Consider the following 115343-nt stretch of genomic DNA (forward strand, 5'->3'; position numbering starts at 1 on the left):
TATCGAGGACGCGCCGGTCGCGGAGCTGTCCCTCGAGATCACCGATGTACTGCGTGGGGAGATCCGCCGCCATGGCCAGCACTGAGACCAAGACGACCGAGGGCACCGGGCTGGACGGTGTGGAGGCCGGTCTCGACGCACTGGAGACCACGGTCACCGGCCGTACGCCCTTCCGGCAGACCCTCGTCAACAAGCTCCTCCCGCCGCTCGTGGGCATCGCGCTCGTCCTGGTGGTCTGGCAGGCACTGATCTCCTTCAAGGTCGTCGACGACCCGGCCAAGCTGCCCTCCCCCGGCGCCGTGGCGGGCGAGTTCGAGGACGCCTGGCTGCAGGGGACGCTGCTCGGCTACATCTGGACCAGCGTCTCGCGCGGTCTGCTGGGCTTCGTGTTCGCGCTGGCGATCGGCACCCCGCTGGGTCTGCTGGTGGCGCGCGTGAAGTTCGTGCGCGCGGCCATCGGCCCGGTGCTGTCCGGACTGCAGTCGCTGCCGTCCGTGGCGTGGGTGCCGCCCGCGGTGATCTGGCTGGGCCTGAACAACTCGATGATGTACGCGGTGATCCTGCTCGGCGCGGTGCCGTCCATCGCCAACGGCCTGGTCTCCGGGATCGACCAGGTGCCGCCGCTGTTCCTGCGTGCGGGCCGCACGATGGGCGCGACGGGTCTGAGGGGCGCCCGGCACATCGTGCTGCCGGCGGCGCTGCCGGGCTACCTGGCGGGGCTGAAGCAGGGCTGGGCGTTCTGCTGGCGCTCGCTGATGGCGGCGGAGATCATCGCCTCCTCCCCCGACCTCGGCATCGGCCTGGGCGCGCTGCTGGAGAACGGGCGCAACGCGAGCTCCATGTCCATGGTGTTCGAGGCGATCATCCTGATCCTGTTCGTCGGCATCGCCATCGACCTGCTCATCTTCAGTCCGCTGGAGCGGTGGGTGCTGCGCAGCCGCGGCCTGCTGGTGAAGGGCTGAGCCACCTCATGCACCATCCGGTACTCCTCGTGATCGCCCACGGCAGCCGCGATGCCCGACACGCCGCGACCGTGCACGCCCTGGTAGGGCGGGTGCGGCGGCTGCGGCCGGAGCTGCGCGTGGAGACCGGCTTCCTGGACTTCAACGTCCCGTCGGTGCACGGAGTCCTGGAGTCCCTGGCGGCTCAGGGGGTCCGCGAGGTCGTGGCGCTGCCGCTGCTGCTGACCCGGGCGTTCCACGCGAAGGCGGACATCCCCGCGGTCCTGCGGGAGGCCTCCCCGCGGCTGCGGATCCGGCAGGCGGACGTGCTGGGCCCCTCACCCCTGCTGACGGGGGCCCTCGAACGCCGTCTGTACGAGGTGGGGCTGGCCCCCGCCGACAAGTCCTCGACCGGGGTCGTACTGGCCTCGGCGGGGTCCACCGACCCGGAGGCGATCGCAGTGATCGCTGACATCGCGCGGGAGTGGCGGCACACCGGTTGGTGCGCCGTGCGGCCTGCGTTCGCCTCCGCTGCGTCTCCCGCGGGGTTCCCGCGCACCGAGGACGCGGTGCGCGAACTGCGCGAGCTGGGCTGCGCCCGGGTGGCCGTGGCGCCGTACGTGCTGGCGCCCGGCTTCCTGCCGGACCGCATCGCGCGGGGCGCGGTCGGCGCGGACGTCCTGGCCGAGGTGCTCGGTCCGGCGCCGGAGGTGGCGCGGTTGCTGCTGGAACGGTACGACGAGGCGTGCCTGCCGGCTGTGGAGGCGCTCGGGGCCTGACGCGTCCCCGGAGCGCCTGGTCGCCGGCCCGTCAGTGGAAGCGCAGCGCTCCCGTCCTCGTCCTGGGTGTACCCACATAGCCGCCCGAGTCGGGCTCGGCGCCCGCGTCATGGCTGCGGCGTACGGCCTCGTCGTGGGCCGGGTCGTGCGCGGCGGCGGCGAGGTCGGCCGGCAGACCGACCTCGGCGAGCGACTCGGCGATCACCGCGTCGAAGTCCTCTTCCTTGCGTTCGTGGATGCGGGTGCCGAACGCCGTGTACAGGTCGCGCAGGACCTTCTCGCCGTGGCGCTCCGCCGCGGCGACCGCGACCCGCACCGGACCGATCGACTTGTCGACCAAGTCGCGGTACCAGTCGGGCAGTTCGTTGCCCACGTTGTGCAGGTGCAGGCTCATCACGTGGAAGCGGAGGTCGAGCGGGCGTTCGCGCTCGACCTCCAGCAGCCAGCGGGAGGTGATCCAGGCGAAGGGGCAGGCGGGGTCGAAGTAGGCATCCACGCGGACGGGAGAGGGGTTCTGCATGCCGCCGACGCCAGTGCCCGGCCGGCACGGCACCCTGGTCCAATCAGCGCCCTGTTCAGTGGTCCACTTCGCCCACCGGGGCCTGCCTCGGGTCCCGTCCGCTCGCCGCCAGCGCCCGCTCGAACAGGGGTGCCTCGGCGGCGACCGGGACGGGCTCGGCGAAGCCGTCGTACTGCCGGTAGAGGTCGCCGTGGGTCTCGACGACCTCCAGGACGAGCCGTGCGGCGTCCTCGGAGATCCGGTGTTCCTGGGCGGTGGCCGTCGCCACGTCCCAGCTGTGGACGGCCAGCTCCTTGAGGAGCAACCGCGCCAGTTCGTCCGCGGGCATCTCGGCCATGCCGAGGTCGATCGCCCCCTCCCACACGGCGGGGTCGTCCCAGGCGGCCACGCCGCGGTCGAGCTGCTCCGCGTACGCGCGCGCCCAGCGGGGGTCGGCGGTGAAGTCGCGGGCGGTCAGCTCCTCGGGCAGTTGCTTGCGCAGGGCGCGGTGTTCCAGGCCGTGCGAGGTGTAGAGGACCCAGTGGTTCACCAGGGCACGAACGTCCCAGGCGGGGCAGTGGGTGGGCCGGGAGAGCTGCTCCGCCCGGACGCCCCGGGCGACGCGTGCGGCCTCGGCGGCGCATTCGACCAGGTAGGGGTGCACGTTCTTGTAGGCATCGCTCATGCCTTCACACTAGGAGCGGCTGCCGTGCCCCTCTTGAACAAACGCGACAGCCTCCCCGGCGGCGGCCGCCTCGGCCTCGTCGGCCAGCCGCACCAGCTCCGCCGGCGGCAGCGACCCGGGCGCCCTGTGCTCCCGCGCGAACGTGGTGGCGAGCCGCTGCAGCAGCTCGTTGAGCGGGGTCGCCACACCGTGCAGCCGGCCCAGGAGGACGATCTCACCGTTGAGGTAGTCGGCCTCGATGGTGCCGGTGCCGCGGGTGAGGGACTGCCAGGAGGACCCGCCGCCGGCCTCGACCCCGTCGAGCGGCACCAGACGCACCTTGTCGCCGCGCGCCTCCTGCTGCTCCGCGTCGCTCGCGTACGGTATCCCGGCGGCCCGGAGCACCGACTCGCCCTCGGCCCGCACCCTGGCGTACAGCGCCCGCGCCTCCTCGCCGGTGAGCGGCCCGCTGACCGCCTCGACGGCGTTGGCGAGGTTGCCCAGAAGCTTGGCGTACTGCCAGCGTGTCACGTCCGGCACGACGGGGGCCTCGAACCGGGCCGTCCCCAGGTCGGCGGCGATCCGGCGGGCGGTGTCGTCGGTGCCGTGCGGATACCGGCCGAGGTGCAGGATGCCGGTGAGCGGGGTACCGGCGGCGGAGACGGCGCCCGGCTCGACGAAGGTGGACGGCAGCCACACGCAGACGCCGTAGACATGGCGGAAGCGGCGCAGCGCGAGCCGCTGGCTCTCCACGCCGTTCTGCGCGCAGACCAACGCGAGCCGCTCCGCGGCCGTTGCGCCGCCCCGCACCGGAGCCGGTCCCCAGGTGTCCAGCGCGGCCTCGCTGTCCTGGGTCTTGACGGCCAGCACGAGGACGTCGTCCGTCCGCAGCTCGCCCAGTGCCGAGGGCCCGTCGACGACCGGCAGCCGGTGGGTGTGCTCGCCGTCCGGGGTGAGGAAGCGCAGTCCGCGCTCGCGCAGCGCCGTGTACTGCGCACCCCGTGCGACCAGGACGACCTCGTGCCCGGCCTGGGCGAGCCGGGCGCCGATCGTTGCGCCGACGGCGCCTGCTCCGATGATGACGTAGCGCATGCCGACGAGCCTTGCACACCGTCTCGTTGGCCGTTTCCCCGGGTCCGCACGGACCGCACGGCGGCACGGCTCCCGTCACTTCGTCCCGGGGCCGGGGTTGAACGGCGTCCCCTGGTGGAAGTACAGCTGCCACCCCTGCGCCGTCCTTCGCCACAGCGAACTGCGGTGCGCATGACGGCCGTCGTTCTCCGTGTCGAAGGTGAGGTGCACCAGGTCCGGGGCGAGCTGGACGCCGGTGACGGGGGAGGTGACGGACGGCCGCGTCCCCGGGCCGGCCGGGGAGGTGAGCATCTCGATGGCGGAGGCGCGGTCCCAGTGCCGTCCGGAGACACCGAACTCGTGGAAGGCGGGGTGCAGCAGTGCCCCGACCTGTTCGGGTGAGCGGCTGATCTCCGGGTCGAGGAGACGCAGTTCGCGCTCGATCGCCGCCTCGACGGCCGGGCGGTGCTCAGGCACGGGTCAGCTCCTCCAGTTTGACGACCGTGTTCCAGTTGCGGGTGGTGGCGATCAGGCCTTTGGTCAACCGGGGCCTGGACAGCTGTTCGGCGAGCTTGGAGCGGCCGAGGCCGTCGGGGGTGTAGAGGTAGAGCGCGCGGTCGCCGAGGCGGAACTCCTCCGGCAGGTACGCGGCCGGGTCGACCTCCGCGAACCGTCCGGCCTCCACCGGCTGCGAGAAGTACGTGACGTGCAGCTGCCGGCCCTCCAGCTCATCGGCCGGGAACGCGCAGGCGTCGCGCACGGCCTTCAGATACACGTGGTCGCGTACGAGGACGTCGACCCGGAAGCCGAACTCCTTCTCGATCGCCGCCTCCAGCTCCACCGTCAGGGACTCCTCGTCGCCGTGGCCGGCCGTGAAGACCGCGTTGCCGCTCTGCAGATACGTGGCCACCCCGGTGTGGCCGAGCCCGGTCAGCAGCTCCCGCAGCCGCGCCATCGGCAGCTTCCGGTTGCCGCCCACGTTGATGCCCCGCAGCAGCGCCGCGTACGTCGTCGTCATGCCCCCAGCCTAGGCGGACGCTCGCGCGGGCGCCGGACCCTGATCCCTGCCCCCGAGCCACCCGGAAAGGTGTAAGGGGCCGTTGTCCTCCCGGATGGTGAGGCCGCCCGGTCCGAGGGGATGAGCCGGGGTGCTCACGGTTCACCGGGCAGCACGACGAGTCGCGCTTATGCCGCCCCTACCTTCGAAGCGGACGGTGACGGCAGGAGGCCGTCACCCGCACAGAGGGGGGCAAGCCCGTCATGGGGAACGGAGATACGCGGGTGCGGGGCATCGCCGCCCGGGCCGGCGGCTGGAGCGCCCGGCACCGATGGGCTGCCGTCGGCATCTGGGTGCTGTTCGTCGTCCTGGCCATGGCCGCCGGCTCGGCCGCCGGGCGCGTCGACATCAAGGACAGTGACGAGCTCAAGGGCGAGACTCACGCCGCCGCCAAGATCATCGAGGACTCGGGGATCAAGCGGCCGGCCGGCGAGAGCGTGCTCATCCAGGCGAAGGACGGCACCGTCACGGCCACCGACCCGCGGTTCCGTGCCGCCGTCACCGCGGTCGTACGGGCCGTCGACGGCACCGGCCGGGTGACGGACGTGACCTCTCCCTACGACACGAGGAGCATCTCCAAGGACGGCCGCAGCGCCCTGGTGCAGTTCGACATGCGCGGCGACGCGGACACCGCGGGCGACAGGGTCGAGCCCGTGCTGAAGGCCGTCGCCGGGGTCCAGCAGGACCACCCGCAGCTGCGGATCGAGGAGATCGGCGCGGCCAGCATGCGCAAGACGTTCTCCGACGCGTTCGGCGACGACTTCAAGCAGGCCGAGTACTCCGCCGTGCCGGTGGCGCTCGGCATCCTGCTGATCGCGTTCGGCGCGCTGGTCGCGGCGCTGCTGCCGGTGGCGCTCGCCATCACCGCGATCGTGGCGACGATGGGCCTGATGGGTGTCGTCAGCCATCTGCAGGCCATGAACGACACCGCCAACTCCGTGATGCTGCTGGTCGGCATGGCCGTCGGCGTCGACTACTGCCTGTTCTACCTGCGCCGTGAGCGGGAGGAGCGCGCGGCCGGGCGCGATGCGGGCACCGCGCTGCGCATCGCCGCCGCGACCAGCGGACGCGCCGTGATCGTCTCCGGAGTCACGGTGTGCGTGGCGATGGCGGGCATGCTGTTCACCGGGCTCGCCACGTTCGAGGCGATGGGCCTGGCCTCGCTGATGGTCGTCGCGGTCGCCATGGTCGGCTCGGTCACCGTGCTCCCCGCGCTGCTGTCGCTGCTCGGCAAGCGGGTCGAGAAGGGCCGTATCCCGTTCCTGCACCCGGACAAGCGGCGCGCGCGGTCCGGCCGGGGCGCCGACGAGGGCAGCCGGCTGTGGAGGGCCGTCCTGAAGGTGGTCCTCGCCAGGCCCGCGGTCTCCCTGGTGGTCGCGGCCGGTGCGCTGCTGGCGATCGCCGCGCCCGCGCTCGGCATGAAGACCCAGAACCTCACACTGGACCAGGAGTTCGGGAACAAGCTGCCGATCGTCGCCACGTACAACCGCGTCAACGAGGCCTTCCCCGGCGGATCCGAACCGGCCCAGGTCGTCGTCACGGCGAAGGACATCAACGCGCCCGACGTGAGGTCCGCGATCGCCGGCTTCCGCACGGAGGCCATCGCGTCGGGCGCCTCGCGCGGCCCGGTGGACGTCAAAGTGCACGACGCGCAGAACGTGGCCGTGATCTCCGTCCCGCTCGTCGGCGGCTCCGACCTGGACAAGGCGGGCAAGAGCCTGGAGCTGCTGCGCGACAGGGTACGGCCCGACACGCTCGGCAAGGTGGAGGGCGTCCAGGCGCCGATCACGGGTCAGGTCGCGGGCTCGCACGACTTCAACGACCAGCTCGTCGGCTCGGTGGTCCCGGTCTTCGCGTTCGTCGTGGTCTTCGCCTTCCTGCTGATGCTCCTGTCGTTCCGCTCGCTGACGATCGCGATCACCTCGATCGTCCTGAACCTGCTCTCGGTCGGCGCGGCCTACGGCATCCTGGTCGCCGTCTTCCAGCACGGCTGGGGCGCGTCGCTGGTGGGCGCGCACGGGGTGGGCGCCATCATCACCTGGCTGCCGCTGTTCCTCTTCGTCATCCTGTTCGGCCTGTCGATGGACTACCACGTGTTCGTGGTCTCCCGGATCCGCGAGGCCCGGATGCGGGGCCGGACCACGAAGGACGCGATCACGCACGGCGTGGTCACCACGGCCGGGGTCGTCACCAGCGCCGCTGTCATCATGGTCGCCGTCTTCGCGATCTTCGGCACGCTGTCCATGCAGTCCATGAAGCAGATGGGTGTGGGCCTGGCCGCCGCGGTCCTCATCGACGCGACCGTCATCCGGGGCGTGCTGCTCCCGGCGGTGATGGCACTGCTGGGCGAGCGCAACTGGTACCTGCCGAAGTGGCTGCACCGGCTGCCGGACCTCACGCACGACGAGACGCCGGAGGCGGTGGCACCGGCGGCGCGGGACCAGAACGAGCCGCTGGGGGTCTGAACCCCACCCGAGCGAGGCCCGTCGGCGACCGGGGAGCCGGCGGGCCCCGGCCGGTCGCCGTGCCGACCTGCGGGAATGCCACACTGGCAGACCACAGGAGCCGGTTCGGACGCGGAGGCGGGCGATGGACGAGACGCGGGCGCGGGGGGTGCTGGGCAAGGCGGGCGTCCTGCCGGGTGCGGCACGGGACGCACGACTGCTCGCCCTGGGGGAGAACGCCGTGTTCGCGGCCGGTGATCTGGTGGTCAAGGTCGGCCGCGGCGCCGAGCTGCTGGAGCGGGCCCGGCGGGAGCTGGACATCGCGCTCTGGCTGGCCGAGGCCGAGATCCCGGCGGTGCGGGCCGCCGAGCCGGAACCCCTGCTCGTCGACGGGCATCCCGTGACCGTATGGCACCGGCTGCCCGAGTCCGTACGCCCCGCCGAACCTCGCGACCTCGCCGAACTGCTGCGGATCGTGCACGCCCTGCCCTCCCCCGCCCTCGCCCTGCCGCCCCGCGATCTGCTGGGCGGGGTGGAACGCTGGCTGCGGCTCGCGGGCGACGCGATCGACCCGGCGGACGCGGCCTGGCTGCGCGGGCGCCGCGACGGGTTCGCCGCCGCGGCGGCCGCGCTCACCCCGCATCTGGCGCCCGGCCCGATCCACGGCGACGCGCTGCCGCGCAATGTGCACATCGGCCCGGACGGCCCGGTCCTGGTCGACCTGGAGACCTTCTCCGCCGATCTGCGCGAGCACGACCTGGTGGTCATGGCCCTCTCCCGCGACCGCTACGGTCTCCCGGCCGAGGCGTACGACTCCTTCACCGCCGTCTACGGCTGGGACGTACGCGCCTGGGAGGGCTGTTCGGTGCTGCGCGGCGCCCGGGAGACGGCCAGCTGCGCCTGGGTCGCCCAGCACGCGCCCGGCAATCCCAGGGCCCTGGCCGAGTTCGAGCGCCGGGTGGCGTCGTTGCGGGACGGGGACGAGACGGTGCGCTGGTATCCGTTCTGACTCCGGTGTCACCGGGTTGCTCCGCTCCGCGCCCCGTGAAGCCGCGCCGGGCCGCCGCTCGGCACGGAGCCCGGGTGGGTCGTGGCGGTGGGCGTCGTCCTCCGCGGCGACCGCCTCGCCCCGCTCACCGGACTCGGCGCGGCCCTGTTGGTCGCCGGGACCTACTGGGCAGTCGGTGGAACGCGCCCACCGCACGGTCGCACCGGACCGGGCGAACGTGGAACGCGCCCACCACACGGTCGCACCGGACCGGGCGAACGGCCCCGCCTCCATGCCTCAGGCCGGAACCGGGCAGGCCGGGACCGGGAAGGACGCCAGGCGCGGGACCAGGGCCCGCACCGGTTCCTGAACCCGCCACCCGTCTCAGACCCTCCCGTCCACCGCCTCCCGCACCGGCCACGTACCGTCCACCACCGCCCCCGCGTCGCCCTTGGCGCGCAGGAACTCCTGGAAGTCCGCCGCCCAGTCCGCGTACCACTCGATCTGGCGGCGGTGCAGCTCCGCCGGGCCGAGGGCCGCGACCTTCGGGTGGCGGCCGGCTATCGCCGCTGCCAGCCTGGCCGCGGCCAGCGCGTCCGCGCCCGCGTTGTGCGCGGACTCCAGCGCCACCCCGTACTCCGCGCAGACCGCTTCCAGGTTGCGCTTGCCGCGGCGGTAGCGGTCGGCCCAGCGGTCGATCGTGTACGGGTCGATGACCGGGGCCGGAGCGAGGCCCCCCAGACGGTCGCGCAGGGACGGCAGTCCGTGCCGGCGCAGCTCGGCGGAGAGCAGGGTCAGATCGAAGGCCGCGTTGTAGGCGACGACCGGCACTCCCGTCCGCCAGTACGCCACCAGGACCTCCGCGATCGCGTCCACGACCCGGTCGGCAGGCCGGCCCTCGGCCACCGCCCGCTCGTTGCTGATCCCGTGCACCGCGACCGCGTCGGCCGGGATCTCCACCCCCGGATCCGCCAGCCAGTCGCGGCGGCCGAGCGGCTCCCCGCCCTCGACCTCGATCACCGCCCCCGTGACGATGCGCGCCTCATACGGATCCGTCCCGGTCGTCTCCAGGTCGAAGCCGATGAGCAGCTCCCGGTGCCAGGCCATGGCGGCCCCCCCTTCGTGGTGGTGCTTTCCCCCAGTGGCCTCCACCTTCGCATGGGCCACTGACAATCCGAGGACGGGATTCCGCTTCGGGTCGGCACCACGGGGCACTTCAGGACACGGGACGCGAATCAGCCCAAGCCAGTTCGAACTCCTCGCGGTAGGTGGGGAAGAGCCCGTTCTCCTCGACGTCGCCGGACTTGACGACCCGGCTGCCGCCGCGCAGCACCAGCACCGGCGCCTCCATGCCGCGGGTGCGGCGCAGGTAGGACTGGACGACCGCGATGCCGTCGGAGCCGTCCCCGTTCACCAGGTACGCGGTGAAACGGGGTGTCTCGTCGAAGACCTGGATCTCGAAGGCGCCCGGGTCGCGCAGCTTCGAGCGCACCCGGCGCATGTGCAGGATGTTCATCTCCACGGCACGGCTCAGCTCCCCTTTCCTGATGCCGAGCTCCCGCTCGCGCCGTTTGACCGCGCTGGAGGCCGGGTTGAGGAAGAGCAGTCGCACCCGGCAGCCGGACTCGGCGAGCCGCAGCAGCCGCCGTCCGGAGAAGTTCTGCACGAGCAGGTTGAGGCCGATGCCGATGGCGTCCAGGCGGCGGGCACCGCCGAAGATGTCCTCGGCCGGGAACTGCCGCAGCAGCCGCACCCGGTCCGGATGGACGGCGACCACGTCCGCGTACCGGTCGCCCACCAGATCCTCGACCGCGTCGACGGGCAGCCGGCGGGCGGAGGGCACGTCACCGCCCGCGCCGAGGATCTCCAGGAGCCTTGCGGAGGCGCGCTCAGCCTGCGCGAGGACCGCCTGGGACAGGGCCCGGTTGCGGGAGACCACGTTCCGGGTCACTTCCAGCTCGTCCAGGGCGAGTTCCACGTCGCGGCGTTCGTCTATGTACGGCTCGAAGCACGGCCAGTGCTGCACCATCAGCTCGCGCAGCTGCGGCAGCGTGAGAAAACTGAGCACGTTGTCGTCGGCGGGGTCGAGCAGATACCCCTTTCGGCGGCTCACCTCGCGTACCGCGACCGCCCGCTGCACCCACTCCTGGCCGGCCGGTCCGGCGGCGGCGACCACCCAGTCGTCGCCGTGGACCGGTTCGTAGATGGGGCGGAGAACGGCGGCCACGACCGCGCGCAGCCGCTGCTCCACCAGATTCAGCCAGATGTAGGCCCGCCCGGCTCGCTGGGCGCGGGTCAGCACCTCGCGCCAGGCGTCGGCGTCCCAGTCGAGTTCCGGTCCGATGGAGCCCGTCTCCACCGGCCGTGCCAGGGACACCGCCCCGGGCGGGACATCCGTGGAGTTCGCCTCGTGACCCTCGTCACCAGGGGGCAGCTCCAGCCCTCCCGAGCCCACCCGCGCACCGCCTTCCGCTCCCCCGAGCCTCCCCAGGGGCAAGACCCCGGCCAACGATCAAGGAAGACTACTCCGGGAGTGCGGCGCGGTGCAGCCGGATGGACAGGGTCGTTTCCCAACTACCGTTTCGAGGAGGTCCGTTCTGGTCGGCGAGGGCCGGGGGGAGTGAGCGGATTCATAGCCGTGACGTCGCGCGGAGCGATGGAGAAGCCCTGCCGGTGGACCGACGGGGGCTGCTGCTCCTCGTCGCGCGCCACATGATGGAAGCCGACATTCACCCACACCACCGGGTGAGTGAGCGTCCGGCCGTTGACCCACGGGTCCACCGTCCCGGCCGCCCCCCTGTTCCCGAGCGGCTCGACCGCACCGGGCGCCACGGCCCGGTCCTGCCGCCGGGCGGCCCTGCCGGGCGGCAAGCCCGCTGCCCCTGCCGCCGGACTCCTCGGCCCCGCCGAGCCCGGCAGCCTGATCCCGACCACGGCGGCGGTACCTGTCCCCGGGACGGCCGCACCCGCCACCACCTTGCCCAGGTTGCGGTGCACTGTCCTGCGCGCGTGTCCCCCTACTCCCCCTGCGTTGCGGGAGTGGCTCAAGCCCCACTGGTTCGGCACACCAACGGCGCACGGTGGTCAGCGCGCGCCGGGTGTGCGCTGGTCGGCCGTTAAGAGGGGCGCACGCGCCGGATGGTTCCATCGTCGGTGGGATCGAGGGGCGCTGCCGACGGGCCATACTCGTCACTCGGTGAGCGACCGAGCAGGATGAATCAGGATTCCCGCTCGCCCGGAAGGGGGACGAGTCACTTTCGGGAACTCGGCCGCAAGGCGCCCCCAGAGGGCCGGCAAAGCTGGGAGAGTCGTATTCATGCAGGTCTGGCCTGGAGAGGCGTATCCGCTCGGTGCCACGTATGACGGCGCCGGAACCAATTTCGCGGTCTTTGCGGAGGCCGCCGACCGGATCGAGCTGTGTCTGCTGCACGACGACGGCTCGGAGACGGCGATCGAGCTGCGGGAGACGGACGCGTTCGTCCGGCACGCGTATCTGCCGGGGGTGATGCCCGGGCAGCGGTACGGGTTCCGGGTGCACGGTCCGTACGCCCCCGAGCGCGGGCTGCGCTGCAACTCGGCGAAGCTGCTGCTCGACCCGTACGCGCGTGCGATCAGCGGCTCGGTGAGGTGGGGCGAGGAGGTGTACGGCTACCCGTTCGGGTCCCCCGACAAGCGCAACGACCTGGACTCGGCGCCGTACACCATGGCGTCCGTGGTGATCAACCCGTACTTCGACTGGGGCGACGACCGCCGGCCGCGCACCGAGTACCACCAGACGGTGATCTACGAGGCCCATGTGAAGGGCCTGACCATGCGCCACCCGGACCTTCCGGACGAGCTGCGCGGCACATATGCGGCGCTCGCCCACCCGGCCGTCATCGAGCATCTGAGCGAGCTGGGCGTCACCACGCTGGAACTGATGCCCGTACACCAGTTCGTCAACGACCACCGTCTGTCGGACATGGGCCTGAGCAACTACTGGGGCTACAACACGATCGGGTTCTTCGCCCCGCACAACGCGTACGCCTCCTGGGGCGACCGCGGCCAGCAGGTCCTGGAGTTCAAGTCCGCCGTGAAGGCGCTGCACGAGGCCGGTATCGAGGTCATCCTGGACGTCGTCTACAACCACACCGCCGAGGGCAACCACCTGGGCCCGACGCTGTCCTTCCGCGGTATCGACAACCCCTCGTACTACCGGCTGGCGGACGACCCGCGGTACTACATGGACACCACGGGGACCGGCAACTCCCTGCTGATGCGCTCGCCGCACGTCCTGCAGCTGATCATGGACTCGCTGCGCTACTGGGTCACCGAGATGCATGTGGACGGCTTCCGTTTCGACCTGGCGGCGACCCTGGCGCGGCAGTTCCACGAGGTGGACCGGCTGTCCTCGTTCTTCGACCTGGTGCAGCAGGACCCGGTGGTCTCCCAGGTGAAGCTGATCGCCGAGCCGTGGGACGTCGGCGAGGGCGGCTACCAGGTGGGCAACTTCCCGCCCATGTGGACCGAGTGGAACGGCAAGTACCGCGACACCGTGCGCGACCTGTGGCGCGGCGAGCGGCGCACCCTCGCGGAGTTCGCCTCCCGGCTGACCGGCTCCTCGGACCTCTACCAGGACGACGGCCGCCGCCCGCTGGCCTCCATCAACTTCGTGACCTGCCACGACGGCTTCACCCTGCACGACCTGGTGTCGTACAACGAGAAGCACAACGAGGCCAACGGCGAGGACAACCGCGACGGCGAGAGCTTCAACCGGTCCTGGAACTGCGGGGCGGAGGGTGAGACCGACGATCCGGCGGTGCTCGAGCTGCGGGGCCGGCAGATGCGGAACTTCATCGCCACGCTGATGCTCTCCCAGGGTGTGCCGATGCTCAGCCACGGCGACGAGTTCGCACGCACCCAGAAGGGCAACAACAACGCGTACTGCCAGGACAGCGAGCTGTCCTGGGTCCAGTGGCCCGAGGACGGCAGCGATCTGCTGGAGTTCACGCGCGCGATGGTGTGGCTGCGCCGTGACCACCCGGTCTTCCGCCGGCGCCGTTTCTTCCACGGCCGCCCGGTGCAGGGCACGCACGACGAGCTGTCCGACATCGCGTGGTTCACCCCGGGGGGCGAGGAGATGACCCAGCGGGACTGGACGTCGGGGCAGGCGAGCGCACTGACGGTGTTCCTCAACGGCAACGCGATCTCCGAGCCGGGGCCGCGCGGCGAGCGGATCACGGACGACTCGTTCCTGCTGATGTTCAACCCCTCGCCGAAGACCCTCGACTTCGTGGTGCCGGTCGACCACGGGCGCCAGTGGCAGGTGGTCGTCGACACGGCCGTCCCGGAGGGGGTGCCGCCGGGCGCCGGCACGAAGATCGAGGCCGGGGGCCGGCTGACGCTGGTGGACCGGAGCCTGGCGGTGCTGCAGCGGCCCGACTAGCCGGGGTCCGGCCGCGGGGCACGCGCGCGGAGGACGTTTTCCGTGGGCGGCCCGGTCGGCGGCGCGTCGGTGACAGGAAAGGCGGTGGGGCGGGTACGTAGCTTTCCATGACACCTGAGCGTCCCGCCCCGGCGGTGCCCACGGCCACGTACCGGCTGCAGCTGCAGCCGCGGTTCCCGTTCGCCGCTGCGGAGGCGGCCGTGCCGTACCTGGCCGCCCTCGGCGTCTCGCACCTGCACCTGTCGCCGATCCTTCAGGCCGTCCCGGGCTCGGCGCACGGCTACGACGTCGTCGACCCCGCGCGCGTGCGGGACGAGCTGGGCGGCGAGGCCGGGCTGCGCTCCCTGGCGCGCACCGCGCGGGAGCACGGGCTGGGTCTGGTCGTGGACATCGTGCCCAACCACATGGCCGCCTCCCCGCGCCACAACCGCGCCCTGTGGGAGGTGCTGCGCGAGGGCCCGGCGTCGCCGTACGCACGCTGGTTCGACATCGACTGGGACGCCCAGGGCGGGCAGCTGCTGGTGCCGGTGCTCGGCGGCCGGCTCGGCGAGGTGATCGAGGATGTGAAGGTCGACGGGGACGTGCTGCGCTACCACGACCATGTGTTCCCGCTGCGCGAGGGCACCGCGAAACTGCCGCTGCCCCAGCTGGTCGACGCCCAGTGGTACCGCCCGGCGTGGTGGCGGCTGGCCCGTACCGAGCTGAACTACCGCCGGTTCTTCAGCATCTCGGAACTGATCGGCGTGCGCGTGGAGGACCCCGAGGTCTTCGCCGCGACCCACGGCACGCTGCTGCGGCTGCTCGACGAGGGGGTCGTCGACGGTCTGCGCGTCGACCATCCCGACGGTCTCGCGGACCCGGAGGCGTATCTGCGCCGGCTCGAGGAGGCCACCGGTGGGCGCTGGACGGTGGTCGAGAAGATCCTCGCGGTCGGCGAGCACCTGCCCACCGCCTGGCCGGTCGCGGGCACCACCGGGTACGACGCGCTGCGGCACGTGGAGGGGCTCTTCACCGACCCCGACGGCGCCGAGGAACTCCTCGGCCACTACCGGCTCTTCGCGATCCCGCGGGGCGACCGCGGCGGCCAGTGGGCCGCGACGGTGCGGCGCGCGGCCTACGAGGTGGTCACGCACGAGCTGGCGACCGAGGTGGAGCGCCTCACCCGTGTGGCGAGCCGCCTTTGCGCCACGTCCCCGGATCCGGCGCTGCGCGACCACGCCCCCTGGACGCTGCGCACCGCGCTGCGGGAACTGCTCGTCCGCATGGAGGTGTACCGTCCGTACGCCTCCCAGGACGCCGCCGCGGTGGTCACCGAGACGGCCGCCGCCGAGGCCCGGGCCGCGTTCACGGTGCCCGAGGAGGCGCACGCGGTGACCGTCGTACGGGACCTGGTGCTGGGACGGGCCGGAGAGGGAGCCGGCCTCGAGGAGTTCCGGGCCCGGTTCGCGCAGACGGCGTCGGCGCTGCGCGCCAAGTCCGTGGAGGACACGGCGTTCTACCGCTATGTGCCGCTGCTGTCGGCGAACGAGGTGGGCGGCGATCCCGGCACCCCCGCCGTCGCCCCGGAGGACTTCCACGCGTACTGCGCGCGCCTGCAGCGCGACTGGCCCGCCACGGGGACCGTGCTGTCGACGCACGACACCAAGCGCAGCGCGGACGTCCGGGCGGCGCTCTCGGTGCTCACCCAGTGCCCGCAGCGCTGGGACGACGTGCTGGCCGAAGTGACCCGTGCGGACGGTGACGCGCCCGACCCGCAGCTGGCCTGGGCGGCCTGGCAGACGCTGTTCGGGCTCGGGCAGGCGGACGAGGAGCGCCTGAAGGGGGCGCTGCTCAAACACGTCCGGGAGGCCGGACTGCACACCTCGTGGACCGAACGGGACCCCGCCTACGAGGAGGCGGTGGCGGCGTTCGTCTCCGAGGGCCCGTGCGGGGCGCCGGGACGGCCCGTGACGGCCCTGCGGGAGGAGCTGGCACCGCACATCCGGGCGAACGTCCTCGGGGCCGCTCTGGTCCAGCTGACGATGCCGGGGGTGCCCGACGTCTACCAGGGCACCGAGGGCGAGTACCGGGCGCTGGTCGACCCGGACAACCGGCAGCCGTTCGCACCGCGGCAGACGGCCTCGGACAAGGCGGACCTCACCAGAGCCGCGCTGCTCCTGCGCCGCCGGCGCCCGGAGGTCTTCGGCGCGTCGGGGACGTACGCGCCGCTCACGGCCGAGGGCCCCGGCGCGGCACACTGTGTGGCCTTCGTGCGCTCCGATGAGGTGCTCACGGCGGTCACGCGGCTGTCGCTGCGCCTGTCGGACGCGGGTGGCTGGAGCGACACGTCCCTGCCCCTGCCACCCGGCCGCTGGGCCGACGTCCTCCTCCCCGAGCGGCAGTTCGAGGGGCGCGTGCGGGTGGCGGACCTGTTCGCGCGGCTGCCGGTCGCGCTGCTGGAGCGGGTCGGCGGGCGGTGACGATCTCCGATCGCCCTGTCACCACGCCCGAGCTCCCGCACCGCACTGGCTTCGTCCGGCCGGGGCGCCGTCGTCGCCCGTCGGCCACGCGGCCGTGCCCCGGGTCACCTGCTCGTCGCCGCAGGCCGCGGCCGTGGGTCGAGCGACGGCGGAGGCAGGCGCACACGGCCACGAGGTGGACGGCAGCACCATGCCGCTGACCACCGTCGCCAAGCGCCTGGTGCAGGGGCGGGGCGGCATGGTGAGGGTCGTCGCCGAGAAGGGGGGCGGTCAGGTACTCGGCGCGCGCCTGGTGGGCCGGGGCGTCTCCGAGATGATCGCCGGGTGCCGGCCGGTCGTCGGCCGGGAGGCCGGCCGTCCGACGGGGCGCGGCAGATGCACGTCCGGCCCACGCCGTCCGAGGCGGTCGCGGAGGCGTGCCTCGCCCTCGCGGGGCGCGGGCTGCACCAGCAGTGAGCCCGCGCGTCCGCCTTCACGCGTGTGGGGACGTCAGCTCCTTCCCCGCGCGCGGGGGGTGCCGTCGGCGGCCCCGTGTGCGTGGCGCCTGCCCGGCAGCGACCGGGCCGGGGCCCGGTCCGACAGCGCGAACACCGCGCCGGTCTTCGCCTCCAGGTCGCAACTGTTGGCGAAGGTGTGGGTGTAGTCCACCTGGTGGCCGTTCCACTCGCCGCGTGCGGAGACGGTCACGGGGGCGTACAGCATCGTGCAGTAGCTGTGTGCGGGCGGGATGCGGCGGATGTCCCCCTGCACGGCGGACAGTTGGCCGCAGGCCTGGGCCGCCCGTGCGTGCCCCTGGGGCGGGTTGCAGATCAGGAGCGTGCCGCGGACGTCCCGGGAGCGGGCGTCGCCCTTGGTGACCGTCAGATAGAGCCAGTTGCCGCCGGTGGCCGGCCGGGGCGCGGCCTGGGCCGGAGTCGTGATGAGCAAGGCGGTCGCGGCGAGCAGGGCGCCGCGCAGGGCCAGGATCGTCTTGTTCATTCCCTGTGCATCGGCACCGCGGGCGCCGAACCCCAGTCCGTCTCACCCGAATGGGAGGGTACGGACGCGTACCGCGCGGCCAGTTCGAAGGCGGCGAGCACCACGCGCGCCTGGTACTCGGTCTGGCGCGCGACCGGGATCCAGCGTGCCCCGTAGCCGTCGTGGTAGTCGGCGCACCAGGCGTCGATCAGCCGGTCCAGCTCGGGCAGCACGTCGGTCGCCGCGCGTCCGGCGGCCCTGGCGAGCTGGTGCAGCAGGCCCGCGGTGCGCAGTGCGACCCGGCGGCCCGAGATGCCGAGGGCGGTCAGCCGTGCGGTGTCCAGCGGCGGCAGCGGCCGCTGTCCGGCGCCGTACAGGTTGGGGTCCCAGGAGTCGGCGAGTCCGGGTCCGACCAGTAAATAGTCGTCCACCGGGGCGAGCAGCCGGGCCGCGTCCGGCACGGCGTCCAGGTGGGGACGGACACGGTCCAGCAGGCTCTGCAGAAGGCGCGTGTCGTTGCGCAGCGCGCCGCTGACGGCCCTCAGGACCGCGTCGGGGTCGGCGAGCGGCGAGGGGTCCTCCACGGCCGTCACGCCCCACATGGGCGCCTCCACGACCGCGGTGACGGTGCCGTAGCGGTGCGGGTGGAACCAGGTCGACTCGACCGCGGCCTCGGTGATCGCGGCGGCGAGGTCGCCGCGGCGCGGGGGCGGGATGCGGTACACGGCGGGCCCGAGGAGCGGCCAGTACAGGGTGTCGTACGGGCCGAGTTCGCGCGGGATGCCGAGCCGGGCCGCGGCGTGCGCGAGCCGCTGGGCCATACCCGGCAGGTCGCGGGTCAGTTCGACGAAACCGCCGCCGACGTCCACGCCGTGCAGGGAACACTGGAAGAAGGGCCGCAGCTCGTCCTGGAGGTCCAGCAGGGCGCGGGTCTCGGGCAGGGCGGCGTGATCGGCGCCGTCGGGCAGCCACTCGGGCTGTTCGAGGAAGCCGGGACGGAAGAAGTTCCGGAAGTACCGGCCGAGGGTGTACGGGCCGGACAGCCAGCCCTCGTTGCGCCGGGCACCGTCGGGATCGAGGCACAGCAGCAGGTTCCAGGTGGTGTCGGCGTCCCTGCCGAGCCGGGGGTCGGCCAGTGCCCGTTCGGCCAGGCGCAGGGCGGTGGCGCCGCCGACGGGCTCGTTGGCGTGCGGCCCGGCGACGACGAGGGCGTGTCGGCTGCCGTGGCCGACGGAGAGCAGCCACAGCGGCGTGCCACCACGGGACGTGCCCACACGGCGCAACCGGGCGTCGCGTGGACGGCGGGCGGCCAGCGCGGCGGCACGGGCGCCGAGTTCGTCCACGGTCGGGTAACGGAGGAGGGGCGGCAGGGCACACCTCCCCTGTGCGGTGTCGTCGATTCACCTGCTGTGCGTGGCGTACGCACAGTCAGTCACGGCTGGGCAGGTACGTCAACACCGTTGGCGGTACCGGAGGCCGGGTCACGGCGGGACGGCACTCCGTCGGCGTAACGGCCGGCTACTCCGACGTCAGACGGAACGTCATCCTCCCGAAGCCGACCTGGTCGCCCTCTCGGACGACCGCGGCGCCGATCACCCTGCGGCCGTTGACCGTCGTGCCGTTCGTGGAGCCGAGGTCGCGCAGTATCCACAGGCCGCCCTGGCGGCTCAGTTCGGCGTGCACACGGGAGACCGTCTCGTGGCTGAGCCGGAGGCCGCTCGCGGGGTCACGGCCGATCCGCAGCGGGCAGGGGCTGCCCGGGTGGGGCAGCAGCAGCTTGGGCAGCCGCTCGGCCCGCCAGGCCCGCCGCAACCGCGCGGTGAACCCGGAGACCGCCTCCACGGTCCTGAACACCCTTCGCGACCAGCGCTTCTCGGCGGGCAGGTCCGCGGTGAGCGGGGCCAGCTCGTGCCGCTGCCGGGCGACCAGGGCCAGCTCCATGCGCCGGATGAACGTGTCGTGCGACAGGCGTCCCAGGGCGACACCGTCGCGGAGCATCTTCAGCGCCCTGTCGCGTTCGGCGTCCGAGAGCCGCGCCGGGTACGTGTGGAACTCGAAAGACGACGTCACGGACGTGATTGTCGGTCAGTCGGACCTGACGTGTCCAGGAAACCAGCGAAGGCCCCGGGCCGCCGTCAGGGTCGTTCCGGGTGACGAAAGGGCCGATCGGGCGGCGAAGTGATCGCGTTTTGACGCACCATGGACGGGCTACATCACGATGGGCGGACGAGGGGGAACGTCAGTGCGGTTCGAGGTCTGGGCACCACAGGCCACCCGGGTCACGCTCCACTGCGGCGGTGCCACGCGCGCTTTGGAGCGGGAGCGCGATCCGGAGCGCGCCGGGTGGTGGGCGGGCGAGGCGGAGGCCGAGGACGGTACGCGGTACGGGTTCGCGCTGGACGACGGACCGCTGCTGCCCGATCCGCGCTCGCGGCGCCAGCCGGAGGGGCCCGACGGGCCGAGCGCGGTGGTCGACCACGGACGGTACGCGTGGCGTGCCGCGTGGCCGGGGCGCGGGCTGCCGGGCGCGGTCCTGTACGAGCTGCACGTGGGCACGTACACCCGTGAGGGCACGCTGGACGCGGCGGCCGAACGGCTGGAGCACCTGGTGGAACTGGGCGTCACCCACGTCGAGTTGATGCCGGTGTGCCCCTTCCCGGGGCGGCACGGCTGGGGCTACGAGGGCGTCTCGCTGTGGGCGGTGCACGAACCGTACGGCGGCCCCGCGGCGCTGAAACGGTTCGTCGACCGGGCGCACGCACTCGGGCTCGGTGTCGTGCTGGACGTGGTCCACAACCACCTCGGCCCCTCCGGCAACCACCTGCCCGCGTTCGGCCCGTACTTCACCGACACCCACCACACGCCCTGGGGCGCCGCCGTGAACCTGGACGCGCCCGGCTCGGACGAGGTCCGCGCGTATCTGGTCGGCAGCGCCCTGGCCTGGCTGCGCGACTACCGGATCGACGGCCTGCGCCTGGACGCGGTGCACGCGCTGCACGACACGCGCGCGGTCCACTTCCTGGAGGAGCTGTCGCAGGCGGTGGCCGCGCTGGCCGCCGAGGTGGGCCGGCCGCTGTTCCTGATCGCCGAGTCCGACCTGGCCGACCCACGACTCATCACCGCCCGCACGGAGAACGGCCTCGGTGTCCACGCCCAGTGGAACGACGACTTCCACCACGCCCTGCACACCGCGCTGACCGGCGAGTCACAGGGCTACTACGCGGACTTCGCCCGCGCGCCCTTCGCGGCCCTCGCCAAGACCCTGACGGGCGGCTTCTTCCACGACGGCACGTACTCGACGTTCCGTGGCCGTCGGCACGGCCGCCCGCTGGACCGCAGCCGGGTGTCCGCGCACCGACTGCTCGGCTACTCCCAGACCCACGACCAGGTCGGCAACCGAGCCCTGGGCGACCGGCTCTCGGCGTCCCTCTCCCCCGGCCTCCTCGCCTGCGCGGCGACGCTGGTGCTGACCGCGCCCTTCACACCGATGCTGTTCATGGGCGAGGAGTGGGCCGCGGGCACTCCTTGGCAGTTCTTCACCGACCACACCGATCCGGACCTCGCCGACGCCGTACGGCGGGGCAGGCGCCGGGAGTTCACGGCGCACGGCTGGGCGGAGGAGGACGTGCCCGACCCCCAGGACCCGGCGACCCGGGACCGCTCCTGCCTGGACTGGTCCGAGCTCGGACGCGAGCCTCACGCGCGGGTGCTGGCCTGGTACCGGGAGCTGGCCGCCCTGCGCCGCACCCAGCCCGACCTGACGGACCCCGACCTCGGGGACGTGAAGGTCACCTACGACGAGCGCGCACGCTGGCTCGCCTTCCGCCGCGGGGACGTCCGGGTCGCCGTCAACCTCGCCGAGGAGCCGGCACCGATCCCCCTCGGGCTGCGCAACGCGCGTGTGCTGGCCGCCTGGGAGCCGGTTCGGCCTCCGGACCAGGACGGGGTGGTGACGCTGCCGGGCGAGTCGTGCGTGGTGCTGACGCAGGAGTGAGAAACCGGCGCGTGCGCATGCGCACGTGTGTGCGCGCTCGGACATGACACTCACGCACCCGCCCGGCATCCCGCCGCCCCCGCCTACGGCGTCTCCTGCCCCGGCAGTTCCGTGACGCGCTCCAGCAGGATCGGCTCCCAGGCGCGGCGCAGGCGGCCCCGGAGGTCCGCCTGCGGGGTGTCGCCTCGGCCCCTGAGCCGGTCGGCCAGGGTGACGAGCGCGTCGCAGCGGGCCAGCCACAGACCGCGCAGACAGGGGCGGGCACCGTAGCCGGCGAGGGTGGCGGCGCGGACCGCGGCGGGGGCGCCGACGGCCGCGGAGAGTCCCGCGATGTCCTCGGCCGGGTCGCCGATCACCGCGTCGTACCAGCCGAGGACGCCGCGCACCCGCCCGTCGTCGCTCACCACGAGGTGGTCGCTGCGGAGGTTGCGGTGCACCAGGACGGCCGCGCCGGGCTGGGCGGCCAGCCGGCAGGCGGCGGACGCGGGGAACTGGGCGAGCCGGGCCGGGTCGAACTCGTCCCGCTCGGCGAGACGCTGCGCGGCGTGCGCGGCGGCGGTGCGCACGGCCTCCAGGGAGCGGGGCGGGACACGCGGCACGCCGAGCGACTCGGCCTGCCGTACGGGTACCTCGCGCAGGCCCGAGAGCAGGGCTGCGAGGTCCGCCTCGCCGACCGCGGAGACGTCCCGTTCGCCTCCGGTCGAGCCGGGCAGCCGGATGTCGAGGGTGTAGCCGAGGCCGGTGCCCCACTCTCCGTGCGCCACGCTCGTCGGCACCGCCGTCCCGATGTGCGGCCGCACCAGGGCCCGCAGCCGCAGTTCGCGGCGCTGGCGGGCGGTGGCGTCCCGGTCGGGTGCCAGCCGCAGCACATGGCGTGCGCCGACCCACCAGGTGGCGTGGCCGCCCTCGGCGACGGGTGTCACGTCCGGTTCGTCGCCGTCGTGGAGCAGGGTGCGGACCAGTCGGCGTACGGTCTCCGCCGTCGGTGTCGGTGCCTGGGTCATGATCGCGCCGTTGTCGTCTCGGGGGCGTTGCTCGGGGCTTGTGCTGCCGGGTCGGGCGGCCGTCGCCGCCTCGCGGTCGCGTCGGCGGTCGGCCACTGCCTCCTCCGCTCCTTCAGTCGACCGTCGCCATCTCACGGGGCGTGTTGTTCAGGCGGCGTCCGCCGTCCTCGGTCACCGTCACGATGTCCTCGATGCGGACCCCGAAGCGGCCGGGCAGATACACACCGGGCTCCACGGAGAAGCACATGCCGGGGACGAGAGGCTGTTCCTCCCCCTCGATCATGTACGGCGGCTCGTGCGTGGTGACGCCGATGCCGTGCCCGGTGCGGTGGATGAAGTACTCCCCGTACCCGGCGCCGGCGATGACCGCGCGGGCCGCCCGGTCGACGTCCTGACAGGCCGCGCCGGGCCTGACCGCGCAAAAGCCCGCCTCCTGAGCGGCGCGCACCAGGTCGTGCACGCGGCGCTCCTCGTCGGTGGGTTCGCCGACGTGGACCGTGCGGGTGGTGTCGGAGCCGTAGCCGTGCTTGAGGCCGCCGAAGTCGAGGACGACCATGTCGCCGCGTCCGATGACGCGCTCGCCGGCCTCGTGGTGCGGGTTGGCGCCGTTGGGGCCGGAGGCGACGATGGTGAAGTCGACCTGGGAGTGGCCGAAACGCCGGAGCAGGCCGGCGAGGTCCGCGGCGACCTCACGCTCCCGGCGACCGGCGAAGGGGACCTTCCGGATCTCCTCGTAGGCCGCGTCGGCGGCGGCGCCCGCGGCGGCCAGCCGGTCGAGTTCCGCGGCGTCCTTGACGGCCCGCAGCATCGGCAGAGCGCGGGTGAGCGCGACGTGGCCGGTGTCGGGCAGCCGCTCGCGCAGGCCGAGCAGGTGGAGGGCCCAGGCGTTGTCGCTGATGGCGTAGCGGCCGGCGGCGGTCAGCAGGGAGGCGGCCGCGTCGTACGGGTCCTTGCCGTCGGTCCAGTCGCGCAGCGTCAGGGCGGCCCCGCCGGGCGCCCCGGCGGCGTCGGGCGCCTCCAGGGTGGGCACGACGAGGACGGGGTCGTGTCCGGCGCGCAGGACCAGCAGGGTGAGGCGTTCGGTCTCCACCGGGCGGTACCCCGTCAGCCACACCAGGTCGGGTCCGGGCGCGACGAGGACCCCGTCGAGCCCGGCCCCTGCGGCGGCGTCCGCGGCACGCCGCATCCGGGCCGCGTAGTCCTCGACGGTGAAGCGCGCGGGACCGTCCGTGCCGGGCGGTACGGGCGTGCCGGTCATCGATAACCTCCGCTGGTCCGGTTCCTCCCAGGTCTACGGGCAGCATCCTGCCCCTCCGCAGGGGCGGACGCGAGCCCATTGCGACCATGACGGCCGCGCACCGGGTCACCGCCCGCGCACGGGGTCACCGCGCGGCCCGCGCTGCGTGCCCGAGCAGCGATCGTCGGACGTGAACCACGCGGCGGGCCGGGCATGGTCGGCATGGCCTCCGACATGCCGTGCCGACACGGCGCACACCGCCCGTCCCGCCCTCGTCGGGGGCCTGCCGGGCCACTTCTTCTGCCTGGCGACGCTCTTCCAGCCGGAACCCCTGGGCGGCGGCTCTCGCCCGCACGGGTAGGGGGCAGACCTTGATCCAATGGCCGCCTTTGTACCGAGCATTGTAGCAATACAAAGTGGAGTACAAAGCAATTACCCGCCGTAATCGAATTCCAATTCCCGCCTAATTCAATTCTAATTCGCCATTCAGCACGACTAATTCCCCGGATTCCGAGGGTGGCTAAGATTCGGATTCCTGTAACTCGCTTTCGCGACTCCGGGGAATGTCTATTCCTCGCTATTCACTGACAGCCCTACGGCTATGCAGAACGGTTGCAGTGAGTAGCTATGCGGAGTCTGCGGAGGGGTTACTACACGTGACCGTGACAGCGGGTGGCCGCGGCCTCTGCCTAAGCATCTGCGCAGGTGACAGGGATGGTGAGGCTTGCTGTCCTCTCCTGTTGACCTCTAAGTTGATGCTCCATTGGTTGCGCCGAATTTCTGTTTGAGGTCGGCTAGCAATGCCTCACTCCAAATCCCGTTCGGGCGCTCAAAAAGCTCCCATGCTTCGTCTGGCACGGAAAATTCGTCCCAACCGATGGCGAGCAAAATGAGGCACATTGCCATGACATCCCGGAAGTACACGTACACCAGGCGTACGGAGTCCGCTTCCCAGACTGGTCCGTTACTGCCACCCCAGAGAGCGACGTTCGCCGCATCGGCCTGCGAGTGGATGTACCCCGACAACTCCTTGTAGAGCTTGCTGAGTACGTCCTTGGCTCCCGTACCGAGAGTCGGCGTCAACCAGTCCCGTGCGTTGCCGAACTTCGGCGGCTCACTCGTCCCGCTGAGCCACCTTTGCAGACCGGGGTTGTCCTGTCGTACGGCGAAACCGGTCGCGATCGTCATGTTGTCCAGAGCACTACGGAGGGTCGCAAGTCCTTGCCGGTAGTACCCGTGCGCCGTGGTGAAGATGGCCGCGTTGAAGTCGTCACCGCTGTCCCACGCTGCGTTGTGAACGTACGGGGCCTTATCGACGTCCAACGGCAGTGTCATGATCCAGGAACTGTGCAGCCTGAGCATCTGCGCCAGTTGTGTGCCGTGGTTGTCGGACGTCCGCAGCAGTACGTCAGTGGGCAGCGCCATGAGCTCTCCCCACTCCTTCTCGGGGATGACGTCCCGAGGCGAGCCGTACGGCCCGCTAGTCCAGGCAAACGCCTCGTCTGGGAGGTAGTTGCGCCTCGCGCGGAAGTCGTCGGCCTCAATACTCGGGGACGGGTCCTGTTTCGCCATACGAACACCATCTCACCCTGTGTGTCTGCACAGCTACGAATTATTCGGCGTCGAGCTGTCCAGCATCTTCCTGGTACCGATTGTGCGGTTCGGGGTGTGTAGGGGGTAGGCCGGTTGCCGTGGCGCTCTGCGGCCGGAACCATGGTCGCCATGGACGACGCTCTACGGACTGTTCGGATCACATACGAGGGCCCGCCTGCCCTGGTAAGTGCACTTGCCCAGACGCTCGGGGCAGACGGTAGGACCGAAGTGGACTACGAGCCTCCCGAGGAACAGCGTGATGCTTTGGGTGCTGCGGGTCTGGCTCTCGCGGCCGTTGATCTATTCGTGACGACGACCGGCACAGACGAGTACGTCAAAGATGCCGTGAGAGGGTTTCTCAACAGGTTTCGGCGAGCAGACCCCAGCGTCACAATCAATGGCGAACCGGCCTCAACTGACGTATCAACAGGCAGCGTTGCAGACGACCTGGCCAAGTTGGCTCAGCTTCACGCCGATGGACACCTAACGGATGAGGAGTTCGCCCAAGCTAAAGCCCGGATTCTTGGCACCAATCCCTGAGCGACTGTGAGAGACCGTCCGGGGCACGTGTGTTGGACAGGGTTCGGGACGTAAACCCCTTGGACATCTGGCGGCTTGGCGACCGAGAATGCCGCCATGGTCAACACCTCAGCCGATGACTGGTCACCAGCCGACAACCCGTATGCGATTGCTGTCTCTCAGGCTCACTGGTGGAGGGATGCCGCCCGGTTGGCCGTCGTCCGCATGCGTAGCGATGACCATATCCGTTTGGGTTGGTACAGCGCCCCGCAGATTGATGCTCGTAACCTCATTTTTGCTCTGCGGCAACTTCTCTCAGCCGAGAAGCTCGAACAGGAAGCGTTGAAAGAACTCGGCATTGATCAAGCCGTTCGTGATGCGCTTACTCAAGCACGAGAGAAATACGAAGGCGCATTGCCCGGCATCAAGAACATGCGCGATGGACTCATGCACTTTGAGGACTGGTCACGCGGTAAAGGCAGGTTCGGTCCGCAGAAGGAAGCCCGCGATGCCGGTAGAGAGCTCCGCGAAATAGTCACGAGACTTCTGGGGGTTTGGCTACGATCCCAGGGCGGGCACAGTGTCATTCGGCCCGTACACCATTGACATCGCTACGGCTGAACACGCCGCTGCTGAACTCTGCCATTCGATCTACATGGCGGCTCGCGAGGTGGACACGAGGAATACAACCGAGTTGCGAGACAGAACCATCGACGCGCTCACCGCTTCTGGAATGGCGTGTGACTCGCCAGACTCACTAATCAAGATCTCCACCGGGATGGACTTCAAAGTCTGGGTGTCGCTCGATATGCACGCTGCCCACGATGAACCTGCGTACCAGGAACTAGCGTTGAAGACAACTGCCGCCCTCTCTGCCGCTGGGTTTTCCCTCGTCTCGCCCATGGAGTCGGAGGGCAGGAACGCGGTGAATAGATTGGCGCGGGGAGAGTTGCTGTACGTCGAAGTGAACTCCTGAGATTGGGTCTGCCCCCCGTCTGGCATTATAGATTAACGGGAGCAGAGCCATCCTCAACTACCCCAATGACTTGTCAGCCCAAGCCGAGAGAACTTCCCGCCACTCTCTACGCGCAATATTGGTGCTCTTCCACTTGGATACAGGAAGCTCACTTCCGAAGTCTTCGACAGCTGCAGCTACCGCTACACGGATAAGTGACTCTCTGAGTTCCGGGCGAGGTGTGCTCTCTCTGTTGAGAACCTTACGGACGTGCCGACTCCCAATCTCGCGCCCTTCGCTCCTCAGTACGTCGGCAAGTTGCTGACTCTTCCCCCGGAACATGTTCTCTAGAGTCGGAATCACGAACCTCTCAAAGTCATCTCTACCGGTTCCGTAATCGGTGACTACTGAGCCGGCCTCGATCACTGTATTAGTCTCACGCTCTTCCAAGAGGTTGGTTTCCTTACCCTGATGTTCCCAAGCAACGACCTTCACGTGATGCCGCTGGAGTACACCACGGGTTATACGACGACACGGCTTGCCGTCGAGGTCCGCGAATTTCTCCTCTGGGTGCACGCTGTAGCTGTCCACCACGTCCGCATAGCTCTGCACGCATACGACCGGGTAGCCGTCGATTGCTTCCAGCTCTGCGGGTAGGTCGGTAGCGATTCGGTATCCATGCCCCCCAGGGTCATGGATGTTCTGAAACTCGATGTCCTGCCACTCATCAGAGTTAGTGCTGTACGGGCCTATGAGGCGGAAGTCTGGGCCGCGGCGTGATGTGGTTAGCGACTACGGGAGCCATCATGAACCCATAGGGCTTGATTTGGTCCGCGTATTCCTTGCCCTCGTTCCACCTCCGCAGATTGTGATACATGCTCCAGGTGGAAACGCTGACGCGAGACATTGCGGGGCGGGAGAACCACTCAGGCTTCGGAGGCTTGAGACCAGCACCGCTCATAATGATGTATCGCCAGATATCTCGAATCCATTCGCGCTGCCCTCGTTCTTCCCTCCTGGCAGGATCTTCGGGATTCATGTACTGGCCTAGCCCGTGTTCCTTATTTTCGACGATGCGCAACCCACCGTCTTCGGCTATCTCAAACTCTGCATAGCGTTTTGCTGATATCGCGTAGCAGTAGACCTGTACCCCGTTCAGGTCTTCCGGCCGTTCTCTCTTCAGCATTCAAGGTCTGCCCCCTACCCGCTCTCGCCCGCACCCCGTCTCACGGGCACGTGCGCAAGGCGCGGGGGAGCACGCCGGGCGGCGTGCGCAGGTGCAGCCCGTGTGACCACCGGTCCGGGCGCGGCGGACCGTCAGCACATGTGGCCGTTGTGTCCGGTGTCGGCCGGGCCCGGGGCGCGGTCAGCGGGCCGTCGGCGCCGCTCGCAGGGCGACGGCCGAAGCCAGGTCCGGGACGAAGCCGTGGCAGCGGCGGGCCAGGTCGGCGGGACCGTAGCGGTGGCAGTCGCGGTGCCAGTTCAGGATGGCCGCCATGTAGTTGCGCAGGTCGGCCACATAGCCGTCCATGACCTCGCGTGCCCTTTCCGGGAGTGCGTGGTCCTCGAACAGCACCGGCAGTTCGCGGGCGGCCACGTGCTGGAACTGCTCCATGCGCTGGTTCATCAGGTCGCCCACGATGTGCACCGCCGTCGGGTAGTCGCAGCCGAAGAAGTTCTGCACCACCAGGAGCGCGTTGTGGATCTCGCCCTCGTACTGGATCTCCTTCTGGTACGAGAAGACGTCGTTGACGAGCATCGCGTAGTCGACGGCCGCGTTCTCCAGCGCGCGGACCGTGCCGCTGCGGTACACCTCCGGCGGGACCGCGGGGCCGTGGCCCAGGCGGCACAGGTTCTTGGTGAGGTCGGCGCCGAAGGTGGCGCGCCGCATCTCCAGGTAGTCGACGGGGTCCGGGATGCGGTTCTGCAGCTGGTTGGACAGCTCCCACAGCCAGCTGACGGTCATGTCGTCGACGGCGGCGCGCAGCGATCGCCGCTGGTCCGGGGTCATCCCGGCAGTCGTGCGCGCCCACAGGTCGATCAACCCCCGTTCCAGCCCGTTGGCGGGGACGGGGAGCTCCTCCCCGTCGAGGGGCATGCACGACGACAGCCGCTCGGTGCACAGCCTGGCCGTGGCGAGATCGCGGCGGTGGCCGAAGACGAGCGGGTAGTAGTCGTCGCCGTAGGTGCCCCAGGCCAGCCATTGGGAGCTGAGGTCGAGCGCCTCGGGGGTCGCGTCCGGGTCGAGTCCCGCCGCGCACAGCGGGAGGTCGTAGGCGGCCAGCTTGTCCTCGTCCCAGACGCCCTCCCGGAGCATGCCCGTCCGGTGCATCCAGGGGGTCAGCCGGCCACGGGCGCCGTCCAGGTGGGGGCTGAGCTTCACCTCGTAGGGCATGTGGAGGTCGGGGATCAGGGAGGGACCCACCTGCTGGAAGGGACGGTGGGTGTACGCGCGCAGCCTCCCCCACTGCCCGAAGGGCGTGGGAGGTGCCCCCATGGCACCGGCGTCCGCGAGCAGCCCGTGCACCTCGGCAGCGGACGTGCCGGGGCCGGAGAGGCCGAAGGGGCGCCGCCGGGAGCGGGCCTTCTCGTTCATGTAGCGGCTGGAGCGCATGTGCCATTCGTGGCCGCCGGACTGCCAGTCCTGCAGTCCCTTCGCGTACGCGGCGACGGCGGCGAGCTCGTCCGGGGCGAGTCCCTTGTCCAGGGCCAGCGCGGGGACTTCGGTGCACGCGGTGTGCTCGAACTGGTGCAGGCGTGAGGTGAGGATGTCGTTGACGGCGTCGGCCGCCTGCTGGGTGGTGCAGCCGAAGAAGGTCTCCAGGACGAGGACGCCGTTGCTGTTCTCGCCCTCCTCCTCCACCTCGCGCTGGTAGGAGAAGAGGTCGTTGCGCAGGTGGACCGCGTCGGCGAACGTCTCCGTGAGCACGCGCAGCGGGCGGGAGCCCGCCACCCGGGCGGGTACCTCGGCGGTGGCGTACTCGACGAGTCCCGCGGACCAGGGGGCGCCGCCCACCTTGCGGCGCATCTCGATGTACTCGACGGGGTTGGCGATCCGCCCTTCGTCGATGTTGGACAGCTCCCACAGGGACTCGTTGAGCAGGTGCTCGGTGGCGACGGCGAAGCGGCTCCGCCAGTCGGGCGACATGGACGGCACCGTGCGTGCCCACAGGTCGGCGAGTCCCGCCTCCACCGGGTTCTCCGGGGCCGGTACCGGGGTGCTGAGGTCCAGGGGCATGAACAGCGGGAGGCGGTCCAGATAGGCCTTGCCGCCCTCGCGGTCCTGGGTGCGTTTGAAGGTCTCCAGGAAGTGGTCGTCGAAGAAGAACACCCACACGTACCAGTCGGTGATCAGGGAGAGGGCGGCCGCGTCGCAGTCGGGGTGGGTGTACGCGCACAGCAGCCCGTAGTCGTGCGCGTCGAGGTCGGACTGCTCCCAGATGCCGGAGCCCTCCAGCATGCCCATGGCACGGGCCCACCGCGTGGAGTGGGCGCGGGCCTCCTCGACATGCGGGTTCAGCCGAGCGGGATACGGCATGTAGAAGTGCGGGAGGTCGAACGGCTGCGTCATGGGCGGGTCCTGCCCGCGGGGTGTGGGAGGCATCCGTTCAGCGGCGTGTGATCACACCAACGCGTGAATCGGGACGCGGTTCCCCTGCGGGGATCACGGGGGCTCAGGCATGGTCCGAGGTTCCTCGACGGCCGGTGGGGATCCCGGGCGGCAGGTCCACGTCCGTGAACCGCTCCTCGAGCTGCTCGTCGTAGCCGGCCTCGGTCCACACGAGCTTCTTGAACTGCTCCGGCGTCAGCAGACCCGGCCAGGGCGTGCCGCCGGGGCAGAACACCGACGCGCAGCCGGCGCAGTGGTACGCCGGTCGCCACAGCTCCTCGGCACGGGGCGCGCCGGCGGTGACGAGGGCGCGTTCGCGGGACTCGCGGCGGATCACGACGACCGTTGCGACCAGCAGCAGTGCGGCCAGGAGCGATCCGCCGGCGGTGTAGGGCGGACGATGGTGGGCGATGCCGCTGTAGGCCAGGGCGACGCCCACGCCGGCCATCAGCATGCCCTCCAGGAAGTGCACCACGCTGTCGAACCGTGTGGGCGCGTCCGGTGACCGCGCCAGCCGGTCGGCGAGGCCGTCACGCATGGACGCGTGATCGGCGCAGACCTCGGGGACCGCCCGCACGGCTGCCGGGCCGCAGCCCGGACACTTCACCTCAACCGCCTCTGGGGCGCTCTCCGTTGCCATGGGCCTACGCTAACCGGCGCGTCCGCGCGGGCTCACGCGGCAGGCGTCCGCCGCGGTGCGGCGCCGTACGTCTGAACAGGCGCCGTCGTATCCCCGTACTCCTCGATGCGCACCCCGCGCCCGCCGGACCCGACGCGCCTGGAGACACCGGATGCCCGCTCACCGCACCGTCGCCGCGGCCGCCGTGGCCGTGGCGGCCGCACTGCTGCCCGCGACCCCGGCCCTCGCCCATGGCGCGCCCACGGATCCGGTCAGCCGGGTGGTCGCGTGCTCTGCGGAGGGTGGCGCGCGGGCGCGGACCCCCGCGTGCCGGGCGGCGATCGCTGCGAACGGCGCGCCGTTCACGGCCTGGGACAACCTGCGGGTGGCCGATGTGAACGGCAGGGACCGGCAGCTGATCCCCGACGGCCGGCTGTGCAGCGGAGGGCTGCCCGCGTACAAGGGCCTGGACCTGGCGCGCTCGGACTGGCCGTCGACACGGCTCACGCCCGGGGCCACGCTGACGATGACGTACAGCTCGACGATCCCGCACACGGGCACCTTCAAACTGTTCCTGACCAGACGGGGCTACGACCCCACGAGGCCGCTGACCTGGTCCGACCTCCCGGCGAAGCCGTTCGCGGAGGTGACGGACCCGCCACTGCGGAACGGCGCCTACCGGATCAGGGCGACGCTTCCCGCGGACCGGTCGGGGCACCACGTGCTCTACACGATCTGGCAGAACTCCAGCACGACGGACACGTACTACTCGTGCTCCGACGTGGTCTTCACCGCCGCGCCCGGCGCTTCGGGCACCACCGCGGACCAGGGCGGGTCGAGCGGCACGCCGACGGCGTCGCCCACCACCCCGGCGGACGGCGTGCCCGGCGCCCCGGCCGCGGCGGACACGCCCCGCAAGGACCGCGGCCCCTCGACGCCACTGCTGGCGGGCGGCGCCGCCGCGGTCGTCCTGCTCGCGGGCGGCGCCTCGCTCGCCCTGCTGCGCCGCGGGCGCGGCTGAGACGGCCGCTTCCGGTCCCGCCGGAGACCGGAAGCGGCCGTCGGCTGTCGCCCGGTGGCCGTCAGTTGACCGAGACGACCGGGCTGCCGTCCTGGCTGGTGTCGGTGACCGGGGCGTACTTCGCCGTGAAGTAGCCGTTGGCGAAGCACAGCGACGAGCCGGAGATCTTGGTGAAGTGCTGGCTGGTGAAGGCGATGCCGTTGTCGGTGCTGCTCGCCGTGCCGGCCAGGCTCGGCGCCTGGTAGACACAGGTGATCGAGCCGAGCAGAGTGCGCAGTTTGACCGTGGTCTGGATCGTGGACCCGGCGGCCGGGGTGACGGTGACCGTGCCGTCGGAGGCGACCGTGGTGGTGTAGGGCAGGTTGTCCACGGTGATGCCGCTGACGCCCAGGACGCCGACGACGTTGCTGGTGCAGCTGCTGCTGTCGAAGCTGTGGCCGGTGAGCGACTCGGTGGCGGTGCCGGGTGCGGCCGGGTTGTCGGTGACGCTGGCGGTGAACGTCGACGAGGTGCAGGAGACACCGCTGGTGCCGGTGGCGCTGGAGTAGAGCGTGGCCGTGGTGCCGCTCGCGAGCGACGCGTTGAGGACGTCGCCGACGGCGACCGCGCTGCCGCCCGCGGTGAGGACCGCACCGTCCGCGGAGGCGGGGGACGACGTGGCCACGGCGAGGGCCGCGGCGGCGCCGGCGACGGCGAGCAGGGATCGGGTGGAACGCATGGGGTGCCTCTTTCCGAAGTGGGGGGCTGTGCGGGTGGTGGGTGCCGCTGCCGGCCCGTCACGCCTCCTCCGTGCATGACGGGGCGGCAGCGGTGGCCGGGCCACCGGGGACGCGCCGCGGACAGGGGCAAGCGGGCGTGCCGGTGACGCGAAGGGTGACCGGATCGCTGGTGGCTGTGAAGGATCCGTGCGGCGCACCGCGTGTGCGGAGGTGTCACGACACGCCCCAGGAGTCAGGGGCCGGGAGGGTGACCTTGCGCCGTGCGACGGATCCGGCGCCACGGATCCGTGGGAAACAGGGGATGTTGTAGACCTGATACCTCGTCAGCGTCAATACGTCGCACACAAGTTGGATCGCCCGGCAGGCGAGAGCCCGGGGCGCGACCGCCGCGCCGGGGCCGCCGACGACTTCGGCGATCACCGGCACCCCACAATCAACACGCTTTTGCCACAACTCCCTTGACCCTTGGGTGTAACCCCCGGTAACTTCGTCGGTGGCCACTGTCGCGCCACGAGCAAGCCCTTGCACACGCCGGGAGGTGCGAGGAGGCGTGCGCGGCAGCCGCTGTCCGCGCCAGGACACCGTGCCAGTGAAGCCCCGACTCGCATTGACCACGCCCAGGAGCAGACATGGCCTCGTCCTCGGACGTCACGGCGTCCCCCGGTTCCACCCCCGAGCCCCCGGAAAGCGGTTCCCCCGCCGAGGGTTCCGCCGAAAGACGCGGGCGGGTCCGCCTGCGCCGCGCCGCGGTGATGGCGGTGCCTGCCACCGCGATCGCCGCCGCACTCGCGATCATGACCGCCCAGGGAGCACTGGGCGTGCAGTTCGCCATCTCCGGTATGGCCTTCACCGTCACCGCCACCGACCTGAACGGCACCGGCTTCGAGCAGTTCGGCGGCCTCGACAGACTGGACAAGGACAACCCGCTGAGAAACACCGTCGGTGACGAGGTCGCGGTCGTCACCTCCGTGATCAAGAACGCGACGCTCACCAAGTTGTGCCAGAGCGTCGACCTCGGCGGCTCCTACCTGAAGATCACCGCGGGCGGCGGCAAGGACAAGGTCGTCGCCAGCGATCTGACCACCGACTCGACCCAGCTGACCGGTGACGCCGACTTCGACAACATCGAGATCGGCAACGACGCCGGCACGCTGAGCAAAGCAGGGGTGAAGGGACCCCACGGTGTCTTCAGCCAGCAGGCCGACACGGTGCACATCGCCAATCTGAAGCAGACCAACTACGCCACCACGGCGGGCACCTTCAGGCTTCCGGGGCTCAAGCTCGGCTTCAGCGACTCGGACTGCCCCGAATGACGAGCGGGCCGAGGGCCGCCTTCCGGCGGTGGCGGGCGAAACGGCCCTTCTGGGGCGGGCTGCTGCTCGCCCTGGGCGGGGCGGAGATCCTCCTCACCGAGAAGGCGTCGCTGAAGGTGGTCATGCACATCGGCATGCAGGGCCTCGCGGGGTATCTGCTGCCGACCGTGATGGCGCTGTGCGGTCTGCTGATCCTCTTCAACCCCGCCCAGCGCCTGTTCTACTCGCTCATCGGCGTCCTGGTGTCGCTCGGCACCTGGCTCACGTCCAACCTGGGCGGCTTTCTGATCGGCCTGACGCTGGGCGTGGTGGGCAGCTGTCTGGCCTTCGGCTGGCTGCCGGACCAGGAGCCGCGCCGGGGAGTGCTGCGGGGTGTGCTGCGCCGCCGCCGCGACCAGGCCTCCACCGCCGGCTCGGTCGCGCCCTGACCCTCGGCGGGCGGGCTCCGGTCGCCCGACCCACACCGCGACGGGCTCCCCTCCCGGTCCCGCCCGCCGAGGCCGTACCGCGGACCGGCGTCCTGCCCCGCCGCCCGGTCACCGTCCCGGCCGCCCGGCCGGGAGGTCAGCGTCCCCGCTGCCTCGCGGTCACCGTGAAGCGCGCGCCGTCCGGGTCGGCCAGCACCGCCTCGCCGGCGCCCTCCTCCCACTGCAGGACGGACCCGCCGTGCGCGCGGGCCGCCAGAACGCAGGCGGTGACGTCCTCGACCGTGAAGTGGATCTGCCAGTGCGGGCGGATCGTGGGATCGGGCGCCGCCTCAACCGCCCCCGAGTGGATCCGCGCCACCACCGTGCCGCCGCTGCGCAGCACCACCTCGTCACCGTCGTAGTGCACCTCGCAGCAGCGGCGGCGCGCGGCGGCCCATTCCAGGACCTCGCCGTAGAAGATGGCGGCGTCGAAGGCGTCGCGCGTGTGCAGCCGTATGAAGGTGGGCGCGGCGGCCCGCCACTCCTCCCAGTCCGTGATGAGCGGGCCCTCCCAGATGCCGAACACGGCCCCGTCGCGGTCCGCCAGCAGGGCCGCCCGGCCCGGAGGGAGGGCGAGCGGACCCACGGCCGTCGTCCCGCCGCGCTCCCGGCAGCGGGCCGCGGCATCGTCGGCGCTGTCGACCGCGAAGTACACGGTCCAGGCCACCGCCATCTGCCACATCGAGGCCACGGCGGCGATCCCGGCGACGGGGACCCCGTCCGCGAGCGCCACCCGGAACCGGTCACCGAGGCTGTTGGGCCGCCACTTCCAGCCGAAGACGGCCTGGTAGAACTCCTCGGCGCCTTCCAAGTCGCGCGTGGCCAGACTCACCCAGCACGGCGCACCGAACACCGAGTGACTGTTGACCTCCCCCGTGCCGCATGTCTCGTTCTTCGCCATGACCACACCGCCCGGTACGTGTTCCACGACTCCGCCTTCGAGACGCTGAGCCGACGCTCGGCACCTCCTGCGTCGTTCACTGAGGGCCTCCGGGTACCCCGATCGCACCCTTGCAAGGATGCGCCACCGAGCGCCGGGTTTCATCCCGAGACGGGCGCCTGAGGCCCGGAACCGCCTCAGGCGCCCACACCCAGCGACCAGTGCGGGGTGCTGCCGGCCAGGCGGCAGACCAGGAAGTACAGCGGGATGGGGGGCGTGTACGGAGAGTCACCGCCCGGATGGTGGATCAGCCGGGGCCGGCCGGGGCGGGGGCCGTTCCAGGAGGGATCGCGGCGCGCGTCCGCCGCCGCGGCCTGCCCCACCCGTGCGTCGACGGCGTAGCTCGTCGTCGGCGGCCAGGTGACTCCTATGTCGGAGCCCGCGGGGACGATCCACCACCAGCGCAGGTCGTCTGCGAAGACGCAGCCGACACGGGGCAGGCATTTCATGATCCGTCGGCCGTGGACCCCGGGGATGCCCACGGCGTCGTACCCCAGGGCGGCAGTCAGCTCCTCGGGAAGGGTCAGGCGGTCGGGCGGCCCGGGCAGGAGGGACCTCTGCGGGGACGGGATGGGAGGGGAGAACGGGTCAGAGACGGGCGGTCGTTCCATGGCGTACGGATCCTTGTTGCTCAATCGCCGCCGGGGCGCCTGAGCCGGTGCGCGCCCCTTCGGCTCGGGCGGCCGGGTGGGGGTCGGGCCTGAGGGTGCGCGGGGGCGGGCCGGTGGTGAGGGGCTCGCCGGGTTCCGGTGCCGGTTCGTCCCGGACGACGCGGCCGGAGCCGTCCGGGACGTCCCGCACGCCCCAGTCGCCGCTGAGCATGCCGACCGGCGTCAGCCCGCGGCCGCCCTGGTCGTCCCCCCCGGGCCGGCACCGGGCCGGGAGGGTGCCACCGCGCTTCTCGTCCCGGACCTCGATGCACAGCCCGTGGCCGTCGGCGCGGATCCGGCAGACGATCCGCTCGCCGGCGGTGTGCTCGACCGCGTCGGTCACCGGCTCCGAGGTCACCGGCACGGCGTTGTCGGTGGTGCCGTCCCCGGTGCTCCAGCGGCCGAGCAGTCGCCGGACGCTTCCGCGGGCCGGACCGACGGCGGCGGGGACCGCCGGGAGGTCGAAGACACCGGGTCTCGGGGGTGCCGCGCCCGCGGGCAGGCGGCCCACGGACTGGGGGAGGGAGGGCGGAGCCATCGCCGTTCGCCTTTCGTCTGCCTGGGAACCCGGCCGGTACCCACCGCCTTCCGGCCACGGCGCGATGCGCGCGCTTCGCGCCGCAGGTGCCGAATGAGCCCCGTCTCCCCCAACTGAGCTGTTCAGCACCACGGTTCACCGTCCTTCGACGGTATGAACACTGTGGCATCCGGCCGCAACGCACCGCAACCGGCAAGTTGAAAATTGCAATTCGTGAAGTGCATCCTGCTCCGATCGGCGGAAGATCGTGACAGACTGCGACGTGCGTCCCGTGTGAGGGGGTAGGCGTGACCGCGGAAACCGACTGGGGCGGCGCCCCCACCGTGCTGCGCATGATCCTCGGCCGCCAGTTGGAGGAGCTGCGCACCCGGGCCGGTCTGACGTACGAACAGGCCGCCGAGGCGATCGGGGTCAGCCACTCCACCATCCGCCGTATGGAGGCCGCCAAGGTGGCCCGGTTGCGGATCGCGGACGTCGAGAAGCTGCTGCAGACGTACGGCGTCACGGACCAGCAGGAGATCGACACGTTTCTGAAGTCGGTCCGCGAGGCCAACAAGCGCGGCTGGTGGCACACCTACCGCGATGTGCTGCCGGACTGGTTCGCCGCGTACCTCAGCCTGGAGCAGGCCGCCCTGCAGATCCGCGCGTACGAGGCCGAGTTCGTGCCCGGACTGCTGCAGACGGAGGACTACGCGCGTGCCCTGTTGAGCGCCGGCAACCCGCACGCCCCCACCGAGGCGACCGAGCGCCGGGTGGCGCTGCGCATGCGGCGGCAGGAGCTGCTGTCGCGGCCCTCACCGCCGCGCGTGTGGGTGGTGATGGACGAGACGGTGCTGCGCTGGCCGGTCGGCGGCCCGAAGGTGATGCGCGCCCAGATCGACCATCTGATCGAGATGAACGCTCTCCCCCATGTCACCTTGCAGATCATGCCGTTCGGCAACGGCCCGCACCCGGCCATGCGCGCCGGCGCGTTCCACCTCTTCCGGTTCCGGGCGCCCGAGCTGCCGGACATCGTTTATCTGAGCGGTCTCGTGGGCGCCGTCTACCTGGACAAGGCGGACGACGTCGTGGTCTACCGCGAGGCCCTGGACCGGTTGGGCGCGCAGTCCGCGCCCGCGAAGAAGTCCGAGGCCGTCCTCGGCGCGATCCGCAAGGAGTTGTGAAGAGTGCACCACCCGACGCGCACCTGCACGCCGTCCCACACCCTCGGGGCCCGCGGCTGGTCCAAGCCCTGGAGCGACGACGCGGGCGGTGCCTGCGTGGAGGCGAAGAAACTGGCCGACGGCAGCGTGGCCCTGCGGCAGTCCACGGACCCCGACGGCCCGGCGCTGGTCCTCAGCCGCACCGAGATGGCGGGCTTCCTGGCGAGCGTGAAGGCGGGCGAGGCCGACTTCCTGCTGTGACGCGGCCGCTCTCGGCCGACGTTCCTCTTTCATCCCTGCGTCCTGTGTGTTTGTCTCTGCGTCCTGAGCAGAGCCTTCCTCTCCCCTCCCACGACCAAGACCCCGGAACAGGAGACGGCGTTGCCCGACAACGGATGGCCGGCCGACCGCATCGACACCGAGAGCGCGCACTCGGCGCGCATCTACGACTACATCCTGGGCGGCAAGGACTACTACCCCGCCGACAAGGAGGCGGGCGACGCCATGGCACGGGAGTGGCCCGCCCTGCCCGTCCACATGCGTGCCAACCGGGACTGGATGAACCGGGCGGTGCGCTGGCTCGCCGAGGAGGCGGGCATACGCCAGTTCCTGGACATCGGCACCGGCATCCCCACCTCCCCCAACCTGCATGAGATCGCCCAGTCGGTCGCGCCCGAGTCGCGGGTGGTCTATGTCGACAACGACCCGATCGTGCTCACGCTGTCCCAGGGGCTGCTGGCCAGCGCACCCGAGGGGAAGACGTCGTACATCGAGGCCGACTTCCGCGACCCGGAGGCCATCCTGAGTGCTCCCGAGTTCCGGGAGACGCTGGACCCCGGCAGGCCGGTCGCCCTCACGGTCATCGCGATCGTCCACTTCATCCTGGACGAGGACGACGCGGTGGGTGTCGTCAGGCGGTTGCTGGAACCGCTGCCGTCCGGCAGCTACCTGGCGATGACCATCGGGACCGCCGAGTTCGCACCCGAGGAGGTGGGCCGGGTGGCACGGGAGTACGCGGCCCGCAACATGCCCATGCGGTTGCGGACGATCGACGAGGCCCACGAGTTCTTCGCCGGGCTGGAGCTGGTGGAGCCGGGGATCGTCCAGGTCCACAAGTGGCACCCGGACGGCACGGGGGAACAGGGCATCCGGGACGAGGACATCGCGATGTACGGGGCCATCGCCCGTAAGCCCTAGTGCCCCGCCCCGCGCCCCCTGTCGGGGCCGGTCGGCCACGACTCCCGGCCGGACGGCGCCGTCCGGACCGCGCCGTCCAGGACGACGCGGGCGCCTGCCTCCCCGAAGGGCGCGGGCACCCGCGTCGGTCCGCCCGCGGTGGCGTGGACGTCAGTCCAGTCCGGCCGACTTCAGCCAGGCCCTGGCGACGTCCAGCGGGTCCTTCTTGTCGAGCTGCACCTGGGTGTCCATCTGCAGCAGGGATGCCGTGTCGAGCTTGGCGGAGACCGCGTTGAGCGCGTCGACCCCCTTCTGGGGCAGACCCGGCTTGTAGACCAGCGGCTGGACGTTCTCGAACCCGAAGAGGTTCTTCGGGTCCTGCAGGACCACGAACTTCTCCTTGCTGATGGTCGGGTCCGTGGTGAAGACGTCGGCCGCCTGCACGGTGTTCTTCTGCAGCGCCGCCTGGGTGAGCGGGCCGCCCGCGTCGAGCGCCTTGAAGGACTTGAACTGCAGGCCGTAGACGGACTTCAGGCCGAGCAGGCCCTGCTGCCGGGTCTGGAACTCCGGCGAGGCGCCGATCACCAGGTCCTTGGCGATGTCCTTCAGGTCGGCGATGGAGGACTTCTCGGTGAGGTCGTACTTCTTCGCCGTCTCCTGGTTGACGGTGACGGAGTCCTTGTCCTGCGCGGGGGCCGGCTGAAGAAGCGTCAGCTCCGAGCCCAGCTTGGCGTTGATGGCGGCCGTGGTGGCCGCGACCGTCTTCGGGGCGGCGTTCTTGTCGAGGTAGGCCAGCAGCGCCCCGTTGTACTCGGGCAGGACGGTGACGGAGCCGTTCTTCAGCAGGCCGTACGTCGTCTCGCGGCTGCCGATGTTCGGTTTGTAGGCGACCTTGACGCCCTTGGCCTTCAGGGCCTCGCCGTAGATGTCGGCGAGCAGGATGCTCTCGGAGAAGTTGTTGGAACCGACGACGACCGTGTCGCCGCTCGCCCTGCCGCCCTGGAGCGGGTTGTCGGACTTGGTGTCGGAGGACGAGGAACACCCTGCGAGCAGTGCCGCCGTGGCGGCGAGTGCGACGGCGGCCGCGCCGGGGAGTCTCCTGCTGGACGTGCTGACGTTCGCGGTAGAGGTCACGATTCCCGTTCCGTACTTGGCAATGGGGCGGAATGTGCGGAGCTGTGCGGGGTGTCGGTACGCGTTCCACCGATCCAATCCAGCACCTTCTCCATCAGTCAAGAGTTACCCGGTCACCGATCGGCCTCGGCAGACGGCCGGTTGGGACGGCGCCCCGTCAGGCGCTTCTGCGCACTCCCGGCGACACCGCCGCCCGCGCGACGGCCCAGAACACCGTGAGCGTGGCGAGCGCCAGCACGGCCACCAGGGTGGCACCGCCCACGACCTTCTCGTAGTCGCGCTGGTAGAGCCCGTCCACGATGTAGCGGCCGAGGCCGCCGAGACTGACGTACGCGGCGATGGTGGCCGTCGAGACGATCTGGATGGCCGCCGAGCGCAGACCGCTGAGGATCAGCGGCAGCGCGACGGGCACCTCGACCTGGAAGAGGATCCTGGGCTCGCTCATGCCCATGCCCCGTGCGGCGTCCACCGGGGAGGGGTCGACGGATCGCACGGCCTCGTACGTGGTCACCAGGATCGGCGGCACGGCGAGCACCACCAGCGGGATCATGACCGGCAGCAGCCCGAGGCCGAGCAGCACGAACATGAGGACCAGCAGGCCGAAGCTGGGCAGTGCGCGGGCGGCGGTGGCGACGAACGCGAGGACGTTGCCGCCGCGCCCGGTGTGGCCCGTGAGCAGGCCCACCGGCAGCCCGATGGCGGCGGCGACGGCGAGCGCCGTCAGGGAGTACTGGACGTGTTCGAGCAGGCGCTGGGGGATCCCGTCGTAGCCGTGCCAGTGGGCGCTGTCGCCGAAGAACGCGCTCACGAAGTTCAGGACGTTCACCGGGCCGTGTCCTCCAGGGCGAGGGCGGACGGTTCGGGCCGTGCGGCGGGCTTCCGCTTCCTGCCGGTGCCGCGTGGCATCCACGGCGTCAGCAGGACGCGTACCAGGACCAGGAGGGCGTCGACGAGGATCGCGAGGACGGCCGTGGTGACCACGGAGTTCACCGCGAGGACGGGCCGGTGGTAGAACATCGCGTCGGCGAGGAGGTTGCCGAGCGCGCCCTGGTTGCCGATGAGGGCGCCGACGCTGACGAGGGAGATGCTCGACACCGTGGCCACCCTCAGCCCGGCCAGGATGGCGGGCGCGGCGATCGGCAACTGCACCTGGAGATAGCGCCGTACGGGCCCGATGCCCATGGCGGTGGCCGCGGCGAGCGTCTCCCGCGGCACCGAACGGACACCGTCCACGATCGCCGGAACCAGCACCACCAGGCTGTAGACGGCGAGGGGGATCATCACGGTGAGCTCGGTCTGACCGGTGTAGTCGATGAGGACGACGAAGAAGGCCAGCGACGGGATGGCGTACAGGACGGTCGTGACACCGAGGACGGGCGGGTACAGCCAGCGGAACCGCACGCACAGCTGGGCGATCGGCAGGGCGGCGACCAGGCCGGCCAGCACCGGCAGCAGAGCCTCCCTCAGGTGCAGTCCGATCAGTCCCGCCCAACTGTGCTGGAGGTCGCTCGGTATGTCGAAGAACCCGTTCATCCGGCGGCCTTCGTGTCGCTGAGGTCCTCGGCGTGGGCACTGCGGATCGCCTCGCCGATGGTCGCCTGCGAGACCACGCCGGCCACCCGGCCGGTGCCGTCCACGGCGACGGCCCACCCGGTGGGCGAGAGCACGGCGCCGTCGAGAGCGGCGCGCAGCGAGTCCTTGCCGTACACGAACGGCCGCCCGTACGGCAGCAGTCGCTCCGGCGCGATGTCCCCGGCGGTGAGTTCGTCCGGCTCGCTCCAGCCGAGCGGCCTGCCGTCGGGGTCGGTCACCAGCAGGTACGGCGCCTCGGACGTGACGCGGGCGGCGATCTGCTCGGCGGTGGAGCCGACCGCGACGATCGGGGTCTTCTGCAGCTGAAGGGCCTTGGAGGTGAAGAACGACAGCCGCCTGATGCCGCGGTCGGTACCGAGGAAGTCCTCCACGAAGGCGTCGGCGGGGGACGACAGCAGTTCGGCGGGCGGTGCGAACTGGGCGAGCCGGCCGCCGGTGCGCAGGACGGCGACCATGGTGCCGAGCCGGATCGCCTCGTCGATGTCATGGGTGACGAAGACGATGGTCTTGCCCAACTCGTCCTGGATTCTGAGCAGTTCCTCCTGCAGGCCGTTGCGGACGATCGGGTCGACGGCGGAGAACGGCTCGTCCATCAGCAGCACCGGCGGGTCGGCGGCGAGCGCCCGGGCCACGCCGACGCGCTGCTGCTGCCCGCCGGAGAGCTGGTACGGGTACCGCTTGGCGAGGGAGGCGTCGAGCCCGACGCGCTCCATCAGCTCCCGGGCCCGGGCCCGGGCGCGGTCCCTGCCCCAGCCGAGCAGCCGGGGCACGGTGGCGATGTTGTCGACGATGGTGCGGTGCGGGAAGAGCCCGGCGTTCTGGATCACGTATCCCATGGACCGGCGCAGGACGTCGACCGGCTGCTCGCCGATGTCGACGCCGTCGAGGGTGATCGTGCCCTCGCTCGGCTCCACCATCCGGTTGATCATGCGCAGGGTCGTGGTCTTGCCGCAGCCCGAGGGGCCGACGAGGACGGTGATCGATCGGTCCGGTATCTCGAGCGACAGCCTGTCGACCGCCACCGTGCCGTCCGGATACCGCTTCGTGACTGAGTCTATCCGTATCAAAACGCCGAATGCCCTTCGGTGTGGCAGGAGCGGCCGCAGCTCGGCCGATGTCGCTCGGGCCGTTCCGAGGAGAGTGTAGACGGCGCCTGTTGCGCCACCGCGGCGCGTACGGCGGGGCCCGCAAGGATCCGCGGGGGCCGGATCGACGTGCACCCGCGACTCGCGGGTTTGCGCAAATCCGCAGGCGAGGGAGAGCATGACCGGCATGCCGCTGAACGAGATGGCCATGACGACGGCGAGCCTGCCGGAGCTCACCACGGGACGGCTGCTGTCCTGGTGGCACCTCGACGTCCCGGCGCTCCTCCTCGTCCTCCTCCTCGGCACGCTCTACGGCTGGGGCGTGCTGAGGCTGAGGAGCCGGGGCGAGCCCTGGCCCTCGGCCCGTACCGCGACCTTCGCGCTGCTCGGCCTCGGCGCGCTCGTCGTGGCGACGATGTCCGCGCTCGCCGTGTACGACCACACGCTGTTCTGGCCCGCAGCGGTGCAGAACGTCCTGCTCGACCTGATCGCGCCCCTCGGCCTGGCGCTGGGCGACCCGCTGCACCTGGCGGTCCGCGCCCTGCCCGAGCCCGCCTCGGCGCGCGTGCGGCGGGCCATGACCGGACGGGTGGTCCGGCTGCTCACCTTCCCCCTGGTCAGCACGGCCCTGGTGCTCGCGACCGAGCTGACGGTGTACTTCACGCCGTACTTCGCCACCGCCCTGCGCCTCGGCTGGCTGCACGAGCTGATGTATCTCCATCTGCTGCTCGCCGGGACGCTGTTCGTCGTGCCGGTCCTCACCCATGAGGGGGCGCTGCCCGCCTGGTGCACCCACCCGGTGCGCGCGGCCCTGGTGTTCGTGGACGGGATCGTCGACGCGGTGCCGGGGATCGTGGTGATGACCCACGGCACGCTGATCGCCGGTGCCTGGTATCTGCACCACGCTCCGCCGTGGGATCCGGACGTGCACCACGACCAGCAGCTCGGCGGCGGCGCGATGATCAGCATCGCGGAGCTGGTGGCGCTTCCCTTCCTGCTGGCGATCCTGGTGCAGTGGGCGCGCACCGAACGCGCCCAGAGCGTCGCGCTGGACCGCCGTCTGGAGACGGAGCTGGTCCCCGCGGCCCCCGCCCCCGGGCAGACGGCGGACGAGGACCGGGTGCGCCCCTGGTGGGAGACCGAGGACAACGAGGTGGCCCAGCGCATCCGCCGGCAGCGGGGCTGACCCTCGTCAGCAGGGCTCCGCCCTGATCGACCGCTGGTCCGTCCCGCAGGTCGTGCCTCCGCAGGGCGTGCCCCCGCAGGGCGGGTGCAGCCGCAAAGCCGGTGACGCGGCGGGAGAGCCGCGTCACCGGCGGGCCAGGGCGGCCGTGCACCGACCCGGATTCCTACGAGGGGATGGCCTCGCCCTGCCGGACCTTCCGTGCCAGCCGTTCGCGGACCAGCGCGAAGGCCACCACCCCAGCGGCCACCAGGGTGGACAGGACCACCTGGTCACGACCGCCGCCCTCGGCGGTGTCGGTCAGCATGTAGCCCAGGACGAACGTGATCAGCGCGATGGTGATCCAGGTCAGGTACGGGTAGAGCCACATCCTGACGACCAGCTTCTCCGGCGCCTCCCGCTCGATGATCCTGCGCATCCGCAGCTGGGAGAAGCAGATCACCAGCCAGACGAACAGGGCGATCGCGCCGGAGGAGTTGAGCAGGAACTGGAAGACCGTGTCCGGCCACAGGTAGTTGAAGGCCACGGCGACGAAGCCGAAGACCACCGAGGCCAGAATGGCCGCCTGCGGGACTCCGCGCCCGGTGGTGCGGGCGAATGCGGCCGGGGCGTCGTTGCGGCGGCCCAGGGAGAACGCCATGCGGGAGGCGGTGTACAGCCCCGAGTTGAGGCAGGACAGCACGGAGGTGAGCACGATGGCGTTCATGATCTGGCCGGCGTGCGGGATGCCGATGGAGTCCAGTGCGGCGACGTACGAGCCGTTCTTGAGGATCGCGGGGTCGTCCCAGCGCAGCAGCGACACCACGATCAGGATCGAGCCCAGGTAGAACACCGCGATCCGCCAGATCACGCTGTTGGTGGCCTTGGTGACCGCGCCCCGCGGGTCCTCGGTCTCGCCGGCGGCCAGGGTGACGATCTCACTGCCCATGAAGGAGAAGACCACCATCAGGATGCCGGTGAGAATCGCGCCGGGCCCGTTGGGCAGGAATCCGCCGTGCGCGGTGAGATTGGAGAACCCGGAAGCCGGGTGATCGGAACCGGGCAGCAGGCCGAAGATCGCGAGGCCGCCGACGACGATGAACGCGGCGATGGCGACGACCTTGATGCCGGCGAACCAGAACTCGAATTCGCCGTAGGAGCTGACCGAGGCGAGGTTGGTGGCGGTGAGGACGAGCATGACGATCAGGGCCCAGCCCCACTGCGGGACCGCGGGGATCCAGCCGGCCAGGATCTTGGCCCCTGCGGTCGCCTCGACCGCGAGCACCACGACCCAGAAGAACCAGTACAGCCAGCCGATGGTGAATCCGGCCCAGCGGCCGAGTGCGCGGTCGGCGTAGGCGGAGAAGGAGCCGGAGGTGGGGTTGGCCGCGGCCATCTCGCCGAGCATCCGCATGACGAGTACGACGAGGACGCCGACGAGCAGGTAGGAGATCAGGATGCCGGGGCCGGCGGCGGCGATGCCGGCCCCGGAGCCGACGAACAGGCCGGCGCCGATGACACCGCCGATCGCGATCATCGACAAGTGGCGATTCTTCAGCCCGGCTTGCAGGCCGGATCCTCCCGAGGCGCTTTCGGTGGTCACCGGATCGGGGACGGATACAGGGGGGCGTGATGTCATCTCGGCATCCAGGGGCAGGTGGGGACGGCGGAAGGGGCCTGCGGGACCGGGCGGGGTGGCCGCGCGGATTCCACAGGGTGGGGCGTGCGGGGCGCTGGATCGGAGGACGGGTGGCGATCACGCGGAGCGGGCATGGTGGACCACGGCCTCCGGCCGGTGCCTGTCGGACCGGTCGCGCCGACGATGCCGAGGAAAATAGTTCAGGACGATCGGAAAAAACAAGGGGTCCGCCCGCCGACCACGCGCGCCGCCCTCCTCCGGGGGCAGGTCTGCACGCGCCCTCTCGGACCGCGAAGCCGCCCCTCCCGCCCGCGGACCCAAGGAGGCGCGAATTCCCTGCTCAAAGCCATGACCGACGGGCCGCAGAACCGGTCCTCGCACGCCGCTTCCGGACCGGTCGAGCTCGGGCCTTGTTTAACTGTTCACCTTGCTCTAATTTTTCTCCATCGCGACCGCCACTCCCGTCGCGACGCCCGCACAGTGCCGTCTCCCGGCTGTTTCCGGGCCGAGTCGGAAAGCTCCTCCCAACATCCCCCTCACTCCGGGAGCCTCCATGCACCACACCGTGGCATCGCCGCGGGAGCCACCCCCGGTGCTTCCCGCTCACCCGGCACGAGCCTGCCCTCGGCGGGGCACATGCCGAGAAGCCGGCACACGATGCCGACCGGCGTGACGTCCAGCCCGCGATGCCCGTTCGCCGGGAGCCGCGACCGCGATCAGCAGGCCGTTAGTGTGGCGTCGTGGTGAATGCAGCGGGCAAGTTCGGGCCTTACCACCAGCCGGGCCCGGCCTCTACGACCTCGATCACCGGCGTGGGGCACGCCCGCGTGCTGCCCCTCGGGGGCCAGAGCGGATCCGATCTCGTCCGGTCGCGGATCGCACTGCGCGTACGCCTGCGACTGGTGTGTCCGGGAGACCGGCTGCCGGACGCCGGCGCCCTCGCCGAGGAACTGGGCATCGGCGAGATCACCGTGCGCCGCGCGCTGGAGGGCATGTGCCAGGACGGTCTGCTCGACCGCCGGCGCGGACGGGCGGGCGGAACCTTCGTCGCGCAGGACTGGGACACCGTCGTCGCCCTCGTGTACGACGCCGAGGAGGCGGCTTCACTGGACGCCTTCCACCTGCTGCTCGAGTGCGGACTCGTGGCGCACGGTTCGGGAGAGGTCCCGGACGAGAGGCTCGACGGACTTCGTACGCTGGTCGAGGAGATGGAACTGACCGACGATCCAGCACGCCTGGCCGAGTTGGAGACCCGCTTCCACCTGGACCTCGCGGAGGCGCTCGGCGGCGCCGGAATCCGCGAGTTCGCCGCCGATCTGCTCGGCCGCCTGTGCCTGCTGCTGCCCGCACCGCAGCCCGAGGTGGTACGGGCGCAGAACCGCTGTCACCTGGAACTGCTCACCGAACTCGCACGGGGCGCCACCGATCCGGCCGTACAGGCGGTGAAGGCACACCGGCGTTCCCCCCACTGACGCCCGTCCCGACCCCGCCTCAGCCGTCGACAGCCTGCGCACCCACCACCCCGTCACACCGCACGAGGAGTCACCGCCATGCCCAGCCCCGGAGCCGGTCCGCTGCCCCCGCCGGGTCCCGTCGGCGGAGCGCCGCAGCGGCTGCGCGGCGGCGTCCTCGGCATGGCGGACATCGCCGTCGCCACCATGGCCAACGTCGGCCCGGCGATGAGCTTCTTCTTCAGTTTCGCCTTCCTGGCCACCACGGCGGGTGAAGGGTCTCCCCTGACCATCCTCGCCGCGGGCGTCGCGGTCGGGCTCCTCGGCAACACGCTGGCGGAGTTCTCCCGGGCGCACCCCTCGGCAGGCAGCTTCATCACCTTCGTCGGCAAGACCTTCGGACCGGTCAGCGCGGTCACCACGGCCCTGCTGGCGACGTTGGGCTACATCGTGGCGATGGCCGGTGTCATCTCCATCTCCGGCGGGTTCGTGCAGATCACCCTGCACCACTACACCGGCGTGGACCTGCCGTGGATCATCTGGACGCTGCTGCTCACCGGCCTGGCCGTGGTGCTGATGCTGCGCGGGGTAGTGGTCTCCACCAAGTGGGCCGGCTACTTCTTCGGCATGGAGATGCTCGTGCTGGCCGTCGTGTCGGTCGTGGCACTGGTCGAACACCGCGGCGGGCTCTCCCCCGACCCGTTCCTGCCCAGCCACATCAGCGACGGCTTCAAGGGGCTGGCGGCGGGCTTCCCGCTGGGGGTGTACATGTTCATCGGTTGGGAGAACTCGGCGGCGCTCGCCGAGGAGACGGAGAACCCCCGGCGCAACGTCGGCCGCGCGGTGTTCTCCTCGGTCGCCATCATGACGGTCGGCTACGTCCTCTTCGCCTACTCCACCCTGGCCGGCTTCGGCTACGACGTGGAGCGGCTCGGGGACTCCCCCACCCCCTTCATCGACGTCGCCCACCGCACCCTCGGCGCGCTGGCGTTCCTCGCCTACCTCGGCGGTCTCACCTCCACCCTCGGCGTGCTGATCGCGGGCATCAACTCCCAGGCCCGCCTGGTGTTCAACGCCGGACGGGAGGGACTGCTCCCGTCCTTCCTCGGCTATGTGCACCCCATCCGCCGCACACCGAACAAGGCGATCGTCACCTTCACCGCCACCGCCCTGCTGATCATCGGCGGCTGGGCCCTGGGCCACCTGGTGGGCTCGGACGGCGGCTCGACGAATCCGGTGGTCTTCTTCACCGAGTCCTCGGCCCTCGGCGCCACCCTGATCCTGCTGGTCTACCTCGCCTCCAACATCGCCCTGCCGCTGTACTACCGCAGGTACCGCCCACAGGAGTTCCGGGTGGTCCGGCACCTGGTCCTGCCCGCGCTCGGCACGGTGGCCATCCTGGTCCCGTTGTACTACCTCGCCAAGCCCGGCCAGCCCGCGCCGTACAACTGGTTCCCCTACGCGGCGGTCGCCGCCCTGCTCGTCGCCCTCGGCTACGCGGCCCTCCTGGTCCGCCGCGACCCGACCCTGGCCGAACGCGTCGGCTCCATCGTCGCCGACGCGGACTGAACCCACACGGATCCGCTTGCCGCCCTCGGTGATGTCGGCGAGGTCGGCCGGGCGCAGCCGGTGGCCCGGCGCTCCGGACGGACCCGGCGGTCACGCAGCCGGGCCGTGGTGGTCATGACCAGACCTCGCCCCGCCGGGCGGAGCGCCGGGCGGTATGACCGGATTGTTGGTCAACCCTTACCGGTGCCTTTCCGGTCGTGCATCCTCCGCCCCGTACCGTTGCGGTGGCGGCGGCTGCCGTCGCCTGTCTTTCGACCGGGTGGGAGTGTGGATGACGATCGGTCGCCGGGCCGTGCTGGCCGCCGTGGCGTCAGGCGCGCTGGCCGGGTGCGCGGGCCCGAAGAGCGCGACGAGCGGCGGCACGTCCGGCCCGCCCGCGGCGCCCGCACCGAACGCCACGCCGGCGCCGAACGCCACCAAGGACGCCCCGACGTCCACCCCCTCGGCGACGGCACCGGCGGTGACCCGCGCCGGGATCGTGGCCCGCTACGGTCGTGCCGTACCGCACTCATGGGGCTTCGAGGCCCCCGGGGTGGTGCACGCGCTGCCGAAGGGGAAGCGTGAGATCGCGCTGACCTTCGACGCCTGCGGCGGCCCGGGCGGCAGCGGCTACGACCAGGCGCTGATCGACTTCCTGCGCAAGCGGGAGGTACCGGCGACCCTCTTCATCAACTCCCGCTGGATCGACGCCAACCCGGCCCTCTTCCGCCGGCTGGCCGCCGAGCCGCTGTTCGAGATCGCCAACCACGGCACCCGGCACCGACCGCTGTCGGTCACCGGGCGCTCCGCCTACGGCATCCGCGGCACCCGCGACGCCGGGGAGGTGTACGACGAGATCGCCGGCAACCGGACCAGGCTCACCCGGCTGCTGGGCGCCCCGCCGCGCTTCTTCCGGTCCGGCACCGCGTACTGCGACGACGTCGCGGCGCGCATCGTCACCGACCTGGGGGAACGCTTCGCGAGCTTCTCGGTCAACGGCGACGGGGGCGCCACCTTCACCCCCGAGCAGGTGCGCGCCACCGTGGCGTCCGCGCCCGGCGGCTCCATCGTCATCTGCCACATGAACCACCCCGAGGGCGGCACCGCCCGGGGCATCGCCGCCGCCGTACCGGGCCTGCTGGCGAGCGGTCACACCTTCGTCCGTCTGTCGGACGCGCTGGGCTGACGGAGCCTCCGGCCCGCCCCGGAACCCGTGTCACACCACCGAGGCGATCAACTGGTCGATCAGGGCTATGAGGACGTCCCGGCACGACTCGCGCTCCCGCGCGTCGCACAGCAGCACCTGGATGTGCTCGGGCAGCGCCAGAGCCTCCCGTATCTCCTCGGGCGGGTAGGGGTGATGCCCGTGGAAGCCGTTGACGGCGACGACGAAGGGGATGCCGCGGCGTTCGAAGAAGTCGATGGCGGCGAAGCTGGACTCCGGGCGGCGGACGTCGATCAGGACGACGGCGCCGAGGGCGCCGATCGCGAGGTCGTTCCACATGAACCAGAACCGCTGCTGACCGGGCGTGCCGAAGAGGTACAGCACGAGGTCCCGGCCGACCGTGATGCGGCCGAAGTCCAGGGCCACGGTGGTGGCCCGCTTCTCCTCGATGCCGGCGAGGTCGTCGACGTCCAGCCCGGCCGCGGTCAGCGGCTCCTCGGTGCGCAGCGGAACGATCTCGCTGACCGACCCGACCATGGTGGTCTTGCCGACGCCGAACCCCCCGGCGATCAGGATCTTCACCGTGTCGGGGGCCGACGCCGTGCGGGTGGCGGTGTCAGAGCCGGCCAAGGCCGTCCCTCACTTTCTGCAGCAGTTGAAGGTCCGGAGTGCGGGAGACGGGGTGCGGCGGGCGGACGGTGATCCGGCCGGCCTCCAGCAGATCGCACAGCATGATCACGACCACGCTCACCGGCAGATCGAGATGCGCGGCGAGCTCCGCCACGGCGATGGGCTCCGCGCACCGCTTCAGGATGCGCGCCTGCTCGGGCTGCGGCCGGGGCGCCCACACGGGCGGCGGGTCCACCGCCGTCACCGTGGTGATGAGGGTGAAGTCGGCGCGGCTGGGCCGGGTCCGGCCGCCGGTCAGCGTGAACGGCCTGACCAGCCGGCCCGCCGCGTCGCCTCCGCTCACCTCACTCGCCGCTGCGGGAGACGCCGAGGCCGGTCCGCGGTGCCGCACTCAGGTGCTCGCCGATCTTCTTCACCAGCATGTTCATCTGGTACGCCACCACACCCACGTCGGCGCCCGGGCCGGTGAGGACGGCGAGGTGGGCGCCGGGCCCGGCCTGGGTGAGGATCAGATAGCTGTGGGCCATCTCGATGAGCGCCTGACGTACCGGGCCGCCGCGGAAATCCATGCTGACGCCCTTGCTGAGGCTCATCAGGCCGGACGCGGTCGCCGCGAGCCGTTCGGCGTCGTCGCGGACGAATCCGGTGGAGTGGCTGACGACCAGTCCGTCCTCCGAGAGCACCACCGCGTGGGCGACCCCGGCGACCCGGTCCACGAGTGAGGTGAGCAACTGGTCGAGCTGGCTGTGCGTGGCAGGGGATCGTGTCATGTCGGTGTCCTTCACGAGCGGTCGGCGAGCGGTGTGGACGTCGGGGCGGCCTCGGGTGCGTCGGCTGCGGCGGGCTCCGCCCGGTCGTACTGCTCCGGCGCGGCCTCGTCACGCGCCCGCAGGGTGCCGCGCTGGAAGCCCGCGAGGGAGGAGGCGGCGCGTTCCGCGGTGAACTCGGCGAGGCCGCCTCCCTCTTCACCGGGCGCCGCCTCCTCGAGCAGCTCGGCGGCCAGACTGGTCTGGGGCACCCGGCGCGGCAGCGGGGGAAGTCCCTCTGCGCTCCCGGCTCCGTGGGTGTGCCCCGCGCCCTCCTTCCGGGTGGGCGTGGCAGGACGCCGGACGCCTGCCGTGGGAGCGGCGTCGGGGGTGCGGGCCGGGCGGGTAGGCCCAGGCTCCCGTACGGGCTCTGTGTCGGGCGCCCCGGAGGAGCCGGGGGCCTCGCGCACCACGATGTCGTACGGGACGAGCACGATCGCCGTGGTCCCGCCGTACGGCGAGGGGCGCAGCGTCACGGCGATGCCGTGCCGGTTGGCGAGCCGGGCGATCACGAACATGCCGAGCCTGAGGTCGTCGGCCAGGGCCACCACGTCGAACTGCGGGGCCACTGCCAACTGGGCGTTGAGCTGGCCGTAGTCCTCCTCGGACAGGCCCAGTCCGCGGTCCTCGATCTCGATGGCGAGGCCCTTGGCGACCAGCGCGGCCCGCACCTGGACGGGGCTCGGGGCGGGCGAGTACACGGTCGCGTTGTCGATGAGTTCGGCCAGCAGGTGGATGAGGTCGGCAACCGCGGGCGGGGACACGTACACGTCCTCGTCGGTGTGCACCTCCACCCGCTGGTACTCGGCGACCTCGCCGACGGCGCTGCGCACGATGTCGATCAGCGCGACCGGCTCGGTCCAGCTGCGCCGGGGCTGTTCGCCGCTGATGATGACGAGGTTCTCCTCGTAGCGGCGCAACTGGCTTGCGGTGGAGTCCAGTTCGTACAACCCCTTGAGTACGTCGGGGTCCTGGTGCTGTCGCTCCAGCGCGTCCAGCTTGCTGAGCTGGAGGTTGACCAGGTTCTGGCTCTGCCGGGCGATGCCGAGGATCACCTTCTGGAAACCGCGCCGGGTCTCGGCGAGTTCGACGGCGGTGTGGACGGCGGTGCGCTGCGCGGTGTTGAACGCCTGGGCCACCTGGCCGAGTTCGTCGCGCCCGTAGTCGAGCGGCGGCGTCGCGGACTCCACGTCGACCTTCTCGCCCCGCTCCAGGCGGGCCACCACGTCGGGCAGCCGCTCCTCGGCCAGTGAGAGCGTGGCGAGCCTGAGGCCGCGCAGCCGGCCGGACAGGGAGCGGGTGATCCGCCAGGACATGCCGACGCACAGCAGGAGGGCGGCGAGTCCGCCCGCGCTCAGCGATCCGGCCTTGAGCAGCAGGCCGTCTGCCGTGTCGGCACTGCGGTCGAGCAGCTGCGCCGTCTGCTGCCGGATCAGCGCCGTGTACTGGTCGGCGAGCGTGTTCATCGCGGTGCTCCACCGCTGCCGGACGTCGGGCAGGACCACCCCGCGCGCGCCGGACGTCGCCCGGGCCGCGAGCACCTGGTCCTCGACGCTGTGCAGGGTCGCCCACTCGGGCGACTGCAGGATCCGTTCGGCCTGTGTCTTCATGCTGCCCCTCAGCGCGGGCACGATCTGGTCCTGGACCAGCCAGCGGCGGGCGTGGACCAGCTGCATGAACTGCTCCCACGACGCGTCGTCCATGCGTCGCGACGGCCAGGCCAGACTGAGTTCCGCGTCCTCCTGGGAGGCCAGCTCCGCGGCGTTCTCCAACGCGACCAGCGGGCCGGCCTGCGAGGTGAGGTCGCCGTCGTCGACCTGGGACAGCTCCTGGAAGGCCTGGATCTGCCGGCCGATGATCGCGGTGTACTGGTCCAGCGCCTGCTGCGCGGTGATGTCCGTGGGACGGTCCACCTGGTCGCGGTAGTACTCCAGGCTGCCCACCGACGCGACGACGGAGTACATCGGGTCCTTGATACGGGAGGGCGCCCGTTTGATGGCGTCGGCCTGCCCGGTGAGCTGCGCCACCGCCGCGTCCGTCGCCCTGCGCCGGGCGTCCAGGGCGGCCCGGGAGCCGTGCGGGGAGGCCAGCCATGCCGCGGACAGTTGCCGCTCCCGCTGCAGGGCGAGCGCCGCCTCGGTACCCATGGCGCCGGTGGAGCGGCTCAGCCCCGTCTGCGCGCGCAACCGCAGCCCCTCCGAGAACATCTGGGTCGTGGTCACACCCCAGACGGCGGCGAGCGTGACGCTGGGTACCAGCGCGAGAAGGATCAGGGAGAGGCGTATGGAGCCGAGACGGCGCCGGATGGGTGTCGGTGTCCGTCGAGACATCGTGGTCCTAGAGCGGTCCGTGGGATACGGGAAATCCGTGGGATACAGGGAAAGGGGGACGGACGCGTGGGGTGAGCGCGTGTCCGGTGCGACACAGGGGTGCGCAGGATGTTATCGGTCCGTGTGACCTGGCGCACCGACAGCGACGGATCGTTTTGGCGCTTCTTGGCCGGAGGTGCCCGCTCAGCGGGTGCCGCCCGCCGCGAACTTCGCCACCGTGGTGATGTTCGCCTTGGTCACGAAGGCGGGACCGGTGAGCACCGGGGCGGTGCCGCCGCCGCTGACATTGCCGTTGGTCTTGTACAGCCACAGCGAGTCAACGGCGAGGTAGCCCTGCAGATACGGCTGTTGGTCCACGGCGAACTGCACGTCCCCGTTCTGCACGGCCTTGACCAGGTCGGTGTTGAGGTCGAAGGTGGCGACGCGTGCCCTGCTGCCCGCCTGCTGCACCGCCGTGACCGCGGCGAGCGCGAACTGCGCGCCCAGTGTGACCACCGCGTCGATGGTCGGGTCCTGCCGCAACTGGGCGGCGACAGCGCCGGTCACGGCGTTCATGTCAGTGCCGTCCACGTAGAGCAGGTCGGTCCGGCCGCCGAACGCCTTCTTCACCCCGGCGCAGCGCGCCTCCAGGGCGACGTTGCCGCGCTCGTGGATGACGCACAGGGCGTGCGTGGCGTGGAGGTCGTTCAGCTTGCCGCCGACGGCGCGGCCCGCGACGCTCTCGTCCTGGCCGAAGTACTCCAGAACGCCTTCCGAACGCCAGGCGTCGATCCCGGAGTTGAGCCCGACGACCGGTATGCCCGCCGCCCTGGCGTCGGCGATCGGCCCCTTCATCGCCTCCGGCTTGGCCAGCGTCAGCGCGATGCCGTCGACCCGGTCCTTGACCGCGTCGCGCACCAACTCGGCCTGTCCCGCCGGGTCCGGGTCGTCCGCGTACGTCAACTCGGCGCCGTCCTTGGCCGCGGCCGCCTCGGCGCCCTTGCGCACCAGCTCCCAGAAGGCGTCGTCCTTGGCTCCGTGGGTGACCAGGGCGACCTTGAGCCGGCCGGGGCCGGAGGCCTTCGCGGCGGAGTCGGCGGCGGAGCCGCCGAGACCGGAGCAGCCGGCCAGCAGCAGGCCGACGGCGACGGCGACGGTCAGGGCGGTGCCGAACGGGGTTCTGCGGGACCGGTGCGGAGTGTGAGGGGTCTTCATGGGGTGCGGCACCTCGCTGTGCAGCCGAGCCGGTGGACGGTGGTCGTACGGGTAGGGCGGACGGGAGCCGGGGCATACCGGCTCGGTGGCTCGCGCTGAGCCGGAGCCAATCGCGGGTGACCGCCCGTGGTCAAGTGAACGACCCCGGGTAGTCGGTTGTTGCTGCCGCATTGTGATGATCTCCGCGCTGCCGGGTCCCGGACACGTGCGCCCGGCAGATCACGGCCGGCGGCACCTCCGGGGACGGGCCTTCCCGGCGAGACCGACGACATGTAGCTTTTGGCGTGATATGAGCGATTCGCACCATCGCGTCGTGCCATGGTGTCGTCCTGTTCGATCACGTTCCTGCCAGGAGGCCGGGGTGTACCGTCCGCGTGAGTGGCCGCAGGGGCGTCCGTGATGACCGGACCGAGGCGGCGACCCCGGCAGCCGGGCCCCCGTGACCCGCGATTGCGGCTGCACGACGAGCTGGTCCGGATCGACGACCAGTTGCGGGCCCTGGTCGCCGCCATGGACCGGCTGCAGGGGCTGCTGGACGCCGTGGTGGCCATCAGCCGGGAGATGGAACTGCCCGGTGTGCTGAACCGCATCGTGACCACCGCCATGGACCTGGTGGGCGCCCGCTACGGGGCGCTGGGAGTGCTCGACGAGTCCGGTCGGTCCCTGAGGGAGTTCATCACCGCCGGCCTGTCCGAGCAGGAGTACACCGACCTGGCCGGGACCGGCCTGCCCGAGGGCGGGGGCGTCCTCGGGCACCTGATCAGCCACCCCGAGCCCCTGCGGGTCGACGACATCCCCGCGCACCCGTCCTCCATCGGCTTTCCGACGGGCCACCCGCTCCTGCGCACCCTTCTCGGCGTGGCCATCAGCGTGCGCGGCGAGATCTACGGCGACCTCTACCTGTCCGAGCGGCGCGACGGGCGGCCCTTCGACGTCCACGACGAGAACATCGTCGTCGCCCTGGCCGGCGCTGCCGGCATCGCGATCGAGAACGTCCGTCTGTTCGAGCAGGTGCGCACCGCGTCCGAGCAGTTCCAGCGGCTTCTGCTGCCGGCCCTGCCCGATCTGCGTCCGTTCGACACCGCCGCGATCTACCGGCCCGCCGCCGAGCCGAGCCGGCTCGGCGGCGACTGGTACGACGCCATCCTGCTGCCCGACGACGCGGTGGCGGTCGTCATCGGCGACGTGGTGGGCCACGATCTCCAGGCCGCTGCCGCCATGGCCTCCACCCGCAACATGCTGCGCGCCCTGCTCTTCGACCGGTGCACTCCGCCGAGCGCGATCCTCGCCCGGCTCGACCGCACCCTGCAGGGCATCACCGACGCCCCCGTCACCACCACGAGCCTGGCCCGCATCGAACCCGACGGGCCGGGGTGGCGGCTGCACTGGAGCACCGCGGGCCATGTACCGCCCCTGGTGATCGCCCCCGGCCGTAAGGCGGAGTACCTGTTCGCCGAGCCCGGACTGCCCCTCGGGGTCGACACCGGACAGGCCCGCCCCGACCACATCCGCCCACTGCCCCCGGGCAGCACCGTGGTCCTCTTCACCGACGGTCTGGTCGAACACCCCCACCGCCCCATCGACGAGTGTCTGGACGAGCTCTCCGCTCTCGCCACCGCCCATGCCGGCCTGCCCCTGGAGGACTTCGTCCGGACGCTCGCCGACCACCGCCCCAGCGACGGCCACGACGACATGGCCATCCTCGCCCTGCGCATCCCGCCCGTCTGAGGAACACCCCGAGCAGCGGACCGCTTCACTGCGTGCCCCCTTGGTGGATCGCGCGCCACCGGCGGACGATGGACTACGGGGCCGAGCCGATGGGGAGGCACCCGATGTCCGTCGCGCGGCATGAGAGGCTCCGGCGCGGTGCGGTGACCGCCCTGGAGATCTGCGCCATCGCCGCGCTGTACTACGTCTCGGGCAGACTCGGGTTGCTCCAGCAACTGGTACGCGGTCAGGTCACCCCGCTGTGGCCGCCGACCGGGATCGCGCTTGCCGCGCTGCTGCTCCTCGGGCCCCGGACGTGGCCGGGGATCACCCTGGGCGCGTTTGCGGTCAACATCTCTCTCGGCCCGTCGGTTCCCGCCGTGCTCACGATCTCGGCCGGGAACACGCTCGCGCCGCTGTGCTCGTACGCGCTTCTGCGCCGCGCCGGGTTCCGTACCGAGATGGACCGGCTGCGGGACGCGCTGGCGCTGGTCTTCCTCGGCGCCTTCACCGGCATGCTCCTCAGCGCGACGGTGGGCAGCTGCACTCTGCTGATCGCCGGTGCGCTGTCCGCCGGCGCCTTCTGGCCGTCGTGGTCGGTGTGGTGGACCGGCGACGCGATGGGGGTGCTGCTGGTCACGCCGGTCCTGCTGGTGCTGCGCTCCGCGCGCCGGCCGCAGGACGTGCCGCGGCACCGGTGGGGGGAGGGAGTGCTGCTGACGGCGGCCACCGCCGGCGTCGGGTTCCTCGAGGTCAGTCGCGTACCGCTGCTCTTCATCGCCCTGCCGTTGCTGGTCTGGGCGGCCTTCCGCTTCCAGCGGGCGGGAGCCGCGCCCTGCGCGCTGGCCGTGTCGACGTTCGCCATCCTCGCCGCGGCCCGGAAGACGGGGCCGTTCGCCGGCCACGACCTGCTGGCGAACATGATCACGCTACAGGCGTTCAACGGCTCGGTCGCTCTCACCGCCCTGCTGCTCGGCGCGAAGATCAGCGAGCACAGACAGGACCGGAAAGAGATCGAACAGGCGTGCCGTCAGCTCGCCGACATGGTGGCGAGGATCGCTCCGGAGGAGGCCGAGGAGGCGACGAGCCTCGAGGGCGAGGAGGACGGGGACGGGGACGGGGATCGCCCCCGCGACCACCGCGGTCCACCGGCGGCCGAATCGTGGACGCGGGACCGGTGGGGCCACCGCCCTCGCCCTCCTTGACGAAGGATCCGGCCGGCCGCCGTCCGGAATGCCGTGCGGCCGGCGTGTCGGAGACGACGGGCACGAACCGCTTCCCGCTCGAGGAGGACCTCGTCCTGGACGCCCCGACCCCGCCGTGGACAGCCCCGCCCGGGCCGTGCGCCGACGGGTGACGGGCGAGTCCGCCCGTCACGCGCTGCACCGGGCCCACGTCGCCGGGCCGGGCGGCGAGGCCCCGAGGTCGTCGCCCGGCTGGTGCACGGCTGCGCCCGGCTGCGGGCCCGCGGGCGCGAGATCGACGAGCAGCGCGAGCAGGCGCTCGCCGCCGCTCTCGCCACCGCCACGGGCGCCGGCGGCGACGACCTCGCGCCCCGCCCGGCCACGGCCCAGCCGGCCGCCGCGCACCGGGTGGTCTTCCGTCCGGTTCGCCGCCTGGAACGCGACGCCCGTGCCCGGTCGCGGTGAGCCTCTGGGCGGTGGCCGCGGCGAAACCTTCCCGCGTGCCGGTCCGTGGGGCCCACAGCCCTACGACCTCGCGGCCGGCCGGTCCCGGGGGCTGGCTGCCCGGACCCCCGCCGACCAGGTCGACGGCGCCGCCGCCGAGGCCGCCCGCGAAGGCCTTCGGCACGCGGAGCCGGCACTCGGCGCCTACGCGGTGCGCAGGGACTGAGCTGCCGTCGGCCGGCGACAGGCACCGCTCCGTCGACCGCTGCGGTCAGCCCTCGTCGGGGACCAGGCGCAGGGAGATGGAGTTGATGCAGTACCGCTGGTCCGTGGGCGTCGGGTAACCCTCCCCCTCGAACACGTGCCCGAGATGGGAGCCGCACCTGGTGCACCGCACCTCCGTCCGCACCATCCCGTGCGAGCGGTCCTCGATGAGTTCCACCGCGTCGCTGTCCTTCGGGTCGTAGAAGGACGGCCAGCCGCAGTGGGACTCGAACTTCGTGTCCGAGGTGAAGAGTTCGGCGCCGCAGGCGCGGCAGGAGTACACGCCCTTGGTCTTGCTGTTCGTGTACTCACCGGTGAAGGCGGGCTCCGTGCCGGCCTGGCGCAGGACGGCGTACTCCGCCGGGGTCAGCTCCTCGCGCCACTGCTCGTCCGGCTTCTCGACGTCGTACGACATGAAGACCAACCCCTTAGCTCTGTGCGAGACGGTCCAGGATCCGCGGGCCGAGGTCCGTGACGTCGCCCGCTCCCATGGTGAGAACGAGATCGCCCGGCTTCGCCATTCCCGCGACCACCGCGGGGACCTCCGCCCTGTCGTGGACGGCCTGCACGTCCGCGCCCGCCGCCCGCGCCGCCTCGATGATCAGCTCGCTGGTCACGCCCGGGATCGGGTCCTCGCGGGCCGGGTAGATGTCCAGGACCACGGAGGCGTCCGCGAGCGCCAGTGCCCGGCCCATCTCCTTGCCCAGTTCCTGGGTGCGGGAGAACAGGTGGGGCTGGAAGACCACGAGGATGCGGGACCCGCCGACCGCGGCCCGCATCGCCTCCAGGTCCGCCGTCATCTCCGTGGGGTGGTGCGCGTAGGAGTCGACGACCTGGACACCGGCCCGCTCGCCCTTGAGCTGCAGACGTCGCTTCACACCCGTGTACGCGGCCAGGGCCGGGGCCAGCTCCGCCGCCGGGATGCCGAGCGCCACGCCCGCCGTCAGGGCCGCGACCGCGTTCGCCGCGTAGTGGCGGCCGGGGACGGAGACCGCGAAGGTCAGCTCCGAGCCGTCCAGGTCCACCGTGACCCGGCTCTTCAGGCCCTGCGGGACGATCGAGAGGATGCGTACGTCGGCGTCCGGCGCCTCGCCGTACGTCACCGTCCGCACCGAACCGGCCAGCCGCCGCGTCAGTTCGCGCGCACCCTCGTGGTCCGCCGAGATCACCAGCGTGCCACCGGGGACGATCCGGCCCGCGAAGGTCTGGAAGGACTCGTGGATCTCCTCCATGGACGCGTAGTTCGCGTGGTGGTCCAGTTCGACGTTGAGGACGATGGCGACCTCGGGGGCGTACTTGTGGAAGCTGCGGTCCGATTCGTCCGCCTCCGCCACGAAGATGTCGCCCTCGCCGTGCAGCGCGTTCGAGCCGGGGGCGTCCAGGTCTCCGCCGATGGCGTACGACGGCTTCAGGCCCAGCTCGGTCAGGGACACCGCCAGCATCGACGTGGTCGTCGTCTTGCCGTGGGTGCCCGCGACCGCGATCGGGCGCAGGTCCTCCATCAGGGCCGCCAGGGCGTCGGAGCGGTGGACCACCGGGATGCCCAGCTCGGCCGCGCGCGCCAGCTCGGGGTTGTCCTCACGGATCGCCGAGGAGACGACGACACAGCTCGCGTCGTCGGCGAGGTGCCCGGCCGCGTGGCCGATGTGCACCGTCACGCCCAGCGCGCGCAGGGCCTCGGCGGTCGGCGAGTCCTTGGCGTCGCTGCCCGCCACCCTGGCGCCGCGCTGCGCCAGGATCTTCGCGATGCCCGACATTCCGGCGCCGCCGATGCCGATGAAGTGCGGTCGGTCCATGGCGGTGGGGAGGCCGGGTGCCATGCGTGTCTCCTGGGTGCGGGTACGGCGGACGTTCAGCGACACACCCTAGTGCGTCGCACGGGAGTCCCGGCGCCGCTCAGGCCTTGCTGTGGGAGAACAGCTTCAGCACCGGCACCCCCACCTTGTGCCGCGCCCTGGAGGCCCAGTCGCGGTGGAAGAACTCCTCCACGTAGTGCGGGTCGGTCAGCACGATCACCTCGTCCGCGCCGACCTCGTCGACCAGATCCTTGAGCGCGTCCAGCGGGTGGTCCTCGATCAGACGCCCCTGGGCCGCGCTGCCCGCCGCGTGCAGCGCGGCCAGCGACACCTCCAGGGCCTGCCGGCCCAGCTCGACGGCGTCCTTGCCCTCCGGTGTCTCCCGTTCGTGCGCCGCCTCGTCCAGCTCGCCCAGGGCGATGTCGTCGATGGCCCGCAGCAGGCGGTCCGCCTGGTCCCCGCGGGGCTGCAACAGGACGTGGAAGGAGACCGGCTCGTCACCGTGCAACGTGGTGACGAACTCCACGTCGGCGGACGTGAGGGCCTTTTCGATCATCAATACGCTCGTGAACACGACAGGCGCCCTTCTCCTCCATGGACCGCGGACCTATCCCGGTGGGCCGTCACGACCCTTGCGGAAACCATCCTGCCCCGGCACCGGCACGGGATCCGCGAGAACTAGTGTGCCCACCGAACACTGAACGGAACGGGTGATTCCTCACCGTCGGCGCACACCACCGGCTCCCGTGCGAAAACGTCCCATACCGCCGTGCCGCTACCGCCGTGCCGCTCAGGTCCGGCGGTACCGCGTGAACAGGAACCCCTCCTCCTCCAGCAACGACGCCAGCGCGAAGCGCTTGGGCACCGTGAGCGAGGGGCCCCCGGCGATCCGCTGCGCATCGCCCGCCGTGAGCATGGGGGAGACGGTCAGGCACAGCTCGTCCAGCACCCCGGAGACGATCAGCTGGCCCAGCAGACGCGGCCCGCCCTCGGTGAGCAGCCGGGTCATGCCGAGGTCCGCGAGGGCCCGGACGGCGCGGACGGGGTCCACGCCCATGCCGTCCCCGGCGATCACCACCCTGGCGCCCGCCTTCTCGGCCGCCGCCACCCGGTCCGGTGCCGCCGCGGCCCCGGTGAGCACCAGCGTGGGCACCAGGGCCGAGGTGAACAGCGGCCAGGAGAAGTCCAGCTCCAGGCTGGAGCTGACCACGGCGATCGCGGGCACCGGGGTCTGCCCGGCCGCCTGGCGCATCGCCGCGAGGGCCGCACGCTCGCGGGCCGGGCGGTACCCCTCCTGCCGTACCGTTTCCGCGCCCACGACCACCACGTCCGCGAGCCCCCGCAGCGTGCCGAAGATCCGCATGTCGGCGGCGCTGGAGATCGGCTGGGAGCGCCCCTCGTGCTGGGCGGCACCGTCCAGGGTGGAGACCATGTTGGCGCGCAGCCAGGGCTGCCGGCCGCCGGGCGGGGGCTCCGGATAGGCGTACGCCGCGGCGAGCTCCTCCAGCGACCACTCGCGGTCGACGCCGCCCGCCCTGCCGGCGCCCGGCACCTCGCCGGTGTGCGGGGCCGGAGCACCCGGCCGGGCCGCTGTTTCGTCGGTCACAGGGAACAGGCGTCGCATGTCGTGCAGTGTGGCATGACACGTACAGTGGGGAAGCGTGTCGTCCTCCACCGCCGCCTCCCGGACCGAACCGATAGCCGACGCGGCCCCGCTGTCGCTGTGCGCCCGCGAGCCGCACGTCCCCGCCGACCGGCTCGTCGCCGAGATGGTGCCGCCGCCGCGCTTCGACTCGGTCCGCTTCTCCACGTACATCCCGGACCCGGACCAGCCCAGCCAGAGCGAGGCCGTCCGGGTCCTCGAGGACTTCGCGACCGGGCTCGGCGGGGAGCGGGCCACCGGGAAGCGGGGGTTCCTCGGGTTCGGCAGGAGCAAGGCACCGAAAACGCCCGCAGGCCCCCGCGGCGTCTACCTCGACGGCGGCTACGGCGTCGGCAAGACCCACCTGCTCGCCTCCCTGTGGCACGCCACCCCGGCCGACCCCTCGCTCAAGGCCTTCGGCACGTTCGTGGAGCTGACCAACCTGGTCGGCGCGCTCGGCTTCCAGCAGGCCGTGCAGACGCTGTCGGGCCACCGCCTGCTGTGCATCGACGAGTTCGAGCTGGACGACCCCGGTGACACCGTCCTCGTCTCCACCCTGCTCGGCAAGCTCGTCGAGGCCGGCGTGGCGCTCGCCGCCACCTCCAACACCCTGCCGGGCAGGCTCGGCGAGGGCCGCTTCGCCGCGGCCGACTTCCTGCGCGAGATCCAGGGCCTCGCGGCCCACTTCCGCACGCTGCGCATCGACGGCGAGGACTACCGCCACCGCGGACTGCCCGAGGCGCCGGCGCCGTACACCGACGCGCAGGTGACGAAGGCGGCGTACACCACCGCGGGCGCCTCGCTCGACGCCTTCCCGGAGTTGCTCGAGCACCTGGCGCGCGTGCACCCCAGCCGGTACGGCGCGCTGACCGACGGAGTGAGGGCGGTGTGCCTGACGGACGTCCGGCCGGTGCCCGACCAGTCGACGGCGCTGCGGCTCGTGGTGCTCGCGGACCGGCTCTACGACCGCGAGGTGCCGGTGCTCGCCTCCGGGCTGCCGTTCGACCAGCTGTTCGGCGAGGAGATGCTGAAGGGCGGCTACCGCAAGAAGTACTTCCGTGCCATCTCCCGCCTCACCGCACTCGCACGCGACGCCGGGAGCCTCGTCCAGCGGTAGCACCACTGGCCCGTTCACGCGTAGCAGGCCCGAACGGGCGTGCGTCAGCGACGACTTCAAGCCATGCCCACCTCGGTTTTTGGGCTTTCCTTTACCTGAAACGTGCAGTTGACCCTGCAAAGGTGGTTGCCGGGTTAACGTGTTCGCGAGACACGCTCTGAAAAGACGCGGGCAAGGGGAAGGAGGCGCATGGTACGCGGTGCGACGGTCCGGTTCGTGCTCACGATCCTCTCCGCCGTCCTGCTCGCCCTGCAGCTCTTCGCGCCCACCGCGTCCTTCACCGCCTCCGCGCACCAGGTCCACATGAGGGCCGCCGACGCCCCGGAGGCGGTCACCGCAAAGCGCGCCGACGAGACGGACGAGGTCGTCACCTGCGGCGGCCACGAACACCCGGCCGGCCCCACCGGCCCGCTGCGCACCCGCGTCCGGCACCGCGCGGCGCCGGACCCCGCTCCGGAGCCCCCCGCTCTCGTGCCGCCGGCCCACGACGCCGCGGCCGTGCGGCCACCGGCCGCCTCTCCCGCCGCGCTGCACATATCCAGATCCTCGACCACTCACGCTCCCGCGGCACTCCAGGTGTTCCGCTGCTGAGCCCTTCACCCGGTACGGGCTGACATCGACCTCCCCCACCCCGCCACATCGGCTCACCCCGCCACATCGGCGGAGCACGCCGACGTGGGTCGTGTCGCCGTACCCGCATATGCCACGTTTCATACACCGACGCGCCATCCAGGGCGCGCCAGGAGGAACTGACAATGCAGCCCCTCATCGACAACGCCCGTGCGCACGGTCAGCGCCCGGAGGAGTTCGCCCGGCTGGCCGAGGGCCAGTCCCCGCAGGTGTTGTTCATCACCTGCTCCGACTCCCGCGTCGTGCCCGCGCTGATCACCGGAGCCCGGCCCGGTGAACTGTTCGAACTGCGCACCGCGGGCAACATCGTGCCCCCGTACGTCTCCGAACACCCCACCAGCGAGGCGGCCACCGTCGAATACGCCGTGGAGGTCCTCGGCGTCCAGGACATCGTGGTCTGCGGGCACTCCCACTGCGGAGCCGTCGGCGCGCTCGTGCGCGGTGACGACCTGACCGCCGTGCCGGCCGTGCGGGACTGGCTCGCGCACGCCGCGCCCGAGCCGCGCTCGTCCGCCACGGACGACCCGACGGTCGCGGAGGCCGTGCAGAACCACGTGCTGGCGCAGTTGCTGCGCCTGCGCTCCTACCCGTGCATCGAGCAGCGCCTGAAGGCGGATCGACTGCGCCTGCACGGCTGGTACTACGAGGTCCACACCGGATCGGTGCACGAACACCGCACCGACACCGACACGTTCCGGGCTCTGTGAGCGGCGCCATGACCAAGTTTCCTCATCTCAAGCAGGACTTCGCCGCCTCGCTCGTGGTCTTCCTGGTCGCGCTCCCGCTGTGCGTGGGCGTGGCCGTCGCCTCCGGCGTCCCCGCCGAACTGGGGCTCGTCACCGGCATCGTGGGCGGCATCATCACCGGACTGATGCCCGGCAGCAGCCTGCAGGTGTCCGGTCCCGCCGCGGGTCTGACCGTGCTGGTCTTCGAGGCCGTCGGCGAGTTCGGGCTGCCGGCGCTCGGTGTGACCGTGCTGGCCGCCGGACTGCTCCAGCTCGCCATGGGCGCCCTGAAGCTCGGCCGCTGGTTCCGGGCGATCTCCATATCCGTCGTCGAGGGCATGCTCTGCGGCATCGGGCTGGTGATCATCGCCGGACAGGTCTACGCGGCGGCCGGCCTGAAGGCCCCGGCCTCCGGCATCGACAAGATCGCGGGACTGCCGGGTGCCCTCGTGGACGCTCTCGGCAGCACCACGGCGCTCACCTCGCTCGCCATCGGCGCCGGCACCATCGCCGTGGTCGTGCTGTGGAAGAAGCTTCCGAGGAAGGCGCGGGCCGTGCCGGGCGCCCTCGCGGCGGTGCTGCTGGCCACGCTGACCTCGCTCGCCTTCTCCCTGCCCGTCGCCACAGTGCAGGTGGAGGGCCTGCTCGGCGTGATCCAGCCGCCCGGCTCCGACGCCTTCGGCCGGCTCGCCGACCCGGTCCTCTACGGCACCGTCGTGGCCTTCACCCTGATCGCCTCGGCGGAGAGCCTGTTCAGCGCTGCGGCGGTGGACCGGCTGCACGAGGGCCCACGCACGCAGTACGACAAGGAACTGATGGCCCAGGGCGCGGGCAACGCGGTGTGCGGTCTGCTCGGCGCGCTGCCGATGACCGCGGTGATCGTGCGCAGCTCCGCCAACGTCCACGCGGGCGCGAAGACCAAGGCGTCACGCGTCCTGCACGGCGTGTGGCTGCTGCTGTTCGCGGCGCTGCTGCCGTTCGCCCTGGCACTGATCCCGCTGCCCGCCCTCGCCGGCGTCCTCGTGCACGCGGGCTGGAAGCTGATCCCGTTCCGGCAGATCGCCTCCCTGTGGCGGACGCACCGGGGCGAGGCGCTGATCCTCGTGGTCACCGCCGTCGCGATCGTCGCGGTGAACATGTTCGAGGGCGTGCTGATCGGTCTGGCCCTGTCCGTCGTCAAGACCGCCTGGGAGGCCTCCAAGGCCAAGCTGGAGGTCGTCGACAAGGGCGCCGGACCCATCCAGGTGCACCTGTCGGGCAATGCGACGTTCCTGCGGCTGCCGAAGATCCTCGACAGCCTGGAGGCGCTCCCGCAGGACCGCCCGGTCGAGCTGGACCTGTCCGGGCTGCACCACCTGGACCACGCCTGCCGTACGGCCCTGGAGAACTGGGCGGAGCGGCACAGCGCGGCCGGGACGGAGCCCGTGCGGATGACGTCCGGCGCGGAGCCGCTGCAGATGGCGTCCGGCACCTGACGAGGCGGGGCCGCCCGCCCCACCGTCCCTGGGCCCGCCGGTGGCGCACCGGCGGGCCTCGCCCTCGACGGCCTTCGCCGCCGTCCCTCGCCGTCCCTCGCCTGACGGGCTCCGGCGGAACTATCGTGGCAAGTGCACACATACCGGTCCTCTCGATCAGGGGGTCGTCATGCTCCAGGAGCTGGTGGATGCCCTGGTGGGGGTCGGAGTCGCGGGGCTCGTGGGCCTCGCGTCGGCGGCACGGGTCGTCAAGCAGTACGAGCGCGGAGTGGTCTTTCGCTTCGGACGGCTCCTCGGGGCGCCCAGGCCGCCGGGTTTCACACTGATCATTCCCATGGCGGACCGGCTGCAGAAGGTCAACATGCAGATCGTGACGCTGCCGATCCCCGGACAGGAGGGCATCACCCGGGACAACGTGACCGTGCGCGTGGACGCCGTCGTCTACTTCAAGGTGGTCGATCCGGCGAACGCGCTGATCCAGGTCGAGGACTACCGCTTCGCGGTGTCGCAGATGGCGCAGACCTCGCTCCGCTCGATCATCGGCAAGAGCGACCTGGACGACCTGCTGTCGAACCGGGAGAAGCTCAACCAGGGACTGGAACTGATGATCGACAGTCCCGCCGTGGGGTGGGGCGTGCAGATCGACCGGGTCGAGATCAAGGACGTGTCGCTGCCGGACGCGATGAAGCGGTCGATGGCCCGGCAGGCCGAGGCCGACCGTGAGCGCCGGGCACGCATCATCAACGCCGACGCGGAGCTCCAGGCGTCCAGGAAGCTGGCGGAGGCCGCCGGAGTGATGTCCGACCAGCCCGCCGCGCTCCAGCTGCGGCTGCTGCAGACGGTGGTGGCGGTGGCGGCCGAGAAGAACTCGACGCTGGTACTGCCGTTCCCGGTGGAGCTGCTCAGGTTCCTGGAACGGGCGGCCCAGCAGCACGAGGGGCAGCCGGCGGCCGACGGCGCCCGCGCCCCCTCGCCGACGGCCGCACAGGCGCCGCCGGCGGTCACGGCCGGGCAGGCGGCACCGGACGACGCCACGGCAGCCAGGCCGCCTCGGGCCGAGGTTTCTCCCCCGCCGACCAGCGAGCCCGCGCCCGACCTCCCGGAGGAGGCGACCCGCGACCTCCCGGAGGAGGCGACCCGCGACCTCCCGGAGGAGGCGACGCGCGACCTTCCGGAGGAGGCGACCCGCACGCTGTCCTCCGAGAACTCCGTGACGCCTCCGTTGTAGGGCCCGGATGCGTGCGACTGTAGAGCCCGGATGCGTGCGACCGTCCACCAAAGGGTGCGCCATGGCGAAGAAGCGCGACGAGGTCCCGCTGCGTGAACTGCTCCGCCTCCCCGTCGGCGAACCCGTCGACCTGACGGTCCACGACGCCGGCGCGACGCCCGGCGGGCCCCGCGGCAAGGCCGCCGGACTCACGGCCACCGCCCGGACCGGCAAGGACCTGGCCGCCCTGCAGGAACGGCTGTGGGCCGCCGCGACCGCCGGGGACCGCCGCCGGATCCTGCTGGTGCTCCAGGGCATGGACACCAGCGGCAAGGGCGGCACGGTCAAGCACGTCATCGGCCTGCTGAACCCGGCGGGCTGCCGCATCCGCGCCTTCAAGGAGCCGACACCGGAGGAACAGCGGCACGACTTCCTCTGGCGTGTGGTCAGGGCGCTCCCACTCCCCGGCGAGATCGGCATCTTCGACCGCTCGCAGTACGAGGACGTGCTGATCGCCAAGGTCCGCTCGCTGGCCCCGTACGAGGAGATCGACAGCCGCTACGGCCGGATCAACGGCTTCGAGACGTCCCTGACGGACGACGGGGTGACGATCGTGAAGTGCTTCCTGCACATCTCCTACGAGGAACAGCGGCGCCGCCTGCTCAAACGCCTCGACACACCGCGCAAGCGGTGGAAGTTCGACCCCGGCGACCTCGACGCACGGGCCCTGTGGCCGGCCTACCAGCGGGCGTACGAGACGGCTCTGAGCCGCTGCGCCACACCGGCCGCGCCCTGGTACCTGATCCCGGCCGACCACAAGTGGTACCGCAACTGGGCCGTCAGCAGGCTCCTGCTGGAACACCTGCGCGACCTGGATCCCCAGTACCCGGCGGCGGACTACGACGTGGACAGGTGCCGTGAACTCCTCGCGGAGGGCGCGGTGCGGCCGAGGCTGCGACCGGGAGGGTGACACGACGCACCACTACGGCCGAGGCGATCGGAAAAATCCACTTTTGCCAGTAACCGTCGACTTACGTTCCTACGGTGATCCCTCTTGTGCGACGTGCCGCCTGTTTTGCCGTTCTCTGCGCCCTCGGCGCCACGTTCGCCGCCTGCGGAGCCGACGAGGTCCCCCGGCGCCCCGCGCGGGGCGCCACCGGCCGCCCCGGCTCCCCCTCGGCGACCCTCGGCACGCCGATCATGCGGGTGCCGGGGCCCGGCGGACTCACGCCCGTCTTCGACAAAGGCGCGACGCACGACAAGACGGTCGCCCTCACCTTCGACGCGGACATGGCCGCGGACCAGGGAGACCGGGCGGACGCCGGCGAGGCGTTCGACAACCCGGATCTGATCGACACGCTGCGGGACCTGGAGGTGCCGGCGACCGTGTTCATGACGGGGCGCTGGGCGGACCAGTACCCCGAGGAGGCGCGGGACATCGGCGAGGACCCGCTCTTCGAGGTCGGCAACCACTCCTACAGCCACTCCTCCTTCACCCGGAGCTGCTTCGGCCTGCCGGTCCTGCCCGAGAACCAGCTGCGCCAGGATGTGGAGCGCGCGTTCGCCGCGATCCGCAAGGCCGGGGTTTCCCAGGTGATGCCGTACTTCCGTTTCCCCGGCGGCTGCTACGACGACCGTGCCCTGCGCGCGATCGCTCCCCTCGGGGTCACGGCCGTCCAGTGGGACGTGGTGAGCGGGGACGTGTTCGCCACGGACGCGAGCCGGGTCGCGCGGCAGGTGCTGGAGGGGGTCCGGCCCGGTTCCGTGGTGGTGATGCACTGCACCCGCAGCGTGGCCCCGGTGACGGGGGAGGCCGTGCGGGCGGTGGTGCCGGAGCTGCGCAAGCGAGGTTACCGGTTCGTGAAGGTCTCCCAGCTGATCCAGGCCTCGGGCCGGCGCCGACGGTGACCGCGCCGAAGGTGCCTACGCTGGTGGCATGAGCGATGACCGCGAAGTGAGCGCCTACTGCGACACGCCCGCCCCGCGCCCGGCACCGGCGCCCGGGGCGGGCGGCCCGCCGTTCGCCGAGTGCGTGCTGTGCCGGGAGCCGACGGAGTACCCGGCGTCGTACAAGGGGATCACGCTCTGCCCCGTCTGCGAGTGGCAGGAGGCCCAGCGCACCGCCTGTTCCGGGTGAGTGGGCAGGCCCTCCGCCCACCCCGGTCCCCGATCTTCCGCCTGGCAGACTGGACGTCGTGACCAGTGACCAGGCCCGTCAGGACAGCCCGTTCCGCACCGAGCGCACCCCGCGCGACGAGGCGCCGCAGTTCGTGCTGCCGCTCGTCGTGCGCATCGAGCGCGCCGCTCCCCCGGCCCGCACGGACGCGCTGGAGACGGCGGCCCGCGCCGTGCTGGTGATCCTGAGCGACGGGCGTTCGCTGGGCGAGGGAGAGTGGGCGCGGGCCATGCGGGACTGGCAGGACGCGCGGATCCGGAAGGTGGTGCGGCGGGCGCGCGGCGCGGAGTGGCGACGTGCCGAGGCACTGCCGGGCATCACGGTCACCGGCAAGGCGGCGGAGGTCCGGGTCTTCCCGCCGGTCCCGCTGGACGGCTGGCCGAAGGACCTGGCCCGGCTGCAGGTCTCGGGGACGGACCTCGAGGACCCGGAACCGCCGCTGGAGGCCGAAGCGGCGGCGCCCGTGCTGTGGCTGAACCCGGAGCTGGACATGTCGGCGGGCAAGGCCATGGCCCAGGCCGGCCATGGCGCCCAACTCGCCTGGTGGGCCCTGCCGGACGAGGAGCGCACGGCCTGGCGCGACGCCGGCTTCCCCCTCGCGGTCCGCATGGCTGACCCGTCCCGCTGGCGTGAACTGACCTCGTCGGGCCTGCCGCTGGTCCGCGACGCGGGTTTCACGGAGATCGCGCCGGGCAGCTGCACGATGGTGGCGGACCATCCGGGGCTGCGCCGGAACTGAGCACGGTTCGCCGTCGGCCGGGAGCAGCCGTTTCACGGACCGTGCTCCCCGGGGACGAGAGAGGCCCGGCCACCCTCTTCCGCGTGGTGCCCGACCGCACGGCTCCCGGCTTCCACCCGGTCCACTGCGTGGCGCACGCCTGGGACGTGGCAGCCACGCTCGACACGGCAACGGTGCTGCCCGCCGCCACGCTCGAGGCAGCCCTCGATGTCACCCTGCTCGTACCGCCGGACCCGGTGGGACGCGGACCGGGCTTCGCCTTCGCGCCGCCGCTCGCCGCACCGCCCGGCGCGGACCCGCTCGACGCGACGCTGCGGCTCCTCGGCCGGGATCCCGTCCGCTGGACAGCCGCGCGGCAGCCGTCACCCATCCCGGCGGAACATCCCGGCGGAACCTCAAATGTTGCTCTGAACGTCCCCTGCGAGGGGTTCGATGCCGACAGCCGGGGCCATGACCCCGTCACCGCGACAGCGGGCGGTCCAACGGGTCCCGGCGGGCCTGTGCGGGGGAGGGGACGATGGAGCGACTGGGTACGGGCATCGGGTGGCGGCCGGAGATCGCGGGCGCGGTGGAGCGCATGCCGGGCCTCGACTGGGTCGAGGTCGTGGCCGAGAACGTGTGCCCCGGGCATCTCCCCGAGTCACTGCTGCGGCTGCGCGAGCGCGGCGTCACCGTCGTCCCGCACGGAGTGTCCCTCGGCCTCGGCGGCGCGGACCGCCCCGACGAGGTCCGGCTGGCCGCCCTCGCCGAGCGGGCCGAGGCCCTGGGCGCACCGCTGGTCACCGAGCACATCGCGTTCGTCCGGGCGGGCGGGCCGCGAACGGCGTCCCCGCTGCTGGAGGCCGGGCATCTGTTGCCGGTACCCCGCACCCGGGACGCGCTGAGGGTCCTGAGCGAGAACATCCGGATCGCGCAGGACGCGCTGCCCGTGCCGCTCGCCGTGGAGAACATCGCGGCGCTGATCTCCTGGCCGGGCGAGGAGATGACCGAGGGGCAGTTCCTGTACGAGCTGGTGGACCGCACAGGCGTGCGGCTGCTGATCGACGTCGCCAACCTCCACACCAACCACGTCAACCGCGGCGAGGACCCGGCGAAGGCGCTGGACGAGCTGCCCGTCGAGGCGGTCGCGTACGTCCATGTCGCGGGCGGCTACGAGCGCGACGGCGTCTGGCACGACAGCCACGCCCACCCGGTCCCGCGACCGGTCCTGGACATCCTGGCCGACCTGGCCTCCCGTACCGCGCCACCGGGTGTCCTGCTGGAGCGCGACGAGAACTTCCCGGAACCGGCGGAGCTGGAGAGGGAGTTGGCCGTCATCCGGGAGACGGTGGAGAAGGCCGCGCCCGGGCCGGGGACACCTCCGGTCCCGGAGGTGGGGATGCGCGGGCGTCCGGGTGCCGGCACCGAAGCGGCCCGGCAGCGGCTCGGTCTCGCGCAGGCCGCGCTGCTGTCCTGCCTCGTCGCCGGCACGCCCGTACCCGAGGGGTTCGACCGGGTGCGGCTCGGGGTGCAGGCGCGGGCCCTGGCCGCCAAGCGGGCCGGTGTCGTGGCCAAGGTCGCGCCCGAGCTGCCCGGCATCCTCGGGGAGGGGTACCGGTCCGCCTTCCTCGGCTACGCCCAGCGGCACCCGATGACCGGCGGCTACCGGCGCGACGCCCTCGACTTCGCCGAGCACCTGCTGCTCACCGGGCGACCCGAGGACGGTGGGGCGCGGCGCCGGCTGCGCGCGTGGTGGCTGGAGCGCTCGGGCCCCACGCCGCCGTCCCGGCATCCTGCCGCCCGTATGCTGCGCGCCACGCGCCGGGTCCTGCTGCGGCAGTGAAGCGCACCGCGCGCCGGGCGCTGCCCGCCTCGTACCACTCCGGTGGGCGTTCCGGGGACCGTCCGCGGGGAATGTGCCGTGGTTCACACAACAGTCACGCCCTTCCAAGAGAGCGGTTGCTTGAGGCGCTCAGTCCCGTAATGCCCGCTCTTGTAACTGCGGCATTGCACGCGTGATGACCGTTTTCCTGGCGCTTTGTCTCGCACGGCGGTTGGCGTATACAGCGCAGTAATATGCCAACCCGCACCCCAAGCGCACTAGCGTGCGGTGCCGCAAGCAGGAGGCACCTTGAGATCCAGACCCGTCCGAGGCCGCGGCATCCTCAGCGGCACCGGGATCCTCATCACCTTGCTGGCGGGGACCCTTGCCGCGCTGGTCTTCCCGATCTGGTCCTACGCGGACCGCTCCGGCACCGGCGTCGACACGCTGAACGCCGAGTCCGTGTCGACCCAGTACGGACCGCTGTCGGCGCTGGACCGCGACTTCATCACCAAGGTCCGGCTGGCCGGACTGTGGGAGCTGCCCGCGGGACAGCAGGCCGAGCAGAAGGGCACCACCGAGGCCGTCCGTACCGCGGGCCGGCACCTGGTGACGGGCCACACCTTCCTGGACGCCCGGGTCCGCGACGTGGCCGCCCGGCTCGGCCTCGCCCTGCCCAACCAGCCGAACGCCCAGCAGCGCCAGTGGCTCGCCACCCTGGACGCCGCCCAGGGCGAGGAGTACGACCGCGACTTCGCCAACCTGCTCCGCCGGGCCCACGGCAAGGTCTTCACCGTCGTCGCCCAGGTCCGCGCCACGACCCGCAACTCGCTCGTGCGTGCCCTCGCCGACGACGCGAACACGACGGTCCTGGACCACATCAAGGTCCTGGAGGCCACCGGTTACGTCGACTTCGACGCGCTGGCGCAGGACGCGGCCACCTCCAGCCCGCCCCCGCTCACCCACTCCCCCGCGCCGCCGGGGCCCACGGACGACCCGGGGACACCGGCGCCGGTGACCCCGTCGCAGACCTACTCCCTGCCGCCGGCCGCCTCCAGCCCGCCACCCTGACGAACCGAGGGGGCGCGGCGACCCGCGCCCCCGTCCACAGCGCTCGGGCGAGCCCGGCCACCGGATTGCGGCGCCCGGCGCCGCGCCACCCGGGGACAACCCCCGGACCCACGGCCGGCCGACCGGAAGCCGCCTCGCCTCAGGCGAGCCCGGCCACCAACTCGGCCACGGACTTGCGGCGCCCGGTGAAGAAGGGCACCTCCTCGCGGACGTGCATCCGGGCCTCCGAGCCGCGCAGGTGGCGCATGAGGTCGACGATGCGGTACAGCTCGTCGGCCTCGAAGGCCAGGATCCACTCGTAGTCACCCAGGGAGAACGACGCGACCGTGTTGGCCCTCACGTCCGGGTAGCCGCGGGCCATCTTGCCGTGGTCCGCGAGCATACGGCGGCGGTCCTCGTCCGGCAGCAGATACCACTCGTAGGAACGCACGAACGGGTAGACGCTGACATAGTTGCGCGGCGTCTCGTCGGCGAGGAACGCCGGGATGTGCGAGCGGTTGAACTCGGCCGGGCGGTGCAGCGCCATGTTCGACCACACCGGTTCCAGGGCCCGGCCCAGCCTCGTGCGGCGGAAGAGGTTGTACGCCTCCTGGAGCTGGTCGCTGGTCTCGGCGTGCCACCAGATCATGAGGTCGGCGTCGGCGCGCAGGCCCGAGACGTCGTACGTGCCGCGGATGGTCACGTCCTTGGCGGCCAGCTGGTCGAACAGCTCCTGGACCTCGTCGGCGTACCCGGCGCGGTCCTCGGGCAGCACGTCCCTCAGCTTGAAGACGGACCACAGCGTGTAGCGGATGACCTCGTTGAGGTCCTTGGCCAGCTTGCCCTTGTTCGGGATCCTGCCGGACTCGGTGGTGGGGGCGTCGTCACTCATGCGCCTATTCTCCCGCTCCGCCGTGCAGGCTCTGCACCGGGTTCGCGGTGAGCTCCTGCACAGCCCCCGTGTCGCCGCCCAGCTGGTCCACGGCCGCGTACGCGCTCGCGATGCACGCCGGGATCCCTACCCCGTCGTACACCGCCCCGCACACCGCGAGCGCCGGCAGCTTCGCGACGTGCTCACGGACGCGGGCCACGCGCGCGTGGTGGCCGACCGGGTACTGCGGCAGGCCGTCGGTCCAGCGGGTGACGCGGGTGGCCACCGGGGCGGCGTCCAGGCCGGTCGCCTCGCGCAGGTCGTGCCGCGACACGGCCACGAGGTCGGCGTCCTCGCGCTCGAGGATCTCCGTCTCGCCGTACCGCCCGACGGACGTCCTCAGCACCACCACCTCCGGGTCCTCGTCGGCAATCCACCCCCACTTCTGGGAGGCGAAGGTGGACGCCTTGATCGTGCGCCCGTCGACGGGCGGCACCAGGAAGCCGCTGCCCTCGGGGAGGGAGGTGTCCTCGCGCCGGTAGGCGAGCGTGACAAGGGCCATCGAGGCGTACTCGACGGTGCGCAGTTCGGCGGCCGCGTCCGGGGACTCGGCGGCCAGCAACCGGGCGGCCGCGGCGGCGGGCACCGCGATCACCACCGCGTCCGCCCGCTCCACACGGCCCCCGGCGACGACCTCCCACTCCTCGGAGGTGCGGCGCAGTCCGTCCGCCGCGGTCCTCAGGCGGATCTCGCCGCCCCGCGACCGCACCGACTCCGCGACCGCGAGCGGCAGTCGCCCGACGCCTCCCTCGATCCCCATGAAGACCGGTCCGGTCTGCTGTGCCGCGGCGGCCTTCGCCTGGATCTCGCGGACCGCCTCCGTCAGCGAGTCGTGCTCCCTGGCGGCCCGGAAGAGCTGCGGGACCGCCGAGCGCAGGGAGATGCGGTACGCGTCGCCCGCGTACACCCCGCCGAGGAGCGGCTCCACCAGGCGGTCGACGACCTCGCGGCCGAGGCGCGCCGCCACGTACTCCCCCACCGCCACGTCGTCGCCGAACTCCGTGCGCGGCAGCACCGCGTCACGCTCGATCCGGGCCAGGCCCTCGTCGGACAGGACGCCGGACAGCGCGGAGGCGGTGCCGGGGACGCCCATGACGTGCCCCTTCGGCATCGGCCGCAGGGCGCCACGGGTCCAGATCGAGGCGGTCGCCGTGGCCGGCGGCTGAAGGCGGTCCGTGAGGCCCACCTCCCGGGCGAGCGCCACCGCCTCGGGCCGTCGCGCCAGCATCGACTCGGCCCCGAGATCGACCCGCACGCCCGCGATCTCGCCGGGCAGCAGCTTGCCGCCGACCCGGTCCGACGCCTCCAGGACCGTGACCCGCGCGCCCCGGTCCAGCAGCCGGTGGGCGGCGGCCAGGCCCGCGATCCCGCCCCCGATGACGACGACATGCCCCGCGCCCCCGCGGGCCTCCACTGCGCTCATGTCCCCAGCCTCTCAGACCCGACTGACAACCCGGCCGGCACCACCCGGTGTCCCGTCCGGGCCCCGACCGTGACCGCATCGGGACCGGAATCCGTCCAACGTTCCGCCGGGGCCCGGCGTCGAAGCAGCGTCCGTGCTCGCCCGGCAGGCGTCCCTGAAGGACCGCGCCGGCCTGGCCACGATCACGCTCTCGCTGTCCGGGACCCGGTGCAGAAGGCGGCCGAGGACGACCGGCCCGGGTTCCTGGGCGCCCTGGCGGGCGGCCGGCATGTCTTCGCCGCGCTGCCGAGGTGGATCGCGCCGGCGATCGGCGCGGCCCTCCCCTTCCTGGTGCTCGCGGCCGTCCTGGTGCCGCTGCGGACCCCGGTGGTGCGCCCCCGGCTGCCGCGCCGCCCGGCCCCGGCGCCGACCGCCCTCGGCCCCCTCACCATGGCCCGCACCGCACCGGAGCGCGAAGGCAGGGAGGAGCAGGACTGAAATGCCCCCCGCCCTTAGCGTGTTCGCATGAACATGAGCCGCAGCAGCCGTACGAGCCGTACACGGGAGCGTCTGGTCGTCATCGGCGGCGATGCCGCAGGCATGTCCGCCGCAGCGCAGGCGCGCCGTCTCAAGGGCCCCGACGAGCTGGAGATCGTGGCGTTCGAACGCGGCCACTTCTCCTCGTTCTCGGCGTGCGGCATCCCGTACTGGGTGGGCGGCGCCGTCGCCACCCGGGACGAGTTGATCGCCCGTTCCCCCGAGGAGCACCGGGCGCGCGGCATCGACCTGCGCATGCGGACGGAGGTCACGGAGGTCGACGTGTCGGGCGGCCGGGTCCGCGCCCGGAACGTCGAATCCGGGGCCGAGGAGTGGACGTCGTACGACAAGCTCGTGATCGCGACCGGGGCCCGCCCGATCCGCCCCGACCTGCCGGGCGCCGACGCGCCCGGGGTGCACGGGGTGCAGACCCTGGACGACGGCCAGGCGCTCCTGGACACCCTCACCACCACGAAGGGGCGCCGGGCGGTGGTGGTCGGCGCGGGCTACATCGGCGTGGAGATGGCCGAGGCGATGATCAACCGCGGTTACGAGGTCACGGTCGTCAACCGCGGCAGCGAACCGATGTCCACCCTCGACCCGGACATGGGACGTATGGTGCACCGGGCCCTGGAGGGCCTCGGCATCGCCATGGTGAACGACGCCGAGGTCACCAAGATCCTCACCGATGACGACGGCGAGGTCCGGGCCGTCGGCACCCAGGACGCCGAGTACCCGGCGGACGTGGTGGTCCTGGGGATCGGCGTACGGCCCGAGACGGCCCTGGCGAAGGCCGCCGGGCTGCCGCTCGGCGAGCACGGCGGACTGCTCACCGACCTCGCGATGCGGGTTCGCGGTCACGGGAACATCTGGGCCGGCGGCGACTGCGTCGAGGTCCTCGACCTGGTCTCCGGCCGTGAGCGGCACATTCCGCTGGGCACGCACGCCAACAAGCACGGGCAGGTCGTCGGCACCAATGTGGGCGGCGGCTACGCCACGTTCCCGGGCGTCGTCGGTACGGCCGTGAGCAAGGTGTGCGACCTGGAGATCGCCCGTACCGGACTGCGCGAGAAGGACGCCCGGCGGGCGGGGCTGCAGTACGAGTCGGTCACGATCGAGTCGACGAGCCGCGCGGGCTACTACCCGCACGCGGCCCCCATGACGGTCAAGATGCTCGCCGAACGCCGCACGGGCCGCCTGCTGGGCGTCCAGATCGTCGGCAGGGAGGGCGCGGCGAAACGGGTGGACATCGCGGCGGTGGCGTTGACCGCGCGGATGACGGTCGAGGAGATGACGGCCCTGGATCTGGGGTACGCCCCTCCGTTCTCACCGGTGTGGGACCCGGTCCTGGTGGCGGCCAGAAAGGCCGCCACCGCCGTACGCGAGAACACCCGGTGACGGGCGCGCCCGCAAGGGGCGCGGCCGGCGGCCCGGATCAGGCCGTCTCGTGCTGCCCGGTCCCGTTGACCCTCTCCATGACCTGCCGCGCCTGCTCCCCCGGCGGCCGGGCGGGCAGCGACGACACGGACGCCGACGACGTCACCGCAGCCGGCTGCGGTGACGTCGTCGGCTTCGCATGCGCGGCGACACCCCGGGAGGACCGCAGCCGGTGGCTGACCGCCTCGTCGAGTGTCACGGGCCGCTGCATCTGGGTCGCGAGCCGCGCGGCCTCCTGGCCGAGCCGCGCGACGTCCTCCCAGGGCAGCTGGATCACCAGCGCGAGCTCGGCCTCGCCGTCGGGCAGGGCGTGTATCGGAGGAGTAACCCGGTCCTTCATCGCCTGTTCCTCACGTCGTCCCCACGACACGCCTTCCCCGCGCCGCGAGCGGTTGAGGAGACATACGCGGGCGCGGACCGCCGCGTTCACCGATTCACCGGAAGGATCCCGGGCAGTACTTCCCTGTGGTCATCCCCGTCCATGATGTGAACCCGGTGCGCCGTACGCCCTATGTGACGTACGCGCTGATCGCAGCCAATGTCATCGTCTTCCTGTGCACCCCGGGCCTGGCGGGCTCGGTGGCGGGGCAGAGCGACCTGTCCCAGTTGTGCCACCTCCAGGCGTTCCTGGACCACTACGCCGCGGTGCCGCGCGAGCTGATCCACGACCAGCTGCCGCGGCTGGTGCCCACGGGCGCCGTCGGGGTCGGCCCGCACGGGCCGGGCTGTGTGGTGGCCCCGCCGGGCTACCACAAGTCGCCGCCGGCGTCGGTGTTCACCGCGATGTTCCTGCACGGCAGCTGGCTGCACCTGCTGGGCAACATGCTGTTCCTGCTGATCTTCGGGAACAACATCGAGGACCGTCTGGGCCACGTCCGCTTCGCGATCTTCTACGTGGCGTGCGGGTACGCGGCGGGCTACGGCTACGCGTACCTCGACGCGGGCTCGAGCGACCCGCTGATCGGCGCGTCGGGCGCCATCGCGGGCGTGCTCGGCGCGTATCTGGTGCTCTATCCCAGGGTGCGGGTCTGGATCCTCGTACCGTTCCTGCTGTTCCTGCCGCTGCGGCTGCCGGCGTGGATCGTGCTCGGCTTCTGGTTCGTGCTGCAGGCGGTGTACTCGTCCGGGAACGGTGTCTCCTCGGCCGGCACGGTGGCGTACGCGGCCCATGTGGTGGGCTTCATCGTGGGCATGGTCCTGGCCATGCCCCTGCGCCGGGGCACCCCGCAACCACCGGAGCCGCGCGGCATGTCCTGGGGCAGGCGCGCACGACCGGGCTGGTGAGGCGACCCGGCCCGACCGCGGGTGATCGCTTCACGTGTTCGGGTCGGGAGACGCCGCCGCGCAACGCCCCGGCCCACGGAACCCGGCATGTCCGGCGAAGACCGGTGACGCGCGGAAGGAGACCGGAGAGGGCTCCGGGTGAGCACGGGGCAGCCGCGCCGTCAGCGGGTCGTCTGCGTGTGGACGTACTCCACGAGCCGGGTGAGGCTGTCCGGGTCCGTGGACGGCATGACGCCGTGGCCGAGGTTGAAGACATGCCCCTCGAGACCGGCGGCGGCGTCCAGCACCTCGCGGGTCTTGGCCTCGACGGCCTCCCGCGGGGCGAAGAGCAACGCCGGGTCGAGATTGCCCTGGAGCGCCTTGCCGGGGCCGACACGGCGGGCCGCCTCGTCCAGTGGCACCCGCCAGTCCACGCCGACGACGTCCGCGCCGGCCTCGCCCATCAGCCCCAGCAGCTCACCCGTGCCGACGCCGAAGTGGATGCGGGGGACGCCGTAGCCCTCGACGGCCCGGAAGACCTTCGACGAGGCGGGCAGCACCGAGCGGCGGTAGTCGGCGGGGGCCAGGGCGCCGGCCCAGGAGTCGAAGAGCTGGACGGCCGAGGCACCGGCCTCGATCTGCACCTTGAGGAACGCGGCCGTGATGTCCGCGAGCCGGTCCACCAGGTCGGACCAGAGCTGCGGGTCCCCGTACATGAGCGCCTTGGTGTGCTCGTACGTACGGGACGGGCCGCCCTCGATGAGGTAGCTCGCCAGGGTGAAGGGAGCGCCCGCGAAACCGATCAGCGGGATCTCACCCAGCTCCGCCGTGAGCAGGCCGATCGCCTCGGTGACGTAGGAGACGTCCTCGGGGGTCAGGTCGCGCAGCCTGGCCAGGTCGGCTCGGGTGCGGATGGGATGTTCGACGACCGGGCCGACGCCGGGCCTGATGTCGAGGTCGACGCCGATGGCCTTCAGGGGCACCACGATGTCGCTGAAGTAGATCGCCGCGTCCACGCCGTGCCGGCGCACCGGCTGGAGGGTGATCTCGGTGACCAGCTCGGGCCGCATACAGGACTCGAGCATGGGGACGCCCTCGCGCACCTTGCGGTACTCGGGCAGGGAGCGTCCGGCCTGCCGCATGAACCACACCGGGGTGTGCGGCACGGGCTCGCGCCTGCACGCCTTCAGGAAGGCGGAGTCGTACGTCGCTGTCGGCTGGCCCGTGGGAGGGCGGTCATTGACACTCACGTCAAAAGTCTCGCACGTCACCGGAGCGATCCCGCCGCGGGGCGGAAGGCGCCCGGAAGGGGCGCGGGGCGGTGTCCGTGCACGGCTTGGCCGCGCGGAGCGACTCACCGCCGCAGGAGAGCCGAAGGAGACCGGCCGCCCACGACCCGGCCGTCTCCCCCACGACCCGGCCGCCTACGACAGGAACCGGCCACGCCGAACCGCCCGCGGCAGCCGAACCCCCGGCGGCAACGGGTGTCTCTCCAAGCGAACGCGCTTTCCTCCCCTTAATCTTCCCCGCATGGCTGCGGCTCAGGAACGAGTGACGGACGGCGACGGCGGAATGGACGACGCGGAGGGGGCGGGCGATGCGAAGGACACGGCTCCCCTGCCCTTCCGCGCCGCGGTCGACGCCCTGAAGGCCGCGCGCCTGCGGCCGGAGATCGAGATCGAACCGTCGCGCCCGCCGCAGCGGCTCGCCCCGCACACGTACGCGCTGGAGGCGGCCGTGGTCGCGGACGACGAGGACCTCGCCGACGGGCGCCTCGTCCTGCTGCACGATCCGGCCGGGCACGAGGCCTGGCAGGGCTCCTTCCGTCTGGTGACGCTGGTGCGCGCGGAGCTGGAGCCGGAGATGGCGGCGGACCCGCTGCTGCCCGACGTGTGCTGGTCCTGGCTGACCGGCGCGCTGCAGGCCCGCGGGCTGGCCTACGGCGAGCCCAGCGGGACCGTCACCCGCGCGAGCTCGCACTACTTCGGTGGTCTCGCGGCCCGCCCGGCCGCCTCCCAGATCGAGATCCGCGCCTCGTGGACGCCCCGGGAGGGCATCGGCGGGGTCCCGGACACCGCGGCCCACCTGGCCTCCTGGTGCGACCTGCTGTGCCAGGTGGCGGGCCTGCCCCCGGCGGGGCCGGGCGACGCCTCGGTGGTGACGCTGCCGCAGCGCCGGGGGCCGCAGCCCCGCTGACGCCGCGGAGGCCACCGGCCTGTCGACGTTCCCTTGACCTTCCTTGCCATCTCTTTGTCGATACGGCCACTTTCAGCCTCGTATCGACCATGGACCGAACCGACTCGATCCTCAGATGATCGCTCGCGCGTCCGAATTGCACGGATTGTTACTCACCAAATCGTGATCATTCTCTAAAGGAGCACGAGTTTGGTGCCGAAGACGACTGTGACCTTCAAACCACGTTCGTCCCGGCCGCTTCCCCGAGCCGGCCCCGTCCCCGCACCCCTCCAGGAGGCCTGGTGTCCGTTCTCCTCGAGCAGCCCGCAAGCCTGGTCGCCTATCGCCCCAACAAGCCGACCGCCATGGTCGTCGTGGCCGACCCCCGTGTCCGTTCCACCGTCACCCGCCATCTCTGGGCGCTCGGAGTGCGCGACGTCATCGAGGCGTCGTCCATCGCAGAGGCCCGTCCCCGTATCAGCAACCCTCGCGACATCTGCGTCGCCGACGTCCATCTTCCCGACGGTTCCGGTCTCACCCTTCTGTCCGAGACCCGCGCCGCGGGCTGGCCCAACGGGCTCGCCCTGTCCGCAGCCGACGACATCGGCGCCGTCCGCAACGCCCTCGCGGGCGGCGTCAAGGGCTATGTCGTCACCGGCACCCGCACCAACATCGGGCTCCCCACCCGACCCGGTGCCGCCCCCATCGGCGCCGCCGCCGCGCGCCTGCACCGCCGCCCCCCGGGTGCTCCGAGCCACCCGGGCGGCTACCGCGAGCTGTCCGGTCGCGAGGTGGAGGTGCTGCGTCTGGTCGCCGAGGGGCAGTCGAACAAGGCGATCGGCGTCTCGATGGGCCTGTCCGCACTGACCGTCAAGAGCCATCTCGCCCGCATCGCCCGCAAGCTCGGCACCGGTGACCGTGCCGGGATGGTGGCCGTGGCCCTGCGGACCGGCATCATCCACTGACCGCCCTCCACCGCCCACCCCGGCCCGCGTCCGCACCGAGCCGCCGCCGAACCGCGTCCGGGGACCCCGCCGCCCGTCCGGGAAGCCCTCCGTCCCGCGCCGGACACCGGCACCGCGCTTCCGCGCGGATCCGATCGACCTCTGTGACACATGACTGGATTACGACCCCCCATCGCCCGTCGACGGAACGTTCCGTCGGCGGGCGTAGTCGACACACAGATACCCTTGACAGGTGACCGACGCCCAAGAGACCGCAGCAGACAGCCCACTGCGAACCACCGGAGGCGCTCCTCCGGACGACGTCGAAACGGCGCCGATCCTGTTGCTCGAGCCGCGCGACGGCATTCCGCCGGTGATCACCGACGAGACCTCCCTCGCCGAGGTGGTCGCCGCCTTCGCCGGCGGCACCGGCCCGGTCGCCGTCGACGCCGAGCGCGCCTCCGGCTACCGGTACGGCCAGCGCGCCTACCTCGTGCAGCTGCGCCGCGAGGGCGCGGGCACCGCGCTGATCGACCCGGTGGCCTGCCCCGACCTGTCGGCCCTGGGCGAGGCGATCTCCGACGCCGAATGGGTGCTGCACGCCGCCACCCAGGACCTGCCCTGCCTGCGCGAGATAGGCATGGTGCCCACCCGCCTGTTCGACACCGAGCTGGCCGGGCGTCTCGCCGGGTTCCCGCGGGTGGGCCTGGGCGCCATGGTGGAGAGCGTCCTCAGCTTCATCCTGGAGAAGGGCCACTCCGCCGTCGACTGGTCGACGCGTCCTCTGCCCGAGCCCTGGCTGCGCTACGCCGCCCTCGACGTGGAACTGCTCGTGGACCTGCGGGACGCCCTGGAGAAGGAGCTGGAGGAGCAGGGCAAGCTCGAGTGGGCCCGGCAGGAGTTCGACGCGATCGCCTCCGCGCCGCCGCCCGAGCCGCGCAAGGACCCCTGGCGCCGTACGTCCGGGATGCACAAGGTGCGCCGCCGCCGGCAGATGGCGGTCGTCCGGGAGCTGTGGCAGACCCGGGACCGCATCGCGCAGCGCCGGGACGTCTCGCCCGGCAAGGTGCTCGGCGATGCCGCGATCATCGAGGCGGCCCTCGCCCTGCCGCCGAACGTGCACGCCCTGGCCGCGCTGAACGGCTTCGGGCACCGCACGGGGCGGCGCCAGCTGGAGCAGTGGCAGGCCGCGATCGACCGTGCCAGGGCGCTGCCGGAGGCGGAGTTGCCGCACCCGGGACAGCCGGTGACGGGTCCGCCGCCCCCGCGCGCCTGGGCCGACAAGGATCCGGCGGCGGCCGCCCGGCTCTCCGCCGCCCGGGCCGCGGTGTCGGCCTTGGCCGAGCAGGTCGACATGCCTCAGGAGAACCTGATCAGTCCGGACACCGTGCGGAGGGTCTGCTGGGAGCCGCCGAAGCCGGTGGACGCGCAGACCGTCGCCTCCGCGCTCGCCGGGTACGGGGCGAGGGCCTGGCAGGTCGAGCAGGTCACTCCGGTGCTGGTGAAGGCGCTGTCCGTGCAGGAGGCACAGTCACCGTAGGCGAGACCGACGGGTTCTCCGGCCGGTGAGGGGGGCGGCCCCTCACCGGCCTGCGCCGAAGGTGTGACCTTCACCGCTTGGGCGTGCGGGACTGGGCAGCTTGGTTACCCACAAGTAGCATGGTGCTGAGCGCGCGCTCAGCGTGTCGCAGCAGTGCCATCCCGCACCCTGGAGGAGAGCCATCGTGCCTCGTACCATCAGGGACGTCGTCTTCGTCGACGGCGTCCGCACCCCGTTCGGCAAGGCGGGCCCGAAGGGCATCTACCACGAGACCCGTGCCGACGACCTCGTCGTGAAGGCGATCCGGGAGCTGCTGCGCCGCAACCCGGGTCTGGACCCGAAGAAGATCGACGAGGTCGCCATCGCCGCGACCACGCAGATCGGCGACCAGGGCCTGACCCTCGGCCGCACCGCGGGCATCCTGGCCGGTCTCCCCCAGTCGGTCCCCGGCTACTCCATCGACCGCATGTGCGCGGGCGCGATGACGGCCGTGACGACCACGGCCGGCTCGATCGCGTTCGGTGCGTACGACGCCGTCATCGCCGGTGGTGTGGAGCACATGGGCCGCCACCCGATGGGCGAGGGCGTCGACCCGAACCCGCGGTTCGTGAGCGAGAAGCTGGTCGACGAGTCCGCGCTGTTCATGGGCATGACCGCGGAGAACCTCCACGACCGCTACCCGCACATCACCAAGCTGCGCGCCGACGAATACGCCGTGCGCTCCCAGGAGAAGGCCGCGAAGGCGTACGCCAACGGCAGGATCCAGCAGGACCTGGTGCCGATCTCGGTGCGCCGTACGAGCCCCGAGGGCGGCGAGACCGGTTGGGGCCTGGTCACGGCCGACGAGCCGATGCGTCCGGGCACCACGCTGGAGAACCTGGCGGGCCTGAAGACGCCGTTCCGCGTCCACGGCCGGGTCACCGCGGGCAACGCGGCCGGTCTGAACGACGGCGCCACCGCCTCGATCATCGCGTCCGAGGACTTCGCCCGCGAGAACAACCTGCCGGTCAAGATGCGTCTGGTCTCCTACGCCTTCGTGGGCGTCGAGCCGGAGGTCATGGGGTACGGCCCGATCCCGGCGACGGAGAAGGCCCTCGCCAAGGCGGGCCTCACGATCTCCGACATCGGCCTGTTCGAGATCAACGAGGCCTTCGCCGTCCAGGTCCTGGCCTTCCTCGACCACTACGGCATCGCGGACGACGACGAGCGCGTCAACCAGTACGGCGGCGCGATCGCCTTCGGTCACCCGCTGGCCTCCTCCGGCGTCCGGCTGATGACGCAGCTCGCCCGCCAGTTCGAGGAGCAGCCCGAGGTCCGCTACGGCCTCACCACCATGTGCGTCGGCTTCGGCATGGGCGCGACGGTCATCTGGGAGAACCCGCACTTCGACGGAGGCGACAAGTGAGCACCACCGCTGAGCTGTTGAAGGGCGCGGCCGAGCTGTTCCCGGACGAGGTCGTCACGCAGGCGCACGTACGCCACTTCGACCTGCCGCTGGGTGCCGGCCGTTTCGCCCTGGTCACGCTGGACAACGGCTTCGACCACACCAAGCCGACCACGTTCGGTCCGGCCTCGCTCGCGAACCTCAACACCGCGATCGACCAGGTCGAGAAGGAGGCCGCGAACGGCGAGATCGTCGGCGTCGGCATCACCGGCAAGCCGTTCATCTTCGCGGTCGGCGCCGACCTGAAGGGCGTCGAGCTGCTGAAGCGGCACGAGGACGCGCTGGCCATCGGCAAGGGCGGCCACGAGGTCTTCAAGCGGCTGTCCAAGCTGGCCGTCCCGACGTTCGCGTACTACAACGGCGCGGCGATGGGCGGCGGCGTCGAGGTCGGCCTGCACTGCACCTACCGCACGGTGTCCGCGGCCCTCCCCGCGTTCTCCCTCCCCGAGGTCTTCCTGGGCCTCGTCCCCGGCTGGGGCGGCTGCACCCTGCTGCCGAACCTGATCGGCGCCGACAAGGCCGTGTCGGTCGTCATCGAGAACTCCCTCAACCAGAACAAGCAGCTCAAGGGCCGGCAGGTCTACGACCTCGGCATCGCCGACGCCGTCTTCGAGGGCGCCGACTTCCTGGAGCAGTCGCTGATCTGGACCGCCTCGGTCCTCAAGGGCGAGATCGTCGTCGACCGTCCCGTGATCGACCGCGGCGAGGCCTGGGACCAGGCCGTCGCGCGCGGCCGGTTCATCGCCGACGGCAAGGTGCACGGCGCCGCCCCGGCCGCCTACCGCGCCCTGGACATCATCGCCGCCGCGAAGAACGGCGACCTGCAGCAGGGCTACGACGCCGAGGACCAGGCCCTCGCGGACCTGATCATGGGCGGCGAACTGCGCGCCGGCATCTACGCGTTCAACCTCGTCCAGAAGCGCGGCAAGCGCCCGGCGGGCGCCCCCGACAAGAACCTGGCACGTCCGGTCACCAAGGTCGGTGTCGTCGGCGCCGGTCTGATGGCCTCGCAGCTCGCCCTGCTCTTCCTGCGCCGCCTGGAGGTTCCGGTCGTCCTGACGGACATCGACCAGGAGCGCATCGACAAGGGTGTGGCCTACGTCCACTCCGAGATCGACAAGCTGCTCGGCAAGGGCCGGATCCACCAGGACAAGGCCAACCGCCTCAAGGCGCTGGTGTCCGGTGTCCTGGACAAGGCCGAGGGCTTCGCGGACGCGGACTTCGTCATCGAGGCCGTGTTCGAGGAGATGGGCGTCAAGCAGCAGGTGTTCGCGGAGGTAGAGGCGGTCGCGCCCGAGCACGCGATCCTGGCGACCAACACCTCCTCCCTCTCCGTGTCGGAGATGGCGTCGAAGCTGAAGCACCCGGAGCGGGTCGTCGGCTTCCACTTCTTCAACCCGGTGGCGGTCCTGCCGCTCCTGGAGATCGTCCGCGGCGAGAAGACGGACGACGCCTCGCTGGCGACCGCCTTCGCGGTGGCCAAGAAGCTGAAGAAGACGGCGGTCCTGGTCAAGGACGCCCCGGCGTTCGTCGTGAACCGCATCCTCACCCGCTTCATGGGCGAGATCCAGAACGTCATCGACGAGGGCACCCCCGTCGAGGTGGCGGAGAAGGCGGTGGAGCCGCTGGGTCTGCCGATGTCGCCGCTGGTCCTGCTGGAGCTCGTCGGCCCGGCGATCGGCCTGCACGTCTCGGAGACCCTCAACGGGGCGTTCCCGGACCGCTTCAAGGTCTCCCCCAACCTGAAGGCGGTCGTCGGGGCGGGCAAGCGCGGCTTCTACGTCTACGACAGCGGCAAGCCGGAGCTGGACCCGGAGGTCGCCGCGCTGCTGAAGCAGGGCGACACCGTCCTGACGGAGGAGCAGGTCCGCGCCCGCGTCCTGGACGCGGTGGCGCAGGAGATCGGACTGATGCTCGAAGAGGGCGTCGTCGCCGAGGCCCAGGACATCGACCTGTGCCTGATCACGGGCGCCGGCTGGCCCTTCCACCTGGGCGGCATCACGCCGTACCTGGACCGCGAGGGCGTCTCGGAGCGCGTGAACGGCAAGAGGTTCCTCGAGCCGGGCGTGGCGTCGGTTCCGGCGTAACGGCCGTGGCACGGTGACAGGGCCTCCGCCCGAGGCGGAGGCCCTGTCCCGTCGTGGGCGCCGCCTCGTCCTGCGAGCAGGAGGCGTGCGACGCTGGGGGCATGAGTGTCCCGCTGCTGGTGATCGTCGATGGCGCGAACGTCGTCGGGTCGGTGCCCGACGGCTGGTGGCGGGACCGGCGGGGCGCCGCTGACCGGCTGCGGGACCGTCTCGTGCCGTACGCCGCCGACGGGCTGCCCGGGTTTCCCGGGCCCCTGGAGCTGGTGCTGGTGCTGGAGGGCGCGGCGCGCGGCGTGGAACCCGTGCCCGGCATCCGGGTGGACGCGGCGCCCGGCAGCGGCGACGACCGTATCGTCGAGCTGGTCGCCGGGGCCGGGGACCGCCCGGTCCTGGTCGTCACGGCGGACCGGGAGCTGCGGCGCCGGGTGACGGATCTGGGGGCGGAGGTGACGGGCCCGCGCACGGTGCGCTGAGAGCCGCCGTCCGCCGCCGGGATCAGGCCGTGTCGCCGCCGGGCGGGCCCGTCACCCCGTCGGCGGTGGGCTGCTCCCCGCGGCCCACACGGCTGTGCGAGCGGCCGTAGAGGAAGTACACGACGAACCCGATGAGCAGCCAGATCGCGAACCGCAGCCAGGTCTCGGCGGGCAGGTTGAGCATCAGCCACATGGACGCGCACACCGACACGATCGGCACCACCGGGACGAACGGGGTACGGAAGGCGCGAGGCAGGTCGGGGCGGGTGCGGCGGAGGACGACCACGCCGATCGCGACGACGACGAACGCGAACAGCGTGCCGATGTTGACCAGTTCGGCCAGTTCGCTCAGGCTCGTGAAGCCGGCGACGACGGCGATGACCACGCCGAGCAGGATGGTCGGCCGGTGCGGGGTCTTGAAGCGCGGGTGGACGCGGGAGAAGAAACGGGGCAGCAGCCCGTCGCGGCTCATCGCGAAGAAGACCCGGCTCTGGCCGAGGAGCAGGATCAGACAGACGGTGGTCAGGCCGACGGCGGCACCGAAGCTGATCACGCCCGCGAACCAGGGGTGCCCGATGGCCTTGAACGCGTCGGCGAGCGGGGCGTCCACGGACAGCCTGCTGTAGTGCTCCATGCCGGTGACGACGATCGACACCCCCACGTACAGGGCGGTGCAGATGAGCAGGGAGCCGAGGATGCCGCGTGGCATGTCCCGCTGCGGGTTGCGGGTCTCCTCGGCGGTGGTCGCGACGATGTCGAAGCCGATGAAGGCGAAGAACACCACGGACGCGGCGGTGAAGATGCCCATCACCCCGAAGTTGGACGGTGCCCAGCCGACCAGCAGCTGGATGAGCGGGGCCTTGAGACTGCTGCCCGGCGGCACGGCCTCGGGCTTGGGCACGAACGGCTTGTAGTTGGCGCTGGTGACGAAGAAGGCGCCCCCGACGATGACGATCAGCACCACGGTCACCTTGATGGCGACGACGAGCTGGGTGACGCGGGCCGACAGCTTCATCCCGAGGACGAGGATCGCGGTGAGGACGAGGACCAGCGCGGCGGCGAGGATGTCGAAGCCGAACCCGTGCGCCCCCTCCCGTCCGCCGAGATGGGCGGGCAGGTGCCAGCCCGCGTTGTCGAGCAGTGAGCGGATGTACCCGGACCAGCCGACGGCGACCACCGCCGTGCCGAGGGCGAACTCCAGGACCAGGTCCCAGCCGATGGTCCAGGCGGGCAGTTCGCCGAGCGTGGCGTAGGAGAACGTGTACGCGGATCCGGCGACCGGCACCGTGGAGGCGAACTCCGCGTAGCAGAGCGCGGCGAGCGCGCAGACGACGCCGGCCACGACGAAGGACAGGGAGACGGCGGGGCCCGCGTTCTGCTTGGCGACCTTTCCGGTGAGCACGAAGATGCCCGTGCCGATGATGACCCCGACGCCGAACACGGTCAGGTCCAGGGCGGACAGGGTCTTCTTGAGCGCGTGCTCCGGCTCCTCGGTGTCCCGGATCGACTGCTCGACGTTCTTCGTCCGGAAGAGGGTGCTGCTCATGGCGTACCTCCCGCGCTCACCGTCCCCCGACATGATCGAGAGGGGGCGTACTCCGTGTGCCCCGGCACGGGCAGGTTCACGCAAACGGGCCGGTTTCGCCACCGTAACGAATGGAGAAACCGGCCCGGGCGCGTGCGGCGGGTCGGGTCAGTCGCGGGCGGGCTCCACCGAGTCCACCGGCTGCGCGGCGCCCGTGCGGTCGAACCGGCCGTCGAGCTTGGCGACCAGCCCGGTGACCTGGCGGGCGATGTCCGGCGCGGTCAGGCCGATTTCCGCGAGGACCTCCTTGCGGGAGGCGTGGTCGAGGAAGCGCGGCGGGACGCCGAAGTCACGCAGCAGCACGTCCACGCCCGCGTCCCGCAGCGCCTGGGCGACGGCCGAACCCACACCGCCGGCGCGGGAGTTGTCCTCGACGGTGACGACCACCCGGTGCCGCTCGGCGAGCGGGGCGAGCGCCTCGTCGACGGGCTTGACCCAGCGGGGGTCGACGACGGTGGTGGAGATGCCCTGCTTGTCGAGGAGGTCGGCGATCTCCAGGCACATGGGAGCGAGCGCGCCGACGGAGACCAGCAGGACGTCCGGCACGGGAGCCTCGGCCTTGCGCAGCACGTCCATGCCGCCGACCGTGCCGACGGCGGGGACGGCCGGGCCGACGACGCCCTTGGAGTAGCGCAGCACGGTCGGCGCGTCGTCCACGTCGACGGCCTCGCGCAGCTGGGCCCGCAGCTGCTCGGCGTCGCGCGGCGCGGCGATCCTGAGGCCCGGCACCACCTGGAGCATCGACATGTCCCACATGCCGTTGTGGGAGGCGCCGTCGTCGCCCGTGATGCCCGCCCGGTCGAGCACGAACGTCACACCGCACCTGTGCAGGGCGACGTCCATGAGCACCTGGTCGAAGGCGCGGTTGAGGAAGGTCGCGTACACCGCGAAGACGGGGTGCAGGCCGCCGGTGGCGAGGCCGGCCGCGGAGACCGCGCCGTGCTGCTCGGCGATGCCGACGTCGAAGATCCGGTTCGGGAAGGCGTCCGCGAACTTCTTCAGGCCCACCGGCTGCAGCATCGCGGCCGTGATGGCGACGATGTCGTCGCGCTCCCGGCCGAGCCGGACCATCTCGTCGCCGAAGACGGAGGTCCAGCTGGCGGCGGCCGCCTTGATGGGCAGACCGGTGTCGGGGTGGATGGGGCCGATGCCGTGGAAGCGGTCGGCCTCGTCCTGCTCGGCGGGCCGGTAGCCGCGGCCCTTCTCGGTGAGGCAGTGCACGATGACCGGGCCGCCGAACCGCTTGGCGCGGGCCAGGGCGGACTCCAGGGCCTCGATGTCGTGGCCGTCGATCGGGCCGACGTACTTCAGGCCCAGGTCCTCGAACATGCCCTGCGGGGCGATGAAGTCCTTCAGGCCCTTCTTGGCCCCGTGCAGGGTCTCGTAGAGCGGCTTGCCGACGACGGGGGTGCGCTCCAGGACCTCCTTGGTGCGGGCCAGGAACTTCTCGTAGCCGTCGGTGGTGCGCAGGGTGGCCAGGTGGTTGGCGAGGCCGCCGATGGTGGGCGCGTAGGAGCGCTCGTTGTCGTTGACGACGATGACCAGCGGGCGGTCCTTGGCGTCGGCGATGTTGTTCAGCGCCTCCCAGGCCATGCCGCCGGTGAGGGCGCCGTCACCGATGACGGCCACGACGTGGCTGTCCCGCTTCAGCAGCTGGTCGGCCTTGGCCAGGCCGTCGGCCCAGCCGAGGACGGTGGAGGCGTGCGAGTTCTCGATGACGTCGTGCTCGGACTCGGCGCGCGAGGGGTAGCCGGACAGTCCGCCCTTGCTGCGCAGCCCGGAGAAGTCCTGACGGCCGGTGAGCAGCTTGTGGACGTAGGCCTGGTGGCCGGTGTCCCAGAGCACCTTGTCCCTGGGTGAGTCGAAGACGCGGTGCAGGGCGATGGTGAGCTCGACCACACCGAGGTTGGGACCGAGGTGGCCGCCGGTCTTGGAGACCGCGTCGACGAGGAAGGTCCGGATCTCCTCTGCCAGCTGGTCCAGCTCCTCCAGGCTGAGCCGGTCCAGATCGCGCGGTCCCCTGATGCGGGTCAGCAGCGGCACCCGTGCCTCCTTGCAGTAGAGCTGTGTCGAGCGTTCGCCGGGCCTGTCGAGTCTAATGTTCCCCCTGCGAGGATCACCGATGGGCCCACGGATCCCCCCGACGTGTCCGCCCAAACACGGGGCCCGGAGGACAGGACTGTGCCCGGCGCCGCCGTTGGCGCCGGGCACAGTGTCTCTGCGATGTCCGTCACGAAGTGCGCTGCCGCGGTCCCGTGACGGGGGCTCGGGGGTGGCCACCCCCAAGGCGCTCCCGTGGGGCGTTTACGCGCGCCCCGAGGCCTTCTGGCTCTTGCGGGACACCGAGTCGATCACCACGGCGCCCAGGAGCACCGCGCCGGTGATCATGTACTGGATGGACGTGTTCATGTTGAGCAGGTCCAGACCGGTCTGGATCGACTGGATGACCAGCATGCCCAGCAGCGCGGACCACACGTTGCCCCGACCGCCGAAGAGGCTGGTGCCGCCGATGACCGCGGCCGCGATGGCCAGCATCAGCGTGTTGCCGCCACCGGCGTTCAGCGTCGCGCTCGCGGTCTGACCGGCGAAGAACATGCCGCCGAGCGCCGCGAACCCGCCGGAGATGGCGAACACGGTGATGCGGACCAGCGGCACGTTGATACCGGCCCTGCGGGCGGCCTCGATGCCGCCGCCGACCGCGAAGACCTTGCGGCCGTAGGTGGTGCGGCGCAGCACGAAGTCGACGATCACCAGCGCCGCGAGGAAGATCACCAGGGCGTTCGAGACACCCGCGGAGTTGTTCAGTACGGCCGCGCCGGTGAAGGACGCCACGGCGAGCGCGCCGACCCGCAGCAGGATCTCGCTGGTGGGCCGGAAGGGCACCCCGGCCGCGCGGCGGCGCCGCTGGTCGTTGAGCGATCCCACCAGTGTCAGGACGACACCGAGGCCGGCCAGGAGATAGGCGCCGATGATCTGCTGGTCCATGAAGAAGGAGTTCTGGCCGAGCAGGTGCACCGGGCCCGAGTCGGCCGGGATGTTGATGGTGCCGCTGGAGCCCAGCAGCCACAGCATCAGACCGTTCCAGCCGAGGAAGCCGGCCAGGGTCACGACGAACGCGGGCACGCCGATCCTGGCGAAGAACCAGCCGTGCAGCGCACCGATGCCGACGCCGGTCAGGATGGTCAGGAACAGGGCCAGCCACATGTTCATGCCGTGGTTGGTCACGAAGACCGCGAACACCGTGGACGCGAGGCCGCTGACCGAACCGACGGACAGGTCGATCTCACCCAGCAGCAGCACGAACACCAGGCCGATGGCGAGCATGCCGGTGGCCGAGAGGAAGTAGCTGATGTTGGAGAGGTTGTCGGCGCTGAGGAAGCGGCTGTTCTGGAGCTGGAAGATCGTCCAGATGACGATCAGACCGATGACGACCGGCAGGGAGCCCAGCTCACCGCCCTTCACCTTGCGCTTGAACTCGGTGATGTAGCCCTTGAGGCCCTCTTCGCGGACCAGCAGGCGCGGGTCGACGACGGCGACCGGCGCGGCGGTCGGGTCGTCGGCCTGAGCCACCGTCGTCTTGGACACGGTCTCCGACGCCTCGATCGTCGTGGGGTCGCTCTTCACGGTCTTGGACGTGTCGCTCACTTGGCCGCCTCCGCGGTGCGACGCCCCGCACGACGGGTGACGGCGTTGTCCGTCGCACCCGTGATCGCGGCGATGATCTCTTCGTGGCTGGTGTCCTTCACGGAGAAGGATCCGTTGTTCTTGCCCAGACGCAGGACGGCGACGGTGTCCGCGACCGCCTTCACGTCGGCCATGTTGTGGCTGATGAGGATGACGCCGAGGTTCCGGTCGCGCAGCCGCTCCACCAGGTCCAGGACCTGGGCGGTCTGCTCGACGCCGAGGGCGGCGGTGGGCTCGTCCAGTATGACGACCTTCGGGTCACCGATCAGGGCGCGGGCGATCGCGACGACCTGGCGCTGACCGCCGGAGAGGCTCGCGATCGGGATGCGCACGCTGGGGATGCGGATCGAGAGGGTGCTCAGCAGTTCCCGGGCGTTCTTCTCCATCGTCACCTCGTCGATGACGCCCCGGTGCAGGAGTTCCCGCCCGAGGTAGAGATTGCCGACCACGTCGAGGTTGTCGCACAGGGCGAGGTCCTGGTAGACCGTCGCGACACCGAGTCCCTGGGCGTCGTGCGGCTTGGTGATGCTGACCGGCTTGCCGTCCCACTCGATGACGCCCTCATCGATGGGGTGGACACCCGCGATCGTCTTGACCAGGGTCGACTTTCCTGCGCCGTTGTCGCCCACCAGGGCGACCACTTCTCCGGCGTGGACCTCCAGATCGACATCGGTGAGGGCCTGGACCGCACCGAATCGCTTGGATACTCCGCGCAACGCCAGCACGGGCGTAGCGGACACGTGAACCATCTCCTTCGCCGCCTGACCGGCGGGGATGCCGCGCTTGGGGTAGGGCGCGGAGGGGCGTGCACAAGGCACGGTTTACAAGATGAACATGCGCGAACCCGCTGCCCTTGGCAACGGTGGTTTCCGTCCGACGCCCGCCCGGCAGCGGGGTTGGAGAGCCGGGGCGGGCGTCGGCGGAGGCTTCGCGGGGCCGCGGGGGGGGTCTTCGACCCGAGGGCCTACTGGAGGCCGGCGGCCTTGCAGGCCTTGGCGAACTCGGCGGTGCAGATGTCCTGGACCGTGTAGAGCTTGTCCTTGATCACCGTGTCCTTGATGTTGGCCTTGGTGACCGACACCGGGGTCAGCAGCTGCGAGGGCACCTTGTCGCCGGAGCCGCTGGTCAGCGTCTCGTTGGCGAGGGACTTGATGTCCTTGCCCTGCAGCAGGTCCACCGCGAGCTGGGCGGCCGCGTCCGCCTCCGGCTTGAAGGCCTTGTACACGGTGCTGGACTGGGTGCCCGCGACGATGCGCTGTATGCCCGCGAGTTCGGCGTCCTGACCGGTCAGCGGGATGCCGCTGATACCGGCGCCCTTCAGGGTGGTGGCGATACCGCCGGCCATGCCGTCGTTGGCGGAGTAGACGCCCGCGATGTTCTTGGCACCCAGCTGGGTGATGGCCGCCGACATCTTCTGCGCGGCGACGGTGTCCTTCCACAGGCCGGACTGCTCGTAGGCGATGTCGACCTTGCCGTCGAGGGCCTTGTGGGCGCCCTGCTTGAACTGCCCGGCGTTCGGGTCGGCGTCGTCACCGTTGATCATGACGACCTTCGACTGCTTGTTCGCCTTGGAGCCGAGCGCGTCGAGCAGCGCCTGACCCTGGAGCTCGCCCACCTTGACGTTGTCGAAGGAGACGTACGCGGAGACCGGGCCCTGGGCGAGGCGGTCGTAGGCGACGACCTTGATGCCCTTGTTCACGGCGGTCTGGATGGAGGACTTGATGGCGGCAGAGTCCTGGGCGCTGACCACGATGACCTTGACACCCTTGGTGATCATGCTGCTGACCTGCTGGGCCTGCTTGGCAGCGTCGCCGGCCGCGTTCGCGTACTCGACGTTGCAGTCCGAGCACAGCTCCTTGACCTTGGCCTCGAAGAAGGGCTTGTCGAACTTCTCGTAGCGGGCGGTGACGCTGTCGGGGAGCAGCAGACCGATGGTCTTGCTGCCCGAGCCGCTACCGCTGCCGCTACCGGAGTCGCTCTTCTTGTCGCCGGCCTTGCCGCAGGCAGCCAGCGTCACGGCCATGGAGACCGCGGCGGTGCCGATCACGACTCTACGCATCGTTGCGTTCATTTGGGGGTGCCTCCCTGACAGGGCCGCAGCGCTGCGGCCGAGGTGGCTGGAAGTCAACTCGTCCACACGTGCGACGTCAAGAAGTAAATACTTAACGAGATGGCAACGGCGTCATGTGTTTTCTAAATGAAGGCGGGTGCGGCCGCCGTCGGCGCACCGTCCAACAGGGTCGAATCACCCATCTCGCTGAGCGCGAGAGCCAGTGCCCCGAGCACCTCCGCGCGCCCTCCGAGGGCTCCCGGCAGCACCGACAGATGGCGTGCCGCACTGGGGATGGCGTAGCGGCCGACGGACTCCCTGATGGGCCCCAGCACCAGCTCGCCGGCCTCGGCGAGATCGCCGCCGAGGACCACGCGGCTGGGGTTCAGCAGGTTGCACAGGTTGGCCACTCCGCTGCCGATGTGGCGGCCGACATCGGCGATCACCCGGCGGCAGCCCGGATCACCGTCCCGCGCCAGTCTCACCACGCCCTCCATGGTGAGATCCGCGCCGTGGCTGGGCTGGAGCAGCGGCAGCACGTACCGCGCCGACGCGAAGGTCTCCAGGCAGCCCCGGTTGCCGCAGCGGCAGACGGGACCGGATTCATCAAGAGTGATATGACCGATTTCTCCCGCCGTGCCGCCGGGCCCGCGGTAGATCTTGCCGTCGATCACCAGTCCGGCGCCGACACCGCTCGCCACCTTGATGTACGCCAGGTCCTTGACCCCCCGGCCACTGCCCCAGACCAGCTCGCCGAGGGCGCCGAGGTTGGCGTCGTTGTCCACGTGCACCGGCACGCCGAGCCGCCCCCGCAGCTCCTCGGCGGGCCTGGTACCGGTCCAGCCCGGCAGGATGGCCGTGGAGCCGAGCGTGCCCGACTCGACGTCGATGGGGCCGGGCACGCCGACGCCCACTCCCGCGATCTTGGACCGGCTCACTCCGGTGGCGTCGATCAGCCTGCTGACCAGCTCTTCCGCCCGGTCGAAGCCCTGTGCCGCGGAGGCGTCCACATCCAGGGGCTCGGACTCCTCGGCGAGCACCTGATGGGCGAGGTTCCCGATCGCGACGCGCAAATGGGTGTGCCCGAAATCGATGCCGATGACGATGCCGGCGTCACCGCTGAGGGAGACGCTGCGGGCCCTGCGGCCACCCGCCGATGTCGGCGTGACCTCGACGGTTCCGCCGTCCTTCAGCTCCCGAACGATATTGGAGACGGTCGCCGCGGACAGACCCGTCGTCCTCGCGATTTCGGCCTGCGTCAGCGACCCGGCAAGGCGCACCGCCCGGACGACGCGTTCCAGATTTGCCCGATGCAGCGACGACTGCGATCCCGGAGTCTCCATCGACTCATCCACTCCTGCCCTCAGCGCGGCGGCCACGGCCCGCCCCTGTGACCCGGAGCCGGCAGCGGATCCGGGTCACGTACAAGTTGTGAACTCCAAGCTCCGCCGAACGGGTTACCGCAGTCAAGTCCTTGACGGAAATCGTGAGAGATCAAAAAGTGGGGACGTACGGACACCCCGGCGCCTTCCCCGGTTCACAGGGCGGACGCCGGCCGGTCTCGGCGGACGGAATCGATCACTACTTCAGCGCACCGGCCGTCAGGCCCTGCACCACCTGCCGCTGGAAGACGATGTAGGCCGCGAGGACCGGAAGCATCGCCATCACCAGGCCCGCGAAGAGACCGGACCAGTCGCCCCTGTATCCCTGGCTGGCGGCGAGCTGGACCAGCCCCTGGGTGAGGACGCGCTTGTCGGGGTCGGTGTTCAGGACCGTCGGGAGCATGTACTGGTTCCACTGGCCCAGGAAATTGAAGATCCCCACGCTGATCAGGCCCGGCTTGGCCATCGGCAGCATGATCTGGAAGAAGGTGCGGCTGTGCGAGGCCCCGTCCACGAACGCGGCCTCGGCCACCGAGGTGGGCAGCGAGCGGAAGAACGCGGTCAGGAAGAACACCGTGAAGGGCAGAGAGTAGGCGATGTAGACGAGGATCAGCCCGTGGATCGTGTTCAGCAGTCCCATGTTGTTCACGACGTAGAACAGCGGGACCAGCGCGAGCATGACCGGGAAGCTCATGCCGCCGATGAACAGGTAGTAGATGAACCGGTTGCCCGGGAAGTCGAAGCGGGCGAGGACGTACGCCGCCATCGAGCCGAGCACCAGGGTGCCGACGAGCGAACCGCCGACCACCAGGACGGTGTTCAGGAAGTAGTCGCTCATGTTGGCGTCGGTCCAGGCCCGCGCCCAGTTCTCGAAGTGCAGCCTGTCCGGCAGCGACCAGGGCGAGTCGAAGATCGAGCGGTCGTCCTTGAAGGAGGTCATCACCGCCCACAGCAGCGGCATGACCACCATGAACGCCCACAGGACCAGCATGCCGTGCGAGAAGGCGTTGAGGACGGTGCCCTCCCGCCTCCCCCGGAGCGGCCCGCCCGCCGGGGTGTCCTCCCGGCCGGTGGGGGCCTTCGGCTCGGCCGGGACCGGGGCGGGGGTCTCGGTGGTCTCCATGGTCAGTACTCCAGCCGCTCGCGGCGGCCCAGCCGCATCACGACCGCCGCGAACAGCAGCGTGACGACGAGCAGGGCGACACCGATCGTGGTCGCGTAGGCGGCCTGACCGTCACGGAAGGCCTTCTGGTAGACGTAGAGCACCAGGACGGTGGTCGAGTAGTCCGGCCCGCCCGGCCCGGTCGTCATGATCTGGACGACCGCGAACGACTCGGCGCCCAGGGCGAGGATGCCCATGTACACCCAGCCGGACTGCACGGTGTCCCACAGCAGCGGCAGGGTGATCCGGAAGAAGGTGGTGGCACGGCCGGCCCCGTCCAGGAGCGCCGCCTCGTACAGGTCCGCCGGAATGGAGGCCATGCCCGCGGAGAACAGGACCACGAAGAAGCCGACCGTGGACCAGACGAGGACCGCCATCACACACCACAGGGCGAGGTCCGGATCACCGAGCCACAGCGGCTGGACGCCGCCGAGCCCGATACCGCGCAGCAGGGAGTTGACGGCGCCGCTGTCCGGGTTGTATGCGAAAGCGAACAGCAAGGCGACGATCGCGATGGAGAGCACCTGGGGGAAGAAGTAGACGATCTTGTAGAAGGACGAGCCGCGGACCCCGGAGATCACCGGGCCGCCCTTCCGCCGCCGCCCTCCCGCGTTGATCATGAACGCGAGGAACAGCGCGAGACCGATCGTCACCGGCGGCAGCACCAGCGCGAACAGCAGACTGTGCCACAGCGACTTCCAGAAGATGTCGTCATCGAGCAACCTCCGGTAGTTGTCGAAGCCCACCATCCTGAACTCGGGGCTCAGGCCGGTCCAGTCCGTGAAGGAGTAGTAGACGGACTGGATGAACGGCCAGACGACGAAGAGCGCGTACAGACCGAGGGGAACCGTCAGGAACCCCACGATGAACCGGTACTTGCCGTGATGCATGGCTACCGACTCACTGGTGCTTGTAGTGCTTGATCGACGTGTCCTTCGCGGTCTCGTCGGCGAAGCCCTGGATCCGCTTGATGGCCTCGGCCGGGGTGATACGGCCCGCCATCATCTCGCCGAGACCGGACACACCGATCTTCTCCTTCTGCAGCTGCACGTACCAGTCCTGCAGCCGCGGGTTCAGGACGTTGCTGCCGGCCTTCTCCAGCGCCGCCACACCCGACTTCAGGCCCGAGGTGAGGCTGATGCCGGTGGTACCGCCGTTGAACGCCGTCAGCGACTTCACCTTGGTGGTGAAGTTCTTCGAGGACGCCTCGCCGAGCATGATGCGCAGCTGCTCCATGCCGCCCTCGGGGTTGCGGGCCTTGGCCGGAACGACGAAGGGCTCGCCGCCGGAGGCCCAGATGGTGCCGAAGGGCAGCTTGTCGGAGGAGTCGATGCCGGAGGGCGCGGAGACGGCGAGACCGAAGTCGCCCGGGATCACGTTGGCCGACTCGTTCTCCACCCAGGAGCCGTTCGGGATGAACAGCGCCTTGCCCTGGGCCCAGGCGGTCTGCGACTGGATGTGGTCGAGGCCCGGTGTGCCCCTGAGGACGTAGCCCTTCTTGTAGAGCTCGTAGTACGCCTCGAAACAGGCCTTGACGGCCGGGTGCCTCCAGGCGTTCGGCTCCAGGTTGTCGATGGCGTCGAGGACCTCCCGGCCACCGACCTTGCCGATCATCGGATACAGCGAGAAGGGGATGTAGTACGGGTACTTGCCGGCGTAGGTCCAGCCCGCGACACCCTTCTTCTTGGCCTTCTCGCAGACCTTGAGCATCTCGTCCCAGGTCTCGGGGTACTTCTCGTCGAGCGAGTCGAGGAGCTTCTGCGAGTACCAGACGCCGTAGACCGTGTAGGCGTAGTACAGGATCCACACGGGATTGCCGTCGAACTGGCCCATCTCGACGATGCCGGGGCGCAGTGTGTCGCGGACCTTCTTCGACGGGTCGTCGAAGGAGGGGGCGTCGAGGAGCGGGGTGAGGTCGGCGAGCTGGTTGCGGCTGACGAGGACGCCCATGTCCATCTGCTCGGCACCGGAGTTGTCGATGAGGTCGGGCGGGTTCCCCTGGTTGAAGCGCGGCTGCAGGGTTGACTGGATCTTCTGGGTGGCGGAGAACTTCACCTTCGCCTTCGGGAAGTCCTTCTGGTAGATCTTGACCGCGTCCTCGGCGTACTCCTTGCCGAAGCCGCCGTCGAAGAGCACGAACTCCATCTGCGCCGTGTCGTTGACGCCGAGCGGGTTCTGCCTGGTCTTCTTTCCCGTCTTCGCCTTCTCCTGGCCGCCGCCCCCGCTGCTGGCGCAGGCGGACAGGAAACTCACGGCGGGGACGGAGACCAGGCCCCACGCGAGGGAGCGCTTGACCAGGTCCCGGCGGCCGACGCCTTCGGGGGTGGTGCCGATGTGTTCGGGGGTGGTGCCGATGTGTTCGGGGGTGGTGTGCTCGCCGGAAGTGGATCCCATGCTCAAGTCCTCGCCTTCTCCAGGACTCAGGCGGTGCACCGGCTCCTCCCCGGCACCGCGGTGATGGTGAAGCTGGGGTCGTGCATGAGCGACTCGGTGGGACGGTCCGCGTGACGGCCGCCCGGACGCCGACAGGTATAGTCCACTCTCCATCGGCGGAGCAATATCGCAGGCAAGGTTGGCGCCGTGCTTTTCCGAGTTGAGACCTCGTGGAAATACAGTGCGCTCGTACGGTCTTCGAACCCGATACCCGTCGCATTGAGCCCGAATGCCACAGCCAACGCCCTTGACATCACTGCTCACTTGACGACCTACTAATCCTTGCGCAGGCAAAGTGACAACGTTGTCCATTCCTCAACAGGCGCAGGGAGGGTGCTCGCGCATGCAGCACAGATCTCGGCACAGATGGGCTCCTACGGCGGTCGTGGCAACGGCCGCCTTCGCGTTGCTGGTGGCGGCGCAGGGCACGGCCGTGGCCCTGCCCGGCGAAGCGTCGGCCGCAGACCGCGACTTCGCTTCCTCCTTCGAACCGGGGGATCCGGCCCCGACGTGGTTGAACACCGTGGACACGACGGCGGACGGCACCAAGCGGGCGTCCGGTGTGGACGGAGGATACACCGCGGGCATTCCGGGCAATGTGACCGATGAGGTGACCGATGTCCGGGCCGACGCGGAGAACACGGACGGCGGCGAGGCCGCGGACAACCTGATCGACGGCGTGCCGGACACGAAGTGGCTGACGTTCGCGCCAAGAGGCTGGGTGGAGTTCGACCTGGACGAGCCGGTCAAGGTGGCGACGTACGCGCTGACCTCGGCCAACGACCACGCCGAGCGGGACCCTGCCGACTGGACCCTTGAGGGGTCAACCGACGGCAAGAACTGGAGGACGCTGGACACCCGCTCCGGTGAGTCGTTCGACCAGCGCTTCCAGACCAGGTCCTACGATCTCGCCGAGCCGGCCGGGTACGCGCACTTCCGGCTGGACATCACCAGGAACCACAGCGGCGGCGTGCTGCAGCTCGCCGATGTGCAGTTCTCCACCGGCGGCAGCTCCGATCCCACGCCGAGGGACATGCGCACACTGGTGGACCGCGGCCCGCTCGGCTCCCCCACCGCCAAGGCGGGCGCGGGCTTCACGGGCAGGCGGGCACTGCGCTACGCGGGGAGGCACACCGCTGACGGGCGGGCGTACTCGTACAACAAGATCTTCGACGTGAACCTCCGCGTCGAGCGGGACACGCAGTTGTCGTACCGGATCTTCCCGGCGATGGCGGACGGCGACCGGGACTACGACGCCACCGACGTCTCGGTCGACCTGGCCTTCACCGACGGCACCTACCTCAGCGATCTGGGCGCACTCGACCAGCACGGCTTCCCGCTGAGCCCCGCGGGGCAGGGCGCGGCCAAGGCGCTCTACGTCAACCAGTGGAACAACGTGGTCTCGCGGATCGGGTCGGTGGCGGCCGGCAGGACCGTCGACCGAATCCTGGTGGGGTACGACTCGCCGAAGGGTCCCGCGAAGTTCCGGGGCTGGCTGGACGACCTCGCGGTGAAGCCCGCGCCCCCGGACAAGCCCCGGGCACACCTGTCCGACTACGCGGTGACCACCCGCGGCACCAACTCCAGCAGCTCCTTCTCCCGGGGCAACGACTTCCCGGCGACGGCCCTTCCGCACGGCTTCAACTTCTGGACACCGGTGACCAACGCCGGCTCGCTGAGCTGGTTGTACGACTACGCGCGGGCCAACAACTCCGACAATCTACCCACGATCCAGGCCTTCAGCGCGAGCCATGAGCCGAGCCCGTGGATGGGTGACCGGCAGACGTTCCAGGTGATGCCGTCAGTCGCCTCCGGTACTCCGGACACCGGGCGCACCGCGCGCGCACTGCCGTTCCGGCACGACAACGAGATCGCGCGCCCCTACTACTACGGGGTGACCTTCCAGAACGGTCTCAAGGCGGAGATGACGCCGACGGACCACGCCGCCGTGCTGCGGTTCACCTACCCCGGCGACGACGCGAGTGTCGTCTTCGACAACGTGACCGAGCAGGCGGGGCTCACCCTCGACAAGGAGAACGGAGTCGTGACCGGCTTCTCGGACGTGAAGTCCGGGCTGTCGACGGGGGCGACCCGCCTGTTCGTCTACGGAGTGTTCGACGCGCCGGTGACAGACGGGGCGACCGCCGGAGTGAAGGGCTATCTGCGCTTCAGGGCGGGCGCCGACCACACGGTGACGCTCCGCCTCGCCACCTCCCTGATCAGCGTCGACCAGGCGAAGGACAATCTGCGCCAGGAGGTCCCGGACGGCACGTCGTTCGACGACGTCAGGGTACGTGCCCAACGGACCTGGGACCGGCTGCTCGGCACCATCGAGGTCGAGGGCGCGAGCGCGGACCAGTTGACGACGCTGTACTCCTCGATGTACCGGCTGTATCTCTACCCCAACTCGGGCTTCGAGAAGGTGGGCTCGGCCTACCGGTACGCGTCCCCGTTCTCCCCGATGACGGGCCCGGACACACCCACACGCACCGGGGCGAAGATCGTCGACGGCAAGGTGTACGTCAACAACGGCTTCTGGGACACCTACCGGACGACCTGGCCGGCGTACGCGTTGCTGACACCACATCAGGCGGGCGAGCTGGTCGACGGCTTCGTGCAGCAGTACAAGGACGGTGGCTGGACCTCCCGCTGGTCCTCCCCCGGCTACGCGGACCTGATGACGGGCACCTCGTCGGACGTGGCGTTCGCGGACGCGTATGTGAAGGGCGTGAAGTTCGACGCCGAGGCCGCCTACGACGCGGCGGTGAAGAACGCGACGGTCCTGCCGCCGTCGTCCGGCGTGGGCCGCAAGGGCATGGCGACCTCACCCTTCCTCGGCTACACCAGCACCGCCACCCGCGAGGGCCTGTCGTGGGCGATGGACGGTTACATCAACGACTACGGCATCGCCAGAATGGGCCGGGCGCTGTACGAGAAGACCGGCAGGCAGCGGTACAAGGAGGAGTCGGCCTACTTCCTGAACCGCGCCCGGGACTACGTCGGCCTCTTCGACTCCAGGGTGGGCTTCTTCCAGGGCCGTGACGCCCGGGGCGCCTGGCGGCTGGACCCGTCCAGGTACGACCCGCGCGTGTGGGGCTACGACTACACCGAGACCAACGGCTGGGGTTTCGCCTTCGCCGTCCCGCAGGACAGCCGGGGTCTTGCGAACCTCTACGGCGGCCGGGCGAAGCTGGCCGACAAGCTGGACGAGTACTTCGCGACCCCGGAGACGGCCTCCCCCGAGTTCGTGGGCTCCTACGGCAGTGTCATCCACGAGATGACGGAAGCCCGTGACGTCCGGATGGGGATGTACGGGCACTCCAACCAGCCCGCACACCACGTGATCTACATGTACGACGCGGCGGGTCAGCCGTGGAAGGCGCAGGCGAAGGTCCGCGAGGTGCTCTCCCGCCTGTACATCGGCAGCGAGATCGGGCAGGGGTACCACGGCGACGAGGACAACGGCGAGCAGTCCGGCTGGTACGTCTTCTCGGCGCTGGGCTTCTACCCGCTGGTGATGGGCAGCGGCGAGTACGCCGTCGGATCCCCGCTGTTCACCAAGGCGACCGTGCACCTGGAGAACGGCAGGGACCTGGTGATCAAGGCCCCGGCGAACAGCGCGCGGAACGTCTACGTCCAGGGCCTGAGGGTCGACGGCAAGGAGTGGACGTCGACGGCGCTGCCGCATTCCCTGCTCTCCCGGGGCGGCGTGCTGGAGTTCGACATGGGTCCGCGGCCCTCGGACTGGGGCACGGGGAAGAACGCCGCACCGGTGTCCGTCACCCAGGACGACAAGGTGCCCGCGCCGCGCGGGGACGTCCTCAAGGGCGACGGTCCGCTCTTCGACGACACCTCGGCGACGGAGGCGGCCGTGACGAGTGTGGACCTGCCGGTCACGGGCGCCACCAAGGCGGTGCAGTACACGCTGACGTCCCCGGCGGACCGCGCCTCGGCCCCCACGGGGTGGACCCTGGAAGCCTCCGAGGACGGCACCCGATGGACGCGCCTGGACCAGCGGTCGGGTGAGTCCTTCACCTGGGACCGGCAGACGAGGGTGTTCTCCGTCCCGCATCCCGGTACGTATGCGCACTACCGCCTGGCGTTCGCGACGGAGTCGAGGCTGGCGGAGGTGGAGCTGCTGGCCTGACGCACACCGAACGGCGGGGCCGGAGCGGCGGCGTGTCCCCTTACGGGTGAACCCGCTTGGGCACCCTTGACATCGTTGTCTGCAACGGCAGTAAAGTCATGGGCAGATTATTCGACAGCGCACGTCGACAACGTTGTCTCCTCCGCGGTGACCACAGGCCATCGGACCCCGGTCCGGCCTTCACCCCCCGGGCCGGGCCGGCTCGCGGACCGGGTGGCACGCACCTCCGCCACCCGGTCCGCCCTGAGCCGACAGTCCCCGCCCGCCGAACCGTCACTCGTGGGAGCGGTGTTGGCCGCACTCGCGGGCGCGCGGGGCAACCCGAGTGCTCTCGTGGTCATCTACCTGTACGAACGATGACCGGGGAGAAGGGCGGGTTGTGCACGGTTCCGGTGCGGACGGTGGCCGCGAGAAGGCCACCGCCGGCTCCTGGTGGGCGGCTGCGGTGGCGAACCTCCTGATCGGCGTGCCGGCGATCGTCCCGGGCGTGTGCGTCCGGTGGCTGCTGAACAGGTATGTGCTGCTTCACTGCGTCACCGGCTTCGGCTGCAGTGGCACGGCACCGGACCAGACCGTCGGTATGACGCTCGGCGCGGTGCTGGGCGGGGCGTTCGTCCTCGGGATGGTGCTGGTGGTGGACGTCCTCATGCCGTGGCAGGAGGGCCGACCGCTGCACCTGTGGCTCGGTATGACGACCCTGGTGCCGGCGCCGTTCGCGGTGGCGCTGGTGGTGGGGTGGGTCTAGAACCGCCCGCAGTTCGTGGCCGGCGTCGGCGAGAAAGCGGCGCATGCGCTCCTCGCTGCGGCGCACCCGCTCCCGGCGAGCACGGTGAGCACGGCGCCGGTGCCCAGCAGCAGCCGGGCGTGGAGCGAACGCGGCGGGCAGCCTCGGGCGCCCGGCGTTCATCTCCGCGCCTTCGCAGCGGCCGTGGACGGCGGCGCGAGACGGCCGGGCCGCTCGCCGACGGTCGGAACGGGGACGCGGCTGCCGGGGGAAGCAGTGGTGCCGGACATGTCGCGCTCCCGTCCCGGCCCGCTGAGGGGACCCCGTGTCCGCGCTGAGCACCGGCGATGTTCCCGTTCGGGCCGCGGTCCCGTCCGGGCGGCGGTCGGCAGACGGCCGAGGGCCGCATCCCCGGGCGGGGACGCGGCCCTCGGCTGCCGTGCCGCAGTCGCCTACTTGCGGATCAGGCTGCGCAGGACGTACTGCATGATGCCGCCGTTGCGGTAGTAGTCGGCCTCACCGGGGGTGTCGATGCGGACGACCGCGTCGAACTCGACGCCCGTGTCGGTGGCGACCTTGACCGTGCGCGGCGTGGTGCCCTCGTTCAGCTCGGTCACGCCGGCGATGGAGAAGGTCTCCTCGCCGGTCAGGCCGAGCGACTCGGCCGAGGCGCCCTCCGGGAACTGCAGCGGCAGGACGCCCATGCCGATGAGGTTCGAGCGGTGGATGCGCTCGTAGGACTCGGCGATGACGGCCTTGACGCCGAGGAGCGCGGTGCCCTTGGCCGCCCAGTCGCGGGACGAGCCGGAGCCGTACTCCTTGCCGGCCAGGACGACCAGCGGGATGCCGGCGGCCTGGTAGTTCTGCGAGGCGTCGTAGATGAAGGAGACCGGGCCGCCCTCCTGCGTGAAGTCACGCGTGTAGCCGCCCTCGGTGCCCGGCGCGATCTGGTTGCGCAGGCGGATGTTGGCGAACGTACCGCGGATCATGACCTCGTGGTTGCCTCGGCGGGAGCCGTAGGAGTTGAAGTCGCGGCGCTCCACACCGTGCTCGGTGAGGTACTGGCCGGCCGGGGTGTCGGCCTTGATCGCACCGGCCGGGGAGATGTGGTCGGTGGTGACCGAGTCGCCCAGCTTGGCCAGGACCCGGGCGCCGGTGATGTCCTCGACCGGGGCGGGCTCCATGCCCATGCCCTCGAAGTACGGGGGCTTGCGGACGTAGGTGGACTCCGGGTCCCACTCGAAGGTGTTGCCGGTCGGGACGGGCAGGGACTGCCACTGGGCGTCGCCGGCGAAGACGTCGCTGTAGGACTTGGAGAACATGTCCTCGCCGATGGCGTTGGCGACGACGTCGTTGACCTCGGCCTCGCTCGGCCAGATGTCCTTCAGGTGGACCGGGTTCCCGTCCTGGTCGGTGCCGAGCGCCTCCCTGGTGATGTCCACCTTCATGGAGCCGGCGATGGCGTAGGCGACGACCAGCGGCGGGGACGCCAGGTAGTTCATCTTGACGTCGGGGTTGATACGGCCCTCGAAGTTCCGGTTGCCGGAGAGGACCGAGGTGACCGCGAGGTCGTGCTCGTTGACGGCCTTGGAGACCTCCTCCGGCAGCGGGCCGGAGTTGCCGATGCAGGTGGTGCAGCCGTAACCGACCAGGTTGAAGCCGACCTTGTCCAGGTACGGGGTCAGCCCGGCCTTGTCGAAGTAGTCCGTCACCACCTTCGAACCCGGGGCGAGGGTGGTCTTGACCCACGGCTTGCGGGTCAGGCCCTTCTCGACCGCCTTCTTGGCCACCAGGGCGGCGGCGACCATCACGTACGGGTTCGAGGTGTTGGTGCAGGAGGTGATGGCGGCGACGGTGACGGCGCCGTGGTCCAGCTCGTACGTGGTGCCGTCGGGGGCGGTGACCGGGACGGGGTTCGACGGGGCGCCGTTGGGGGCGACGGCCGGGGCGTCGGAGGCCGGGAAGGACTCCTGGCCCGCCTCGTCCACGATGTCGACGTAGTTGCGGACGTCCTGCTTGAACTGCTCTGCGGCGTTCGCGAGGACGATGCGGTCCTGCGGGCGCTTCGGGCCGGCGATGGACGGGACGACCGTGGACAGGTCAAGCTCGAGCTTCTCGGAGAAGTCCGGCTCGGCCTTCGGGTCCAGCCAGAGGCCCTGCTCCTTGGCGTAGGCCTCGACCAGCGCGACCTGCTGGTCCGAACGGCCGGTCAGACGCAGGTAGTTCAGGGTCTCGTCGTCCACGGGGAAGATCGCGGCGGTGGAGCCGAACTCCGGCGACATGTTGCCGATGGTGGCGCGGTTGGCCAGCGAGGTGGCGGCGACGCCCTCGCCGTAGAACTCGACGAACTTGCCGACCACACCGTGCTTGCGGAGCATCTCGGTGATGGTGAGCACCAGGTCGGTGGCGGTGGTGCCGGGCTGCAGCTCACCGGTGAGCTTGAAGCCGACGACGCGCGGGATGAGCATGGAGACCGGCTGACCGAGCATCGCGGCCTCGGCCTCGATGCCGCCGACGCCCCAGCCGAGAACGCCGAGGCCGTTGACCATGGTGGTGTGCGAGTCGGTGCCGACCAGGGTGTCCGGGTAGGCCTTGCCGTCGCGGACCATCACGACGCGGGCCAGGTGCTCGATGTTGACCTGGTGGACGATGCCGGTACCCGGCGGTACGACCTTGAACTCGTCGAAGGCGGTCTGGCCCCAGCGCAGGAACTGGTAGCGCTCCTTGTTGCGGCCGTACTCCAGCTCGACGTTCTGCTTGAAGGCGTCGTTGGTGCCGAACTTGTCGGCGATGACGGAGTGGTCGATGACCAGTTCGGCCGGCGCCAGCGGGTTGATCTTCGCCGGGTCGCCGCCCAGCTCCTTGACGGCCTCGCGCATGGTGGCGAGGTCCACGACACAGGGCACGCCGGTGAAGTCCTGCATGATCACGCGGGCCGGCGTGAACTGGATCTCCTGCGACGGCTGGGCCTGGGAGTCCCAGTTGCCGAGGGCGCGGATGTGGTCGGCGGTGATGTTCGCGCCGTCCTCGGTGCGGAGCAGGTTCTCCAGCAGGACCTTGAGGCTGTACGGCAGGCGGGCCGAGCCCTCCACCTTGTCCAGCCGGAAGATCTCGTACGACTCGTCGCCCACCTGCAGCGTGCTGCGGGCGTCGAAGCTGTTCGCCGACACGACAGTCTCCTTCATTGATGTGCGCTACCACCGCAATCCTGCCGCCACGACGGCTCGGCCGATCCGCTAAGGTAAGGCTAAGTTAGGTAACCCTTACCGGAGCGACCGCTGCGGTGCGCCTCGGCAGATATCTCGATGTCGAGATAACTCTAGTACATGCGACCGGGAAGGTCATGCGCGACCGGGCGCGCATTCCACGCCTCCGCCAACAGGCGCCGCCTGCACCCCTTCACCCGAACGGACCCCACGGGATGCGGCATCTCATATCTGAGATAACCTCAGTCACATGTCAGACGACTACCTCGTACGCATCGGCAAGCTCATCCGTGTCGCACGCCAACACCGCGGACTGACCCAGGCGCAGCTCGCCGAGGCACTCGGTACCAGTCAGAGCGCCGTGAACCGCATCGAGCGCGGCAACCAGAACCTCAGTCTTGAGATGATCGCCCGCATCGGGGACGCCCTGGACAGCGAGATCGTGTCGCTGGGCTATGCGGGGCCCATGCATCTGCGGGTGGTCGGCGGCCGCCGCCTCTCCGGCGCGATCGACGTCAAGACGAGCAAGAACGCCTGCGTGGCGTTGCTGTGCGCCTCGCTGCTCAACAAAGGGCGCACGGTGCTGCGCCGCGTCGCCCGCATCGAGGAGGTGTACCGCCTGCTGGAGGTGCTCACCTCGGTCGGGGTGCGGACCCGGTGGATCAACGAGGGGGTCGATCTGGAGATCGTCCCGCCCGCGGATCTGGACCTGGACGCCATCGACGCCGAGGCCGCCCGCCGTACGCGGTCCATCATCATGTTCCTCGGCCCGCTGCTGCACCGCCTGGACCGCTTCAAGCTCCCCTACGCGGGCGGATGCGACCTCGGGACCCGCACCATCGAGCCGCACATGATCGCGCTGCGCCGCTTCGGGCTCGAGGTCACCGCCACGGAGGGGCTGTACCACGCGGTGGTGGACCGGTCCGTCTCCCCCGGCCGGCCGATCGTGCTGACCGAGCGCGGCGACACCGTGACCGAGAACGCGCTGCTGGCCGCCGCACGGCACAACGGCGTCACGGTCATCCGCAACGCCTCCTCCAACTACATGGTCCAGGACCTGTGCTTCTTCCTCGAGGCGCTCGGCGTCGAGGTCGAGGGCATCGGCACCACCACGCTCACCGTCCACGGCGTGCCGAACATCGATGTCGACGTGGACTACTGCCCCTCCGAGGACCCGGTCGAGGCGATGAGCCTGCTGGCCGCCGCGGTGGTCACCGAGTCGGAACTGACGGTGCGCCGGGTGCCGATCGAGTTCCTGGAGATCGAACTCGCGGTGCTGGAGGAGATGGGACTCGACCACGACCGCACGCCCGAGTACCACGCCGACAACGGCCGTACGCGGCTGGTGGACCTGACCGTGCGGCCCTCCAAGCTGGAGGCGCCGATCGACAAGATCCACCCGATGCCGTTCCCCGGCCTGAACATCGACAACGTCCCGTTCTTCGCGGCCATCGCGGCCTCCGCGCAGGGCAAGACGCTGATCCACGACTGGGTCTACGACAACCGGGCCATCTACCTGACCGACCTCAACCGCCTCGGCGGGCGCCTGCAGTTGCTCGACCCGCACCGGGTGCTGGTCGAGGGCCCGACCCGCTGGCGCGCCGCCGAGATGATGTGCCCGCCCGCGCTGCGGCCGGCAGTGGTCGTCCTGCTGGCCATGATGGCGGCCGAGGGCACGTCCGTGCTGCGCAACGTGTACGTCATCAACCGCGGCTACGAGGACCTGGCCGAGCGGCTGAACTCGGTCGGGGCGCAGATCGAGATCTTCCGGGACATCTGATCGGCGAGGTTTCGTGCCCCTTGGAGGCAAGGGGCACGAAACCTCAACATGTCAGCTGACCTGCGGATACTCACCTTCACAACCCTCCATTGATCACCGTTGTTTTTCAGCACCTTGTGCAACGTGCGTGCAAGATGATCTTGCAAGGTTGACGTTACGTCAGAGATACCTGAGCATCCGTCAGCCTTCACGGAGGGTTATCGCCGAAGTAGGGACCGCTGCACGAGCGCAAGGGCAGCGACGTGCAGTCGGCGACGCATGGCGTCGCCCGGCCCGCGAAGATCCCGAACACGGATCGCCCCTGGCACCCGATCGCGAAGCGCCTGTGAGACTTCCTGAAGGAATCCGGGCAGGCCGACTTCTACCGACAGTCCGACTGGGCTGCTCTCACCTAATCGCCGGGCGAAGATCTGTCGTACTACAAGAGGTCCGGCAAGGGAGTCGGGCTAGATGCTCCAGAGCATCTACTCAGCCTTCAAGCGGCTAGTAGATTGTCGCCGAGGGCGACCTGCGCCGTGTGCGTATCGAACTGCACGAGCCCGAGGAACAGTCGGCGACTGTCCTCTCCATCGCTGACTACAAGAGACAGCCGAGGGGACGATGGCTCGGACGACGGCGGTAATCCGGGTGGTGCTGCAGCGGACCTTCCGCAGGAATCGTCAGCACTTGAGGGTGGCCATGGCCCGTTCGCCGAGGCTGTGGATCTTCGCGTGGCCCTGGGCAGCGGTGCTTGCCACTGGTGCGGCGTAACCTGCGCTGAGCGATGCTCAGGACTTGTGGATCGGTTCCGGGAGGGAACGCGGAGGGCGTACCTTCCCGAATGATCCTTTGATGGTCTCCGAGTAGGCCCGCGTTGCATCGCGGGTCGGGAAGGCACGCCCTGTGCTCAGCGTAGTCACCGACGACGGCTCCACCCAGTCCGGCTCCTTGATCGACGAGATCGTCCGCGAAGGGGCCCGCCGGATGGTCGCCGCCGCACTCGAAGCGGAAGTCAACCAGTACATAGCCGAGTTGGCAGCCGAGACCGACGAGCGCGGACGACGTCTGGTGGTCCGCAACGGTCACCACCGGGCCCGCACCGTGGTCACGGCCGCCGGCCCGGTCGAGGTGAAGGCCCCGAGGGTGAACGACCGACGCGTCGACGAGGCCACCGAAGTTTCTCGGCGGCACGGCCGGCCTGTCCTCCGCGACCGTGACCCGGCTGACGAAGCAGTGGAGCGATGACCACGCCGCCTTCCAGGCCCGTGATCTGTCCGACCGCGACTTCGTCTACGTCTGGGCCGACGGGGTCCACCCCAAGGTCCGGCTCGGTCAGGCCCACTCGTGCGTGCTGGTCCTGCTCGGCGTCCGGCTGGACGGCACGAAGGAGCTGATCGCCTTGGCGGAGGGGCTTCGGGAGTCCACCGAGTCGTGGGCCGACCTGCTGCGCGACTGCCGCCGCCGCGGGATGCGCGACCCCGAGCTGGTCATCGACGACGGCGCGATGGGCCTGTGGAAGGCTCTGGCCGAGGTGTTCCCGGCCGCCCGGCACCAGCGCTGCTGGGTCCATAAAGCCGGTAATATGACGAACTGTCTTCCAAAGTTCGCGCAGCCGGGTGCGACGAAGGCAATGCAGGAGATCTACAACGCGGAGGATCGCGCACACGCGGAGAAGGCGCTTGCGGACTTCGCCCCCACCTACGGCACGAAGTGGCCCAAGGCGGTCGCGAAGATCACCGAGACCAGCTGCTGGCGTTCTATGACTTCCCGGCCGAGCACTGGGTGCACCTGCGGACCACCAACCCGATCGAGTCGACGTTCTCCACGGTCAAGCTGCGAACGAAGGGCACCCGCGGGGCCGGCAGCCCGGCTGCGGCCCTGGCCATGGTGTTCAAGCTCGTCGAGTCCGCCCAGGCCCGCCGGCGCGCGATCGCCGGAGCCCACCTGGTCCCACTCGTCCGCGCTGGCGCGGGGTTCACCAACGGCGTCCTCGTCGAGCGCGAAGAAGCCGCTGCCTGAGCACAGGGCCCCGTTCCTCCTTCGAGCGAGTGGCCGTTCCATCGAACTCAGTCGAGAAGAGCACGTCCGATGCCCGAAGATCTACGGATCGATCACCAGCTGGTAGGCCACTGGAGCAGCTTCTCCTACGGCGTCATGGAAGCATCTGAGCTCGCGTGCCTCGGTAACGGACGGGGATGGAGCAGCTGGTTCAACGCTGAAGCGCTGTGCATCACACGCTTTAACTGGCGGTGCCCCGAACCGGGAGTCCTGGAACTCAGTGCGCAGTGGATGGTCCAGGGAACCCTCAGCCGAGAATCGGGCCACCCGGCCTTCTCCTCGATGGAACCGGCGGAGCGACTCGACGAGGTCACGCTGCATCACTACGCGATCGGCCCTACGGTCCCGATGCCGGGAGCCGAGCCGCTGATCGCGGTGAGCTTCGAGGAGCCAGTGGAGTTCTGTTACCAGTACGCCCGAGGGTCTACACAGATCCGACCCGAGGAAGACCCCACTCACCTCGCACTGCCGTATCAGTAGCCGGACTGAATCGGCCGTTGCGGTTCACGAGAACAGCATCACTCGATCCACAACTCTTGACTATTGCTCGAATACGCGTCACGCCTGATTCGGTATCGCGATGGCGAACTGCAATTCCGGAAGCGTACGGGAAACGCCCGGCCACGCAATCCTGGCCGGGCGTCTCGCTCATCTCCTGTCCATTCCGAGTCGTCCACTGCGCCGCAGCGGCACATGGAATCCGCCGCAGGTAGATGAGGCCGACGGTTACGCTACTCCGATGAAGAGGCCCGTGCGGTGAACACCTGCCGGATGAAACGTCGTTGCCACGGTACCTCGACTGCGCGGGAGTGGTAGTTCTGCCGTACCCACCTGACCGACTCTTTGGGGTCCATGCCCTCGAAGACGCACAGCGCGGAGAGGGCCGTACCCGTCCTTCCGACGCCGCCCCCGCAGCAGATCTCCAAGCGCTCGTCCATGGCGCGGTCGTACGCGACGCAGAGTTTGCGCATCGCGTCCTTGGGGTCAGAGGGAAGCCAGAAGTCCCGCCAGGGAATCCACAGGGACTCCCACGGCACCTCCGGGGGCTGATGTTCCGTCAGGTGAACGGCTAACGTGGGGGTCTGTCCCTCTGGTAGGTCGTACCTGAGCCCACGTCCGCGAATCCTCCGCCCCGAGGGAAGCGTAATCACCTTGGGTGTGTCTGGGTTCCAGGGTTCGGTCATGATCAATCCTGTTTCGATCGGTCTCGTACAATCGATTTGCTGGCCATGGCAATCATCCCCAAGGGTATCTGTGGAAGAACCTGTTGGGCATGGAAGACCAGTGCAAAGGCCAAAGCCTCGGTCTGCCCGAGGAAGCCCGCGGTTGCGCCCAGCACGGCCGCTTCGAAGGTGCCCAGTTGGCCCGGCAGGGTCGGCAGGATGTTGGACACCTCTATGGACAGGAGCACGAGCACCAAAACGGCCGCCGACAGCGGCAGGTCCATAGACTTCGCCACCGCAACCGCCGCCAAAAGATCCAGTGCCCGGGTAGCGAGTGCCGCCGCCCCCAACTCAGCGAAGACACGTGGGCGACGGACCGGCCCGAGTGAGACGCGCGCATCGAACATGATTCTTCGCAGCCGGCTCTCCCGGGCGGGGGTGGATGGAGTACGCGCGATTCTTACGACAAGCACGGTCTCCACTGTCAGCACCGCCAGGTACGCCCAGGCCACGCCCACCGCCCAGCCGGGCAACCCGCTCCCCGGCCACCAGACGACCGCCAGAAAGGGCACCAGGCCCAGGCTGGAGAAGTACTTGCGGACCAGCATGAGCGTGACGGTCACCGTCCGGGGCACCCCCTCGCGCAGCAGGTGGCCGACCCGGACGAACTCGCCCATCCCCTCCGGGCTGACGGCCGCCGCGGCTTGGACGGCGAACTCGATCCGCACCAGGAGAGGAAACCGGAGGCGGGAGTCGGTGACCAACGCGTTCCAGCCGACGGCCCGGGACACCTGTGAGGTGACATTGGACAGGACGGCCACGGCCACCCAACGCCAGTCGGCGGCCTGCAGTACCGTCCACAGATGATCCGGATCCATGTCCCGCAGCATCCAAGGACGGGCTGTTCCGGCAGGACCCCGCACAGTGGGCCCGGCTGACCGGCGGCACGGCGGACGTCACCGGAAACGAGGCGACATGACCGATCTGCTGAGCGCCGTCGAACGGACCGCGCTGCTGACCGCCGCCCTGCGGGCCGCCGAGAGCGCCCGCGAGGACCGGCTGTACAACGATCCCTACGCGGCCCGGCTCACCGGGGACGCCGGCCTCCAACTGCTGAACCGCGTCCGGGAGGTCACCTTCCCGCCGGACGGCAGGCGCACCACGCCGAGCACACCCGACTTCAACGCCACGCGTACCCGGTTCGGGCGATTTGCTGGCTGCGTGCGCCGAGCACGGGGGTGACGACGCTGTACGGCTCGGCATGCGGCTGTATTTCATCGCCGCGCTGGGACCGGGGCAAACGCAGTCTTTCCGCCACGACACGCTGCGCCGGTGCCTCGGCCGAGCCGCACGGCTGTTGGCCGCTGCCGACGGCGACAGCGCCCCCATGGCCGAGGTGCTGGCGCGCCATCGCGGTGATCACGCCCAAGTCGACCCCTACCGGCTGACGTCCGGCCTGCTGGCCCGCCACAAACCCACGTCGGGCCGGGACCTGCTGGCGGAGGTGTACCTGTGATGCTCCCCCAGGAACCTGCAATCCAATCTGCAATCCTCAGCCAGGAGGCGCTACGCGACCACGCGGCCCTGCGGATCCGCCGCTCGCGGCCCGACCTCGCCGTGTCGAACACGCCCACCACAGCCGACCTGCTGTCCCTCCGGAACGAGATCTCGCTTCCGCCCGACGACGAGCCGCTCCTGGCCACTGTTGTCCTGCGCGGGTTCGATCCCGCCGCCTAGGTTGCGTCCACCTGCGAGTTCGCCGCCGCGATCGAACCAGCCGCCACCCGGTGCCGGCAGCGCTCGTTCACCCGCACGGTCTTCCTGGCCGGCAACCCGGAGAACCTCCTGCACCGGTTCTCCTTCGACCACGTCTGGGCCGACCGGTCGGCCCGTGGCTCGGCCCGCTGTCCGCGGACGGATCGGCCACCCTGCGCCGACTCCTCAAGACCTTCGACGGCCGCTGCACGGTTCCGGCCGTGCCTCCCGCGACCGTCCGGATAGCAGGCGACGGACAGGGCCCCGGGTCATGCCCCGTCCACAGGGACCTCTACATCGCCACGGCGGGGGTCACCCTCGCGGACTGCCTGGTCCATCTCAGCCATCTGCTCGTGGAAGCCGTGATCGATGGCCTCGTCGGCCCGGGCAGTTCGGCGGCGACAGCGTCACCGAGACCCGCCGCAACGTGCAGTCGTACCTCGACAACCTCCACATCCGATGAGGGCATCGGCGTCGCTACGGGAGCACGGCGAAGCCGTCCAGTTCCACCAGCGCCTGCTCGTCCCACAGGCGTGTGATCCCGACGACGGCCATCGCGGGGTAGTCACGGCCCGCCAGCCGCTGCCAGACGCCGCCCAGTTCGGGAGCGTGCCCGCGGTAGCCGGCCAGGTCGGTGGTGTAGACGGTGACGCGGGCGAGGTCGGCGGGGGTGCCACCGGCGGCACGCAGGGCGGTGAGCAGGTTGGCGAGGGCGCGTTCGAACTGCTCGGGGAGCGTGTCGCCGACCACCTTGCCGTCGCCGTCGAGGGCGGTCTGGCCCGCGAGGAAGACCACGCGGGCGCCGGTGGCGACGACCGCGTGCGAGAACCCTCTGGCCGGGGAGAGGGCGGGCGGGTTGACGCGCTCACTGGTCACGGGGCCTCCACGGTGGCGTACAACTCTTTGGCGATGATGCCGCGTTGCACCTCGCTCGCACCCTCGTAGATGCGCGGGGCACGCACTTCGCGGTAGAGGTGTTCGAGGAGGTGGCCGCGGCGCAGTCCGCGGGCGCCGTGCAGCTGGACGGCGGCGTCGACGACATACTGCGCGGTCTCGGTGGCGAGCAGCTTCGCCATGGCGGCGCGCTTGCGTACGTCCGGGGCGCCTTCGTCGTACGCCGTGGCCGCCGCGTAGACCATGAGCCGGGCCGCCTCGGTGCGCAGGGCCATCTCGGCGACCTGGTGGGAGACCGCCTGGAGGTCCTTGAGCCGGCCACCGAAGGCGTCCCGTGCGGCGGTGTGGGCGAGCGTGGCGTCGAGGGCGGCCTGCGCCATGCCGACCGCGAACGCGCCGACGCTGGGGCGGAAGAGGTCGAGGGTGCCCATGGCGACCCGGAAGCCGCGGTCGGCCACGCCGAGCAGATCCCCCTCGGTCACGGGCACCGCGTCGAAGGCGAGCGTCCCGATGGGGTGCGGGGAGAGCATGTCGAGGGGGGAGCCGGTCAGGCCGGGGCGGTCGGCCGGGACCAGGAAGGCGGTGACGCCGCGGGCGCCCGCGCCGGGGGTGGTGCGGGCGAAGACGGTGTAG

At 70.9% G+C, this 115343-nt stretch carries 101 protein-coding genes and 6 pseudogenes (2 of these 107 cut by a window edge); 54 read left to right on the plus strand and 53 right to left on the minus strand.

The genetic code is table 11. The features are described from left to right. The 3 genes in view from AC5WS8_RS09285 to AC5WS8_RS09295 are tightly spaced (at most 8 nt apart) and all read left to right on the plus strand, a layout consistent with a single transcriptional unit that may run on beyond the window. On the plus strand, positions 1-85 hold the final stretch of the coding sequence (locus tag AC5WS8_RS09285) for an ABC transporter ATP-binding protein (RefSeq protein WP_496102834.1). The gene continues 719 nt to the left of window position 1, outside the view; only the last 85 of its 804 coding nucleotides appear in the window; its start codon lies off the left edge, out of view; the stop codon is at positions 83-85. Next, positions 72-962 carry an ABC transporter permease gene (locus tag AC5WS8_RS09290; protein ID WP_496102835.1) on the plus strand — a complete coding sequence of 297 codons (891 nt, stop codon included), beginning with the start codon at positions 72-74 and terminating at the stop codon, positions 960-962. The genes AC5WS8_RS09285 and AC5WS8_RS09290 overlap by 14 nt, the downstream gene beginning before the upstream one ends. A gap of 8 nt (positions 963-970) precedes the next feature. Then, on the plus strand, positions 971-1720 hold the full coding sequence (locus AC5WS8_RS09295) for a sirohydrochlorin chelatase (RefSeq protein ID WP_496102836.1): 750 nt from the start codon (positions 971-973) through the stop codon (positions 1718-1720). 64 nt (positions 1721-1784) lie between these two features. On the opposite strand, the pseudogene AC5WS8_RS09300 reads toward AC5WS8_RS09295, so the two are convergent. The 5 genes and pseudogenes from AC5WS8_RS09300 to AC5WS8_RS09320 form a co-directional block, all read right to left on the minus strand. Continuing rightward, positions 1785-2240 (minus strand): annotated as a pseudogene (locus tag AC5WS8_RS09300) (mycothiol-dependent nitroreductase Rv2466c family protein); the annotation flags it as partial. 55 nt (positions 2241-2295) lie between these two features. Next, complete coding sequence (locus AC5WS8_RS09305) at positions 2296-2904, minus strand: TIGR03086 family metal-binding protein (protein ID WP_496102837.1); 609 nt, start codon at positions 2902-2904, stop codon at positions 2296-2298. A 9-nt stretch (positions 2905-2913) separates the two neighbouring features. Beyond that, the gene (locus tag AC5WS8_RS09310; RefSeq protein ID WP_496102838.1) at positions 2914-3975 is read right to left on the minus strand and encodes a ketopantoate reductase family protein; all 1062 of its coding nucleotides are present in this window, start codon (positions 3973-3975) and stop codon (positions 2914-2916) included. 75 nt (positions 3976-4050) lie between these two features. After that, entirely contained in the window at positions 4051-4431 is a 381-nt protein-coding gene (locus tag AC5WS8_RS09315; protein ID WP_496102839.1) for a nuclear transport factor 2 family protein, read from the minus strand. Beyond that, a complete protein-coding gene (locus AC5WS8_RS09320; RefSeq protein ID WP_496102840.1) occupies positions 4424-4972 on the minus strand; it encodes a DUF1697 domain-containing protein in 549 nt (182 codons plus the stop codon). The genes AC5WS8_RS09315 and AC5WS8_RS09320 overlap by 8 nt, the downstream gene beginning before the upstream one ends. Before the next feature lie 242 nt (positions 4973-5214). Between AC5WS8_RS09320 and AC5WS8_RS09325 the strand changes: the two genes are divergently transcribed. Both AC5WS8_RS09325 and AC5WS8_RS09330 read left to right on the plus strand, forming a co-directional pair. Next, positions 5215-7476, plus strand: a complete 2262-nt coding sequence (locus AC5WS8_RS09325; RefSeq protein WP_496102841.1) for an MMPL family transporter — start codon at positions 5215-5217, stop codon at positions 7474-7476. A 124-nt stretch (positions 7477-7600) separates the two neighbouring features. Beyond that, the gene (locus tag AC5WS8_RS09330; protein ID WP_496102842.1) at positions 7601-8464 is read left to right on the plus strand and encodes a phosphotransferase enzyme family protein; all 864 of its coding nucleotides are present in this window, start codon (positions 7601-7603) and stop codon (positions 8462-8464) included. Between the two features lie 363 nt (positions 8465-8827). Here the strand turns inward: AC5WS8_RS09330 and AC5WS8_RS09335 are convergent, their stop codons facing one another. The 3 genes and pseudogenes from AC5WS8_RS09335 to AC5WS8_RS09345 all read right to left on the minus strand — a co-directional run. After that, positions 8828-9550 carry a 3'-5' exonuclease gene (locus AC5WS8_RS09335; protein WP_496102843.1) on the minus strand — a complete coding sequence of 241 codons (723 nt, stop codon included), beginning with the start codon at positions 9548-9550 and terminating at the stop codon, positions 8828-8830. A gap of 109 nt (positions 9551-9659) precedes the next feature. Further along, the gene (locus AC5WS8_RS09340) at positions 9660-10898 is read right to left on the minus strand and encodes a DUF5919 domain-containing protein (protein WP_496102844.1); all 1239 of its coding nucleotides are present in this window, start codon (positions 10896-10898) and stop codon (positions 9660-9662) included. 67 nt (positions 10899-10965) lie between these two features. After that, positions 10966-11239: pseudogene (locus AC5WS8_RS09345) on the minus strand (hypothetical protein); the annotation flags it as partial. A gap of 520 nt (positions 11240-11759) precedes the next feature. Here AC5WS8_RS09345 and glgX point away from each other — a divergent pair. The 3 genes and pseudogenes from glgX to AC5WS8_RS09360 form a co-directional block, all read left to right on the plus strand. Then, positions 11760-13868: a glycogen debranching protein GlgX gene (gene glgX, locus AC5WS8_RS09350; protein ID WP_496102845.1), complete on the plus strand. Its 2109-nt coding sequence runs from the start codon at positions 11760-11762 to the stop codon at positions 13866-13868. Between the two features lie 107 nt (positions 13869-13975). Beyond that, positions 13976-16327 (plus strand): malto-oligosyltrehalose synthase, encoded by a 2352-nt coding sequence (treY, locus tag AC5WS8_RS09355; protein ID WP_496102846.1) that lies wholly within the window; start codon positions 13976-13978, stop codon positions 16325-16327. 133 nt (positions 16328-16460) lie between these two features. Further along, a pseudogene (locus tag AC5WS8_RS09360) lies at positions 16461-16595 on the plus strand (hypothetical protein); the annotation flags it as partial. A 221-nt stretch (positions 16596-16816) separates the two neighbouring features. On the opposite strand, the gene AC5WS8_RS09365 reads toward AC5WS8_RS09360, so the two are convergent. From AC5WS8_RS09365 to AC5WS8_RS09375, 3 genes are all read right to left on the minus strand, one after another. Further along, a complete protein-coding gene (locus AC5WS8_RS09365; protein ID WP_496102847.1) occupies positions 16817-17305 on the minus strand; it encodes an SSI family serine proteinase inhibitor in 489 nt (162 codons plus the stop codon). Then, entirely contained in the window at positions 17302-18627 is a 1326-nt protein-coding gene (locus AC5WS8_RS09370) for a M14 family zinc carboxypeptidase (protein ID WP_496102848.1), read from the minus strand. The genes AC5WS8_RS09365 and AC5WS8_RS09370 overlap by 4 nt, the downstream gene beginning before the upstream one ends. A 175-nt stretch (positions 18628-18802) precedes the next feature. Continuing rightward, positions 18803-19354: an FHA domain-containing protein gene (locus AC5WS8_RS09375; RefSeq protein WP_496102849.1), complete on the minus strand. Its 552-nt coding sequence runs from the start codon at positions 19352-19354 to the stop codon at positions 18803-18805. A gap of 172 nt (positions 19355-19526) precedes the next feature. On the opposite strand from AC5WS8_RS09375, the gene treZ reads away from it, so the two are divergent. Then, positions 19527-21278 (plus strand): malto-oligosyltrehalose trehalohydrolase, encoded by a 1752-nt coding sequence (gene treZ, locus AC5WS8_RS09380; protein ID WP_496102850.1) that lies wholly within the window; start codon positions 19527-19529, stop codon positions 21276-21278. A gap of 83 nt (positions 21279-21361) precedes the next feature. Here the strand turns inward: treZ and AC5WS8_RS09385 are convergent, their stop codons facing one another. The 3 genes from AC5WS8_RS09385 to AC5WS8_RS09395 form a co-directional block, all read right to left on the minus strand. Next, the gene (locus AC5WS8_RS09385) at positions 21362-22282 is read right to left on the minus strand and encodes an aminoglycoside phosphotransferase family protein (protein WP_496103147.1); all 921 of its coding nucleotides are present in this window, start codon (positions 22280-22282) and stop codon (positions 21362-21364) included. A gap of 112 nt (positions 22283-22394) precedes the next feature. After that, positions 22395-23540 carry a M24 family metallopeptidase gene (locus tag AC5WS8_RS09390; protein WP_496102851.1) on the minus strand — a complete coding sequence of 382 codons (1146 nt, stop codon included), beginning with the start codon at positions 23538-23540 and terminating at the stop codon, positions 22395-22397. A 726-nt stretch (positions 23541-24266) separates the two neighbouring features. After that, positions 24267-25091, minus strand: coding sequence for a hypothetical protein (locus AC5WS8_RS09395; RefSeq protein ID WP_496102852.1), 825 nt, complete (start codon positions 25089-25091; stop codon positions 24267-24269). Positions 25092-25241: 150 nt separating this feature from the next. Here AC5WS8_RS09395 and AC5WS8_RS09400 point away from each other — a divergent pair, with 150 nt between their 5' ends. From AC5WS8_RS09400 to AC5WS8_RS09410, 3 genes are all read left to right on the plus strand, one after another. Next, complete coding sequence (locus tag AC5WS8_RS09400; protein WP_496102853.1) at positions 25242-25652, plus strand: SHOCT domain-containing protein; 411 nt, start codon at positions 25242-25244, stop codon at positions 25650-25652. A 96-nt stretch (positions 25653-25748) separates the two neighbouring features. Beyond that, positions 25749-26237, plus strand: coding sequence for a hypothetical protein (locus AC5WS8_RS09405; protein WP_496102854.1), 489 nt, complete (start codon positions 25749-25751; stop codon positions 26235-26237). A gap of 49 nt (positions 26238-26286) precedes the next feature. After that, positions 26287-26607, plus strand: a complete 321-nt coding sequence (locus AC5WS8_RS09410) for a hypothetical protein (protein ID WP_496102855.1) — start codon at positions 26287-26289, stop codon at positions 26605-26607. A 57-nt stretch (positions 26608-26664) separates the two neighbouring features. On the opposite strand, the gene AC5WS8_RS09415 is transcribed toward AC5WS8_RS09410, so the two are convergent. From AC5WS8_RS09415 to AC5WS8_RS09425, 3 genes are all read right to left on the minus strand, one after another. Continuing rightward, positions 26665-27198: a hypothetical protein gene (locus AC5WS8_RS09415; RefSeq protein WP_496102856.1), complete on the minus strand. Its 534-nt coding sequence runs from the start codon at positions 27196-27198 to the stop codon at positions 26665-26667. Positions 27199-27952: 754 nt separating this feature from the next. After that, on the minus strand, positions 27953-30157 hold the full coding sequence (gene cyc2 / locus AC5WS8_RS09420) for a germacradienol/geosmin synthase Cyc2 (RefSeq protein ID WP_496102857.1): 2205 nt from the start codon (positions 30155-30157) through the stop codon (positions 27953-27955). Positions 30158-30260: 103 nt separating this feature from the next. Beyond that, positions 30261-30836 carry a hypothetical protein gene (locus AC5WS8_RS09425; protein WP_496102858.1) on the minus strand — a complete coding sequence of 192 codons (576 nt, stop codon included), beginning with the start codon at positions 30834-30836 and terminating at the stop codon, positions 30261-30263. Positions 30837-30987: 151 nt separating this feature from the next. On the opposite strand from AC5WS8_RS09425, the gene AC5WS8_RS09430 reads away from it, so the two are divergent. Then, positions 30988-31836, plus strand: coding sequence for a lytic polysaccharide monooxygenase auxiliary activity family 9 protein (locus tag AC5WS8_RS09430; protein WP_496102859.1), 849 nt, complete (start codon positions 30988-30990; stop codon positions 31834-31836). Positions 31837-31897: 61 nt separating this feature from the next. On the opposite strand, the gene AC5WS8_RS09435 is transcribed toward AC5WS8_RS09430, so the two are convergent. After that, positions 31898-32554, minus strand: coding sequence for a Tat pathway signal sequence domain protein (locus tag AC5WS8_RS09435; RefSeq protein ID WP_496102860.1), 657 nt, complete (start codon positions 32552-32554; stop codon positions 31898-31900). Positions 32555-33184: 630 nt separating this feature from the next. Between AC5WS8_RS09435 and AC5WS8_RS09440 the strand changes: the two genes are divergently transcribed. After that, a complete protein-coding gene (locus AC5WS8_RS09440; protein WP_496102861.1) occupies positions 33185-33868 on the plus strand; it encodes a DUF6230 family protein in 684 nt (227 codons plus the stop codon). Beyond that, positions 33865-34296 (plus strand): DUF6114 domain-containing protein, encoded by a 432-nt coding sequence (locus AC5WS8_RS09445; protein WP_496102862.1) that lies wholly within the window; start codon positions 33865-33867, stop codon positions 34294-34296. The genes AC5WS8_RS09440 and AC5WS8_RS09445 overlap by 4 nt, the downstream gene beginning before the upstream one ends. 136 nt (positions 34297-34432) lie before the next feature. Here AC5WS8_RS09445 and AC5WS8_RS09450 read toward each other — a convergent pair whose 3' ends face one another. From AC5WS8_RS09450 to AC5WS8_RS09460, 3 genes are all read right to left on the minus strand, one after another. Then, a complete protein-coding gene (locus AC5WS8_RS09450) occupies positions 34433-35236 on the minus strand; it encodes a VOC family protein (protein ID WP_496103148.1) in 804 nt (267 codons plus the stop codon). A 176-nt stretch (positions 35237-35412) separates the two neighbouring features. Beyond that, positions 35413-35886, minus strand: coding sequence for a hypothetical protein (locus AC5WS8_RS09455; RefSeq protein WP_496102863.1), 474 nt, complete (start codon positions 35884-35886; stop codon positions 35413-35415). Further along, complete coding sequence (locus tag AC5WS8_RS09460) at positions 35864-36463, minus strand: ATP-binding protein (protein WP_496102864.1); 600 nt, start codon at positions 36461-36463, stop codon at positions 35864-35866. Before AC5WS8_RS09460 ends, AC5WS8_RS09455 begins: the two co-directional genes overlap by 23 nt. Before the next feature lie 287 nt (positions 36464-36750). On the opposite strand from AC5WS8_RS09460, the gene AC5WS8_RS09465 reads away from it, so the two are divergent. The 3 genes from AC5WS8_RS09465 (at position 36751) to AC5WS8_RS09475 (ending at position 38802) form a co-directional block, all read left to right on the plus strand. Continuing rightward, positions 36751-37626 (plus strand): Sco1979 family transcriptional regulator, encoded by an 876-nt coding sequence (locus AC5WS8_RS09465; protein WP_496102865.1) that lies wholly within the window; start codon positions 36751-36753, stop codon positions 37624-37626. Positions 37627-37629: 3 nt separating this feature from the next. Next, entirely contained in the window at positions 37630-37866 is a 237-nt protein-coding gene (locus tag AC5WS8_RS09470; protein WP_496102866.1) for a DUF397 domain-containing protein, read from the plus strand. 120 nt (positions 37867-37986) lie between these two features. Then, on the plus strand, positions 37987-38802 hold the full coding sequence (locus AC5WS8_RS09475; protein ID WP_496102867.1) for an SAM-dependent methyltransferase: 816 nt from the start codon (positions 37987-37989) through the stop codon (positions 38800-38802). 150 nt (positions 38803-38952) lie between these two features. Here AC5WS8_RS09475 and AC5WS8_RS09480 read toward each other — a convergent pair whose 3' ends face one another. From AC5WS8_RS09480 to AC5WS8_RS09495, 4 genes are all read right to left on the minus strand, one after another. Continuing rightward, entirely contained in the window at positions 38953-39915 is a 963-nt protein-coding gene (locus tag AC5WS8_RS09480; RefSeq protein ID WP_496102868.1) for an ABC transporter substrate-binding protein, read from the minus strand. Between the two features lie 157 nt (positions 39916-40072). Then, on the minus strand, positions 40073-40741 hold the full coding sequence (locus tag AC5WS8_RS09485) for an ABC transporter permease (protein WP_496102869.1): 669 nt from the start codon (positions 40739-40741) through the stop codon (positions 40073-40075). Then, positions 40738-41448, minus strand: a complete 711-nt coding sequence (locus AC5WS8_RS09490; RefSeq protein ID WP_496102870.1) for an ABC transporter permease — start codon at positions 41446-41448, stop codon at positions 40738-40740. The genes AC5WS8_RS09485 and AC5WS8_RS09490 overlap by 4 nt, the downstream gene beginning before the upstream one ends. Further along, positions 41445-42575 carry an ABC transporter ATP-binding protein gene (locus tag AC5WS8_RS09495; RefSeq protein ID WP_496102871.1) on the minus strand — a complete coding sequence of 377 codons (1131 nt, stop codon included), beginning with the start codon at positions 42573-42575 and terminating at the stop codon, positions 41445-41447. Before AC5WS8_RS09495 ends, AC5WS8_RS09490 begins: the two co-directional genes overlap by 4 nt. 196 nt (positions 42576-42771) lie before the next feature. Between AC5WS8_RS09495 and AC5WS8_RS09500 the strand changes: the two genes are divergently transcribed. Next, positions 42772-43779 carry a cytochrome c oxidase assembly protein gene (locus AC5WS8_RS09500; RefSeq protein WP_496102872.1) on the plus strand — a complete coding sequence of 336 codons (1008 nt, stop codon included), beginning with the start codon at positions 42772-42774 and terminating at the stop codon, positions 43777-43779. A 163-nt stretch (positions 43780-43942) separates the two neighbouring features. Here the strand turns inward: AC5WS8_RS09500 and AC5WS8_RS09505 are convergent, their stop codons facing one another. Further along, a complete protein-coding gene (locus AC5WS8_RS09505; protein ID WP_496102873.1) occupies positions 43943-45394 on the minus strand; it encodes an amino acid permease in 1452 nt (483 codons plus the stop codon). 740 nt (positions 45395-46134) lie between these two features. Between AC5WS8_RS09505 and AC5WS8_RS09510 the strand changes: the two genes are divergently transcribed. From AC5WS8_RS09510 to AC5WS8_RS09520, 3 genes are all read left to right on the plus strand, one after another. Continuing rightward, positions 46135-46866, plus strand: a complete 732-nt coding sequence (locus tag AC5WS8_RS09510; protein ID WP_496102874.1) for a FadR/GntR family transcriptional regulator — start codon at positions 46135-46137, stop codon at positions 46864-46866. Between the two features lie 78 nt (positions 46867-46944). Beyond that, the gene (locus tag AC5WS8_RS09515; RefSeq protein WP_496102875.1) at positions 46945-48414 is read left to right on the plus strand and encodes an APC family permease; all 1470 of its coding nucleotides are present in this window, start codon (positions 46945-46947) and stop codon (positions 48412-48414) included. Positions 48415-48685: 271 nt separating this feature from the next. Next, entirely contained in the window at positions 48686-49579 is an 894-nt protein-coding gene (locus AC5WS8_RS09520; protein ID WP_496102876.1) for a polysaccharide deacetylase family protein, read from the plus strand. A 30-nt stretch (positions 49580-49609) separates the two neighbouring features. On the opposite strand, the gene AC5WS8_RS09525 is transcribed toward AC5WS8_RS09520, so the two are convergent. From AC5WS8_RS09525 to AC5WS8_RS09545, 5 genes are all read right to left on the minus strand, one after another. After that, a complete protein-coding gene (locus tag AC5WS8_RS09525; protein ID WP_496102877.1) occupies positions 49610-50188 on the minus strand; it encodes a GTP-binding protein in 579 nt (192 codons plus the stop codon). After that, the gene (locus AC5WS8_RS09530) at positions 50175-50531 is read right to left on the minus strand and encodes a DUF742 domain-containing protein (protein WP_496102878.1); all 357 of its coding nucleotides are present in this window, start codon (positions 50529-50531) and stop codon (positions 50175-50177) included. The genes AC5WS8_RS09525 and AC5WS8_RS09530 overlap by 14 nt, the downstream gene beginning before the upstream one ends. 1 nt (position 50532) lies before the next feature. Beyond that, entirely contained in the window at positions 50533-50958 is a 426-nt protein-coding gene (locus tag AC5WS8_RS09535; RefSeq protein ID WP_496102879.1) for a roadblock/LC7 domain-containing protein, read from the minus strand. Positions 50959-50969: 11 nt separating this feature from the next. After that, entirely contained in the window at positions 50970-53324 is a 2355-nt protein-coding gene (locus tag AC5WS8_RS09540) for a sensor histidine kinase (RefSeq protein WP_496102880.1), read from the minus strand. 183 nt (positions 53325-53507) lie between these two features. Beyond that, the gene (locus AC5WS8_RS09545) at positions 53508-54518 is read right to left on the minus strand and encodes a substrate-binding domain-containing protein (protein WP_496102881.1); all 1011 of its coding nucleotides are present in this window, start codon (positions 54516-54518) and stop codon (positions 53508-53510) included. A 399-nt stretch (positions 54519-54917) separates the two neighbouring features. Here AC5WS8_RS09545 and AC5WS8_RS09550 point away from each other — a divergent pair, with 399 nt between their 5' ends. The 4 genes from AC5WS8_RS09550 to AC5WS8_RS09565 all read left to right on the plus strand — a co-directional run bounded on the left by AC5WS8_RS09550 (position 54918) and on the right by AC5WS8_RS09565 (position 58079). Then, positions 54918-56246 carry a PP2C family protein-serine/threonine phosphatase gene (locus AC5WS8_RS09550; RefSeq protein WP_496102882.1) on the plus strand — a complete coding sequence of 443 codons (1329 nt, stop codon included), beginning with the start codon at positions 54918-54920 and terminating at the stop codon, positions 56244-56246. A 104-nt stretch (positions 56247-56350) separates the two neighbouring features. Continuing rightward, positions 56351-57430, plus strand: a complete 1080-nt coding sequence (locus AC5WS8_RS09555) for an MASE1 domain-containing protein (protein WP_496102883.1) — start codon at positions 56351-56353, stop codon at positions 57428-57430. A 234-nt stretch (positions 57431-57664) separates the two neighbouring features. Beyond that, a complete protein-coding gene (locus AC5WS8_RS09560; protein ID WP_496102884.1) occupies positions 57665-57874 on the plus strand; it encodes a hypothetical protein in 210 nt (69 codons plus the stop codon). Next, the gene (locus AC5WS8_RS09565; protein WP_496102885.1) at positions 57858-58079 is read left to right on the plus strand and encodes a hypothetical protein; all 222 of its coding nucleotides are present in this window, start codon (positions 57858-57860) and stop codon (positions 58077-58079) included. Before AC5WS8_RS09560 ends, AC5WS8_RS09565 begins: the two co-directional genes overlap by 17 nt. A gap of 45 nt (positions 58080-58124) precedes the next feature. On the opposite strand, the gene msrB is transcribed toward AC5WS8_RS09565, so the two are convergent. The 4 genes from msrB to AC5WS8_RS09585 form a co-directional block, all read right to left on the minus strand. Further along, entirely contained in the window at positions 58125-58532 is a 408-nt protein-coding gene (msrB, locus tag AC5WS8_RS09570) for a peptide-methionine (R)-S-oxide reductase MsrB (RefSeq protein ID WP_496102886.1), read from the minus strand. 13 nt (positions 58533-58545) lie between these two features. Next, a complete protein-coding gene (murC, locus tag AC5WS8_RS09575) occupies positions 58546-59937 on the minus strand; it encodes a UDP-N-acetylmuramate--L-alanine ligase (protein ID WP_496102887.1) in 1392 nt (463 codons plus the stop codon). A 76-nt stretch (positions 59938-60013) separates the two neighbouring features. Continuing rightward, a complete protein-coding gene (locus AC5WS8_RS09580; protein ID WP_496102888.1) occupies positions 60014-60487 on the minus strand; it encodes an indole-3-glycerol phosphate synthase in 474 nt (157 codons plus the stop codon). A 216-nt stretch (positions 60488-60703) separates the two neighbouring features. Continuing rightward, positions 60704-61537, minus strand: a complete 834-nt coding sequence (locus AC5WS8_RS09585) for a pyrimidine reductase family protein (protein WP_496102889.1) — start codon at positions 61535-61537, stop codon at positions 60704-60706. A 37-nt stretch (positions 61538-61574) separates the two neighbouring features. Between AC5WS8_RS09585 and zapE the strand changes: the two genes are divergently transcribed. The 11 genes from zapE (at position 61575) to AC5WS8_RS09640 (ending at position 72496) form a co-directional block, all read left to right on the plus strand. Then, positions 61575-62672 carry a cell division protein ZapE gene (gene zapE, locus AC5WS8_RS09590; RefSeq protein ID WP_496102890.1) on the plus strand — a complete coding sequence of 366 codons (1098 nt, stop codon included), beginning with the start codon at positions 61575-61577 and terminating at the stop codon, positions 62670-62672. A 189-nt stretch (positions 62673-62861) separates the two neighbouring features. Further along, entirely contained in the window at positions 62862-63263 is a 402-nt protein-coding gene (locus tag AC5WS8_RS09595; RefSeq protein WP_496102891.1) for a hypothetical protein, read from the plus strand. Between the two features lie 164 nt (positions 63264-63427). Further along, entirely contained in the window at positions 63428-64009 is a 582-nt protein-coding gene (locus AC5WS8_RS09600; RefSeq protein WP_496102892.1) for a carbonic anhydrase, read from the plus strand. An 8-nt stretch (positions 64010-64017) separates the two neighbouring features. Further along, complete coding sequence (locus tag AC5WS8_RS09605; RefSeq protein ID WP_496102893.1) at positions 64018-65502, plus strand: SulP family inorganic anion transporter; 1485 nt, start codon at positions 64018-64020, stop codon at positions 65500-65502. Between the two features lie 169 nt (positions 65503-65671). Next, positions 65672-66730 (plus strand): slipin family protein, encoded by a 1059-nt coding sequence (locus AC5WS8_RS09610; protein ID WP_496102894.1) that lies wholly within the window; start codon positions 65672-65674, stop codon positions 66728-66730. Between the two features lie 61 nt (positions 66731-66791). After that, positions 66792-67679 carry a PPK2 family polyphosphate kinase gene (locus tag AC5WS8_RS09615; protein WP_496102895.1) on the plus strand — a complete coding sequence of 296 codons (888 nt, stop codon included), beginning with the start codon at positions 66792-66794 and terminating at the stop codon, positions 67677-67679. A 74-nt stretch (positions 67680-67753) separates the two neighbouring features. Beyond that, positions 67754-68617, plus strand: a complete 864-nt coding sequence (locus AC5WS8_RS09620; protein ID WP_496102896.1) for a polysaccharide deacetylase family protein — start codon at positions 67754-67756, stop codon at positions 68615-68617. 28 nt (positions 68618-68645) lie between these two features. Further along, positions 68646-68846 (plus strand): hypothetical protein, encoded by a 201-nt coding sequence (locus AC5WS8_RS09625; protein ID WP_496102897.1) that lies wholly within the window; start codon positions 68646-68648, stop codon positions 68844-68846. A 58-nt stretch (positions 68847-68904) separates the two neighbouring features. Then, entirely contained in the window at positions 68905-69624 is a 720-nt protein-coding gene (locus tag AC5WS8_RS09630) for a peptidyl-tRNA hydrolase (RefSeq protein ID WP_496102898.1), read from the plus strand. 517 nt (positions 69625-70141) lie between these two features. Further along, on the plus strand, positions 70142-71446 hold the full coding sequence (locus tag AC5WS8_RS09635) for an MbnB/TglH/ChrH family RiPP precursor modification enzyme (protein WP_496102899.1): 1305 nt from the start codon (positions 70142-70144) through the stop codon (positions 71444-71446). Positions 71447-71734: 288 nt separating this feature from the next. Beyond that, complete coding sequence (locus AC5WS8_RS09640) at positions 71735-72496, plus strand: DUF4142 domain-containing protein (protein WP_496102900.1); 762 nt, start codon at positions 71735-71737, stop codon at positions 72494-72496. A gap of 139 nt (positions 72497-72635) precedes the next feature. Here the strand turns inward: AC5WS8_RS09640 and hemQ are convergent, their stop codons facing one another. Both hemQ and hemG read right to left on the minus strand, forming a co-directional pair. Beyond that, entirely contained in the window at positions 72636-73367 is a 732-nt protein-coding gene (gene hemQ, locus AC5WS8_RS09645) for a hydrogen peroxide-dependent heme synthase (protein WP_496102901.1), read from the minus strand. Positions 73368-73371: 4 nt separating this feature from the next. Then, positions 73372-74829 (minus strand): protoporphyrinogen oxidase, encoded by a 1458-nt coding sequence (gene hemG / locus AC5WS8_RS09650; RefSeq protein WP_496102902.1) that lies wholly within the window; start codon positions 74827-74829, stop codon positions 73372-73374. A gap of 207 nt (positions 74830-75036) precedes the next feature. Here hemG and AC5WS8_RS09655 point away from each other — a divergent pair, with 207 nt between their 5' ends. Together AC5WS8_RS09655 and AC5WS8_RS09660 are read left to right on the plus strand one after the other, a co-directional pair. Beyond that, the gene (locus AC5WS8_RS09655) at positions 75037-75306 is read left to right on the plus strand and encodes a hypothetical protein (protein WP_496102903.1); all 270 of its coding nucleotides are present in this window, start codon (positions 75037-75039) and stop codon (positions 75304-75306) included. Between the two features lie 27 nt (positions 75307-75333). Then, on the plus strand, positions 75334-76743 hold the full coding sequence (locus AC5WS8_RS09660) for an FAD-dependent oxidoreductase (protein ID WP_496102904.1): 1410 nt from the start codon (positions 75334-75336) through the stop codon (positions 76741-76743). 37 nt (positions 76744-76780) lie between these two features. Here AC5WS8_RS09660 and AC5WS8_RS09665 read toward each other — a convergent pair whose 3' ends face one another. After that, positions 76781-77122 carry a hypothetical protein gene (locus tag AC5WS8_RS09665; RefSeq protein WP_496102905.1) on the minus strand — a complete coding sequence of 114 codons (342 nt, stop codon included), beginning with the start codon at positions 77120-77122 and terminating at the stop codon, positions 76781-76783. Between the two features lie 125 nt (positions 77123-77247). Between AC5WS8_RS09665 and AC5WS8_RS09670 the strand changes: the two genes are divergently transcribed. Then, positions 77248-78066: a rhomboid family intramembrane serine protease gene (locus tag AC5WS8_RS09670; protein ID WP_496102906.1), complete on the plus strand. Its 819-nt coding sequence runs from the start codon at positions 77248-77250 to the stop codon at positions 78064-78066. Positions 78067-78227: 161 nt separating this feature from the next. On the opposite strand, the gene hemE is transcribed toward AC5WS8_RS09670, so the two are convergent. After that, positions 78228-79295, minus strand: a complete 1068-nt coding sequence (gene hemE / locus AC5WS8_RS09675; protein ID WP_496102907.1) for a uroporphyrinogen decarboxylase — start codon at positions 79293-79295, stop codon at positions 78228-78230. A gap of 322 nt (positions 79296-79617) precedes the next feature. Here hemE and AC5WS8_RS09680 point away from each other — a divergent pair, with 322 nt between their 5' ends. The 6 genes from AC5WS8_RS09680 to AC5WS8_RS09705 all read left to right on the plus strand — a co-directional run bounded on the left by AC5WS8_RS09680 (position 79618) and on the right by AC5WS8_RS09705 (position 86708). Further along, the gene (locus tag AC5WS8_RS09680; RefSeq protein WP_496103149.1) at positions 79618-80241 is read left to right on the plus strand and encodes a DUF3000 domain-containing protein; all 624 of its coding nucleotides are present in this window, start codon (positions 79618-79620) and stop codon (positions 80239-80241) included. 281 nt (positions 80242-80522) lie between these two features. After that, on the plus strand, positions 80523-81185 hold the full coding sequence (locus AC5WS8_RS09685) for a LuxR C-terminal-related transcriptional regulator (RefSeq protein WP_496102908.1): 663 nt from the start codon (positions 80523-80525) through the stop codon (positions 81183-81185). Between the two features lie 232 nt (positions 81186-81417). Next, positions 81418-82704 carry an HRDC domain-containing protein gene (locus AC5WS8_RS09690; RefSeq protein WP_496102909.1) on the plus strand — a complete coding sequence of 429 codons (1287 nt, stop codon included), beginning with the start codon at positions 81418-81420 and terminating at the stop codon, positions 82702-82704. 184 nt (positions 82705-82888) lie between these two features. After that, complete coding sequence (locus AC5WS8_RS09695; protein WP_496102910.1) at positions 82889-84109, plus strand: thiolase family protein; 1221 nt, start codon at positions 82889-82891, stop codon at positions 84107-84109. Further along, the gene (locus AC5WS8_RS09700) at positions 84106-86235 is read left to right on the plus strand and encodes a 3-hydroxyacyl-CoA dehydrogenase NAD-binding domain-containing protein (protein WP_496102911.1); all 2130 of its coding nucleotides are present in this window, start codon (positions 84106-84108) and stop codon (positions 86233-86235) included. Before AC5WS8_RS09695 ends, AC5WS8_RS09700 begins: the two co-directional genes overlap by 4 nt. Before the next feature lie 101 nt (positions 86236-86336). Further along, a complete protein-coding gene (locus AC5WS8_RS09705; RefSeq protein WP_496102912.1) occupies positions 86337-86708 on the plus strand; it encodes a PIN domain-containing protein in 372 nt (123 codons plus the stop codon). A 22-nt stretch (positions 86709-86730) separates the two neighbouring features. Here AC5WS8_RS09705 and AC5WS8_RS09710 read toward each other — a convergent pair whose 3' ends face one another. The 9 genes from AC5WS8_RS09710 to ngcE all read right to left on the minus strand — a co-directional run bounded on the left by AC5WS8_RS09710 (position 86731) and on the right by ngcE (position 98965). After that, a complete protein-coding gene (locus AC5WS8_RS09710; protein ID WP_496102913.1) occupies positions 86731-88254 on the minus strand; it encodes an amino acid permease in 1524 nt (507 codons plus the stop codon). Positions 88255-88401: 147 nt separating this feature from the next. Then, positions 88402-90336: a 1-deoxy-D-xylulose-5-phosphate synthase gene (dxs, locus tag AC5WS8_RS09715; RefSeq protein ID WP_496102914.1), complete on the minus strand. Its 1935-nt coding sequence runs from the start codon at positions 90334-90336 to the stop codon at positions 88402-88404. A gap of 261 nt (positions 90337-90597) precedes the next feature. After that, entirely contained in the window at positions 90598-91938 is a 1341-nt protein-coding gene (locus AC5WS8_RS09720; protein WP_496102915.1) for a sugar ABC transporter permease, read from the minus strand. Beyond that, a complete protein-coding gene (locus tag AC5WS8_RS09725) occupies positions 91935-92726 on the minus strand; it encodes an ATP-binding cassette domain-containing protein (RefSeq protein WP_496103150.1) in 792 nt (263 codons plus the stop codon). The genes AC5WS8_RS09720 and AC5WS8_RS09725 overlap by 4 nt, the downstream gene beginning before the upstream one ends. A gap of 215 nt (positions 92727-92941) precedes the next feature. Continuing rightward, the gene (locus AC5WS8_RS09730) at positions 92942-94048 is read right to left on the minus strand and encodes a sugar ABC transporter substrate-binding protein (RefSeq protein WP_496102916.1); all 1107 of its coding nucleotides are present in this window, start codon (positions 94046-94048) and stop codon (positions 92942-92944) included. A 122-nt stretch (positions 94049-94170) separates the two neighbouring features. Further along, on the minus strand, positions 94171-95370 hold the full coding sequence (locus tag AC5WS8_RS09735; RefSeq protein ID WP_496102917.1) for an ROK family transcriptional regulator: 1200 nt from the start codon (positions 95368-95370) through the stop codon (positions 94171-94173). 238 nt (positions 95371-95608) lie between these two features. Further along, entirely contained in the window at positions 95609-96532 is a 924-nt protein-coding gene (locus AC5WS8_RS09740; RefSeq protein ID WP_496102918.1) for a carbohydrate ABC transporter permease, read from the minus strand. 2 nt (positions 96533-96534) lie between these two features. Further along, positions 96535-97461, minus strand: coding sequence for a carbohydrate ABC transporter permease (locus AC5WS8_RS09745; RefSeq protein WP_496102919.1), 927 nt, complete (start codon positions 97459-97461; stop codon positions 96535-96537). A gap of 10 nt (positions 97462-97471) precedes the next feature. Then, the gene (gene ngcE / locus AC5WS8_RS09750) at positions 97472-98965 is read right to left on the minus strand and encodes an N-acetylglucosamine/diacetylchitobiose ABC transporter substrate-binding protein (RefSeq protein WP_496102920.1); all 1494 of its coding nucleotides are present in this window, start codon (positions 98963-98965) and stop codon (positions 97472-97474) included. A 382-nt stretch (positions 98966-99347) separates the two neighbouring features. Between ngcE and AC5WS8_RS09755 the strand changes: the two genes are divergently transcribed. Then, the gene (locus AC5WS8_RS09755) at positions 99348-103151 is read left to right on the plus strand and encodes a GH92 family glycosyl hydrolase (protein WP_496102921.1); all 3804 of its coding nucleotides are present in this window, start codon (positions 99348-99350) and stop codon (positions 103149-103151) included. A gap of 379 nt (positions 103152-103530) precedes the next feature. Beyond that, positions 103531-103896 carry a hypothetical protein gene (locus tag AC5WS8_RS09760; RefSeq protein ID WP_496102922.1) on the plus strand — a complete coding sequence of 122 codons (366 nt, stop codon included), beginning with the start codon at positions 103531-103533 and terminating at the stop codon, positions 103894-103896. A 431-nt stretch (positions 103897-104327) separates the two neighbouring features. Here AC5WS8_RS09760 and acnA read toward each other — a convergent pair whose 3' ends face one another. Next, positions 104328-107045 carry an aconitate hydratase AcnA gene (gene acnA / locus AC5WS8_RS09765; RefSeq protein WP_496102923.1) on the minus strand — a complete coding sequence of 906 codons (2718 nt, stop codon included), beginning with the start codon at positions 107043-107045 and terminating at the stop codon, positions 104328-104330. A gap of 286 nt (positions 107046-107331) precedes the next feature. Here acnA and AC5WS8_RS09770 point away from each other — a divergent pair, with 286 nt between their 5' ends. The 3 genes and pseudogenes from AC5WS8_RS09770 (at position 107332) to AC5WS8_RS09780 (ending at position 111378) form a co-directional block, all read left to right on the plus strand. Beyond that, positions 107332-108861 (plus strand): helix-turn-helix domain-containing protein, encoded by a 1530-nt coding sequence (locus AC5WS8_RS09770; protein WP_496102924.1) that lies wholly within the window; start codon positions 107332-107334, stop codon positions 108859-108861. Between the two features lie 882 nt (positions 108862-109743). Further along, positions 109744-110859, plus strand: a pseudogene (locus AC5WS8_RS09775) (IS256 family transposase). Positions 110860-110928: 69 nt separating this feature from the next. Further along, a complete protein-coding gene (locus tag AC5WS8_RS09780; protein WP_496102925.1) occupies positions 110929-111378 on the plus strand; it encodes a hypothetical protein in 450 nt (149 codons plus the stop codon). A 251-nt stretch (positions 111379-111629) separates the two neighbouring features. On the opposite strand, the gene AC5WS8_RS09785 is transcribed toward AC5WS8_RS09780, so the two are convergent. Continuing rightward, on the minus strand, positions 111630-111935 hold the full coding sequence (locus AC5WS8_RS09785) for a protein-tyrosine phosphatase family protein (RefSeq protein ID WP_496102926.1): 306 nt from the start codon (positions 111933-111935) through the stop codon (positions 111630-111632). A 149-nt stretch (positions 111936-112084) separates the two neighbouring features. Then, the gene (locus AC5WS8_RS09790; protein ID WP_496102927.1) at positions 112085-112951 is read right to left on the minus strand and encodes a lysylphosphatidylglycerol synthase transmembrane domain-containing protein; all 867 of its coding nucleotides are present in this window, start codon (positions 112949-112951) and stop codon (positions 112085-112087) included. 85 nt (positions 112952-113036) lie between these two features. On the opposite strand from AC5WS8_RS09790, the pseudogene AC5WS8_RS09795 reads away from it, so the two are divergent. The 3 genes and pseudogenes from AC5WS8_RS09795 to AC5WS8_RS09805 form a co-directional block, all read left to right on the plus strand. Next, positions 113037-113264: pseudogene (locus AC5WS8_RS09795) on the plus strand (class I SAM-dependent methyltransferase); the annotation flags it as partial. Between the two features lie 58 nt (positions 113265-113322). Continuing rightward, positions 113323-113577: a hypothetical protein gene (locus AC5WS8_RS09800; RefSeq protein WP_496102928.1), complete on the plus strand. Its 255-nt coding sequence runs from the start codon at positions 113323-113325 to the stop codon at positions 113575-113577. Beyond that, positions 113577-114151, plus strand: a pseudogene (locus AC5WS8_RS09805) (DUF6182 family protein); the annotation flags it as partial. The gene AC5WS8_RS09800 and the pseudogene AC5WS8_RS09805, both read left to right, overlap by 1 nt. A gap of 142 nt (positions 114152-114293) precedes the next feature. On the opposite strand, the gene AC5WS8_RS09810 reads toward AC5WS8_RS09805, so the two are convergent. Together AC5WS8_RS09810 and AC5WS8_RS09815 are read right to left on the minus strand one after the other, a co-directional pair. Then, positions 114294-114692 (minus strand): RidA family protein, encoded by a 399-nt coding sequence (locus AC5WS8_RS09810; RefSeq protein ID WP_496102929.1) that lies wholly within the window; start codon positions 114690-114692, stop codon positions 114294-114296. Further along, positions 114689-115343 carry the 3' portion of an acyl-CoA dehydrogenase family protein gene (locus tag AC5WS8_RS09815; protein WP_496102930.1) on the minus strand. 473 nt of this gene lie beyond the right edge of the window, so only the last 655 of its 1128 coding nucleotides appear in the window; the start codon falls outside the window, past its right edge; the stop codon is at positions 114689-114691. The genes AC5WS8_RS09810 and AC5WS8_RS09815 overlap by 4 nt, the downstream gene beginning before the upstream one ends.

The organism is Streptomyces sp. PTL18, from assembly GCF_059510295.1.

Bases quoted from the DNA above. Each gene is read 5' to 3' on its own strand.
- AC5WS8_RS09290 (WP_496102835.1), top strand. From the start codon at position 72: ATGGCCAGCACTGAGACCAAGACGACCGAGGGCACCGGGCTGGACGGT.
- AC5WS8_RS09295 (WP_496102836.1), top strand. From the start codon at position 971: ATGCACCATCCGGTACTCCTCGTGATCGCCCACGGCAGCCGCGATGCC.
- AC5WS8_RS09305 (WP_496102837.1), bottom strand. From the start codon at position 2,904: ATGAGCGATGCCTACAAGAACGTGCACCCCTACCTGGTCGAATGCGCC.
- AC5WS8_RS09310 (WP_496102838.1), bottom strand. From the start codon at position 3,975: ATGCGCTACGTCATCATCGGAGCAGGCGCCGTCGGCGCAACGATCGGC.
- AC5WS8_RS09320 (WP_496102840.1), bottom strand. From the start codon at position 4,972: ATGACGACGACGTACGCGGCGCTGCTGCGGGGCATCAACGTGGGCGGC.
- AC5WS8_RS09325 (WP_496102841.1), top strand. From the start codon at position 5,215: ATGGGGAACGGAGATACGCGGGTGCGGGGCATCGCCGCCCGGGCCGGC.
- AC5WS8_RS09330 (WP_496102842.1), top strand. From the start codon at position 7,601: ATGGACGAGACGCGGGCGCGGGGGGTGCTGGGCAAGGCGGGCGTCCTG.
- AC5WS8_RS09335 (WP_496102843.1), bottom strand. From the start codon at position 9,550: ATGGCCTGGCACCGGGAGCTGCTCATCGGCTTCGACCTGGAGACGACC.
- glgX (WP_496102845.1), top strand. From the start codon at position 11,760: ATGCAGGTCTGGCCTGGAGAGGCGTATCCGCTCGGTGCCACGTATGAC.
- treY (WP_496102846.1), top strand. From the start codon at position 13,976: ATGACACCTGAGCGTCCCGCCCCGGCGGTGCCCACGGCCACGTACCGG.
- AC5WS8_RS09365 (WP_496102847.1), bottom strand. From the start codon at position 17,305: ATGAACAAGACGATCCTGGCCCTGCGCGGCGCCCTGCTCGCCGCGACC.
- AC5WS8_RS09385 (WP_496103147.1), bottom strand. From the start codon at position 22,282: ATGACCCAGGCACCGACACCGACGGCGGAGACCGTACGCCGACTGGTC.
- AC5WS8_RS09390 (WP_496102851.1), bottom strand. From the start codon at position 23,540: ATGACCGGCACGCCCGTACCGCCCGGCACGGACGGTCCCGCGCGCTTC.
- AC5WS8_RS09395 (WP_496102852.1), bottom strand. From the start codon at position 25,091: ATGGCGAAACAGGACCCGTCCCCGAGTATTGAGGCCGACGACTTCCGC.
- AC5WS8_RS09400 (WP_496102853.1), top strand. From the start codon at position 25,242: ATGGACGACGCTCTACGGACTGTTCGGATCACATACGAGGGCCCGCCT.
- AC5WS8_RS09405 (WP_496102854.1), top strand. From the start codon at position 25,749: ATGGTCAACACCTCAGCCGATGACTGGTCACCAGCCGACAACCCGTAT.
- AC5WS8_RS09410 (WP_496102855.1), top strand. From the start codon at position 26,287: ATGGCGGCTCGCGAGGTGGACACGAGGAATACAACCGAGTTGCGAGAC.
- cyc2 (WP_496102857.1), bottom strand. From the start codon at position 30,157: ATGACGCAGCCGTTCGACCTCCCGCACTTCTACATGCCGTATCCCGCT.
- AC5WS8_RS09425 (WP_496102858.1), bottom strand. From the start codon at position 30,836: ATGGCAACGGAGAGCGCCCCAGAGGCGGTTGAGGTGAAGTGTCCGGGC.
- AC5WS8_RS09430 (WP_496102859.1), top strand. From the start codon at position 30,988: ATGCCCGCTCACCGCACCGTCGCCGCGGCCGCCGTGGCCGTGGCGGCC.
- AC5WS8_RS09435 (WP_496102860.1), bottom strand. From the start codon at position 32,554: ATGCGTTCCACCCGATCCCTGCTCGCCGTCGCCGGCGCCGCCGCGGCC.
- AC5WS8_RS09440 (WP_496102861.1), top strand. From the start codon at position 33,185: ATGGCCTCGTCCTCGGACGTCACGGCGTCCCCCGGTTCCACCCCCGAG.
- AC5WS8_RS09445 (WP_496102862.1), top strand. From the start codon at position 33,865: ATGACGAGCGGGCCGAGGGCCGCCTTCCGGCGGTGGCGGGCGAAACGG.
- AC5WS8_RS09450 (WP_496103148.1), bottom strand. From the start codon at position 35,236: ATGGCGAAGAACGAGACATGCGGCACGGGGGAGGTCAACAGTCACTCG.
- AC5WS8_RS09455 (WP_496102863.1), bottom strand. From the start codon at position 35,886: ATGGAACGACCGCCCGTCTCTGACCCGTTCTCCCCTCCCATCCCGTCC.
- AC5WS8_RS09460 (WP_496102864.1), bottom strand. From the start codon at position 36,463: ATGGCTCCGCCCTCCCTCCCCCAGTCCGTGGGCCGCCTGCCCGCGGGC.
- AC5WS8_RS09490 (WP_496102870.1), bottom strand. From the start codon at position 41,448: ATGAACGGGTTCTTCGACATACCGAGCGACCTCCAGCACAGTTGGGCG.
- AC5WS8_RS09500 (WP_496102872.1), top strand. From the start codon at position 42,772: ATGACCGGCATGCCGCTGAACGAGATGGCCATGACGACGGCGAGCCTG.
- AC5WS8_RS09505 (WP_496102873.1), bottom strand. From the start codon at position 45,394: ATGACATCACGCCCCCCTGTATCCGTCCCCGATCCGGTGACCACCGAA.
- AC5WS8_RS09515 (WP_496102875.1), top strand. From the start codon at position 46,945: ATGCCCAGCCCCGGAGCCGGTCCGCTGCCCCCGCCGGGTCCCGTCGGC.
- AC5WS8_RS09520 (WP_496102876.1), top strand. From the start codon at position 48,686: ATGACGATCGGTCGCCGGGCCGTGCTGGCCGCCGTGGCGTCAGGCGCG.
- AC5WS8_RS09535 (WP_496102879.1), bottom strand. From the start codon at position 50,958: ATGACACGATCCCCTGCCACGCACAGCCAGCTCGACCAGTTGCTCACC.
- AC5WS8_RS09540 (WP_496102880.1), bottom strand. From the start codon at position 53,324: ATGTCTCGACGGACACCGACACCCATCCGGCGCCGTCTCGGCTCCATA.
- AC5WS8_RS09545 (WP_496102881.1), bottom strand. From the start codon at position 54,518: ATGAAGACCCCTCACACTCCGCACCGGTCCCGCAGAACCCCGTTCGGC.
- AC5WS8_RS09550 (WP_496102882.1), top strand. From the start codon at position 54,918: ATGACCGGACCGAGGCGGCGACCCCGGCAGCCGGGCCCCCGTGACCCG.
- AC5WS8_RS09555 (WP_496102883.1), top strand. From the start codon at position 56,351: ATGTCCGTCGCGCGGCATGAGAGGCTCCGGCGCGGTGCGGTGACCGCC.
- msrB (WP_496102886.1), bottom strand. From the start codon at position 58,532: ATGTCGTACGACGTCGAGAAGCCGGACGAGCAGTGGCGCGAGGAGCTG.
- murC (WP_496102887.1), bottom strand. From the start codon at position 59,937: ATGGCACCCGGCCTCCCCACCGCCATGGACCGACCGCACTTCATCGGC.
- AC5WS8_RS09585 (WP_496102889.1), bottom strand. From the start codon at position 61,537: ATGCGACGCCTGTTCCCTGTGACCGACGAAACAGCGGCCCGGCCGGGT.
- AC5WS8_RS09595 (WP_496102891.1), top strand. From the start codon at position 62,862: ATGGTACGCGGTGCGACGGTCCGGTTCGTGCTCACGATCCTCTCCGCC.
- AC5WS8_RS09600 (WP_496102892.1), top strand. From the start codon at position 63,428: ATGCAGCCCCTCATCGACAACGCCCGTGCGCACGGTCAGCGCCCGGAG.
- AC5WS8_RS09605 (WP_496102893.1), top strand. From the start codon at position 64,018: ATGACCAAGTTTCCTCATCTCAAGCAGGACTTCGCCGCCTCGCTCGTG.
- AC5WS8_RS09610 (WP_496102894.1), top strand. From the start codon at position 65,672: ATGCTCCAGGAGCTGGTGGATGCCCTGGTGGGGGTCGGAGTCGCGGGG.
- AC5WS8_RS09615 (WP_496102895.1), top strand. From the start codon at position 66,792: ATGGCGAAGAAGCGCGACGAGGTCCCGCTGCGTGAACTGCTCCGCCTC.
- AC5WS8_RS09625 (WP_496102897.1), top strand. From the start codon at position 68,646: ATGAGCGATGACCGCGAAGTGAGCGCCTACTGCGACACGCCCGCCCCG.
- AC5WS8_RS09635 (WP_496102899.1), top strand. From the start codon at position 70,142: ATGGAGCGACTGGGTACGGGCATCGGGTGGCGGCCGGAGATCGCGGGC.
- hemQ (WP_496102901.1), bottom strand. From the start codon at position 73,367: ATGAGTGACGACGCCCCCACCACCGAGTCCGGCAGGATCCCGAACAAG.
- hemG (WP_496102902.1), bottom strand. From the start codon at position 74,829: ATGAGCGCAGTGGAGGCCCGCGGGGGCGCGGGGCATGTCGTCGTCATC.
- AC5WS8_RS09660 (WP_496102904.1), top strand. From the start codon at position 75,334: ATGAACATGAGCCGCAGCAGCCGTACGAGCCGTACACGGGAGCGTCTG.
- AC5WS8_RS09665 (WP_496102905.1), bottom strand. From the start codon at position 77,122: ATGAAGGACCGGGTTACTCCTCCGATACACGCCCTGCCCGACGGCGAG.
- AC5WS8_RS09680 (WP_496103149.1), top strand. From the start codon at position 79,618: ATGGACGACGCGGAGGGGGCGGGCGATGCGAAGGACACGGCTCCCCTG.
- AC5WS8_RS09705 (WP_496102912.1), top strand. From the start codon at position 86,337: ATGAGTGTCCCGCTGCTGGTGATCGTCGATGGCGCGAACGTCGTCGGG.
- AC5WS8_RS09710 (WP_496102913.1), bottom strand. From the start codon at position 88,254: ATGAGCAGCACCCTCTTCCGGACGAAGAACGTCGAGCAGTCGATCCGG.
- AC5WS8_RS09725 (WP_496103150.1), bottom strand. From the start codon at position 92,726: ATGGTTCACGTGTCCGCTACGCCCGTGCTGGCGTTGCGCGGAGTATCC.
- AC5WS8_RS09730 (WP_496102916.1), bottom strand. From the start codon at position 94,048: ATGAACGCAACGATGCGTAGAGTCGTGATCGGCACCGCCGCGGTCTCC.
- AC5WS8_RS09735 (WP_496102917.1), bottom strand. From the start codon at position 95,370: ATGGAGACTCCGGGATCGCAGTCGTCGCTGCATCGGGCAAATCTGGAA.
- AC5WS8_RS09740 (WP_496102918.1), bottom strand. From the start codon at position 96,532: ATGGAGACCACCGAGACCCCCGCCCCGGTCCCGGCCGAGCCGAAGGCC.
- AC5WS8_RS09745 (WP_496102919.1), bottom strand. From the start codon at position 97,461: ATGCATCACGGCAAGTACCGGTTCATCGTGGGGTTCCTGACGGTTCCC.
- ngcE (WP_496102920.1), bottom strand. From the start codon at position 98,965: ATGGGATCCACTTCCGGCGAGCACACCACCCCCGAACACATCGGCACC.
- AC5WS8_RS09755 (WP_496102921.1), top strand. From the start codon at position 99,348: ATGCAGCACAGATCTCGGCACAGATGGGCTCCTACGGCGGTCGTGGCA.
- AC5WS8_RS09770 (WP_496102924.1), top strand. From the start codon at position 107,332: ATGTCAGACGACTACCTCGTACGCATCGGCAAGCTCATCCGTGTCGCA.
- AC5WS8_RS09780 (WP_496102925.1), top strand. From the start codon at position 110,929: ATGCCCGAAGATCTACGGATCGATCACCAGCTGGTAGGCCACTGGAGC.
- AC5WS8_RS09790 (WP_496102927.1), bottom strand. From the start codon at position 112,951: ATGCTGCGGGACATGGATCCGGATCATCTGTGGACGGTACTGCAGGCC.
- AC5WS8_RS09800 (WP_496102928.1), top strand. From the start codon at position 113,323: ATGCGGCTGTATTTCATCGCCGCGCTGGGACCGGGGCAAACGCAGTCT.